Genomic DNA, 114,336 nt, shown 5'->3' on the forward strand with positions numbered 1-114,336 from the left:
ACCGTCATAGCGTCGGCGGAGGACGCGGCGCATGTCGCCGATATGCTGGAGATAAATCCCCCACGCAGCGCCCGGCGCACCTCGATATCGGGGGCGATGAACTTCGCGGCGGATCTTTTCGCCGAGAGCAGCTATAGCGGAGAGCGGCGCATTGTCGACATTTCCGGGGACGGTCCGAACAACCAGGGCGCGCCCGTCGAAGAGGCGCAGGGCAGACTCATCGAAGCCGGTATCACGATCAACGGGCTGCCGCTGATGACCGATGCCGGGGCCACGTCCACATACGATGTCGAAAATCTAGACCAGTACTATACCGAATGCGTAATCGGCGGAGTGGGAGCCTTCATGATTCCGGTGAACGACTGGTCGCAGTTTCCCGAGGCCGTCCGCCGCAAGCTCGTGATGGAAATCGCAGGGTACACGCCGTCACCCAGAGAGTTGCCGGTCATCAATGTGCAAGCGCAGGCATCGACCGATTGTCTCATAGGTGAGAAGATGTGGCAGGATCGCATCTGGAGATGGCGCGACGACCCGACAGTCGGGCCTAGCATCCCGTAACCATTTGCCCCGGTTTTACTCGCGTTACAGGTCGCGCGAAGAGCGCTGACTGTCTCGCAGCCAGTTTCTCACTGTCATGCTAGGCCGCTGCGAGCTGTTTGCGGTTGGCGCGTTCCTGCTGTGGCGAGCGGGCGTAAAGCTCGCGGTAGCATTTCGAAAAATGCGACGCGGAGACAAAACCGCAGGCGACGGCCACTTCAACCACGGGCATGGTGGACTGCACGAGCAGATGACGTGCGCGGTCCAGCCGCAGCTCGAGATAATAACGAGCCGGCGAGCGCCCCATCTCCTGGCGGAAGAGACGCTCGATCTGACGCCGGGAAAGCCCGACCGCCCCGGCGATTTCGACCAGAGACAGCGGCTCTGACAAGTTGGCTTCCATCAATTCGATGATCGTCAGCACTTTTGAATTCTGAACGCCGAGACGCGCCCTGAGCGGCAGCCGCTGCCGATCGGAAGGATTGCGGACGCGGTCGGTCAGCATCTGTTCGCAGACGCGGTTCACCAGGTTTTCATCGAAATCTTCGCCGATTAGCCGGAACATCATGTCCATGGCTGCGGTCCCGCCGGCGCAGGTGTAGATATTCGTATCAGTCTCGAACAGATCGGCGAAGACATTGGCCTTCGGAAATCGTTCCGCGAAACCCGGCAGGTTCTCCCAATGGATCGCACAGCGTTTGTTGGCGAGCAGACCGGCCGCCGCGAGGACGTATGCCCCCGTGCAAAGGCCCCCAAGGGCCACCCCGCGATTATACTCTTCGCGCAGCCAGGCGAATACCGACTTCTCGGCATAGTCTTCAATACCGAGGCCGCTGCAGACGATGACCATGGTAGGGCGTTCCTGACCCATCATCTTCTGCCGTTCCTCGGCAAGCGAGGTCTGGACGCTGATCTCGACGCCGCTCGAACTGCGCACAGATTGGCCGTCGACGCTCGCAAGACGCCATTCATAGGCGGTATAGCCGGCGAGACGATTGGCCGCCCGCAACGGTTCGAGCGCGGTCGCAAAAGCGACCATCGTGAAGTCGGGGACGAGAAAGAAGACCAGTGAACGCTTAAGCGGTTTGTTGTCCCGCATGCCTGCCTCCTCCGCAGGTCAAACATAGCGTCGCAATTAGAGCAATGGTGCGCCGGTAAAGCCTTTCCTGTCAATGAAATAACAGGGCGCGCACAGAAAAATCATCACGGCCGATAAGGCGCTCTAAATCGCGCGGGAATGGTTCAGGGACAGAGCGCCCGTCAGTTTACAAGCATACCCAGGCGCAGCGCGGATAATGCGCCGGTCTCGCCCGGCATTGTGCTTGCCAGCCGCGCGCGATCGCCGAATGCCTGGCGAGAGCGGTGGTGTCTGGTACTGCAAAAACGGCGCAGAAATTTCATCATCGCCTCCATCGACTGGTGCGGATGCAGCCGTCACCCCTCACGAACAGAAGGGGCGACCTCAAATGTTGCCGCCCCTTCTAGCGATTTGCTGTCACTATCCGCCGCTGAAAATGCGAAGCGGCCGATAGGAATTGCGACATGCCGAATGCGTTTCAGCGCGGCTGTGACAGGTCCGTGGGCTGTGCCTGACGCGAAGCCGGCCGGCGGCCGGTGCGCGCATGCTCACTGATCTCACGGAATTCACGCAGGAAGTTAGTGATTGTCTGCAGGTATCTCATGGCTCGACCTCCAATTTTCGCTTTCATTTAGGGTGCGTTGATAACACTCGCCATTCTCAAAACGACTCCGGTTGATACAACTTGCGACGTTGTTCTCTGTTGCTGTCAGGCCACCCGATATCCTTTTGAATTTCCAGCGGAAGATTACGGATGATGCGGTTGGTGCGCCGACGCCGCCAGCGTAAGAATCCACGGTGCAGATAGTCCGATACAGATGAATACATAGCCATTGTCTCTCTCCTGGTTTCCGACCGGCTCTCCGATGTTGGACTTGACTATGGTTCACCCTTGATGTTCAATCAAACGAAATGGAATGATGTTTTGTTTCAGATAAATTGAAAGCTGAGCCATGAACGCGCCCGTCAATCACCCGCTGCCGCTCCTGGAACTCGATGTGCTGCGTACCTTTGTAGCGATCGCAGAGACCGGCAGCTTCACCTCGGCCGCCAATGCCGTTTTCCGCACACCGTCTGCAGTCTCCATGCAGATCAAGAAAATGGAGGAGATTCTCGGCCGACCAGTTTTCGTGCGCGATGCAAGGTCGGTTTCGCTGACGGCGGATGGCGATCTGCTGCTTGGCTATGCGCGGCGCATGCTGGCGCTCAATCGGGAGGCGGTTTCAAAGTTCGTCATGCCGGACATCAGCGGTGTCGTGCGCTTCGGTTCGCCGGACGACTTTGGCGAGCGCGTCCTGCCGAGCGTGCTCAGGCGTTTTTCCGAATCCCATCCGGCGATCGCTGTCGACGTTGTGATCGATCAGAGCGTGAACTTGCGTAAGCGCATGGCCAACCGGCAGCTCGACATCACGTTGCTGACCTGCTCGGATGAGACCATGCGGCAAGAGCCGGGCGTCGAGGTGCTGCTGACGGAACCGATCGTTTGGGCCGGCAAGAAGGGCGGCTGTGCGCATCTGCGCGAGCCCGTGCCGGTTTCTCTATGGGAGGAAGGCTGCATCTGGCGGAACGCCGCCGTGAAAGCACTTGGCGAGTTCGGGCGTGAGTATCGTGTCGCGTATATGAGTGCACATACCGCCGGCCAGCGGGCCGCCATCATGGGCGGGCTGGCTATTGCACCGCTGCCCAAATCCTTCATCGGTGAGGATCTGGTTGAGCTTGGGGCCGAAGACGGCTTACCGGCACTGGGCAACTACCATCTGGGCATGCTCGTCGCGCCGCATGCATCGGCGCCGGTTCGTGCGGCGGCCGATCATATGAGGGCGACGTTTGCGTTCTTCGGCGAGACCGGGAAGTTTTAAGACTGGAAGAGCGGCAAAGGCTCTACCGCCAACGGTCGAGAGCGTCTTCGTCAGCCGGTTTCGCTTCGACCCATTGGCTAGCCGCCCCGTCGGCGGGGTGTTCCTTCTTCCAGAAGGGCGCGCGAGATTTTAAGTAGTCCATGAGGAAATCGGCCGCGTCGAGCGCAGCGCGCCGGTGCGTCGAGGCCGCGACCACAAGGACGATGTTCTCACCCGGCAGAATCTTGCCGAAACGATGAATGATCGAGAGGCCGGAGAGCGACCAGCGCTCCGCAGCCTCCCGCGCAATCCGGCATATCTCGGCTTCGGCCATAGCCGGATAATGTTCCAGTTCGAGAGCGGCGAGTCGCCCGTTCTCGTCCCGGCAAAGGCCGGTAAAGGTCACGACAGCGCCGATATCCTTGCGCCCGCCGGTCAGTTGGTCGATTTCGGACGCGACATCAAAATCTTCCTGCTGGACACGCACGCGCGGTTCAACGGCCTCAGGCAAGGCTCAGCCTCCCGTCATGGGTGGGAAGAGGGCAATCTCGCCGTTCTCAGGCAATCGGCTGTCATGGGTCACATGCTGCTGGTCCACGGCCACGCGGATGATTTCAGGAACCTCGAGTGCAGCCGCATAGCCGTCGCCACGCGCTTTCAGCCACTCGAGCAGATCAGCCACGGTCTTCACCTCGTCGGGAGGGGTGAGTGTCTCAGCCTCTTTGCCAATTCGTTCGCGAACCCAAGCGAAATAGACGAGCTTCATTGTGCCTCTAGTCCTCGACGATGTGTTTCAGCCCGGCGCGGAAGTAGTCGTACCCGGTGTAAAGGGTCACCAGCGCTGAAAACCACAAGAGCGCAATGCCGGCCTCGGTAATATACGGAACAATCTTGTCGCCGGCCGGGCCGGCGAGCAGGAACCCGATGGCGAGCATTTGGATGGCCGTCTTCCATTTGGCGAGTTGCGTTACCGGAACGCTCACCTTCAACGCTGCCAGATACTCGCGCAGGCCCGACACCAGGATTTCCCGGCACAGGATAATGATGGCCGCCCATAGCGTCCAGCCGGCAATGGTGCGGTCCGTATCTGCCGCAAGCAGCAGCAGACATGTCGCGACCAGCAACTTGTCGGCAATGGGATCCAGCATTTTGCCGATATTCGAGGTCTGCTGCCAGGTGCGGGCAATGTATCCGTCGAAATAGTCCGTAATACTCGCCGCGAGAAAGATGGCGAGCGCGGACCAGCGTGCGAAGTCGCTCGACTGAAGCCGTCCTTCCAGGAAGAAACAAAGCACGATGAGCGGTACCGCCACGATACGTGCGTAGGTCAGGAGGTTTGGAAGGTTGAAGGCGCGCTGCTGCATGTATCTGCTGCTTTCAAAACAATTTTTCAAACCAGAACCGGGTGCATGTGGCAAGCACGAGCATGTGTCACGGTGATGAAACCAAGTCCCTAACAGCTCTAACCGTTTTCATGAAAATGGCTGTAGACCTGCCGGGCGATCGATTCAGATATGCCCTCGACGCTCATCAGATCCTCCACACCCGCGCGGCTCACTGCCTTTGCGGTTCCGAAGTGGTGCAGAAGCGCACGCTTTCGCCCCGGACCGATCCCCGGGACCTCATCGAGCGGATTCCGCGTCATTTCTTTCTTTCGCCGTGCCCTGTGAGAGCCGATGGCAAAGCGGTGCGCCTCATCGCGCAGCCTCTGGACGAAATAGAGCACCGGATCGCGCACCGGCAGGCTGAAGGACGGGCGCCCATTCATGAAGAAGCGCTCGCGCCCGGCCTCCCGGTCCGGCCCCTTGGCGATTCCGATGGCGGTAACCATCTCCGCAATGCCCAGATCGGCGAGAATTTGTCGCACGGCGGAAAGTTGCCCCTGGCCACCGTCGATAAGGATTACATCCGGCCATGCGGGAAAGGCCTCGGCATCGTCCTGCGGGTCGGCGCCATTAGCGGGAAGGCCGTGTTCCTTCACGAGACGCGAGAAGCGCCGCCGCATTACCTCGCGCATCATGCCGAAGTCGTCCCCCGGCGAGATCTCGGTCGAACGGATGTTGAACTTGCGGTATTGGCCTTTCACAAACCCTTCCACGCCCGCCACGATCATCGCGCCAACGGCGTTCGTGCCCATGATGTGGGAGTTGTCGTAGACTTCGATGCGGCGCGGAGTGCTCTCCAGGCCGAAAGTCTCGGCCAAAGATTCCAGAAGTCTCCGTTGGGAGGAGGTCTCGGCCAGCCGGCGGCCGAGCGCCTCGCGCGCGTTCTGAAGCGCATGCTCGGCGAGATTCTTCTTCTCCCCGCGTCGAGGGGCGGAGACGAAGACCTTGCGGCCCGCCCGCGCCGACAAGGCTTCGCTCAGCAGTTCCTGGTCTTCGATCTCATGCGACAGGAGCAGCATCCTGGGGCAAGGCTTGTCATCATAAAACTGGGCAAGGAAGGAGCCCAGCACCTCGTCGGGACCAAGCGCGGGATCAGCCTTGGGAAAATAAGCCCGGTTGCCCCAGTTCTGCCCGGTACGGAAGAAGAAGACCTGAATGCAGCTCTGCCCGCCTTCCTGGTGAATGGCAAAGACGTCGGCCTCCTCGATTCCTTGTGGATTGATGCCCTGATGGCTTTGCACATGACTGAGCGCAGAGAGACGGTCACGATAGACCGCCGCCCGTTCGAAATCGAGCGCGTCGGAGGCCTCCTGCATCGCGTCGGAGATATCCGCCTTCACCCGGCTCGAACGCCCCGAAAGAAACGCCTTCGCTTCAGAGACGAGTTTGGCATAGTTCTCGGCGCTAATCTCACCGGTGCATGGGCCGGAGCAGCGCTTGATCTGGTAGAGCAGGCAGGGCCTGGTGCGGCTCTCGAACACGGAGTCCGTGCAGGTACGGATGAGAAAGGCTCTTTGCAGAGAATTTATGGTTCGGCCAACGGCCCCGGCAGAGGCAAAGGGGCCGAAATAGTCGCCTTTCCGCGTGCGCGCACCACGGTGCTTGAAAATGCCCGGAGCGGGATGATCGCCCGTCAGGAGGATATACGGAAAGGATTTGTCGTCGCGCAGAAGCACATTGAAGCGCGGGCGCAAATGCTTGATCAGGTTCGCTTCGAGCAGCAGCGCCTCGGTTTCGGTGCGCGTGACGACGAACTCCATGGACGCCGTTTCGCGGATCATCCGCTCGATCCGGTTTGAGTGGCCGCGCCCCTGGGCGTAATTGGTGACGCGCTTCTTCAGGCTGCGGGCTTTGCCGACATACAGCACGTCACCCTTGGCGTTCATCATACGATAGACGCCGGGCGCGTTCGGCAGGCGTTTGACCACAGCCTGGATGACCTCCGCGCCGGCCGCGGCTTTCTCGCTGCCCGCGCTGTCCCATGCTACCAATGTGCCGGACAGGGGGATGGTCTCGGGAGGGGAGGCCGATACACTCATTCGGCGACCCCAACCACGTCCGGGGTCTCCCACGCAAGATGCTGGCCGCCATCAAGCGCGATCATCTGGCCCGTAATTGAAGGCGTCTCCCAGAGATACCGGATCGTCGCACCGAATTCGAAGAGCTCCGGCCCGCGGCGCAAGGGAAGGTTTTCGGTCTGCCGCCGGAAATCCGTTTCATCTTGGCGCTTGTTGGGCAGGGTCGGGCCCGGACCGATGGCGTTGACGCGGATTCTCGGCCCCAGCGCCTGCGCAGCCGTATGTGTCGCGGTCCACAAGGCCGACTTCGACAGCGTGTAGCTGAAGAAGCGGGGCGTCGGCCGCCAGACGCGCTGGTCGATCATATTAACGACCAGCCCTTCGCGCTCCGGCGCTAACAGATTGGCAAAGCGCCCGGTGATGATGGACGGCGCCTTCACATGCATGGCGAAATGCCGGTCCCATATCTCCTCGGAAAACGCCTCTACGGAATCGTCCTCGAACACGGAAGCGTTGTTAATCACCAGTTGCACCCGGCCGAGGCGGCTGACCGCCTCGTCGATCAGGGCCTTGGCCTGCGACGTGTCCGTGAGATCCGCCTGCAGCACGCAGGCCGAACCGCCTCGAGCCGTGATCTCTCCGGCGAGTTCCTCGGCATCGCTGCGTGAGCGGCTGCAATGGATCGCCACGCCGAAGCCATTGGCAGCGAGATCGCGAACGATCGCCCGCCCGATTCGTTTTGCCCCTCCGGTAACGAGTGCGTTTACTCCGGTCGATTGCATGATTCTCCCGCTTGCCTTTCCTCATATATAGGCTCGGACCATGTAAAATCACAGCATTCCCGGCCGGCTTCGGGCCACGGATTCCGAGCAACGGTAATGACGACGCGCTTGCCGGTGCTGCTTCGTTCGATTAAAACTGTGTCCTTTCCGTCACAGTCATTCGCGACGCAATTGCGAATATGGAATACTTCGATCTTTGGTCATCATCCGGCCACGTTTCACCCGTTCTGCTTCGGCCTGTGGAACCGTGCGGCCATGACATTCGTTTTGGACCGCCGGTGTGGGGGCATTTGAGGGAGATGTTGCCGGCCTCCCTGGCATCATCCCCTTCGTAGATTTACCGGGTTAAGGAGTGTACGAATGAAACTCAACAAGAACTGGATGCTCGGCGCAACAGCCGGAGCACTCGTCGCCACCGGAATGACCTCCGCTTATGCCGCGGACGTCGTGATGGAACAGCCGCCCCAGCCGCCGGCTGCCCCGATGGCGGTTGCTCCCGTGGCAACCTGGGCGGGCCCTTATGCGGGTATCGCGCTTGGCTACGGCTTCGAGGGCAAGTTCGAAACTGACGACGTCGAGGTCGAAGAGAGGGCCGATGGCTTCGTCGGTAGTGCTTTCGCTGGTTGGAACGGCCAGTCCGAAGCGTTTGTCTACGGTGTCGAGGGCGATGTCGGCTATAACGGCATGGACGTCGAGGACGGCGACGACGAGTTCAAATATGGTGTCGATGGTTCGCTGCGTGCGCGCCTCGGCTATGCCATCACCAACGACGTGCTGGTCTACGGCACGGCCGGTGGTGCAGCGACCCGCATCAAAGCCGAGTCGCCAATCGACTCTGACACTGCCACCGCGATTGGCTGGACGGCCGGAGCTGGCACCGACGTCAAGCTCACCGAGCAGTCCTTCGCGCGGCTCGAGTACCGCTACACCGACTATGGCAGCGAGACTCTGACGTACGCCGGCACCGACCAGGACGTCGACGCCAGCAACCATCGGGTCATGGTCGGCTTCGGTATGCAGTTCTAAGAAACAGACTACCTCCAGTCTAAAGCCGGGCCTCGTGCCCGGCTTTTTTATTGGCTACGCACCGCCGGCATGAGTGCCGTCGATCGTCGGCAGGCGTTACGATCGACCTCCTCGCAAGAGCGGAACTCCAGGTCACGCGTCATGCAAATGCGCACCTCGCGAAGGAAGCGGCGGTCGCACGTCACCGTCACGCCGTCCTCCGGAAGGCCGGGATTGGCATCGATGAACTGTGTTTCCACATTCTCCGGCGCGACCCGTGTTGCATCGGTCAGTCGCATATACGGGGAGGGGATTTCGACCACTTCCCGTGCCTTGCGCAAAAGCGCGAGATAATCAGCCTGCGTCAGCCCCGAGCAGGAGCCGTGCTTGCGCCATTGGTGGCCGATCAGTCCGGCGGAGGGCACGATGTCGAGATATTCATGCACCAGCCTGTCGGGTACACGGTCCGGCTGGTGGGTCGGGCAGAATTCGGGATAGCTGTTCTCATACTGTGGCCACAGGCCGTGAACGATAAATGCGTAAGGACGCGCTTGAGCACCGCATTGGCGCGGATTCGCATCAGAGCCTTCGGCCGCGCAATAGCTGGGCGACCACGACAACGAAAGAACATAGAAGTCAAAGTTGCCCGGCTCCGCACCACGTTCGCCTGCCATGGCAGAGGTGATGAACGGCAGTAGGGCAGCAAGGGCGACAAGGGCGCGCATCAGCGCCTCAGACCTGCCTAACGCAAGACACGGCACGCGGCATCATAAACATTCCAACGGTCAAAGCCGGACACGCAGAACTCTACATTGTCTCCTATCCCGGCAAAGCCCTGGCCGTATTCGATCAGGTACCAGATCGGGCGGTTGTCTCCACTGGAAAGGAGGGCGGTGGCCGCGCAGTAACGCCGCTCGATCGGGCTGTTCGGCGTTGCCGGCTCGTAGCGTGTGAGGCGCGCCCCGTAAAAGTCGACAATATCGACGTTCGGCAAATGCGGCACGTGCGTGACCTGATGCCGGAAACGGCTCCTAATGGCGCCGCGCACGCTCTTGTGAGCGCAGATACCATCCTGGGGCACGACTTTCTTCGCAATGAAGTCCGCGGCCTGCGCCTGCTCCGAGTGCATGGGCACGGTTGAAAGCGCAATTGCCAAAGCTGCGGCGAAAGCCTGGATACGCGCCATCCTATTTTCTCCTGGAAAATTATTGAATCCGAGAAGTGCAGTCTCGGGCAGGTGAGCGCGCCCGTCAAGACACAACAGATATCAGGAACGCTCGGGCGTCAGCTGATCTATTGCAAAGCTGCCGGGAGCGTTGTCTCCAAGAATTTTAGCCAGAGTTGGCAGTAATAGATCGAGCTCCTGCCGGAGGAGATAGGGCGGATTGACGACGATCATGCCGGAGCCGTCGAATCGTTCCTCTGTGGAGCGGCGAATCTCCAGCGAAACATCGAGAATGTCGGGAATGCCGCTTTGTGCCAGGGCTTCACGGAATGCCGCCACCGCCGTGCGGTTCTTGATCGGATACCAAAAGGCGTAGATACCGCCCGGCCAGCGGCGGTGAGCTTTCTTCAGGCTTTCCAACATCCGGTCGAACTCACCAGGTTTCTCGAAAGGCGGATCGACCACCACCAATCCGCGCTTCTCCTTCGGTGGCACGTGCGCGCCGAGCGCGAGCCATCCGTCCAACTCAATCACGCGCACCTGATGATCTCCGGCGAAAACCTGCCGAAGCAGCGCAGCATCCTCCGGATGCAGTTCGATCGCGGTCAGCCGATCCTGCTTGCGCAGCAGGTGCCGCAGGATGGCTGGCGAGCCCGGATAACGGCTGCTCGCTCCGGATTCGTTCACCGATGCAACACTATCCAGTAGAGGAATGAAAAGACTACGGGTTTTCTCGTCGAGCTTTGCTTCAATGAGCCGACCTATGCCGCTTCGCCACTCGCCGGTCCGCTGGGCCTGATCGGAGGACAGGTCGTAGATCCCGGCACCGGCATGGGTATCGATGACACGGAAGGCTTTGTCCTTGCGTTTGAGATATACCACGATGCGCGTAAGCACCGTATGCTTCACCACATCGGCGAAGTTTCCCGCATGGAAGGCATGACGATAGTTCATTCAGAGGTGGTCCTCCGACCAATCATCCAGGGCTATTGATGGTGTAAGCATTTTTGCTCGATCTGGCTCTACTCTTTAGTGGCGGAAGCGACTAGTTTCGCGTGTCATGAATACACATCCCGGCATCCATATCGGCCATTCAGCCTGTCCGCATGATTGTCCTTCCACCTGTGCGCTCGACGTGGAGATCGTCGATGGCCGCATCGGTCGTGTCCATGGCGCCAAGGACAACAGCTACACCGCCGGCGTGATCTGCGCCAAGGTCGCTCGCTACGCCGAGCGGGTACATCATCCCGACCGCCTGCTGAAACCTCTCGTACGCGCCGGCGCCAAAGGAGAGGGTGCCTGGAAGGAGGCGAGTTGGGAGGCTGCGCTCGACCGCGTAGCCGAAGCTTTTCTGGAGGCGGAGCAAAAGCACGGCAGCGAGACCGTATGTCCTTATCAATATGCCGGCACGATGGGTCTCGTTCAGCGCGATTCGATCCATCGCTTGCGCCATGCAAAACGCTACTCGAATCAGTTCGACACGATTTGCACAAATCCGGCCTGGTCGGGCTATTTGATGGGCGCCGGTGCCCTGCGCGGTCCCGATCCGCGGGAAATAGCCAAGTCCGACTGCATCGTAATTTGGGGCACCAACGTCGTCGCCACGCAGGTCAATGTAATGACCCACGCCGTGCGCGCTCGAAAGGAGCGCGGCGCGAAGATTGTGGTCATCGACGTCTATAATAACGCGACCATGAAGCAGGCCGACATCGGTCTCGTGGTGCGACCCGGTACGGACGGCGCACTGGCCTGTGCCGTAATGCACGTGCTGTTTCGGGAGGAGCTCGCCGACTGGGACTATCTCACGAAATACACAGATGATCCAAAGGGTCTTGAAGCGCATCTGGAGAGCCGCACACCGGAATGGGCCGAGGCGATCACCGGCATACCGGCGCCGGAGATCGAGGCGTTCGCCCGGCTCGTCGGCGCGACAAAACGAACATTTTTCCGGCTTGGTTACGGTTTTACCCGCAATCGGAACGGCTCTGTCAATATGCATGCGGCGCTCTCGATTGCAGCGGTTACCGGCGCCTGGCAGTTCGAGGGTGGCGGTGCTTTCCACACGAATTCGGCGATCTTCGGCCTCGACAAGTCATTGATCGAAGGGGATGCCTTTCGCGATCCTGGCATAAGGTCGCTCGATCAGTCGCAGATCGGCCGGGTCCTGACCGGCGATGAAGCCGCACTTTATGGCGGCCCACCTGTGACGGCTATGCTCATCCAGAATACGAATCCAGCCAATGTCGCGCCGGAGCAGCGGCTGGTGAGGCAGGGATTCATGCGCGACGATCTGTTCGTCTGTGTGCACGAGCAGTTCATGACGGAGACGGCCGAACTGGCCGATGTCGTTCTGCCGGCCACGATGTTCCTGGAGCACGACGACATTTATCGTGGTGGCGGGCATCAGCATATCCTCCTTGGCCCCAAACTTATCGATGCACCGGGCGAGGCGCGGCCCAACATCGAAGTCGTCGAGGAACTGGCCAAGCGCCTGGACGTGGCGCATCTGCCCGGATTTGGCATGTCGGCGCGCGAGCATGTGGATTGGATTCTAGACCGGCGCGGGCTTGGGACGTTCGAGAGCTTCAGGCACGAGAGGTGGGCGGATGTGCAGCCCGATTTCGCGGCGGCGCATTACCTGAACGGCTTCGGTCATCCAGACGGAAAGTTCCGTTTCCGCCCGGACTGGACCGGGACCTACGGATCGAACCGCCCACCGGAATCGATGGGCATCCTCGGACCTTACGATCGCCTGCCCGAATTCCCCGATCATGTTGATTTCATCGAGTCCGCCGATGCGGAGCATCCCTTCCGGCTCGCGACATCTCCGGCGCGCAATTTTCTCAATTCGAGTTTTACCGAAACCCCAAGCTCGCGAAAGCGGGAAGGGCGGCCGGAGCTCATGCTTCATCCGAGTGATGCGGCTGCCCTGGAAATTGCGGATGGCGAGCGCGTCGAGATCGGCAACCATCGCGGCGAGGTGGTGCTCCATGCAAACCTATCGGATGTAGCGCGGCCCGGCGTCCTGATCGCCGAAGGCATCTGGCCGAACGGCGCACATGAACGCGGCGAAGGCATCAATGTGCTGACGGGGGCGGACGCCGTAGCGCCGTTCGGCGGCGCGGCGTTTCACGATACGAAGGTCTGGCTGAGGAAAGCCTGATTTACGCCGGCTGATCGACCGTTCCCGGTCGGATCCGGCACAACATGGCGACCCCGGCGTGACTCGAACACGCAACCTGTGGATTAGAAGTCCACTGCTCTATCCAGTTGAGCTACGGGGCCGAGTTCCCGGACCTAATGGGTCCAGGGAATTTTACGGTCGTACCGGAAATTTTCGGCGTAGGAAACCTGCCGCCGCTTGGGCTTTTTCTCTTCTTCGACCCGGTGCGGAATACTGTGCTTTTGCGCGTAGGCAATGGCTTCCTCCTTGGAGGAGAACCTGAGCTGTACCTGGCGCCGGGTATCGGACGAACTCGTGTATCCCATCAGCGGTTCGATACCGAGTGGAGATTCGGGTTCGAATTCAAGGATCCATTGCCCGGTCTTGGCTGTGCCGGATTGCATGGCCGTCCGCGAAGGGCTGTAGATACGTGCAGACACGTCCCAATCCTCAATTCTTATCGCCATGCCTCATCTATATCGCGAGGCGGCGAAGTCCATTCTGGTCGGAGCGGCAGGATTCGAACCTGCGACCCTCTGGTCCCAAACCAGATGCGCTACCAGGCTGCGCTACGCTCCGAAGCGCTGAAATCCCTATATTCTTGGCGGTAGAAGCGCAAGACCAAAGTGTCCGCGCGGGACTGTATATGGGTCTTTGCGGTGGAGGGGAAAAGAAGGCAAGGCAGAGAACAGGAACCGTTCAGGCTCTCGCCGCATTGCGGTTGAAGAACAAGCGAGTAACGATGCGCGCGATTCTCGACACACTCATCTGGCTGCTTCTTTTGCCCGGAGACTGGGTTTCGGACAGACTCGGTGTCTCGAAAGAGGAGAACCGGGATTTGGTGCGGATGCTCATTAATGGCTTCTTCTGGATCACGATCGCCATTATCGGCTTGGCCATCTGGACGTCGACATTGCCGATATACGAATAGCGTTTCCGACGCATAAAAAAGCCCGTCGCCAAAGGCGACGGGCGTTCGGGGGCCTTAAGCAGCCTTACTGCATGGTGCCAGCGGCGCCGCCCTGTTCATTCAGAACCTGCGAGACCTGACGGTCAGGCGATTCCTGACAGGTGCTCATTACGCTCTCGACGTCCACATCCGTGCCGAGAATACCGCTCAGCGACCCGGTGGTCGAAGCAGTGGTTCCCGTGTCCATTCCGGAGTCCGTGCCCACATCCGATGTGGCAGCTGTAGTGCTGGTATCCAGATCCGTGTCAGTTTCAGCCTCGGCGGCAGTCGTTGTGCCGTCGCCCGTCGTGTCATCCGCGGACGTGTCCGCACTGGCCGTGGTGTCCATATCGGTATCGAGATCGGCTCCGGTGTCCGTAGCCGCAGCGGTATCGCTGCTCGATTCGATCGACATATCATCACCGGCTTCCGCGCTGGCTGTGGTGTCCGTCGAAGCGTCTAACCCGGTGTCAGCGCCGGTGCCAGTGGCAGTGCCAGTGCCAGACGCTGCGGCTGTATCCATGCCCATGCCCTGGTCCTGGCCGGCATTCAGGCCAGCGACGTAATAAAGCGCGCGTTCCGCTTCATCGTTGTCCAGCGCCAGAATGTCGGAGCAGGTGATGTCGGATGCCATCTGCTGTGTTCCGGTCTGGCTCGTGTCCTGAGCCGTCGCCATGCCGGCCCCCATCATCAGGGCCGCAATGCCTGCTGAGGCCTTAAGAAGGCTTTTCATGATTCATCTCCGTCGGTTAATTGCTCGGCCGTGTCCATCGGCGTCCTATCCAACAAAGAATTGACGTAGAGGTTCCCAAAACCGCAAATTTCCGATGAAAGAAAACATCGGGAACTGTCGCGCTGCCCATTTCAGATCGGGTGCTCTCGACCTTCTTCCAGAGCCGACAGGATCTCTGAGGCAAGCCCCCGAGTGACGCGCGCCTGGCGCTCGAGCGCAGCCTTGTCAAGGTGCTCGACGAGCATTTGTGCCGTGGAGAGGGACCGTTCCATCCGCCGCACAATGAACTGCACCACATGCGGCTCGACGCCCACCTGGCGGTCGGCGAACAGTTTCACGATGACGCCGCTGAGCAGCATGTCGTCGGGTTCCTGAATTTCCACAGTCGCCGCGGCTTTCAGCCGCGAGAGGAGATCGGGCAAGCTTACACCCCATCCGGCAGGGAAGCGCCGCGCGGTCAGAAGCAGATGCGTTCCGCTCGACCTCACCGTATTGATGAGATGAAACAGCCCTGTCTCGTCGAGATGCGGATCGTCGGTATCGTCTACGAGGATTGGCCGGTGTTCCGCTGCGGCTAACGCATCGGCGTCAGTCTGGGCCGCAGGAACGCTGAACGCACCGCTCTCGGTCCGCCAGATATCCGCCAGGTGCGACTTTCCGGAGCCGGCCGGGCCTGCCAGGACAACGACCGGAGCGGGCCAGTCCGGCCAGCTTTCCACGAGCGTCACAGCCTGTTCATTGGCCGGCGTGACGATGAGGTCATCGCGCGAACGCGCTTCGCCATGCGCCAGGTCCAGGGGAAGTTGCCGCGGTGAGGGGTGCCTTGCCTTCACTTTCCGCCCTCCGAGTCCGGTTCTTCCACCTGTCCGCTATAAAGTGGCGACGCCAGATACCGCGCCAGAGCGAAGCGAACCAGAACCGCAATCGAGGCGGCTGTCGGAACGGCAACGAGCAGGCCGACAAAGCCGAACAGATAACCAAAGGCGAAGAGCGAAAACATCAGCCACACCGGATGCAGGCCGACACTGCGGCCCATCAGCCGCGGCTGAAGGATATTGCCCTCCAGAAACTGACCGCTGAAGAACACGATTGCGACCGCGGCAATCCAGTACCAGTCCGGCCAGAACTGTACGAAGGCGACACCGATCGACAGGATTAGGCCGATCAGCGAACCGACAAAGGGAATAAAGCTGATCAACCCGGCAAAAAAGCCGATGAGGAGCCCGAAATTGAGGCCGAGCAGGGTGAGACCGATCGCGTAAAACGCTCCAAGGATGAGACAAAGCGTTCCCTGTCCGCGCACGAAACCGGCGGTCACGGCGTTGATGTCTCGCGCGATGCTGCGTACCGTTTCCAGATGGTCTCGCGGAATCCAACTATCGACGGTGTCGGTCATCCGATCCCAATCGAGCAGCATGTAAAATGCCACGACCGGGGTCACGATAAGGAGGCTGACGAGATTGACGAGCGCCATTCCCGAGCTCCACAAGGAGCCGAATAAGGTGGCAATGAACCCGGTGCTCTGACTGAGCAGTTCGTTCAGCCACTCCTGCAGCGACTGCGTGTTCACCCCGACCGTTCTCTCGAACCATTGCGGGTCGAGGTTAGTGATCAACGATTGAAGGCGTGACACATATTCCGGCAGTCGCCGTGCGAACTCGGCAAGCTGGTTGCCGAGCACCGGGACCACGATCATCAAGGCGACGGTCAGGATGAGCAGAAACGTGACGAGGATCAGGATACTTGCGGCAAGCCGCGACAGACCCAGTCGCTCCAGCCGGTCAGCGACGGGATCGAGAAAATAGGCAAGCACCATTCCCGCCAGAAACGGAAGGAGAATGGAACTGAAGATGTAAAGAAAAAGGATCAGTGCGAGGGCCGCGGCAACCCAGAAGGCAATCTGCCGAGCGATAACACTGCGATGGGACGCACGTTCATCCTCATCCTTGTGGGGTGCCGGTATCGACATAGCCGCCCATGTGTTTGATCCAGCTGACGAGATAGGCCGCGCCGGAAGCCACGGTCAAGAGCGCGGACAGAAAGATGAGCGCCGTATAGACGGGGCCGAGGGAGAAGGCAAAGGACAAACTGGCCAGAACCAGCGCCGCCAACAGAAACTGCACAAGCGTATTGGCCTTCGAGACAAACAGCGGTTTCATGGCAACGGGATTCCCCATGATCGTGGCCAGCACCACGCCGCCGACAATCAATCCGTCGCGCGACACCGCGGCGATTACGAGCCAAAGCGGCAGATGCTGCATATAGCCCAGAACGACGAAAACGCTGACGAGCAGTAGTTTGTCTGCGATCGGATCGATGTAAGCGCCGAGTTCGGAGCGTTGATCGAAATGCCGCGCAATGAAACCGTCCAATCCGTCCGATATGGCAGCGACGACAAAGCCTGCGAATGCCCAATCGACCTCTTCAGTCATCAGTGCGAAAATGACAGCTGGGACAAGCAGAAAGCGCGCTAACGTGATAAAATTCGGAATGGTCAAAGAACTGTCTCCACAGTGACGTCCGTATGGCTTTCTGCAAAAATCTTGCGCCCAGCCTGCATAGATGGACGGCTCCAGCGGGCTCTGCAAGTGGAAAGACGCGGGCAGCGCCGCAACCGGAGGGCTTTGCGGCTTGCAGTGTTTGGCGCCTCATGCCAAGAGCGCCATAGCGTAAGAGGGCCGAGATGAGCGAACGAAAGAACGGATTGAGCTACGCCGATGCGGGTGTGGATATCGACGCTGGTAACATGCTCGTGGAGAAGATCAAGCCGCTGGTCCGCTCTACCCGCCGGCCGGGCGCCGACTCGGAGATCGGTGGCTTTGGAGGGCTGTTCGACCTCAAGGCCGCGGGGTTTTCAGACCCCATTCTGGTGGCGGCCAATGATGGGGTGGGAACAAAACTGAAGGTAGCTATCGAAGCCGGCAAGCACGACACGGTCGGCATCGATCTCGTGGCCATGTGCGTGAACGATCTTGTCGTGCAGGGCGCGGAGCCGCTTTTCTTCCTCGACTATTTCGCCACTGGCAAGCTCGATGCCGAGCAGGGTGCGGCGATCGTCGCCGGCATTGCCGAGGGCTGCCGACAGGCCGGTTGTGCGCTCATCGGCGGCGAAACAGCGGAAATGCCCGGAATGTACGCGCAAGACGACTATGATCTGGCCGGCTTTGCCGTTGGCGCGGCCGAACGTGGACAGCTTCTGCCGAGCGACGATATTGCCGAAGGTGACGTGATTCTCGGCCTGACGTCGTCGGGACTGCACTCGAACGGTTTTTCACTGGTGCGCAAGATCGTTTCAGCGGGCGGATTTGATTGGCAGGAAAAGGCGCCTTTCGATGACAGCCGGTCGCTCGCGGAGGCGATGCTCGAGCCGACGCGAATCTACGTCAAACCGCTGCTTCAGGCCATTTCCGCCACTCATGGAGTAAAGGCGCTTGCGCACATTACGGGTGGCGGTCTCACCGAGAATTTGCCACGCGTCCTCCCGGATGCCATCGCAGCGGAGATCGATCTGGATACGTTCGATGTCCCGCCGGTCTTTTCCTGGCTGGCGAATGATGGCGGCGTCGTGTCCTCCGAGATGCTGCGCACTTTCAACTGCGGTGTGGGCATGGTGGTAGTCGTCGGGGAAGGGCAGGCGGCGCAGGTTGCGGCTCTGCTTCAGGAGGCCGGCGAGGAAGTAATCTCCCTGGGACGCATTATTGCACAGCGGGAAAACGGGATCATTTATCGGGGGAAGTTGGCGCTATGACTGCACGAAAGAAAACCGCGATTCTGATTTCCGGCCGCGGCACTAATATGCGCAGCCTTATTCAAGCCGCGGTGGAGAATGAGTATCCGGCGGAAATTACCGGCGTGATCAGCAACCAGGCGGATGCGCCGGGCCTTGCGGCCGCGGCCACGCTCGGCATCTCTGCCATCGCTCTTCCGCGTTCCGACTATGACGACAAACGCGCACACGAAGCCGCCATTGAGCGAGCGCTGGCGGAACAAGGGGCCGAGATCATCTGCCTGGCTGGCTTCATGCAGATGCTGAGCGTTGACTTCGTCGCGCGATGGCAGGGGCGGCTGCTTAATGTCCATCCCTCGCTCCTGCCTCTCTTCAAGGGGCTCGACACACATTCCCGTGCCTTGGAATCGGGCATGCGGGTCCATGGCTGTTCCGTCCACTTCGTGACTTCGGAAATGGACGATGGTCCGGTCATCGCTCAAGCCGCCGTTCCAATCCTGCCGGATGATACCGAAGAGACCTTGCGTGAGCGCGTGCTGAAGGAAGAGCATCGGCTCTACCCGATGGCGCTGGCGCTCGTCGGCTCCGGACGGGCGCGGATGGAGAACGGAAAAACCGTTTACCACACGACCGAGATCGGCTGGGGCGAACGGTCGAGCCTGCACGTGCCGTCCTCCATCGAGGAAATCGCCAATCTGGAAGATCTGGCACGGCGGACGCCGTAACGTTCGTTGGGCCTGAGGTGCTATTTCCCAGTACGCGACATGCTGTGGTGAAGAAACCGCTTTGCTTTCGCGACACTGTTTTCCAGCCTCTCGCCGCGGGCGAGGAGAGATGCTACCGCGCTTGAGAGAATGCAGCCGGTTCCGCGCATTTCGACGGTCAACTTCGGAAGTGAAAACCGATGCACTGCCGCGCCGGGGCGCAGGAGAATGTCGGTTGCCTCGTCTCCTGCCGCATGGCCGCCCTTGAGCAAGAGTGCCTGGCAGCCGGCCAGAAGAAGCTGTTCGCCTTGCCGGATGGTGTTGTCTTTGTCAGCCGCTGTTTCCTCCCCGGCGAGCAGAGCAAGCTCGTGCAGATTGGGCGTGACGAGTGCTGGGAGCGGCATCAGAACACGTTTCAGGCGCGCGATGGCGTCCGGCACCAGCAATGCGCGTCCGGAAGACGCTGCCAGCACGGGATCCAGCACCGTCGGAATATGAGGATGATCACGGAGCACTGCAGCCACGGCTTCGACCGTTTCCGCCGCCGCCAGCATGCCGATCTTGATGGCAGCGACAGGGTTCGCCTCAAGTGCTGCCCGCATCTGCTCTTCGACAAGGAGAGGGGGCATCGTCTCGACTGTCCGCACCGCGTCATGAGTCTGGACGGTGACGGCCGTAACGGCGAGACAGGTCCGCATGCCGAAGGCGCCGACCGTTTCAATGTCGCGTGCGATGCCCGCGCCGCCGGAGGAATCCGAGCCGGCAACGATCAGTACATGAGGTGCGTTCATCGCCACGGATCAGTTGCCGCGACCCATTCGCGGGCGCGGGCCTCGGGGTCGGGATTGAGCGTTATGTCGGTCACCACCGCCGCACTATTGGCGCCGTTGTCAAACACACCAGACAGGCGTTCCGGGTTGAGGCCGCCGATGGCGACCAGCGGGCGGTCACCAATCTTCTCGCTCCATTCGCGCAGACGTTCGAGTCCTTGCGGCGCCCACTTCATCTTCTTCAGGATGGTGGGGTAGATCGGACCGAGTGCGAGGTAGTCGGGGTCGGCGGCAAGCGCGGTCTCCAGTTCTACATGGTCATGCGTGCTGATTCCGAGCTTCATATCGGCCTTCTTGATGGCGGCGAGATCGGCGGCAGCCAGGTCTTCCTGGCCGAGATGGATGAAATCGCAACCCTCTTCAATTGCAAGCTGCCAATGATCATTGATGATGAGTTGGCATTGTTGCTCCGCGCAAATCCGTTTCGCCCGGCGAATTGAGAACCGCAGAGCTTCTTTCTCCATATCCTTCAGGCGAAGCTGGACGAGCTTTATGCCCACGGGTACGAGGCGCTCGATCCAGCGCGTGTCGGGAACGATCAGATAAAACGGGTCGAGCTTCATGACAGCAGCGCCCTTCCGAGAAGGGGTGTGGAGGGGGCTGCCATGTCGCGCGGCTCCAGCATGCCCGCTTTGCTGGCCGTATGGCCGGCGTCTGTTGCATTGGCGAAGGCTTCGGCCATGCGGACGGGGTCACCTGCTTTGGCGACCGCCGTGTTGAGCAGCACACCGTCAAAGCCGAGTTCCATGACCATCGCGGCATGGGAGGGCCGGCCGAGCCCCGCATCCACGATGAGTGGGGTGCCGGGAAAGTGGGCACGCATGGCCCGGAGCGCGTCTGAGTTGAGCGGGCCCTTGGCCGAGCCGATAGGCGCACACCAGGGCATGAGCACCTCGCATCCCGCCTCCATCAGTCTCTCAGCCACCACGAGATCGTCGGTCGTATAGGGGAAGACGGCGAAGCCCTCCTCGCAGAGAATGCGTGCGGCCTCGACAAGGCCGAAGACATCAGGTTGGAGCGTGTCCTGGTGGCCGATAACCTCTAGTTTTACCCAGTTTGTGCCAAAAACTTCACGTGCCATCTGAGCCGTGGTGATCGCCTCCTTGACCGAATGGCAGCCGGCGGTGTTCGGCAAAACGTGCACGCCAAGATCCTGAATGAGCTTCCAGAAGTCGCCGCCGGAACCGCTCCGCGCGCCCTCACGTCGCAAGGAGACCGTCACGGCGCCTGCTGCGGAAGCCTTCACCGCCTCTGCCATTATGGCGGGAGATGGATATTGCGCCGTGCCGAGCAACAATCGGGAGGAAAGCTCGGTGTTATAGACGGTCAAGGGCATTTCATCCTCCTTGCCGGGGTGTGACGATTTCGATGCGGTCGCCTTCCGCAAGCGGTGTTTCCGTGCGCCGAGGGCCGGGGACAAACTCGCTGTTGAGGGCGGTTGCATACCAATCGCCCTCGTAGCCGAGCTCGGCAAGCAAGCCGTCGAGCGTATCGGCTCTCGCCTCAAGCGGTTCGCCGTTGACGATCAGCTTCATTGAACGATGCCTCCTCGTTTGAATAAAGGACTTCTGCAGCCTGGCGGGCGAGCGCGGGCGCGAGCAGAAAGCCGTGGCGGTAAAGGCCGTTGACGTAGGCCGTAACGCCGCGCTCGACGATGCGCGGGAGATTGTCCGGGAACGCCGGGCGAACGCCGCTGGAAAGCTCGAGAATGCGCGCCTCGGCAAAGGCTGGATGCAAGGCGTAGGCAGCGTTGAGAAGCTCAACGAGCGAGCGGGCAGAGGGCGGACCCTCATCGTCCGACTCGATCATGGTAGCGCCGACCATGAAGCGCCCGTTGCCGCGCGGCACGATATAGACCGGAAAGCGCGGATGGATGAGGCGCACGGGCCGGGAAAGCGTGATCTCGGGCGTCTCCAGATAGAGCATTTCGCCGCGTATACCGCGGAGTTGGGGTAGGGCGGTTTTGGCCGCCATGCCGGTGCAGTCCACTACGCGGTCGAAGCAGGTGTGGTCGGTCTCATTCGCCGGGCCGAAGGCGAATTGTACGCCCTTGCTGGCGAGTTTCACCTGAAGCTTCTCAAGTGCCGCGCGCGGATCAAGGTGAGCCTCCTCTGCGAAGAAAAGACCCGCCTGGAAGCGCCCGTCGAGATCGGGTTCGAGCGCGGCGATTTCCTCGGCCGAAACGGCGGCGTACCCAGTGGTACGCGCGACGAAGTGCTTAAGCTCGAACGCATTACGCGGCGGCGCCACCACGAGCGTACCTTTGAAATTCACGATCCCGGGCAAGACGCGGTCCCACCATGAGGCCGCACCTTTTCCCAAGGTGATAACGTCCTCCTCCGCGCTCTCGCGTTCGCAGTAGGGCGCGAGCATCCCGCCCGCGCACCACGAGGCACCTGCCCCCAGGGAGGACGCCGTGTCGGCGACCGTCACCGCCGCGCCGCGCTGGACAAGCTCGTACGCGACCGCGAGGCCGGCGACCCCTGCGCCGCGGATGAGAACATGCACCGGTCACTCTCCCGGTTTCGCCGAGGAATCGGCCTCCGACGCGGCAGCCTCCTCCACCGGCACATAGAGCCCGCTACCCTCGCGGTATTTCTCCGCCATGGCCTCCATACCCTCCTTCTGCGCCTCGGCGCGGATGTCGTGGGAAATCTTCATGGAGCAGAATTTGGGGCCGCACATTGAGCAGAAATGGGCGACCTTGTGCGCCTCCTTGGGCAACGTCTCGTCATGCATGGAGCGCGCCGTCTCGGGATCGAGCGAGAGGTTGAACTGATCCTCCCAGCGGAACTCGAATCGCGCACGCGAAAGAGCATCGTCGCGGATCTTTGCGGCCGGGTGCCCCTTGGCGAGATCGGCGGCGTGAGCGGCGATCTTGTAGGTGATGACGCCGGTCTTCACGTCGTCGCGGTCGGGCAAGCCCAGATGCTCCTTCGGCGTCACGTAGCAGAGCATCGCCGTGCCAAACCAGCCGATCATAGCTGCGCCGATGCCGGAGGTGATGTGGTCGTAGCCCGGTGCGATGTCGGTCGTGAGCGGCCCGAGCGTGTAGAACGGCGCCTCGCCACAGACTTCCAACTGCTTGTCCATGTTGTGCTTGATCTTGTGCATGGGGACGTGGCCGGGCCCCTCGATCATCACCTGGCAGTCCTTCGCCCAGGCGATCTTGGTCAACTCTCCCAGCGTTTCCAATTCAGCAAATTGTGCCGCGTCGTTGGCGTCGGCGATGGAGCCGGGGCGCAGGCCGTCGCCCAGCGAGAAGGAGACATCATAGGCTCGGCAGATGTCGCAGATCTCCTCAAAATGCTCGTAGAGGAAGCTTTCCTTGTGGTGGTGCAGGCACCATTTGGCCATGATCGACCCGCCTCGGGAGACGATGCCGGTCACCCGGTCGACCGTCAGCGGGACGTAGTGCAGCCGCACGCCGGCATGAATGGTGAAATAGTCCACGCCCTGCTCGGCCTGCTCGATCAGCGTGTCGCGATAAACCTCCCAGGTGAGGTCCTCGGCGACGCCGTTCACCTTCTCCAGCGCCTGATAGATCGGCACCGTACCAATGGGTACGGGCGAATTGCGGATGATCCATTCGCGAATGTTGTGGATGTTGCGCCCGGTCGAGAGGTCCATCACCGTGTCCGCACCCCAGCGCGTGGCCCAGACCATTTTGTCCACCTCCTGGGCCATGGATGAGGTAACGGCGGAATTGCCGATATTGGCGTTGATCTTGGTGAGGAAGTTGCGGCCGATGATCATCGGCTCGGTTTCGGGATGGTTGATGTTGGCCGGGATGATGGCGCGCCCGCGGGCCACCTCCTCGCGCACGAATTCCGGGGTCACATGGTCCGGGATAGAGGCGCCGAAGCTTTCGCCGTCGCGTTCCAACTCCTCTGCCAGCACTTCGCGGCCGAGATTTTCGCGGATGGCAATGAACTCCATCTCCGGCGTTATGATGCCGGCGCGCGCATAGGCAATCTGCGTGACGGCTTTGCCGTCTTTGGCGCGAAATGGGCGGCTGCGCGCGGGGAACTCTGGGGTCAGCCGCTCGCCGCTTACGAAGCCGTTGTCTTCCGGTTTGACGTGGCGGCCGTCATAGCGCTCCACGTCGCCGCGCGCCTCGATCCAGGTTTCGCGCAGGCGCGGCAGGCCGTGGTCGATGGAGATCTCGACAGACGGATCGGTGTAGGGGCCGGAGGGGTCATAGACGTTGACCGGCGGCTCGCCAGCCGTGGGGTGCACGGCGATCTCGCGCATCGGCACGGCGACGCCGGAATGAAGTTTTCCGGGTTTATAGATTTTCCGCGAAGCGGGCAGGGGACCAACGGTCACCGTCGGTGTGATGGCATCCATCATGAGACTCCTTTGCGTATCTCGGCAAGGCGAGGAAAGCCCTGCCGGCATTGGAGACCCAGTTCTGTGCCGGGGAAGAATGAGCGCGCCGACCCGTGCAGAAGATATTGGCTTCTGCATGCAAGGAAATATGTGAGACGTGTCCGGTCAAGCGCTGCACCGTCCCTACGCCAGTATGAACTGGATCAGGTTCTTAGGGTCACTGCGCTGCGCCTTGCGGCACCAGCAGTATCTCAGTTCCTTGTCGGAACCCCCCTGGTGAAAGTGTGCAGGGTGATGACAGGAGGGACGGATGTCAAGGGCAATCGGAAGACCACCGCCCGCCGGCTCCGCATCCGTATATCGCGAGATTGTGGGAACCGTGGGTGTTTCCGATGGTTCGGGCTGCGAAGGAGGCCCCTATGACCGTTGGCGAAGTTTTGGAACAATTAAAAGACCTACCACCCGACACGCTCCTTTGCGTTGCCGAAATTGATGAGGCATTTGCGGTGAACGTTGCGTCGGTGGAGATCGTAGAAGACGCAAAAGCGCAGAGTCGACAGGCCAGCGGCCGGGAGGCCGTCGAGCTTGGCCATGGCGACGACCAGGTGGTTGTGATCCGCTGGTGAACGCGGACCAGGGCAGGCCTGTCAGGCGTTGTTGCCGGATGTCTTTTTCTGCCTGCGGCGCCACCAGACCTCGAGACGGCGGCGCAGACGCCGGATCGTGGCAATATCATAGGACAGGATGAGAAGCCCGACGGGGATCATCCAGAAGCCAAGGATGGGCAGGAACCCGAACAGGCCGAGAAGAGCCAGCAAACTGCCGCTCAGTATACGCACTAGCCTCGTCCGCGGGATGGGTACGCGCCGTTGCCCAATGGCGATGGAGGGGCGCGGTCGGCTGTCGCCCGCATTTGGCGTTTCATTGTCGCTACGTTGTTTCATACAGGAAATTCGCTCTCGAAAGCGCCGCCGCTTGCAAGGCAGCGAATGATCTCCCATATGTATCGGCACGGCGGTAATTGCGAGCCTCTGTTTGGCAAATGGTGAAAAAATTCCCGAAATTTGCTTTGCAAACCGAGAGTGCTTTGCTATAGGCACGTCCACGCCCGAGCACAGGTATTCCCCGGTAGCTCAGCGGTAGAGCAACCGGCTGTTAACCGGTTGGTCGCTGGTTCGAATCCGGCCCGGGGAGCCAGTTTTCCTTTTGGTATCGAAGTGACATCCGCCCGCCTTGCTCGCGAAGTAGGGCGCGTTTCTGTTTTTCGGAATCTGATTGATAGCGCGGAGACTCGCGGACTGCAGATGCGCCGAGTGTCTTATTCACGAGTGCCCGAAGGCAAGAAAGAATCCTAGAAATTCAGGCGCCAAGAAAAGTTAAAAAGAAAAGCATGAATGCAATCTGCGATTTATCACTAAGGTGAAAAACACAACCGCAAGCTTTATTCTTATGCACTTCCGTGGAACACTCGCGCTCGTTCGACCGGGTAGATGGTCGGGCCGGTGCAAGTAATCAAGCGGAGAACTTCAATGCGTGTTATTTCCCATACCCGTCTTACGGTACTTACTTTGGTTTGTAGCGCTGCTCTCGCCGGGAGCGCTGCGATGGCACAGACGACGTCTTCTGACAGCAGCATGCAAAATCAGATCAATCCTTCGTCGGATCAGTCGAAGAGCGTCTTTGACAGTCTCCGCGGGCTTGCCACGCAGTCCTCGTCCAGCTTCATGAACCCGTCGGTTGGGGACACTGTTCCCGACGACGTAGAACTGCAACCGATGCCTAATGCCGCCGCGGATGCACTTCCCGCCGCCAAGGACCATCATGTTGCAAAAACCGACGATGACACGGCCATCATCGCCCATCCTGAAACCCGCAAGGTGCTGGGTGTGATCTCGGGCAGCGACACCACAGCAAGCACCGGCGGCGATTCGGACGCCTCGACCGCCGGCTCGGACACGGATTCCGACTCTAACAACTGAATTTCTACGGGTTAGTGAACCGGCAGATCAGCGTTTCACTCGATCATGATCCATAATGTCATCTGCCCGAAGGACTTGAAGTCTTCGGGCAGATGGACATCGTTTCGGCGAAACAGCCGCTCAGCGATAGGTAGCCACGTCTTCCGCCGTCGCATCTCCCTCAAAATCGTTTCCGAGTTCGGACCGGATGAAATTGACCAGCGCCGCCACCTGCTCATCGTCATAGTATTGCCCGAAGGCAGGCATGGCACGTTGTCCGTGGATGATGACGTAGGCGGGATAGGCCGGGTCCTCGAGCATCGGATTGCCGCTCAGGGCAGGGTATTCGCCCGCACCCACTGCGCCCTCTCCCTCAGGCATGTGGCATCCCTGGCAAGCTGACCGGTAGAGGGCCTCACCGTCTTCATAGACGAAACGCTCGGGATCGGCGAAGGACTCCGTCGGTGCTTGTTCCTCCATAGCTTGCTCTTGCGCCTGCGGATCGGAATCCTCCTGCGCAATCGCCCCGATAGTGGTGCCGAGGGCGAACAGAGCCCCGATGGACACCAGTTGCATTGGATATCGCATGGCCAGATTCCTCGAATTACTCGTTCATGACCCGCTCGTGGAGCCGTGTAATGGCGTCGAGCGATGACAGGATCGCGCCCTCCATCCAGGCGGGGATATATGAAATATGTTCGCCGGCCATGAGCACGCGCCCGTCGAAGTCGGCCGCTGTCGGGTAGTGCTCCTCGCGCGTTTCCTCGGTCCAAACGCCGTAGCAACCAAGCGTCCAGGGCACACGATGCCAGCCAACGGCGATCCCGTTCTCGAACTCGTCATTGTATTGCGGATGGATACGCGCGCCCTGCTCCACGGCCAGGCGCACACGCTCCTCGGGCGCCATTGAGGTGAATTCGTAGGCGTACGGCCCCCAGGAGTATCCGCCCAGAAGAACACCCTTTCCGCCGCTGTTGAAATCCGTCGACGGGTAGCCGATCAACGAAATGGGGAGATTCGTGTAGCTGATGCCACCGAAAATGGCTTCATCTTCTTCCCAGAAACGCCGCCGCATCTGGAGCCCGAATTTGACCGATGCCGCATAAGGCAGTGCGGCGATGGCGTTGTTCATGGGACCGGAGAAATTGTTCTCGATCTGGCTGAGGATGGAGAAGGGGATCGTGCAAATGCACCAGTCGGCGGTGGCCGTTTCGGTTTCACCTTCATCGTTCGAATCGGTGTATGTGACCGTCACCCCGTCTTCGCTCTGGTTGATCTCGATCACCTTGGTATTGAAGCGGATCAGGTCTTCGAGTTCCCGCTGGAAAGCCTGACCGATCATGTCCATTCCGCCCACCGGCTGGAACATCGGCATCTGGAACTCGTAGAGGTTCCCCGTGGACAGGTACTGCCACAGGTGTGAACTTAGAAGATCGGACGTGCCGATCGGGGCGGACGGCTCTGGAACGCCCGTAAGTCCACCCCCGGGATCGCGCCCGAAACCGCGGAATTCACTTGTGTGCTCGCTCTCGACATATCGTAAGTCGCTGTCGAGGGCGCCCCATTCCCGCAGCGATTCAAGGAGGAGTTCTCGGTCCTCGCCCGTAACGTCCTCATCAAGAGCGTTCTGGTTCACCGCCTTGGACAGAAGTTCGGCGACGTTTCCGCGAAAATCGCTGTTGATGTGGCGGAAACGCTGCGGCTCGCCTCCGAAGGCGTCCATCGAGTGAAGATAAGCGTTGTGGTTCACCTGGACGAAGGGTTCCAGACGGACGCCAAGCCGTTTGCAGTAATCGAGCACGGCATGGTGGTGATAAGGAATGCGCCAGGGGCCAGGATTGAGATAGTGGCCCTCGTCGAACTCGACGTTCTGGGTGAAGCCGCCGAGCTCGGTATAGGTGTCGCCACCGCGCAGGGTCCAGTTTCTACCGCCGGCCTTTTCGCGATACTCGAGTACCTGCACGTTGTAGCCCGCCTGGCGTAGTTCCAGGGCGGCGACCATTCCGGCCAGCCCGGCCCCGAGAATCAGCACCGACGCGCCGTTTGGATCGCCATCCAGGTTGATGGGTCCCTGGTAAGGGGATTCCTGCGCAACACCGAGGGTCGTCATAGCCTGGTACATGGCCGCACTTCCGGCCGCGGTGCCGATCATGGCCAGCAATTGCCGACGGCTCATGCTCGGCTTAGAAAAATCAGACATTGCTTCCGTCCGTTGTTTTGCCCTTCACAAGCGCAGCTCTTCGGGCGCTGCCCTGCAGACGAAACAACCGGAGTTGCGCGATGTTCCATCGAAACTGCCGATCTTTGCGGACGAATTTTACGGTGCGTGAATGTCGTCAGCCTGTTTTTGACATGGCCCTGCGAGCGCATCTGCTTTATTGACGCTCGTATCATTTTTTGCCAAACCTCCGCCGACATCTTCAGGTCATGGGTTGGCCTCCTTCGACAGTCGGGTGGGACTTCCATGTCGTATGCGCGCCTGGCGCGCGATTAACGGGAACCAAGGTGATGAACGCCGATTTCGCCGTGCAGCGCGCCACGATGATCGAGGGGCAGCTGCGTACGCAGGATGTGAACAGCGTGCCGCTTCTCGAGGCAATGCGCGAAGTTCCGCGCGAGGTGTTTGTGCCGGGGCGGCGCAAGAGCCTGGCTTATATGGATGAGGATCTGGAGGTCTCGGCTCCTGCCGGCGGTAAACCGGCGCGCTATCTCATGGAGCCGGCCCAGTTCGGAAAACTGGTCCAGCTCGCGGGTGTAAAGCCGTCGGACCTCGTTCTCGACATCGGCTGCGCCACCGGGTATTCCACCGCTGTTCTCTCCAAGATCGCCAGCTTCGTCGTGGCGCTGGAATGCGATCCGCAATTGGCCGAGTTTGCCGGATCCACACTTTCCGATCTGGATTGCGTCAATGTTTCCGTCGTGACCGGGCCGCTGGAGCAGGGACATTCGGACGAAGCGCCGTACGACGTGATCTTCATCGGTGGTGCGGTGGAAGAAATTCCGGAAACTCTACTCGATCAGCTTTCGGAAGGTGGCCGACTGGTCGCAGTTGTCGGCCACGGCAACGCGGCAAGAGCACATCTCTACCTCAAGGAAGATGGTATCATCTCCTCGCGCACGGCCTTCAATGCCGCAGTCAAGCCGCTTCCGGGATTCAAGAAGGAGATCGGCTTCGTTTTCTGATACGTATGGAGGGGATTGTTGCGCATCCGCAACGGTTTTGATCGTCGATATGCTGTAACGTTCGGTACTCAGAATCGACAGCGGTTTGAGCATCGCGGTCGTAGCCCTGTGGCGAAGACGGGGACGGAAGTGTCTACACCAAGGTGAGGTGGGTCGTGAAGTTTATGCGAAGCCGTGTACTGGCAGCTTTGACGCTTTCAGCCCTTGTCTTTGCGCCGGCTTCGGTCAGCGCCGAGACGATAATGGGTGCGCTTGCCAAGGCATATCAGAATAACCCAAGCTTGAATGCCTCGCGCGCCGGCGTGCGGGTTACCGACGAAGATGTTGCGATCGCCAAGTCTGGCATGCGGCCACGGATATCTGCTTCAGGCTCATATCAGTTGGAGCGCCGGGGCGGGAACGAGATACGTACCGGGCAGTTCGGGCTTTCTCTGGAACAGCCGATCTTTGATGGTTTCCAGACGCGCAACAATGTGAGCGCCGCGGAATCGCGTGTGCGCGCGGCGGTGGCAAGCCTACGCAATGATGAGCTGAATACGCTTTTTGATGCGGCAAGCGCCTATATGGACGTCATTCGCGACCGGCGGATTGCTGCGCTGACGGCTGAGAACCTGGAATTTTTGGAAGAGCAGGTGCGCTCCTCGCGTTCGCGCCTTGAAGTGGGTGAGGGCACGCGGACGGATGTTGCCCAGGCCGAGTCACGCCAGCAGGCGGCTCTGGCCCAGCTCTCGGCCGCTCGAGCGCAGGCGGAAGCAAGCGCCGCAACCTATCGGCAGGTGGTCGGGGAGGATCCCGGATCCTTGAGAATGGCTGATCCGGTCACCAATCTCCTGCCGTCGAGCCTTAACCAGAGTTTGGCGATCGCCTTGTCGGAACACCCGGTCATCGCCGCGAGGGAGCATCAGGTCGATGCGGCTGCGTTTTCGGTGAAATCCGCAGAGGGGAGCCTTCTGCCAAATGTCAGCGCGAGCGCAAGCGTGCAGAGTACGGATACGCAGTACAGTGGGCTTCCTACAGCTGGTACCGAGGGAACGACGAACTCGGCGCGCGTCGGCTTGAGTCTTAATGTCCCAATCTATCAGGGCGGACAGGCCTCTGCGACCGTCCGCCAATCCAAGGAGTCGCTGGGCCAGGCCCGCATCAATGTAGATGTCAGCCGCGATCAGGTTCGCCAGGCGGTAGCTTCTGCCTGGACGCAGTATGAAGCCGCCAGACAATCGGCAGCGGCGAACCGGGAGGTGGTCGAGGCTGCCGAACTCGCGCTCAGCGGTGTCATCGAGGAGCGCGATGTCGGGCAACGGACCACGCTCGATGTCCTTAACGCGCAGGCTGATGTCATCACGGCGCAGATCGATCTCGTAACCGCGCAGCACAACGTCGTTGTCGCGAGCTACGCGATTCTCTCGGCCATGGGGCGTCTTACGGCCGATCGCCTTGGCCTGCAGGTTGCTACCTACGATCCTCAGGAGCATTACAATGCGGTCAAGGACAAGTGGTTCGGGCTACGGACGCCGGACGGCCGGTAAGCGCCTCGTACGGCAGCAATCAGGAACTGTTGGATCGTAGCAGCAGGACTGATTGACCGCTAAGCCGATTCTCGTCTCACGATTTCCAACCCGACATCGAATGTGGAGCATTCAACTGCCGGGCTCCTAAGGCGAGAAAGAAATGATGTGAAGCGGGCGCGAGGCCGAAGCCGATGAATCTTGCCAAGGCGCAGGCGGCCGGTGACCTGCACATCATTTGGGTGGGCGGACTGACCGAGCGTTGGCACCAGCTTCTATGCTGTCTCGGTACGGGGCTTCACCTCTCCTTGCACCAGAGTGCATGCATGCATTCAGCGAATGGCGCAAAGCACGCCAAGTCGTGTGATTGTTACAGTTCGTCCGCCGCAATGATTCGTAATCTTGTGTGAAAGCGATAATTTTCGGATCTGGGGATTCTCACCCGCCTATCGCTTCGTTACGCTAACACCATGATTCGTCTTGATTGCCTGATCAGCGAACGGCAATCGGGGTAGTGGAAAGGCGAAAGCGGCGAAAATGGCACAGGCTAGCAGCATACAGCGTGAACCCTCGATGGAGGAGATCCTGGCGTCGATCCGGCGCATCATCGAGGACAACGACACTGGCGCAAAGGATGCGGAGTCTGATCCGGCCAGCGCGGCTCCTTCCGCGGAACCTTCCGGTGAAGCGGAGGCGTTCCGCCCCGAGTTGAAACCGGTTCCAGAGACACCGGCCGAAAGTGCCGAGCCGGAGACCCCCACGGAGTCCCATGTTTCCCGGAAGAGCACGGAAAACTACAATGACTGGCCGATGGGAGAGCCGCGGGTTAACGACGACGTTCTCATGGAGTCCCTCGCTGCGGCCGATGCACACCCCCAGGGGAATTTCGCAAGCTCCAGTCCCTTCAATCTAGACCGCCCGGAACGCCGTGCCTCCGAGACTGAGGAGAGTCTTGCCGCCGCCATGGCAGCAAACACGGAAACAAAGGGCGAGACTGGCACCAGTCAGGCTATCGTTTCGGAAGCCTCGGGCCGGCAGGTCGCCGCTGCGTTTCAGGAACTCAACGAGGCCCTGCAGGCAAACCGGCGCAAAAGCCTTGACCAAATGGCGGAGGAGATGCTCCGGCCCATGCTTCAGGAGTGGCTCGACAACAACCTGCCGCGCCTTGTGGAGCGACTGGTACGCGAAGAAATTGAGCGGATAGCCCGCGGCGAGTAATCGCTTCCGCTGCGGCATCGCCATGTGGGGTGTACCCTCCACCGATGCTGACCCAAACGGCCAAGCGGAGGGCACCGTTGGCGGTGCTGCTGTTTCTCGCTACCAGGTTCTCGGCGTTGCGTGGTTCCGCAGCGCCCGGCCCATTGATCTACCTGGGTTTGTCGATCTAACAGGCGTGGCGTTGGCATGCTGCGATCGCGATCCCTTGGCCAAGTAAGATTTAGAGCGGTATTCAAGGCTGACATACTATCGAAAACGCGTTGACTTTCCGCCACACCTCACATAGGTAGCACCTCAGCGCGATAGCTGAGTTGCTGTCGCGCTTTTTGACGTGTCCCGTGGAAATCGCGCGAAGCGTGCGCGGATTTCCTGTCAGGTCTCGAAAACGGAGGCCAGAGGAGGGCGCGTTTCCTTTGCCCGGAACGTGAGGTTTCGGGTGCAATTGTTTGAAAGGGAATGCGATGAGCAAACGCCATTCTGCTAAGTATAAACTCGATCGCCGCATGGGCGAGAATATCTGGGGCCGGCCGAAGTCGCCGGTGAACCGCCGTGAATACGGCCCCGGCCAGCACGGTCAGCGCCGCAAGGGCAAGCTTTCCGACTTCGGTCAGCAGCTCCGCGCCAAGCAGAAGCTGAAGGGCCATTACGGCGATATTTCCGAGAAGCAGTTTCGCCGTCTTTATGAAGAAGCCAACCGCCGGAAGGGCGAGACGACGGAGAACCTCGTCGGGCTTCTGGAATCGCGCCTTGATGCCGTCGTCTATCGGGCCAAGTTCGCGCCGACGCCTTTCGCCGCGCGGCAGTTCGTCAACCACGGCCATGTCAACGTGAATGGCCGTCGGGTGAATATCCCGTCCTACCGTTGTAAGCCGGGGGACGTGGTCGAAGTTCGCGAAAAATCCAAGCAGCTCGTTATTGTGCTCGAGTCGGTTCAACTGGCCGAGCGCGACGTGCCGGAGTACATCGAGGTCGACCACAACAAGATGGTAGCGACATATATCCGCGTGCCGGCGCTAGCCGACGTGCCTTACGCGGTTCAGATGGAGCCGAACCTGGTTATCGAGTACTACTCGCGCTAATCGATTTCGCATTGTTTGAAAAAGGCCGCCTCGTGCGGCCTTTTTCTTTGGCTCCGGCGGCGCTATGAGGAGGTATGATGACGATCCATCAAACGCCTGACCACGAAGCGCCGGCGGGTGAAGCCTTGCACCAGCTGTTCGCTGATGCTCCATCCTCCCTGGAGTTCAACAAGCTGCGCAAGCGGCTGTTGCGCCAGACGCGCCAGGCCATGGAAGAGTATTCGATGGTTGCGCCAGGAGAACGTTGGCTCGTGGCACTGTCGGGTGGCAAGGACTCTTATGGCCTGCTTGCCATCCTTCTTGATCTGAAATGGCGCGGGCTTCTGCCCTTGGAACTGCTGGCCTGCAATCTCGATCAGGGGCAGCCGAATTTCCCAAAACATATCCTGCCGGAATTCCTCAGCAAGCTTGGTGTGCCGCACCGTATCGAGTATCGGGACACTTACTCGGTGGTGACGGAAAAGATTCCGGAAAGCCGCACCTATTGCTCTTTGTGCTCGCGTTTGCGGCGCGGGCACCTATACCGCATCGCCAGGGAGGAGGGGTGCTCGGCGCTTGTTTTAGGGCACCATCGCGACGATATTCTCGAGACCTTTTTCATGAATCTTTTCCATGGCGGCCGTCTGGCTTCGATGCCGCCGAAACTCGTCAATGATGACGGAGACGTCATGGTGTTGCGGCCCCTGAGTTTCTGTGCGGAAGAGGATCTTGCGAAATTTGCCGAAGCGATGCGCTTTCCGATCATCCCCTGTGATCTATGCGGCAGTCAGGATGGCCTTCAGCGAAACGCGATGAAAGCCATGCTGGCCGACATCGAAAAGCGGATGCCGGGCCGAAAGGACACGATGATCCGGGCGCTCGCCAATGTTCGCCCCTCTCATTTGCTCGACGGGAAGCTTTTCGATTTCGCTTCTCTAGCAGTGGAACCTAGCTCGGCGGATTGACTGTCTGGAACAGCCGTCCCCGTTCGGCGATCAGCACGAGTATGAGACTGATCACCGACACGCTGAAATAACCGGTGGCAAGCGGTGTCAGCGTTCCGTCGAAAGCTTGCCCGATCATTGCTCCGAACAGTCCGCCGCCAAGCGTCGTCATGAAGCCCAGGACGGCGGCCGCTGTTCCGGCCACGTGCCCGAGCGGCTCCATCGCGATGGAGTTGAAGTTGGGGCCGATCCACCCGAACTGGAACATAGATAGGGCAAACAGCAGGAAAAACAGCGGGAAAGACACCGGGCCGGCAAGCGCAACAGCCAGCCATATACCATTGACCAGACAAAAACCGATGAGCGCCCCGTGCGAGAGTCGCCGCATCCCGAGGCGGCCGACGAGGCGCGAATTGGTGAAGGATGAAAGTGCCATCAGCCCAGCGCCGATCGCGAAGAGAAGCGGAAACCACTCACCCATGTCATAGATTTCGACGTAGATCTGCTGGGCGGAATTGATGAAGCCGAAAAGCGCCCCGAAGATTGCTGTCGTCGCGAGCGCATAGCAAAACGCGATGCGGTTTGTGACGACATAGCGAAAGCTCTCGGTGACGACCTTCAGCGAGAGCATGCGCCTGTTTTCCGGGGCAAGAGTTTCGGGCAGGCGGAAAAGCGACCAGACCGTGACAATGGAAGCCATCGCGGCCATCAGAACGAAAATCTCCGGCCAGCTTCCAAAGACCATAACCGCTTGGCCCAGGCTGGGGGCAATGACAGGGATGATCATGAAGACCATCATGACCATGGACATGACTTCGGCCATTTGCCGCCCGCCGAACACGTCGCGAATAGCAGAAATCGCGACCACCCGCGTTGCGGCAGCGCCGACCCCCTGGAGGAAGCGCAGTAACAGAAGAACGGTGAAGCTCGGTGTGAACGCCGCCGCCAGCGCGGCTCCGACGTAGACGACCAGCCCGAAGAGCAACGGGCCGCGCCGCCCAAAGCGGTCGCTGATGGGGCCGTAGAAGAGCTGCGCGCCTCCGAAGCCGACGACATAAGCTGTAATGACGAACTGCCGGTGATTTTCATCGGCGACGTTCAAGGCAGCACCGATCTGCTGCAAGGCAGGCAGCATGATGTCGATGGCCATGGCGTTGAGCGCCATCAAGCCGGCTGCAAGACCGATGAATTCAGCCTTGCCGAGGCGCATGGGTGATCGGGCCGGCTCTTCCTGCGAAGCGGAATCGTCCATGCAAACCTCCTGCTGGCGCACGCGGAGAGACGCGTGCCTGCGAAACAAAAGCATACCCGTTCCCTCGGAAGAGGATGGAGCAGGGCACGCACTATATGCGTGCGCTAATCAGATTAACGCACGATGAAAATGAAAACCGTTCTTGTCATTCCAAAACGTTACCGGGATACGATTAATCCGGTAGGGCTTTTCCGATCAGGCGGCGCCGCGCGCGCTCACGCCCTTTTCCGCGAGGAACGACTGAAGTTCCCCCGCTTGGAACATCTCGCGGATGATGTCGCATCCGCCCACGAATTCGCCCTTTACGTAGAGCTGCGGAATGGTCGGCCAATTGGAATAATCTTTGATGCCCTGCCTCAGCTCGTCGGAGGTGAGGACGTTCACGCCCTTATAGTCGACACCCAGGTAATCGAGGATCTGTACGACCTGGCCGGAGAAGCCGCACTGGGGAAAGCCCGGCGTGCCCTTCAGGAAGAGCACAACATCGTTCGCCTTCACCTCGTTATCGATGAATTCGTTGATTCCGCTCATCGCGTCGTCCTTTCATCACCGGTTGACCCGGCGCTTGCCATGCTTTGCCCATATCTATTGCACCATACGGCTCAACGCAATGCGCCGGGGTGGATTCTCTCTCCCCGGAAGGCGGTGGGACAAGCCAGTGGCGGTCGGATACGCGTGGATCACGTGATTGATTCTCATCATCTTTTCGTCTATCTGCCGGTGCGGTCAGCAGAAGGAGTTTTATGCGCAGGGGCTGAAAATCGGAAATCCTGCAAATGCAGGCGGGCCCGCAAGGGTCCTTCACCCGATTCCATTATTTTATCGGAGACAATCATGTCAGCCGAAAATTCTCTGCGCATCCGCCGCCTGGAAGCGGTGGATACCGACCGCCTTGTCGAGATCTGGTTTGAAGCTTCGTGCCAAGCCCATCATTTTCTGCCGCTCGAAATGCTCGAGCAGCAACGCGATCTGATCCGAAAGGTCTATTTGCCTCGGGCGGAAACTTGGGTTGCTGTTTGCAAGGGCAAGCCGGCAGGCTTCGTCAGCCTGCTTGATTGCCATATTGGCGGGCTTTTCATCGATCCTGCAATGCAGGGCAGCGGGATCGGCAGGCGTCTGGTCGATCACGCGTCGAGGGACCGATCGCCGCTGACGGTCGAGGTATACGAGGAGAACGCGCCGGCACTGGCGTTTTACAAACACCTGGATTTCGTTGCGGTGGGCCGTCGCCCTCTGGACGACAACGGGTTGCCTCATCCTTTAATCAGGATGAAACGCGGCTGAACGTCCCGGATGTAGCCGGACACGCGAGAGGCCTCCGCCGGGCCTCTCGCATAAAGGTGGTTAAGCCATCGTCGGCTGGCTGACCGTCGGACCGTGTCGAGCCGCTATGACAGGATCGCTCTCGGGCATGAGAATGCCGTGCTTGCGTGCGAAGGCGAGGAAAGGCTTGCGCGCCGTGTCGGCTTCGATCTCACCGCGGAATGCGGCGCGGCATGCATTCGCCGCTATGGTGTATGCGGCGTCGCGCTTGTGTTGCGGCCACTCGCAAAGAAGTCCATACGCCGCCGCCACAGAGTCGATGCGCGCGGGAAAGCTCAGGCCGACAACCACCGAGACAGGTTCGCTAAACACTAGATTATTCATCTTCCTCTCCAGGTTAAAGCGGAGGCCGACCGCCTGGGAAGGCGGTACGGCCAAGTGCAGAATCCGGCTCACACGGACTTCAGCTCTTTTCATTGATGGCGATACGCTTCGCCTTGCTTCGCGCCTTCTCCATCTTCGGCAGGCTGATGGTCAGAACGCCGTTCTTGAAACTCGCGGAGACTTTATCTTCGTCGATCTCCGTGCCGAGCGCGATGCGTCGCTCAAAACGTCCGTAAAAACGCTCGCTGAATTGCCGGTCCTTGTCTTCAGTTTCGGTTTTCTTTTCGCCGCGCAAAACCAGCGTATCGTCGTTGAGCAGGACTTCTACATCGTTCTCGTTGAGGCCGGGAAGCTCGGCGGAAACCCGAATCTCACTGTCGGTTTCGCTGGCCTCGACGCTGGGCCAGGAAGTCCAGCCCGACATGTTTCCGAACGTGGCAGGTGCATCGAAGCTCCTGAACACGTCCTCGAACAGCCGGTTCATTTCCCGGTGCAAGGTTAGGAAGGGATTGTCGTTGTCCCGATAAGGGGCAGGAGCCCTTTGGGCAGTACGGCTCCAAGGGATAAGGTCACGCATATACATTGTCTCGCCTCCATCTCTCGTGTGACATCCAAAAGCCAGAATTCACGCTGCCTGCGAGCAGCGGCAGCTCTCAAGAAATTGCTTAGGGAAAGCCGGTCAGGCCCAAGTTCGACCGCTGAAGAGATGGTTTGGCAATTGTTTTCATAACCACATCCTCCATTGAGCAACATGGATACGAGGAGCGCCAATCGACTGGCGCCCGGGGCCGGTCCCTCTCGGCGACCGGCACCTGAAAATTGGGAATTGAACATGCGGCTTTCAAGACGCGCAGAGGCGCCGTAGCGCGCTGAACAGCCGGATCACAATCCTGAAGGAGAGCCGAGTTCTTTGCTCATCCGATAGTAGGCACTGCCGTCCCAGGCGCGCTCTTCCGAAATCACGCTGTAGCCGCTCCTTCGATAAAAACCCGCGGCGTAGAGGATCACATTGGCCTGGATCGTCGGGACGCTGGTGCGCTTCTGAAAATCATTTTCTGCGTGAGATAGCACGGTGCTGCCGATGCCCATTCCAGTCATCGCCGGCTTAACGTAGACATGTCTGATGTGCTCTCGATGCCAGCCTGCACAGGCAACGATGACGCTGCCAGTTTCGGCAACGAACAGGCTGCCGTTTTCGATCATGGCGAGTGCTTCTGCCGCATCGAAGTTTTCGAGAAGGTTGTCGACCTCCTCCGCCGAGTAGTGTGCCGGGGCAAAGTGCGCAAAAGTTTCGCGCCGGACACGCTCGATCATGACGAGATCGCCTTTGCCGGCGGGTCGGATGTTCATCGACACAAGCGGATCGGCTCGTGGTAAACTTTATTCCGGCACGCTCGTCTGCAAGGCCAAGGCGTGCAGTGCGCCGCCCATCTCGCCTTTCAGGGCGTCATAGACCATCTGGTGCTGCTGCACGCGGGTCTTTCCCCGAAAACTTTCGGAGACAACTTCGGCGGCATAGTGGTCGCCATCACCGGCGAGATCGCGAATGGTCACTTTCGCGTCGGGAATGGCTTCCCTGATCAGGCGTTCGATATCACCGGCGCTCATTGCCATCGAGTAATCTCCCCTTGGGTTCCCCTTAGTCTTGCATAAAGTGCGGGAACCAGCCCTCATGGGCTTCTTCAATCTCTGTGACCGATATGGCACGCGCATCGCCCAGTTTCAATTCGCTGCCGCCAGTCGTACCGATGGTGAAAAGCGATAAATCAGCCGCGCGCGCGGCATCGAGCAGTTCATCCACGTCATCTACCTTGCAGGTAAGGACATAGCGCCCCTGATCCTCGCCGAAAAACGCGGTGCTCGGATTTCCGGGCGGCGAATCGATGTGCGCGCCCATTCCACCGGCCACAGACATTTCTGCCAGCGCGACCGCCAGGCCGCCATCGGAGCAATCATGCGCGGCCGTGACCTTGCCGGCGCGAATGAGTCCGCGCACAAAATCGCCGACGCGCTTTTCATGCGCAAGATCGACCGGCGGCGATGTGCCTTCCGCCTTACCGTGCACCTCTCGCAGATAGGCCGACTGGCCCAAATGCTCGCCCCAGTTCTCCGGCGCGCCGGCAAGAAGTACGGCTTGGCCTTCTTCGGGAAAGGCGATACGCGCCATGTAGGACCAATCCGGAATGAGGCCGACGCCGGCAATGGTTGGCGTGGGCGGGATCGGCTCACCCAGAGTCTCGTTGTAGAGCGAGACGTTGCCGGAAACGATGGGGAAACCGAGCACCCGGCAGGCTTCGCCCACACCCTCGATCGCACGTACGAACTGGCCCATGATGTCCGGCCGCTCCGGGTTACCGAAATTGAGATTGTCGGTAGCGGCCAGCGGCTCGGCGCCGGTGGCGGTCAGATTTCGCCAGCACTCGGCAACGGCTTGTTTGCCGCCCTCATACGGGTCGGCCTCACAATAACGCGGCGTCACGTCCGAGGAGAAGGCCAGCGCCTTGGTCGGATGATCCTCCACACGCACGACCCCGGCATCTCCACCTGGAATTTGCAGCGAGTTGCCCAGGATGAGCGTGTCGTACTGCTCCCAGACCCAGCGGCGGGAGGAAAGGTCCGGCGAATCGAGAAGTTTCAGGAGAGCATCTGCGATATCGGTCGGCGGCAGGCCTGCGGGATCAAGGGCAGGGCGCGTTTCCGGGGCCACCCAGGGCCGATCATACTCCGGTGCCTCGTCACCCAACTCCCTGATCGGCAGGTTGGCGACTTCCTCGCCCTGATGCAGCACGCGAAAGCGCCGGTCATCGGTCGTCTTGCCGACAATGGCGAAATCGAGCCCCCATTTGCGGAATATCGCCTCGGCTTGATGTTCCTTTTCGGGCCGCAAAACCATGAGCATGCGCTCCTGGCTTTCCGAAAGCATCATCTCGTAGGCCGTCATGCGCTCTTCGCGCACCGGCACCTTGTCGAGGTCAAGCTCGATCCCGAGATTGCCCTTGGCGCCCATTTCGACCGCGGAGCAGGTAAGCCCGGCCGCGCCCATATCCTGGATCGCGATGACCGCACCGGTCTCCATGAGTTCCAGACACGCTTCCAGCAGGCATTTTTCCGTAAAAGGATCGCCCACCTGGACGGTCGGGCGTTTCTCGTCGATGTCCGCGTCGAACTCGGCGGAGGCCATGGTCGCACCGCCCACGCCGTCACGCCCCGTCTTGGCGCCCAGATAGACGACCGGCAGGCCGACGCCCTCTGCTTTGGAGTAGAAGATCGCATCCGTGCGGGCGAGGCCCGCCGCAAAGGCGTTCACAAGACAATTGCCATTGTAGCGCGCATCGAAATTGACCTCGCCGCCCACGGTCGGAACGCCGAATGAGTTGCCATAGCCGCCAATGCCGGCCACCACGCCCGCCACCAAATGGCGGGTCTTTTCATGCTCCGGCGCGCCGAAGCGCAGCGCGTTCATGGCTGCGATGGGCCGCGCCCCCATGGTGAATACGTCGCGCAGGATGCCGCCGACCCCCGTGGCAGCTCCCTGATAGGGCTCGATATAGGAGGGGTGGTTGTGGCTCTCCATCTTGAAGACCACCGCCTGTCCGTCTCCGATATCCACCACGCCGGCATTTTCACCCGGCCCCTGAATCACCCGCGGACCGGAGGTCGGCAGGGTGCGTAGCCACTTCTTGGAGCTTTTGTAGGAGCAGTGCTCGTTCCACATCGCCGAGAAGATGCCAAGCTCGGTAAAAGTCGGTTCGCGGCCGATGAGGTCGAGGATACGTTGGTACTCGTCCGGCTTCAGCCCGTGGGCGGCGACGAGTTCCTCGGTGATGCGGATGGTGTTCGGAATGGTCATGGCTGGTTATCGATTCCAAGGCGCTGATGCCCGGGCCTCATAGCGCAGCTTGGCGCGGGTTTCACCGTCTATGTGTGAAAAAACACGCAAAGATATCCAAAACGCCGCACGGGGCAGCAGTCGAACGTCGAAACCGTCGAGCGCGGAGCGCATCATGGCAAGGCGTGGATTATTCCCGCGATGCACTTCTCGCGGATCGCTGCGGCCACGTCGATTGTACCAGCCGCGCGCGCAGTTCAGCCAACAGGAAAGGCATGCCGCCCGTTTTGGAATTGAAGCGGAGTCTCTACGCTTGACAGGTAAGAGAACCCGCGGACCAACGCCCGATATCCGCATTGACGCGCTCACCGCTTGGAGTGCCGGAGAGCGGACCGTAGGTCTCGATTTTCACCGGCGCACCGGAAGCTTCAATGACCATGAGTGGCAATCCACGCGTCTTGCCCTTTTCAAGGAGAAGCAGGCGCGGGCGCCCGACAGTGGTATCAAGCTCCGGAATAAGCCGAAGATCTTCAAATCCGGCCGAATCCATCCAGCATTTCACGCCAGCCTCGTTGACACGCTGTAGAGCTTGGATGGCATCATCGGAGTCGGTCCGCATCGAAGAGGAGCCGCCGGTCCCCTGACATCCCGCGAGCGACAGCGCGATGATCATCAGCCCGGTGAGCCGGCGATGGCTCGGCCCTCGCGCCCGTTCCGCTCTCCTCACGCGGCTTTGCCTAGCACGCTTTCAAAGAGCAGGCGCCCATCCGTCCCGCCATGAGCAGATTCGATGAGGTTTTCCGGGTGAGGCATGATGCCCAGCACATTGCCGCCTCTGTTGACGATCGCCGCGATATCGTTGATCGAACCGTTGGGATTAGTGCCTTCAACGTAGCGGAACACCACCTGTCCTTCACCCTCGATCCGCTCCAGCGTCTTAGAATCGGTGAAATAATTTCCGTCGTGATGGGCGACAGGGCAGCGAATGATCTGGCCTGGCGCATAGCTACGCGTGAAGGCGGTGTTGGCGTTAGCCACCTGCAGTTTCACTTCACGACAGACGAATTTCAAAGAGGCGTTCCGCATCAGCGCGCCCGGCAGCAGCCCCGACTCGAGCAGGATCTGAAAGCCGTTACACACGCCTATGACCATGACGCCTTTGGCAGCCTTCTCGGCCACTGCCTTCATGACCGGCATGCGTGCGGCAATGGCTCCGCAGCGCAGGTAATCGCCATAGGAGAAGCCGCCGGGCAGGACGATGAGATCCACATCCGGAATTTCCGTTTCGGTCTGCCATACGGTCACGGGCGAACGGCCCGAGACTTTGGTAAGCGCGGCGATCATATCGCGATCGCGATTAAGTCCGGGAAGCTGGATAACGGCTGATTTCATAAATTGGAACCGTGAGGTTTTTGCGGCCCTTCGGCCATTTGGCGCCTGCCACTTCAGGTAATGGCTATACTGTAATCTTCAATTACCGTGTTTGCCAGCAAACGCTCGCACATGCCTTCCAACGCGGCTTCCGCCTGCGCGCGGTCAGCCGTATCGAGTTCTACGTCGAACACCTTCCCCTGCCGCACTGAACCGATGCTGGAAAAGCCAAGGCCGCCCAGTGCGCCCTCGATGGCTTTGCCCTGGGGATCGAGCACGCCGTTTTTCAAGGTGACGATGACGCGCGCCTTTATCACTTCAGCCAACTCCGCTCATATGTCAGTGGTATATCAATGCCGCGTTTCGCCATCGGGCTTTGATGAGACCAGAACCGGTCCGCTCGCCTTTGGGGTATCGTTCTCGTTCATGATCCCAAGGCGCCGGGCCACCTCCTGATAAGCTTCGAGCAACCCGCCCAGGTCCCGGCGAAAGCGGTCCTTGTCCATCTTGTCCTGTGTCGTCACATCCCACAGACGGCAGGAATCGGGCGATATCTCATCAGCCACGACGATGCGCATCATCTCACCCTCGAACAGGCGTCCGCACTCGATCTTGAAGTCGACAAGCTGGATGCCGACGCCGAGGAACAGGCCGGAGAGGAAATCGTTCACGCGGATGGCCAGCGCCATCATATCGTCGATCTCCTGTGGACTGGCCCAGCCGAATGCGGTGATGTGCTCTTCCGAAACCATGGGATCGTGGAGCGCGTCGGCCTTGTAATAGAACTCGATGATCGAACGCGGCAAAACCGTACCTTCCTCGAGACCGAGCCGCTTCGCGAGCGAGCCGGCGGCGACGTTGCGCACCACGATCTCCAGAGGAATGATCTCCACCTCGCGGATGAGCTGCTCGCGCATATTCAGCCGGCGGATGAAGTGTGTGGGGATGCCAATCCGGTTCAGATGCTCAAACAGGTATTCCGAGATCCGGTTGTTGAGCACGCCTTTTCCGTCGAGGACCTCATACTTTTTGCCATCAAAGGCCGTAGCTTCGTCCTTGAAGAATTGAATGAGTGTACCGGGCTCTGGGCCTTCATAAAGAATTTTGGCCTTGCCTTCATAAATGCGGCGGCGACGGTTCATGGCTTTCTCTGCTTGTCTGCCGGTCTTTCAAGCGCCTGGACACTAGCCGACTCGGCAAGAGGGCGTGCGCCAACTGGCTCCGCGGGTCTGTAGCGCAAACGGGACATCACCACAATGGGATTTACCGCATCTCTACCGGAATTGTCCTGTCGACATTATCCTATTGACCGTCTGCCGGAGGGCTGTCTCTATCTGGGTGACGATTGTCCGTCGGTGTGGATCGGATACGGAAGAGGTAAGAATTCATGTCCAGTATGAAAGATCGTGAAGAGACGTTTGAACGCAAGTTCGTACGTGATGAGGAGTTGAAGTTTAAGGCCGTCTCGCGCCGAAACAAGTTGCTCGGCCTTTGGGCCGCCGAGAAGCTCGGGAAGGCGGGCGCTCAAGCGGATGAGTACGCTCGAGAGGTCATCCGGGCCGATTTCGAGGAGGCGGGCGACGAAGACGTTTTTCGCAAGGTTCGCAAGGATTTTGACACGGCCAGTGTGTCCGTTTCCGATGACGAAATCCGTCAGAAAATGATCGAACTGCTCAACCAGGCGATCGATCAGGTAAACTCCTAGGTACAAACGGATGATTGCGGCTCCACATTGAACGGGCCGCTATCCGCTGTCTCTAAAAACGGATATGGCGCTTGCGCCGCGCGCAGAGCGCTGGCCGGAGGCAAGGCCATGTCCCCTTTCAAGGAACGTGAGCGACGTTAGAACGCGAGTTCGTCACGACGAGGACCTGAAGTTCAATGCGCTTTTGCGCAGCAAGGGGCCCGATATCTACTGCGGCGACAGCTTCGCCAGAAAATGCGCGAAAGTGAGCGTTCCCTCGGGCCATGGGCCGAAGCCCGATTCTGCGTTGATGTGACCGGCTTCGCCTGCATCCAGGAACTTCGAGCCCCACGCCGCAGCGATGTCCTCCGCGGCTTCGAAGCTGCCAAAATGGTCGTCGCGGCTGGCCACCACGATCGACGGAAAGGGCAGGGGATCCCGTGGGTAGGGACCGAACGTCATCAAGTGTTTCGGCCTGATCCTGGGATTATCCACCTCTGGCGGAGCAACGAAAAATGCGCCGACCACCTCATTTTTATATTCCGGAATGCCGTGAATCGCGCAGGCAATCCCCAGCGAATGTGCGACCAGGACGACCGGCCGCTCCGATTCGTTGACAGCTTCCACGACCCTTCCGACCCAGTCTTCGCGGACCGGTTTCGACCACTCGGCCTGCTCGACACGGCGCGCGGTCGACATGCGCGCTTCCCAGCGGCTCTGCCAGTGATCGGGACCGGAATTGGTGTATCCGGGGATGATGAGGATATCGGCGTCTTTCGCTTTCATGCCGCCGCATCTAGCGAGCAAGCAGAAGAGTCGCAACCGCTTTTGGGCGATTTGATGAACCGCCGGTCCCGCGAGAAACCGGCGGTATCGAATTAACCTGCAGCCGCTTCCGTCTGTCCCTGCGCCGCCTCGACGTCCATCCACATCACCTCCCAAATGTGGCCGTCCGGGTCCTCGAAGCTGCGACCGTACATGAAACCGTAGTCTTGCTTGGGGCAAGGATCGACCGCACCGCCGGCAGCTTCGGCCTTGTTTACCAGCGCGTCTACCCCGTCACGGCTTTCTTCCGAAACACAAAGCAGCACTTCGCTCGTCGTTTTCGCATCCGCGATCTGCTTGGGCGTGAACTGCTTGAACTTGTCGTGGGTGAGCAGCATCACGAATATGGTGTCGGACAGAACCATGCACGAGGCCGTCCCGTCGCAAAACTGCTCGTTCTTCTCCGCCCCGATGGACTGATAAAAGCGGGTCGCTTTATCCAGGTCGCCCACGGGCAGGTTCACAAAAATCATCTTTGGCATAGAAGACTCCTTTCTGCTGTTCCCCCTCAGGACGGTTGAGGGAACTTCGCTCCGACACGCCTCCAGACTTTTTTAAAGGGCATGCAGTTGAAACTGTGAACAGCGTGTTCGCGCCGAAGGTCTTGTTGCACCCTCGGGGCGCACACAGATGACCAGTAGCCATGGCGGACCAATCACCAATTCGGAAGATGGACCATATTGCAGCCTGCCTCCCAGGAGACTGAAATGAAAGAACTTCCTTTCGCCGCGACCACCCCGGTGCATGTCGCCGATATCGGTCTTAAGGCGCGCAATGCGGACCGGACTGCCGCCTTTTACAAGGACATTCTCGGTTTGGTGGAGCTGGCCGCGGCCAGTGATACGATCGTCCTGGGCGCTGGTGAGCGGCCGCTTCTCACGATTGAGGAGGATAGCGGGGCCAAACCCGACGACGACCGGGAGGCGGGCTTGTTTCACACGGCCTTTCTTTTGCCTTCCCGCGCCGATCTTGCCCGGTGGGCGCGCTTTGCCACCAAGAGGCAGATCCCACTCGAAGGGGCTTCCGACCATCTGGTGAGCGAGGCAATCTATCTCAGCGATCCGGAAGGCAACGGCATCGAGATTTATGCCGACCGTGCGCGCGAGGACTGGCGATGGGATGGCGGCCAGGTCGTCATGAAGACCCTGCCGCTCGATTTCGAGGCTCTGTTCGCCAGCGCGGGCGAGGGCACCTGGAACGGGGCACCGGACGGCACGGTTATCGGCCATGTGCATCTGCGCGTCGGCGACCCGACGGAAGCGGAAACCTGGTGGCGTGAGACACTCGGTCTGGACACCATGGCGCGTTACGGCGCCCATGCTTCTTTCCTCGCCTCTGGTGGTTACCATCACCATATCGGCGCCAATTCCTGGCATAGCGCCGGCGCGGGGCGGCGTGATCCCGACCGCGCTGGGTTGGCCTGGGTGAGCCTGCGTTCCGCGGAAGCTCGAGAAGGGCGTACATTGGACGATCCATGGGGCACGATTGTTCATATCGTTCATTGAGATTAGACGCGCGCGTCATCGTCGCCACGCCCGGCTTGTCACCGTCTGGCCATTTCAAAGATCGGGAAACGGGGCGCGTGGTCCGAGCCTCTCTATTAGTTTAGGTGGCGCGTTCCACGCGCCCCGTCGGCCGCTGTCCCGCGGTTGGCCGGTCACTCGGGCTTCACTCTCCTGCCCGGCTGCACCCAATTAGGGGGTGGTCTCTGCCGGGCCGAAGAAGAAGTCCTAGCGGCTTCTCCGCGGCTGCCCGACACCGTCTCTCACCCGGTGCCCGGTTTTTCCGGCGATGCTGTCTGTCACCCAGCACCCCGGCGCCGCCGGCCTGTTGCGGGCCCTCACATGCCTCCAGGTACCGGATCCCTGGAGGGGGAGGCTGCCGCCGCCCTCCCTGATCCCCGGTCCGGACCCGGNTTCACTCTCCTGCCCGGCTGCACCCACTTAGGGGGTGGTCTCTGCCGGGCCGAAGAAGAAGTCCTAGCGGCTTCTCTGCGGCTGCCCGACACCGTCTCTCACCCGGTGCCCGGTTTGTCCGGCGATGCTGACTGTCACCCAGCACCCCGGCGCCGCCGGCCTGTGGCGGGCCCTCACATGCCTCCAGGTACCGGATCCCTGGAGGGGGAGGCGGCCGCCGCCCTCCCTGATCCCCGGTCCGGACCCGGTTCCCGCGAGAGCGATGGGAGCAGAATAAGGGCGGTTGAGAGGGCGGGGATAAAATTCCTAGAGAAAAGAATTTAGCTTGCTGACATCAGCTGACAAATGGTTGAGGGGCGGCGCCCTGCTTCTTCAGCGGCCGGGTCAGCAAACGCTTGCTGTTACGGTGGGTCTGATCTGGTCGAGTACATACCCGTCCTGATCGACACGAGCCGCAGCCAATCCTCCTTGCCGGCGATCGGTTTGCGGAGTTCTTCGTTCTGCGAACCGGCCTAACAGCTTCAAAAGATAGAACTAACTTCGGCCCGACATCTCTCGGTTAGCCCCTCGGAAGCCGGACGTCCGGGCTGCTTGGATGTCACATAAGTGTGACATTGGCATCTTACGAATCTGCTGATCCTTTCGCGAACGCACCCCGTACGACCAACCGATTCTTTGCTTGATACACGGTACCGATGCCTTGACGGATGTCTTCCAAGGAGTCCCCTGGCTCGGCGGTAAAAGGTGCTGTCAATTCGGGCGGGTACGCGAGAGAGCAGCCTGTTGGCTGATGCGAACCGAACCTTCGGAGTATTTGCGATGATCTCTCGCGTGTTGTTACAGGCCAGTAAAATCATCAACACAATGCGGTTGGAGGCGAAATCAAAGGCTCTGTTCGATCAGATTCAACTTGCCAAGAACAGGCCTGAGACTAATTCGCAATCGCCAACGTACAGCAGGCCCAGTGGGGATTATTCATATCCGCGAGTTTCTCAGTCGCCGCCCTCCTCGGGTCACAGCTTTTTTGAAGCAGCGACACCCCAGTTCACGCCGATGCCGAGCGTTTTCGAAGATTCCACACCCGTGCGCAACGAACCGGTTAACGCCGAACCGCTGGTGGACGCTGATGAAATAATCGGTGACGTTACTGACGGATGGAGCATCGATCAGATTGCTGAAGACCGGGGGATGACCAGGGACGAAGTTATTGCGGCCCTGGAGAATGGTGGAATGGAGGTTGGTGAGACCGAGGCGGAGAGCGCCAATGGAGACGTCCAAACCACTGAAATACATGATCCCGATTCCGGTCAAACGGTGACCGAATACTACGACCATCACGACGATAGTTATGAGACTCACATCGATGATGGGGACACCGAAACCACTTTGCCGAGGCGTGACGGTTCGGGTCGCAAAATCACCACTGATTATGATTCCGATTCTGGAGTGTTGACTACACGATATGAGGACGACCTCGGATCGGGCACGATCACGGAAGAAGTTTTGCTGCCGAATGGAACCAAGGTCGAGACGGTAACGCCGACGGGGGAGGCAGCGACCACCACGGTGTACGATGATGGCGCGGCGACCGTTCTTGCATCTACGCAGGACCAGAACGGTGGGAATGTGGATGAAATTAAGGAGCAGCTAGCGGCTGGCAAGAGCCTGCGGCAGATTGCTGAGGACAGGGGGGTTACGACAGAGCAACTGGTTGCTGAGCTTGAGGCAACCGGAGTGGAGGTCTCAAGCGAAGATCCCGAGCATGCCAATGGGGACGTTCAGACAATAACGCTTGATGATCCGCACACGGGCGACACAACCGTTTACTACCACGACTATCATCATGATACGAGCACGACGGTAACGACAGTAGACGGCATCGAGACGACGGTATCGAAAAACGGCAACGGCGTTTCACGACATACCGTTCACGACCTCGAGACGGGTGAGAAAACCACGACGATATCGGACCCGAATGCCGGCACCGAAACCGAAATCGGAGTCGATGAAGACGGCCGGATTACGAAAACCGTAACCGAAGATATCAATGACGGCGAGCCGGTGGAGTACGAAGTTGCGCCTGGCGACAGTCTTATTGAAATCGCGAACGATCACGGCGTGACTCTTGAGCAATTAAGGGAGACCAACCCAGAGTTTTTCGAGGGTGGGCGCGATCCCGACCTTATTGACGTCGGCGAACAGGTAACTATCGAGGATGGCACTCGCACGACCGTGGAGGTCACCTTCAACGATCACACCCTGATCACGAACCCGGACGGCAGTGTCACTCTGCGCAACAACAATACCGATACTGAATTCGACATCGAAGCGGGCAGCCTAGAACATTCGATCGCAGAGACGCTCATAGCCGTAAATCCGGATAGTGCCGATCCGGCAGAGGCGGAAGAAGCTCAGATCGTCAAGACCGTGATCGAGGGTATGTTCGCCGGTAAAAGCTATGGCGAACTGATGGAGCAGGCGGGCGCGAAGCGGGAAGAGACCGAAACCGCCATCGAGGAATATGGCCTTGGCGCCGAAGCTGTACCTACCGTGGAGGAGGATGACGCAGGCAATCCGATAGTCGTCGATTTTCAAGGTGAGCGGCCCGAAGGCGTGGATCGGGACTGGGGGCCGGTTCGGATCGAGGGCGTCTGGCGCTGGGTCCATCCGGAAGTGGCGCAGGCTATCGCCGCCGAAAATACCGCGCTTGGTGAACTTGAAAAAAGGCAAGCGGAACTGGAGGAGATTGGCGCGCAGATCAATCTCTGGGCTCTTGATCCTGATTCCGAGCAGGCACTTGAAGGTGCTGGCGAAACGCTCGACGAAGCCTTGGGCAAGCATGGATACTCTTGGAAGCGGCCCGAACCCACGGGCAACCTCTCAGATGCCGAAGCAGATCTGGCGAATGCGGAGGCGCGCCTGGAGGAGGCGGGCGACGCGCTCGAAGCATACGAGGAAGCCGAGCGTCTGCAGGGCGAGGCCATCAGGCAACAGGAAAATCTGCCTTACAAACCCGACCCCAATGCTGAGTACGTTTCCGAAACCGGTAGCGGCTCCGACCTTACGCGCGATGCGAAGGAGTATGAGGCCGCTCTGGCGAACATCAAAAAGCTGTTCTATCAGGCGGATTATCAGCGCACCCGCGGCGACGGACTGATTAAGGACTCGATGATCGCGCACCTCGAAAGCCAGTTCGAGGGCGTCGACGGGCTTCCCGAGGGTGTCGACCCGGTGGAGGTCGTTATCGGGGACGAGAAAGTCCAACTGGCGCCTGATATCGCGGACGCGTATGAGAACGATGGCCTGGCGGCACTTATAGAAGGCGGAAAGCCGGTCAGGATACAGATTGAATCCGACGGGGAGAAGGAATGGCGCTGGGTCGATGCCGAACTGGCGAGCACCTGGCTGGAGCTCAAGGACCAGCAGAGTATTCTCGATAAGAGTCTGACGATCGGCGAGGCCTACGTCGAATATTTCGATGCACACGGCGAGAGCGCGGACATCGAGTTGCAGGCGTATGATTTAGAGCAGCAAATGCGCGCCGAGTACAACGAGCAGAACTCTCACCTGTTCGAGGAAGATAAAAAGCACAGCCGCTTCAATGGCGATTATCTCGGGTTGTTCACAGGGCAGGAGGTCGTAGAGGAAGACGGGCAACTCTGGATCGTCAATCATTTCGAGCATGGCGACACGCGCAGCCCGCTGACCTTCAGCCTGGAAAAGATCAATCAGGACAAAGACTTTTACCAGCGGACGCTAAGCGAGGAATGGCTGGCTTCCAACGCGGAATACCAGGCACTTTTGGGAGGAAAGTTGGGTCAGCCTCCATTGGAAACGATTAAATCGGACGAACTGGCCGCCGGTGAGAATGTCAACCGTGTTCTGGCAGAGCAACTGGGCGTGCGCCTTGAGGACCTTGACGGTCAGATTGAGGAACTTGAGGCCGAATTCAACGATCTCCTCGAAGAGCATGGTCCCGGCACAGTCCGTCCTCCCGATGTGGACATTCCGACTGATTTCGAGCCCGTCGAGATCGAGTTCGAAGGTCAGTCGCTGAAAGTGCACCCTGACGTCGCCGAGGCGTATCAGGAAATAGGCGCTCAGGCGCTCAGTGAGAGCGACCTGCCGGTGCAGATCGAGATGCCGGGCGGCGAGAACGACGAACAGCGGGAATGGCGCTGGATGGATCCGGAACTGGCGCAAAAATGGCTTTCGCTCGACGGGGAAATTTTGAATGGCTTCGGACCGATAGACGTGGATCTCGCGGGGCGGACCATTAGGGCACATCCCGACGATGCCGAGAGCTACGAAATGGATGGCATCCAGGCACTCGGCACCAACGAGTTGCCGGTTCAGATCAAGATGGACACCGACGGAGACGGCGAAGAGGATGAATGGCGTTGGGTCGATCCGGAAGTCGCTCAGACTTGGTTCGCTTTGGACATGGCGCGGGAAATGCGCTCGGATCTGGAGAGTACGCGCGCGACCGCCGAGTCCGCGGCGGAATGGCTAAATTTCCAGCGTCAACAGCCGTTGAAGCTGCGCGATGACCCAACCACAGATGATCATCTGATGCGCTTGCAAAGCGCGTATTTCGACGAAAACAGACAACAGGTGCTCGACGACGTTCAGGTGGAAATGCAGGACCTCTACGACCGGGGTTATGATGATACGTTTCAACCGGTGGACAGCGACACGATCGCCGAAGCGTTGAGCCTTGATGTAACCACAGACGAAGGCAGGGAGGCACTCGACAAGGTCGAGAGCGAGATCCGCGACATCGGCGGAGAGGACGCCAAAGTACGCACGGTGCCATTCTTTTACGTCGATCCAGAAATGGGAAGACAGCAGAGTGCCGTGTTCGCGGTGGAGAATGATGAGGGCAATATCCGCTACGTCGATATTGCCGGGAAGTCCTTCAGCAGCGTTGAGGATTTTCAGGACAACAACAATCAGTTTTCCGAAAACGGTCATCTGATCGTGCCGACGGAGTTTCGGATGTCGCCTGATGACGATGGAAGCATTGTTCTCGATGTCGTTCAGGCGCGCAACGTTTCGACTTTCGAGAAAGTGGTCGATCCCGTTGTCGGCATAGGCACGGCGCTGGCGACGGCCGCTTCGTTTACAGTAGCCGCCCCGGTCGCCGCTCCGCTTGCTATCGCGGGAGCGGCTTACCTCGGCGGGCGTGCGGTTGTGCACCAGGTCAACCATCTTCAGCATGGCGGCGAGTGGGGCGAGAAAGAATCGTTTATAAACATGGCGATGATTGCCACCACCGCTCTGCCGATGGGGGCCAGCGGTCTTCGCATGGCTGGCATGATGCGCAATCTGAACCTCACCAAGGGGCAGGCCTTCCTGGCCGGCATGGGCGCGGTGCGCGCCGACGGCGCACTCACCGCAGCCGCCGACGCGGGGAAACTGAGCAGGCTCTGGCACAAGCTGCCCTACGGCCCGGGGCAGGTCAGCACATATATGCGGACCGCCGGTGGCCTGAACAAAGCCGCATACGCGCTCGACGGGAGCGCGATGGTGATCGGCGCACCCCTCATGTACGTCTCAGCCGAAGATCTGGTGCTCCACTATGACCAGATGTCAGGCCTTCAGATCGCCGACGCGATCACCGGCTTCACAACCGGTCTCGCAGGTACGGGCATGGGCGCGGCAAGCTTCGTTTCCTATGCTGGCGCCAATAAGACGCCCGCGCCGTCACCTACGAGGGTCGGCGATATGTCGACATCGTCCCCCGGACGAGGGGATGGCGAGGAAAGCACAGCCGACACCTATGCCGGCCGTTCGGGGGACGGATCAATCCCCATTGCTTCGGCAGACAAACAAGCCTCTCCGGATCAACAGGCGTTCCCGGTCAAGGTGGTGCCGGCGGGCACTGATGATGTCGGCGCTTCGGGGCTACTTGGCATCGCCAATGGTGGACAAGATTGGCCGGCTGGCGGTGACCCGATCGTGTTGCCAAGCGGGGCGGTGGCAAGGAGCAACGACTTCCCGCGCGCCGTGTGGGATCCCGACACGCAGACCTTAAGCGGTATGCCTGAGCGTGACACGGGAGAATATATCTATACCAGCGCTAAGGATGGTAAGCCGAGTGGGATCGAAGGAGAATCTCCTTACCTGCGCGGGCTGAACAACGAGCAGCTGGTGGAACTTTACAACAACGAGAAAGCATACATTCCGTTCGATGAAATGCTCGAACGGTATGGCGCGAACGGCCCGGTTCTCACGGAAAGATCGATACAGGACATGCTCCCAGACTTTCGGCTGGGGGTGTCGTTGAAGGTCGTTTACTATGGAGGCTACATCGGTTTGGGTTCGCCGACCAAGTCGGCTTATGGGTTCGGACTGGGCACGAAGTCGGACTATGGCGCAATTGCATGGGCGGTGGCGGACAGCGTGAGCCAGCGCAGCTTGACGCCGCTTAAGGATCAAGTGAGCATTTCCGGCGCGGTTTCCAACCGACCGCAGGAAGGCAGCAATCCCAATTTGCGGGAAGTCGGACTGTCGACTCACTCCCATCAGCTCGCGTTCCCGATCCGTGCCAGCGATCTTGCCAAAGTCGCAAGCAAAGCACTTTTCACTGAAAACTCTGGCTTTGATGTCCAGTTAAAGAACGGCAGGGAAGTCGGAATGACGCGGGACGGCTCGGCTGCCGTGGTCGAGGTGACCTACAGCCCGTCTTTGAAAGGCACGGAATACACGCCTGCTGTCGGCGAACACGACTTTATGGGCGTACCCGCCTCGGAGAAAGATAAGTTTGTCCGGTTGGAGGGAGAGCTGCCTTACGATCGGGTGATGACGGAGTTGAAGGTTAAACCCCGTGTACGAGCTTTGACGAATTTTAGTGAGCTGTACGCCGGGCTTCCTCGTGTCGGCATGGAAAGGCGGCCTGAATCAACGATCAAAGATGGTCCTCGTCCAGGGGATGCTTTGATAAAGCAGCACTTTGACCAGGCCCAGTTCGCCTTGAGCAAAGTCGAGCTCAAGACGCAATTGAGGGTAGAAGATCCCGCAAAGGTGCCCGATCTTTTAACTGCAATAGAGGAGGGGGACCTGGGCACGATTCGTGCAATGGCGAATGATGGGATCATCGACGCGGAACAGGCTCTGTCACTGGTCGGCCCTCCGTCGGAAAGTGGTTTCCGCCTATCGGCCGTGCCCAACAAGCTCCCGCATAACTACATCAGAACACTGACAGGTGACATTGTCCGGGTGCCGAACCCCAAATCGATGCTTAAGGACGTTATCTTCAACACCAGCGCGCCCGACCGGATGCTGGCTGCGGGATACTACAAGCTCAGGAATGGAATCAGCGCGAAGTTCCGTCTCGATGGTAACTCCCCGACTCCGGCACGTTACATACCGAATGGCCGCAAGGTCCACGATAATGTGTACGGCGATTATGACAGGCCAGCCATTCGTACAACTGTGTCCTTCTCAACGCCTCCCGTGCCTCTGCTCTTGTGGGGGGTCACAATGGAAGTTCGCGGTCAATACAAAAGCAGTCCCAAAACCCCGGCCCGGCCAATCGCCCAGAACGAGATGACGAAGGTCACCTTCGAAAGTAGGGGCGGGCACATTGAGGAACTCCAGGCACCCGTGTGGTTGTCGGAGGTCGTCCAGACGTCGAGCGAAAGATCGCCGATGATAATTCCGAAAGGAGGGAAGGACTCGCTCAATAACTGGCTTAAGGGGCTGGCGGATAATGCGCGAAATGATCAAAAGCCGATTATCGACCAATTCCGCTCCAAGTTTGGAAAGGTCCTTTCCGATGGCAAGTTTCTGCGAACCAAACAAGCCGATGATGTTCTAACGTTCATGTCCTCTCAAACGGGCAGCAAGGAAGAAGGCGTCATTTTCGTCCGCGATGGGAATGGACAAGGTGTCGTCGCCAATCGGTACGGCTTACCACCCGCGAGTGCCGATAAGATATACCTGCTGCCTGACGACGGTGTGGCGCCGCAGCTAGGTGATCCGGCTTTGACCGATAAAACCCATTTATTTTACCGGGACCCGCAGACTGGCGAACCCACAGTAGTTCCATGGAATAATGGTGAACTGCGGGATCCTGCAAGCGGTGACAAGCCATCTCCGGATAGGCACGCGTAGGTCAGATTTTGCGTCCAACCATCAAGCTGGCGCCGTGGTTGGACCCGCCGCCTGAGGATTGGTTTAAGCTTATCCAGAGATACTTGACTTGCGTGCAACGCACTCACATCGACATCGCAAGTAGAGCGCGTCGGGTTTGTTGCCCCACGCATCCCACGCTGTAACGGCTTCGGCGAGTTCTAATTGCGTCGCAAGGCCCTTTTCCATGAGTTTGGGGCCGAGAGATTTCAGGCTTTGTTTTGCGTCTTCTATCGTTTCCCGGCGGGTCTCGTCATCCATGCTATGATTGACAAAACTCGCTCCGGTCCAGATCGGCAAGAAGCCATTTGCTCGCAAGATTTCGCCTTGCCGCCGTCCAAAATTGATTGCGTCCGGTTCGTCGTGCTCATACCACCGCTGCCAAAGATCGAGCGACGTTCTCAGCCCGGGGAGATCGGGATAGAGAACATTACCGCCAACATCTGCGTCCCTCGTCGCAAGCAGGCCGCCAGGACACAGCACTCGCTTCGCTTCGCTCAACGTTTTGGTTAGCGTTGGTGTGTCCAGATGATAAAGTACGGCGTGGAAGAAGACGGCATCGAATTCTCCTGCCGCAAACGGCAACGCGGTCATGTCGGCTTCAACGAACGAGAAATTGCCGCCGCCTTCCGATCCGACGAGTTCGTTCGCCGCAGCGATTGACCGCGCTTGGATATCCACACCAACCACCGACTTTACATGTGGCGCCATAGTTGCCGTGATTGTTCCGGGACCGCACCCAACATCCAGGAGACGCATATCAGCTCGTAGGAATGGGATGAGGAAGGCTGATGACTCCTGCCCTCTCTTCTGTTGAAAGCTCAAAATTGAGCTATCGTAGCGGGCTCGTTTCAACTCCATCATCGGCCATCTCCGTCGAAGGCAAATCCGCCCTCAACGATTGATCATGCAGATGACCGGCCTGTGACGATCGACAGTTCATTACTCATGGCAGTTGGTCGCCGGCAAGCCGCTGAAACGTGAGTGGGGGACGCTCGCGTAGGAAACGAGCGGGCCGCATACGGGAGTAAAACTCGCCGAACAGCAGGGCGCGACCGCAATTCATTCCATCATGCGCTATCCAAACACCCGGTTGAAAATCGTGTCCACATGCTTGGTGTGATAGCCGAGGTCAAATTTCTCCCGGATTTGCTCTTCCGAGAGGGCTGCGCGGACATGCTTGTCGGCCAGTAGTTCCTCAAGGAAATCAGCGCCGTGTTCCCAAACCTTCATGGCGTTGCGCTGGACGAGCCGGTAGGCGTCTTCGCGGCTGACGCCGGCTTGCGTGAGTGCCAGGAGAACGCGCTGGGAGTGCACAAGACCGCGGAACTGGTTGAGGTTCTTTTCCATTGCGTCCGGGTAGACCACGAGCTTTTCCATCATACCGGTCAGGCGGCTGAGGGCGAAATCGAGCGTCACCGTGGCGTCCGGCCCAATCATGCGCTCCACGGAGGAGTGGGAGATATCGCGCTCGTGCCAAAGTGCGACATTCTCCATCGCCGGCATGGCGTAAGCGCGGACCATACGGGCAAGGCCCGTCAGGTTTTCCGATAGAACCGGATTGCGCTTGTGCGGCATGGCCGACGAGCCCTTCTGGCCGGGCGAGAAATATTCCTCAGCTTCCAGCACCTCCGTGCGCTGGAGATGGCGCACTTCGACGGCCAACCGCTCTATCGAGGAGGCGATGACGGCCAGCGTGGCGAAGAACATCGCGTGCCGGTCGCGAGGGATCACCTGGGTGGAGACCGGCTCGGGTGTCAGCCCCATTTTCTCCGCCACGTGTTCTTCGACACGCGGATCGATATTGGCGAAGGTGCCCACGGCGCCGGAAATAGCGCAGGTGGCGATCTCTTCGCGCGCGTTTACAAGCCGCTGGCGACAGCGGGCGAACTCCGCATAAGCCTGCGCCAGTTTGAGCCCGAAGGTGATGGGCTCGGCATGGATGCCGTGGCTGCGGCCGATCGTGATCGTGTCCTTGTGCTCCAGGGCGCGCTTTTTCAGGGCTGCGAGCAGGGCGTCGAGGTCAGCCAGCAGAATGTCGCTGGCGCGCACGAGCTGCACGTTGAAGCAAGTGTCGAGCACATCCGACGATGTCATGCCCTGGTGAACGAAGCGCGCGTCCGGGCCAACGATCTCTGCCAGATGCGTGAGAAAAGCGATGACGTCGTGCTTGGTCTCCCGCTCGATCTCATCGATGCGGTCGATGTCGAAGGTCGCCGGACCGCCTTTCTCCCAAATGGTCTTCGCGGCCTCTTTCGGCACGATCCCGAGTTCGGCCATGGCATCGGCGGCGTGAGCCTCGATCTCGAACCAGATACGAAATTTCGTTTCGGGCGACCAAATGGCGGCCATTTCGGGCCGCGAATAGCGCGGGATCATGCGTCTGCCTGCTCCTCATGAAAGACAGGGTGCGTCGTAGCAGAAGGCGGGCTCAAGTCAACGCGGGCGGCCACGAAGCTCACAACCGCCCCGTCACCGCCATAAAGCGGTGGTCCGGACCCTCAAAACCGAAACGGCGAACTGCGATAATGACGGCGAAGACTGCCGGCTCGCCCCGGGGGTGGTAGGTCTGAATCCCGGCGATCGAGTAGCCAAGGGGGCAGCCGCGGCTCGACGGAACTCTTTTGTCCTCATGGACGATCCCGGTCTGCTCTCCTCCTGACGTGCCGATCCTCAGCAGGCGGAAGCCGAAGATCCGTTCTCCGAGGTCGCGGCAGTTTTCAGGATACTGCAGGCTCAGTTCCTCGAGCCGGAATTCGAGCGTTTCATCGAGCGGCGGCATGATGGGACGAGGATTGACCATCATTCGATGTGGCTCGGCGGACAGCTCGGTCACGGCGTTCCAGCCGGCACGGAATCCTTCCGTCAAGTTCTCGTCGGAAATAACTGACTCTGCTTGATCTTTCGCATCAGCACGCGCCTCTTCGACAGTTGCCTGCCCATCCTGAATGTGCACGCGGACGGGCGTGCTGGGCAGGAAGCGGTCAGCCGCCGTGTCGATGTAATAGCGGTTCGCGTAGGGAAAGCCGGAGCCGTCCTGCACGCCGTATTCTTCGAAGGCGAAGATGGCCCCGTCGGGGCTGAAGCCCAGGATGTTCAACGTTGCCATGTCACCGGCTCGAGCGGTCACTCCCACGAAGAGGAATGCGGTCAGGATCGCAATCGGGCGCAGCACTCGCATCGGCAGGCTCCTGTTTGTTCACGGTTCAGATGGGTTCCGGTCCGTTGTGCCTCTCCGACCATACCGGAAACACATCGCCCTCGGCTTTTTCGGCGGTGAAAACGCCACGTGCAATGGCGCGGGCCATGACGGAAGCGGCGGCCGCGTGGAGCTCGATGCTTGCAGACATCTCCAGATCCACGCCGCTGCGCCCGGTCGCGAGCGAAAAGATGAGGTCGCCGTCAAAGGGCGTGTGCGCCGGCCAGATCGCGCGGGCGAAGCCATCATGCGCGGCGATGGCCAGCCGGCGGGCGGCGGCTTTGTTGAGCTTGGCATCAGTGGCGACGATGCCGATGGTGGTGTTGCCGCCGGGCGCGGCGCTGTCGAGCTTGGTGACGACCTTGCGTGCGTCGGCGGGAAACGGGGTGGGGAGGCCAAGCCCGCCGAACTCCGCGCCCACCTCGAAAGGGGCAGCCCAGAAATGGCCGGTTTCGCCTATCGTGGGAGAGCCCACCGGGTTGACCGCGACCAATGCCCCGACCGTAACGCCGTTCGGAAGCACACAGGAGGCAGAGCCAAGTCCGCCCTTCAGCTTCGCCGTCGTGGCGCCGGCGCCGGCGCCATGAGAGCCGAGCCTGAATTCGATGGCGGCCGACTTTGCCGCGGCATGCCCGAGCTCGCGATAGGGCGGGTAGCCCTTCCAATCCTTATCGCCGCCATTGGCGAGATCAAAGAGGATGGCGGCGGGAATTATCGGGACGCGCTGGCCTGCGACCTCGAAGCCGACGCCCTTTTCGCGCAGGGCAGCCTGCACGCTCGATGCCGCATCGAGACCGAAGGCGGAGCCGCCGGAAAGGACCACTGCATGCACGCCTTCGACGAGATTATGCGGCGCCAGAAGGTCCGTTTCGCGCGTTCCCGGCGCGCCGCCGAGCACCTGTACGCCGGCCACCGCCGGCTCCTCGCACACAACGACCGTAACGCCGGATTTCAGCCGCGCGTCCTGGCTGTTGCCGACCGCGAGGCCTGCGACATCCGTAATGAGGTTCCGGGGGCCGGGCTCGAACATCATTCGACCTCCACGAATTCTTCGCCGTCATAACGGAAGAGGCGGTACAACTCTCGCGAAAGATCGCCCTTGCCATCGAAATCAACCGGCCCGATGGCGGTCTCGAAAGTCGTTGTTTGAAACACCTCCTCGATGGGGAGGCCATCTTGTTGCGCGATGCGCGCGGCTGCCGCGGCGACCTGCAGCGCCGTATAGCCCGGGATCACGTAACCCTCCGGGACGGTATCCGCCGTCTCCAGGGCGGAAAGCACATCTTCCTGGGCCAGATCTTCCCACCGCGGCGGGCCGATCATCAGAACACCTTGCGAAAGCGGCACCTCGCCGTCAGAGGCGCGCAAAGCCTCGCCGCCGGCAAGCACGACATCGTAGTCGAGTTGTTCGGCATCGCGCGCCATGATGGCGATGTCGGCGCGGTCGCCGCCGACGAAGACGTGCGTTGCTCCTGCGCGGCGCAGGCGGCCGAGCAGGCCGATCTGATTGTCGAGCTGCGGACGAAACGTATCGAAGAGCACCGGCTTTAACTCTGCGCGTTCGGCCGCCGCGCGAAAATGCTCCGCAAGCTCGCGCCCATAGATCGTTCCGTCATCGACAATGGCGAAGAACACATCCCGCCAGCGGCTCACCAGGATATCCGCCACCGCGTCGCGCTCCCCATCAGCACGGGGACCGAGGCGGAATACAGGCCAGCCGGTGCGTTCCTTCCCGTCGGTGAGACTGTCGGTGCGTACGGGCGTGATGACCGGAATGCCGGCTTCGGCGAGGAGGGGCAGGGCGGCTTCGACGGCCGGTGTGCAAAGAAAGCCGATTACGAACTGGACATTTGCTTCGAGAAGAGCTTCCGCAGCCTGCCTGCCACCTTCTTCGGTGCATGCACTATTGGATTCGACAAGTTCGACGCCATCATTCTCACGTATGGCGGCGCGCGCGCCTTCGGCAAATTGTTCGCCGAGAATTGCGAAAGTCTCCTCGACTGGCGCAGCCAGGCCGATCGTCACCGACTGTGCATGGGCGTGGCCGGCGGCTGCAAACACGCCGAGGTAGAACGCGAGAAGGGCATAACGCATTATGACAGGCCGTAAATCCTCGTGGACAATCTCCCTCTCTGGTAAATGGTGGCGAGGCTTGGCGCAACACGCTATAGGCGCACGGACGCCCCACTTTCAAACGGCGGGGCAGCGACCTATCTGTAGCGAGGAGACGGGGAGTTCTTGTGCTGAAGACCAATGACATCGCACCACAGGATTATCGGGACGCAATGGCGCACTTCGCCGGCGCCGTGCATATCGTCACGACGGACGGCCCGAACGGCCGTCGCGGTGTCACGGCAATTGCCGCCTGCTCGGTTTCCGATAGCCCGCCGATCGTGCTGGTTTGCCTGAATCGCGAAAACCCCAACAACAAGTGTTTTCTCGAAAACGGCGTCTTCGCCCTGAACACGCTCGCTGCGGAGCATCAGGAGTTGTCAAACGCGTTTTCCGGGCTGACCGGCTTGCCGCCCGACGAGCGCTTTGCCTTGGCGGAATGGGAAACATTATCCACCGGCGCGCCCGTGCTCAAGACGGCCATGGCGGCATTCGATTGCCAGGTGATCGATACCAAGGACCTTGCCACACACCGTATATACTTCGGGAAGGTGACAGGCCTGCGTGTGGGCGTTAACTTACGCCCGCTCCTTTATCATAACCGGGGCTACCGCGTTCTGTAGAGATTTTCTCCCGGAGATATCATGCCCGAAACCACCGCACGCGCCGTTCCGCAATCGATCGACGAAACGCTCGATCTGTTGTCGGGGGGCGGCTATGTGGCCGATCGCGCACTGGCGACGGTGCTCTATTTGAGCCTGGCTATGCAGCGCCCACTCTTTCTGGAAGGCGAGGCCGGTGTCGGCAAGACCGAGATTGCCAAGGTGTTGGCGCAAGCGCTGGGCCGCCGCCTGATTCGCTTGCAATGCTATGAAGGGCTGGACGTCTCCTCCGCAGTCTACGAGTGGAACTACGCCGCGCAGATGATCGAGATCCGCATGGAAGAAGCGGCAGGCGTGACGGATCGCAGTGCAATGGAGCGCAACGTCTTTTCCGAGCGGTACCTGATCCGCCGGCCGGTCATGGAAGCCTTGACGGGCGAGGCGGGTGCGGCGCCGGTCTTCCTGATCGACGAATTGGACCGCACGGACGAGGCTTTCGAGGCTTTTCTTCTGGAAATCCTTTCCGACTATCAGGTCAGCGTACCGGAGTTGGGCACCATCCGTGCCGAGGAGCCGCCCATCGTCATCATCACCACCAACCGCACCCGCGAGATCCATGACGCGCTGAAGCGGCGTTGTCTTTATCACTGGGTGGACTATCCCGATGCAGAACGGGAACTGGAAATCGTCCATCGTCGGGTGCCGAAGGCCAATGAACAGCTCTCGCAGGAAGTGGTCGCCTATGTCCAGCGATTGCGCGAATTCGACCTTTTCAAGGTGCCCGGCGTGGCCGAGTCAATCGACTGGGCGAGCGCACTGACGGAGCTCGACAAGATTGCTCTGGATCCGGAAACCGTCTCCGACACACTGGGCGTGCTGCTGAAATATCAGGATGATATCGCGCGTCTACAGGAAGGCGAGAGCGCAAAGATACTGAGTGAAGTTAAAGCCGAGCTTGAAGCTGCAGGCTGAATGTGGCCAGGGCGAAGGGAAAGAAATCCACGGAGAGCGCCGATCCCCAGGGCCGGCTTGCCGATAACATCGTCTATTTTGCGCGCACGCTGCGCAAGGCCGGCCTGCGCCTCGGGCCCGGCGCCGTAACGGACGCGATCCGCGCCGTTCTGACGGCCGGCATTGGAAGCCGAGACGACTTTTACTGGACGCTGCATGCCGTTCTTGTCACCCGGCACGAGGATCACGCGGTTTTCGACAAAGCATTCCGCCTGTTCTGGCGCTCGCGCGAACTCGTCGAGAAGATGCTCGCGATGCTGTCGCCGGTCGCGCCCGATCGCGCGCAGAAGGAAAAGCCAAAGGCCGGCGAGACGCGGGCGAGCGACGCGCTCTTCGAGAACCGGCAGCAGGACCGCCCGAAGCAGGAAGAGGTGGAAATCGACGCTCGCCTGACGCTCTCCACGGAAGAGGTGCTGCGCGAGAAGGATTTTGCGCAGATGACGGCTGAGGAACTCTCCGCCGCGCGGCGGGCTCTTGCCGGTCTCGTCATGCCGAACGATCTGGTGGTCACGCGCCGTTTCCGTTCGAACGCGCGCGGTAACCGGGTCGATCCGCGCGCGATGATGCGTTTCGGTTTGCGCACCGGCGGCGATCTCATCCTGCCGAAGTACCGCTCTGCGCGGCAGGTGCATCCGCCGCTTGTGGTGCTGGCGGATATTTCGGGCTCCATGAGCCAGTACACGCGCATCTTCCTGCATTTTCTGCACGCGCTTGCCGAAAAGCGCCGGCGCGTGCACAGCTTCGCGTTCGGCACGCGGCTGACCAATCTCACGCGGCAACTGCGCCACCGCGATCCTGACGAGGCGTTGGCCGAATGCACCGCTGCGGTGCAGGACTGGTCCGGCGGCACGCGGATCGGCCAGACGATCGGCACGTTCAACCGTCTATGGTCACGCCGTGTGCTGGGGCAGGGCGCAACCGTCCTGCTGATCACCGATGGCCTGGAACGTGACGACATCGAAACACTGTCACGGGAGATGGAGCGCCTCCAGAAGTCGTGCCGCCGGCTGATCTGGCTCAATCCCTTGCTGCGCTTCGACGGGTTCGAAGCGCGGGCGCGCGGGGTTCGCGCCATGATGTCTCATGTGGACGAGTTCCGCCCGGTCCATTCGCTCGATGCGCTTGCCGATCTGTGTACTGCGCTTTCCGCCGATCCTCCGCGCAGGGCTCGGGCGCGTGCGCGCCATCGGGGACTTGGCAAGGAGGCCCTTGCGTGACCATATTGATGGCCTGGTGAGGAAACGAGAGAATGCCCGAATACGTTGAAACCGATCAGCCACTCGATCCCCTCATGATCGCCGAGGACTGGATGCGGTCCGGCAAGGATGTGGCAATCGCGACGGTCGTGGAAACCTGGGGATCGGCGCCGCGGCCCATCGGCAGCCATCTGGTCATTGATAAGGAAGGGCATTTCGAAGGCTCGGTTTCCGGCGGCTGTGTCGAAGGTGCTGTGGTGGCCGAAGCCGTGGACGTGCTTGAAGACGGCACGCCGCGCATGCTCGAATTCGGCGTTGCCGACGAGACCGCCTGGGAAGTCGGTCTTTCCTGCGGCGGCCGTATCAAGGTTTACGTCGAACGGCTGGGTTAGCCCATGGACCCGTACTCCCTGAAAAAGCTCAACCAATGCCGCCGTGAACGTCGCGCTGTGCTTCTTCTTACCGACTTGAGTGATGGTCGCGACCGGGTGGTCGTAGAAGGCGATGCCGTCGCCGGCTCGCTTGGGGATGCGATCGAAAAGGCGTTTCGCTCCGGCAGATCCGGTTCGGTTGAGGTCGACGACCGAAACTTCTTCCTGAACGTCTATATACCGCCACCGCGTCTGGTGATGATCGGGGCGGTCCATATCAGCCAAACGCTCGCGCCCATAGCGAGAATGGCCGGCTTCGATACACATATCATCGACCCGCGCACGGCTTTCTCTTCTTCCGAGCGCTTCCCGGGTGTTCGGCTGGACGCCGAATGGCCGGAGGAGGCGCTGAGGCAAAGTCCGCTCGATCCCTATTGCGCGCTCGCAGCCCTCACGCACGATCCCAAGATCGATGACTTTGCCTTGAAGGCGGCTCTGGAGGCGGGCTGTTTCTATGTCGGTGCGCTGGGAAGCAGGAAAACCCATGGCAAGCGTGTAGACCGACTGACGGCGGATGGGGTGCCGCAGGCCCAGCTCGATCGCATCCGCGCGCCCATCGGCCTGTCCATCGGCGCGGCGAGCCCCGCAGAGATTGCCGTTGCCGTGTTGGCGGAGGTGATCGAAGCACTGCGCTCGCGCGGGCTGGAACAACGCGCGGGCAAGGCGGCATGAAATTCGGCCCGATACCCGTCGAGAAAGCCGAAGGCGCGGTGCTGGCGCACGCGACCGTGGCCGGCGACCGGCGCTTCCGCAAGGCGCATCGCCTGACCGCGGATGACATTCGCCAGTTGTCCGAGGCCGGCGTGCAGGAAGTGATCGCGGCCGTTCTCGCAGCCGACGATCTCGACGAGGACGAGGCAGCCGGGCGCATCGCTGGCGCCCTCGGCACGGCCTATGTCCAAGCGCGGGCGCCGGCAACGGGCCGGGTGAATTTTCACGCGGCGGAAGCCGGCGTCTTCCTGGTCGACCGGCAGGTCATCGACGCGATCAATCGCATAGACCCCGCCATTACGATCGCCACGCTGGAACCCTACGCGCGGGTCGAGGCGGGGCAGATGGTGGCGACCGTGAAAATCATTCCCTTCGCCGTGCCCGAGGCGCTGGTGGCGCGCGCCGAGGCCGCCTGCGCGGGCAGCGATGCCTTTGCCCTGCGGCCTTTCCAGCCCAAGCGCGTTGGCCTGATCCAGACCACCTTGGCCGGCGTGAAGGCGAGTGTTCTGGACAAGACGGCGCGCATTACCGAAGCGCGCCTTGCGCGCTCCGCGAGCCGGATCACGCATGAGGAACGTCCCCCGCATAAGGAAGAGAGTGTTGCTCGGGCGATCCGCGCGCAAGCACGCGAAAACGACATGGTGTTCGTCTTCGGCGCCTCGGCTATCTGCGACGAGGAAGACGTCATCCCGGCCGCGATCCGCCGCGCCGGGGGCACGGTCTACCGCGTGGGGATGCCCGTCGATCCCGGCAACCTGCTGGTCGTCGGATCGCTGGACGGCAAGCCCATTCTGGGCGCGCCCGGCTGTGCCCGCAGCCCCAAGCTCAATGGCTTCGACTGGGTGATTGACCGGCTGATCGCCGGGATGGATGTGACCTCCGAGGAGATCGCCGGCATGGGAGTGGGTGGCCTGCTGATGGAGATTCCAACGCGTCCGCAACCGCGTGAGGCAACGCCGAAACCGGCACCTGCCAAGGTCTGGACCGTCTTGCTTGCCGCCGGCCAGTCACGCCGCATGGGCAGGGGAAACAAGCTGCTTGCCGAGTTCGACGGCAAGCCTTTGGTTCGCCGCACCGCCGAGCGTGCCATTGAGAGCAAGACTGGCGGCACGGTGATCGTCACAGGCCACGAGGCCGAGGCCGTTTCGGGGGTGCTGTCGGGACTGGACTTGAAGCGAGCCCATAACGACGCTTTTGCAAGCGGACTGGCCAGCTCGCTCAAGACCGGTGTTCGCGCACTTCCACCTTCGGCCGGCGGGGCGCTGATCATGCTGGCTGACATGCCGGAGATCACGACGACCGACCTGAACCGCCTGATCGAGGCCTTCACAAAGGCCGGCGGCAACGCAGTCATCCGCGCCACGCATTCCGGGAAGCGAGGCAATCCAGTCATCCTGCCGCGCGCGCTGTTCTCCGAAATCGATCTGCTGGAGGGCGACACCGGCGCACGGCAAATCATCGAAGGCGCACCGCTGGAGGTGATCGATGTGGAATTGGGGCGCGCAGCGAGCGTGGATGTCGATACGCCCGAAGCGCTGAATGCAGCTGGTGGTGTCCTTGATCCGCAACACTGACCGCGGTCTAAGCTCTAGTCACGAAAGTCGAGCAGCACCTGCGGATTGACCTCGGCGTCGTAGGATGCGTCCACCTCGTATTTCACGAGCGTGAAACCGCCGGAGCGGAACTCCCAAGCACCGGAGGAGGAGGCGTCGCCAAGCCCTCTCCATCGCATGTGAGAAACGATCTCCTGTGCCTGCGGATCGAAATGCGAATTCACCAGCATTTCGACCGTCTCATATCCCGTGAAACGGATGTCTTCCACACGCTCGTTCGCGTCGTCTTCGTAGCGGATATCAAGCGCCGGTGTCGCGAAGGTCAGCGGGCCAAGCTCTCCGCGCTGGTTCTCAAGCAGATAGGCGTGCGTCACATTGTAAGCGCCTCGGGTGCAAAAGAAGCGGAACAGATGCGCTTCTTGCGGCGGTTCATCCGCGTCCTGATACGGATACTTGAAAGAGAGCACATGGTGCTGCGGCGCTTCCGGTGACGCGGAGCCGGTCTGGCACCGGTCCGCGTAAAGCCTATCAAAGAGTGCCTTTGCTCTTTCGAGCGGGCGATCGTCAGGACCGGAAGGTTCGGTGGCGAGTGCCAAGGACGGCAATAAAAAAAAAGCCGCCGCGGCCAGGAAACGTCTCATGAACTGCTCCGCTTGATGTGATCTGAATAATTTTCACGCGTAGCATGAAGCCGCGGTCATTCGAACGTAGCTCGTTAAATTTGCGCCGTGCACGCAGACTTTTGTTAACGCGCGCTCGCTAGGCTCGGTCAGATTGCATTGATGGGTGATCGGATGACGACAAAAGGGGCGCCGCGCAAATTTGCGAGCATTCTGGATGATCTGCTCGGCGACCGTGCGAGAGAGCCTGATCGCGCGCACCTGGTTTCCCTGGATCATCTCTCGGTGGCGGAAGAACTGCATTCCGGCCGCATCAGCATCGCCGAAAACTTTGTGGAAGCGGCTTATAGCATGTTTGCGCACGGTTCGGCTGCACCCGAAAAGGCCGAGAACGGTGATAATGAGGTCGAGCCGGAACCTTCGGTGGATCCGGGCGATATCGCCCGTGAGCTCGGACTGGTCAAACGTTTTCGGCCGCGGGATCTGGATAGGCTGCGCCGCGATTTCGCACTGCGCAATCATCCTGACCGCGTGCCTGAACACTTGCGGGCGCGCGCCATGATCCGCATGCAGGTGGCGAATATGCTGATCGACGACGCCAAGAGCGGCAGCTCCAAGAAAGGCTTTAAGAAAAAGCCATAAGTCTCGACCGACCCAGCCAGCGAACCAGAAGCATCACGGCAACCACCGCAAGCCCGGTGAACAGGCCAAGCCAGATCCCAGCGCCCTCGAGACCCATCGGGAAGGCAAGTATGACGCTGGTCGGCAGGCCGATGCCCCAATAGCCAATGGCGGCGTATATCATCGGCACGGTCGTATCGTGCAGCCCGCGCAGCATCCCACTGGCCACGGCTTGCGCGCCATCGACAACCTGAAAGAGCCCGGCAAGCGCCAGAAAGGTGACGGCAAGCATAATGACCGGCTGGTTCTCCGGAGCGCCCAGATCCAGAAAACCGGCGATCAGCAGCCGCGGCGCGAACAGCATGATCAGCGCCATCAATGCCATGAAACTGACGCCGAGGGTAAAGGCGGTCCAGCCGGCACGCGTCACCGCCTCGGCGTTCTGCGCTCCGTAAGCGCGACCGACCCGAACGGTTACGGCCTGCCCGAGTCCCATGGGTACCATGAAGCTGACGGATGCAATCTGAATCGCAATGGCATGGGCAGCCAGCGAAATCGCGTCGATGAGGCCCATCAGGAACGCGGCCGCGTTAAAGATCGAAACCTCGAAAGTGAGAATGGCGGCGATTGGCAGGCCGAGCTTCAAAAGCCCGACATAGCGCGGCCAGTCAGGCCGCCAGAAGCGGCCGAACAACTGATAGCGGCGAAACTGCCGGTCGAGCGAAACCACGATCACCAGACCGAAAAACAGAAATATGCTGGAGAGCGTGGTTGCCATGCCGGAACCCGCAATCCCGTAGGCCGGAAAGCCAAGATTGCCGAACATCAGACACCAGTTCGCCAGTACGTTGAAGGCCACGCAGAAAACTGTGATCACCATCGCCCAACCCGGCCGCTCGAGGGCGGAGGTGAAGGATCGCAGCACGATATATCCGAAGAAGGGCAGGGCGGCCCACTGCAGTGTTCGCATGTATTCGTTGGCTGCGGCACTGAGCGCCGGATCCTGTCCCATGGCCAGAAGAATGGCCTCGCAATGCCACAACACGAACCAGATCGGCACCGAGATGGTGATTGCAAGCCACAGGCCCTGGCGGGTCGTGCGCCGCACTTCACGCAGCGCACGCTGGCGGCGCCCGATAGCGCTGGCCATCATGGGCGAGGTGGCCATCATCAGGCCGAGACCGAAAATGATCGGCAGGAAATAGAGATTATGACCAAGCGTGCCGGCGGCAAGCGCCTGGGGCGAGAGCCGGCCCATCATCATCACGTCGGTCACATTCATGGCCGTCTGGGCGAGGTTGGTCATAACCATTGGCCAGGCGAGCACGACCATGGCGCGCGCCTCCGAAAACCATGATTTGACCGGCGGTGCACCCGCGCCCGAGGCCAGCACTGTCATGACCTGACTGTCCCGAAAGAATGATGTTTCTTGTTGCGAACTACTCATGGCGGGGCGTTCTGCCCGCTGGCGGCTTTTATCTGCTGACGGCGTGCTGACAAGTGAATTTTCTTTGCGTGATGCAGCAATTCTCCTGATGGATCGGATCGTTGCGCGCGCTCGCCCGGATCTATAAATATCGCGAAAGCCTACTGAAACAGTTTACCGGAGATTCTTCATGGAAAAGCGCCGTCTCGGCCGCACCGATCTTCTCGTGACCCGGATATGCCTCGGCACCATGACCTGGGGTGAGCAGAACACCGAAGCCGGAGGTCACGAGCAAATGGATCATGCCTTCGAGCGGGGCGTGAATTTCCTGGACGCGGCGGAGCTTTATCCTATTCCGCCCAAGCCGGAGACGCAGGGGCGCACGGAGGAGATCATTGGCACCTGGATGAAGGCGCGCGGAAATCGCGACCAGGTGATCGTCGCCTCAAAGGTCGTCGGCCGAACGGCGAATGAGTGGTTCCGCGGTGGCCGGCCATCGAAACTGGTGCGCGCGGACATCATGGATGCGGTCGATAAATCCTTGAAACGGCTTCAGACCGATTATCTCGATCTCTATCAAATCCACTGGCCGGACCGTACCGTACAGTTCGGTGGCAATCCGACCCGCCTTACCGCCATTCCCGAGCAGCCCGATGACGAGACGCCGATTGCCGAGACGCTTTCGGTGTTCGATGAATTGGTCAAGGCCGGCAAGATCCGCCACTTCGGTCTTTCGAACGAAAGTTCGTGGGGGGTGATGCGCTATATCGCTGAGGCCGACAAGGGCGTCGGGCCGCGCGTGGCCTCGCTCCAGAACGCCTACAGCCTCGTCAACCGCACGTTCGAGGTAAACCTTGCCGAGACCTGCGTGCGTGAGGATGTCAGCCTGCTGGCCTATTCGCCCTTGGCCCAAGGCTATCTGACTGGAAAGTATGACCACGGCGCACTGCCGGAGGGCTCGCGCAAGCAGCTCTTCGATCGGCTGAAGCGTTATGAGAAGCCCGGCGCGGCGGAAGCCATTCTGGCCTATAACGAGATTGCCCGCACATTCGGGCTCACCCCGGCCACCTTCGCCCACGCATTCGTGAACTCGCGGCCTTTCCTGACTGCGAACATTGTCGGCGCCACCAGCATGGCCCAGCTCAAGGAAGCGCTGGATGCGGCCGAGGTTGAATGGACGGAGGAAATGCAGGCGGCGGTGGACGAGATTCATCAGAAGGTCGGCAATCCCTGTCCTTAGGCGTGTCGGAAAACGCCTCCCTCCTTCGTCCTTGGGGCATCGAAGCCGGCAGACGCCGGAGAAAGAGGGAGACTAAGATGTTTACAAAAACGCTGATCGCCATGATCACGGCAGCCGCAGCCATTTCCGCCATGCCAGCGGCTATCGCGCAGGACGGGGAGACCACAACGGACACGCAAGCAGCCAAGAGCGGTTATATCGAAGCTAACGGCCTCGATTATTATTACGAGGTTCACGGCGCGGGCGAGCCGCTGCTACTTTTGCACGGTGGGCTCGGAACCACCGACATGTTCGACGCCGTTCTGCCAGCGCTCACCGCTGAACGCGAGGTGATCGCCGTAGACCTTCACGGCCATGGGCGCACAGTGCTCGGTGATCGCGATATCGATTTGATCGACATGGGCAATGACATGTCCGTGATTCTGAACGAACTCGGCTATGACAAGGTCGACGCCATGGGCTACTCCATGGGCGGGGGCGTGGCGTTCCGGCTCGCGGTGCAGCACCCGGAGATGGTGCGCCGGCTGGTGCTGGTTTCCACCGGTTTTGCGCGCGACGGCTTCTATCCGGGAATTCTGGAACAGCAGGCCCAGGTTGCCGCGGATATGGCCGAGATGATGAAAAATACGCCCATGTACCAGTCCTATGCCGCGGTCGCGCCGCATCCGGAAGATTTCCCCAAGCTGCTCGACAGCATGGGTGCGCTGATGAGCAAGCCCTATAATTGGGCCGAGGACGTGAAAACGCTGAAAATGCCGGTGATGCTCGTCTATGGCGACAGCGACATGTATCGTCCGGAGCATATAGTTGAATTTTATCAGTTTCTCGGCGGCGGTTTGCGGGATGCCGGCTGGCAGCGCGAGCACATGTCGAAAAATCGCCTGGCGATCCTACCGAACCTGACCCACTATGACATCTTTCTCGCGCCCCAACTGACAGACACTGTGCTTTCGTTCCTGATGAGTGAGAGCACCGTAAAGAGCTGGGCCGAGCAGGTGGAGGAGGGGCGGTAGACGTCGCCGCGACAGAGTGCCGTCATTGGCGGCAATCCAACCCGATTTAGCGCCTTTCCCGACCAGCCCGAGGACGAAACCCTGATCGCGGAGACGCTCTCGGTGTTCGCTGAACTGGTGAAGGCCGGTAAAATCCGACACTTCGGTCTTTCGAACGAAAGTTCGTGAGGGATGATGCGCAGTGGGGTACCGCTCAACCGCCGGCTGTGGAACACTGGTGCCGTCCCTGTCGAGCTTTACGAGGAGAAGCAGCATGAGCGATGAAGACGCAATCGAAAAGGTGCTGAGGACCTTACTGAAGGGCTTCGCCGAGCGCGACGCCGAAGTCCTGCGCGACGTCTATGTCGAGGATGCGGACTGGACCAATGCCTTCGGGCGCACGCTCTCCGGGCGCGAGGCCATCGTCGATTATCTCAAGGAGCTGTTCGCCGATCCGAATTTCGCCCAGGGCGAGATCGTCGCCGAGCCGGAAATCTCCGTGCGGCCGGTGGGCGAGGACACGGTGGCGGTGAAGACTTATACCCAGGTAAAAGGGCAGGGCACCGTCGAGGGCGGAACGCTGCCAGTACGGCACAATCATTCGCTGAAGTTGCTGGCGCGCCAGCCGGACGAAAGCTGGAAGGTTGTCTCGGAAATTTACATGGACGCGCGCCAGGAGGTGACGCACGTCCATCCCGAGTGAGGCCGTAGGGTCAGGCGGCGCGGCGCTCGTGCCGGCCTTCGCGGATTTCCTCGCTCAGCTTTTCGCAGAAGGGATCGAGATCGCCGGGATGACGGCCGGTGACGAGGCCCTGGTCGGTGACGACCTCGCTGTTCTCCCACCTGCCGCCGGCGTTCATCACGTCCGTCTTGACCGAGTTATAGGAGGTGAGGCGGCGATCTTTAACAATTCCGGCCTCGATGAGTACCCAGGGGGCATGACAGATCGCGCCGACGACCTTGTTGTCGTCCCAGAAGCTCTTGACGAAGTCCAACGCCTTTTGCTCAACGCGCAGAAGATCTGGATTGATCTGACCGCCCGGCAGAACAATGGCGTCGTAATCCTGCGGACTGACGTCATCGAGCGTTTTATCAACCGGGACCGGCCGGCCCCAATCCGTCTTGTCCCAGCCCTTTATCTGGCCGGGTTCCAGCGAGACCACGTCCACTTCCGCGCCTGCCCCGCGCAATTTCTCGAGCGGTACCTCCAGTTCCGATTGCTCGAAGCCGTGGGTCGCCAGAATGGCGACGCGCTTGCCCGAAATGTCCTGCATGACTTTTCTCCATTGTTGGGATGTCTCCCAACTGAGGAAGGAGCGGTCAGTTCCCCATGCGCGCGGCGGCGAAATTAACGAATCGATTCAAACTTTATTGGCAACTCTGCGCTAACGATGACGGCTTATCCGCTGCAAGGCATCATCGCGCCTTCGCGCTGTCTCGTTACCCGCGTACAGGTCGCCATGCGAATATCCGTGATTGCATTCATTCTTCTGGCTAGCCTGGCTGTTGCCGGCTGCTCGGCCCGATCGGGCGTCGATGCTCTGGAAAGCGTGAATACATCGCCGGAGGTCACAAGTTCCATCGCCACGGTGGACGCTGCTGTCGCGGCAGGAAACGTAAACGTCGAGCAGATCATACAGATGACTGCACTTGCCGAGCCCGAGCACCTGAATGCACCGGCACTGGAGCAGGTGGCGATGCGTGTGCCGCCGGCTCCCGCTACCCGGTCGCAGTCAAACAAGATCTATAAGCAACGTTTCAGCGACGCGCATCCGGTGAATTTCGGTAAGGTGACGCCGCAGCACCATCCTGTCCACGGCGTCGATGTCTCGCGCTGGCAGGGCGAGATCGATTGGCAGGAGCTGCGCCGGCAGGGCGCGAACTTCGCCTATATCAAGGCGACCGACGGGGGCGACCATGTCGACCCGATGTTCAGGAAGAACTGGGAAGCCGCGCACCAGGCAGGCATCAAGCGCGGCGCCTATCACTTCTTCTATTGGTGCCGCACGGCTGCCGAGCAGGCCGACTGGTTCATCCGCAACGTGCCCAAGGTGAAGGGGGCGCTGCCGCCGGTGCTGGACGTGGAGTACAACCACCAATCCAACTGCAAGCGCCGCTGGTCGACAAAAGACGTTCGGGAAAAGATGCAGGTCTTCATGGACCGGTTGGAGCGACATTACGGGCAACGGCCGATCATCTATACCCCGCCCGATTTCTACGCCGACCATCTGAAAGGCGCGTTCCCAAATCATCCTTTCTGGCTGCGCTCGGTGGCCGCGCATCCGTCAAAAGTCTATCCGGGGCGGGACTGGGTGTTCTGGCAGTATTCCGGCACGGGGCTGAGTCAGGGCGCCAACGGTCACATCGACCTCAACGTCTTCCGCGGCGATGAAAAAGCCTGGTGGCGCTGGGTGAACCAGGCAGCGGGTTGAGGGTGCGTCCGTAGGCTAACCCTTTAGGACGCTGGAGGAAACGATGTCGCAGGAAGGCTCTTTTGCGGTCCATGAACTGACCGATGACGACATGGACCTGTTCCGCAAATTGCTTGCCGTCTTCGGGCAGGCATTCGAGGAGCCGGAGACCTACACAAGCGCACAGCCCGGTACGGCCTACCTCCGCAAGCTGCTAGGCGGCGATCAGTTCATTGGCCTGGCCGCTATTGAAGACGATGCCGTTATCGGTGGGCTCGCGGCCTACGAACTCCAGAAGTTCGAGCAGGAACGGAGCGAAATTTATATTTACGACCTGGCCGTTCTCGCGCAGCATCGCCGCAAGGGTGTGGCAACCGCCCTTATCAACGCGCTCAGGTCCATAGGTGCGGCACGGGGTGCTTATGTCATCTTCGTTCAGGCCGATCCTCCGGACGCGCCTGCCGTTGCGCTCTATACCAAGCTCGGAGTGCGGGAGGACGTTCTGCATTTCGACATTCCCGTGGACTGACCTGGCGACGCGGCGTCACTCGACAAAAGCCGCGAGGTTGGCAAGCGTCGAGTTCAGGCCGGCGTCGTGATCTTCCTTTGAGATGCCGGTCGGGACGTTTTTGGCCGTAATCGTCACCTCCGTACCGCCCGGTACGGCGATGAGGCTCCACGTCATCGTCATCTCACCGGCAAACGCCGGATCGTCGGCCTCGAAGGTGATGGCCTGCACGATGCGCTCGTTCTCGACCAGCTCGACGAAGCGCCCTTCGACAATGTCGGTGTCGTCCGATGTCTTGCCGGCACGGGACGGGTCGGGAGCCTCATAGATCAGCGCTATGCGGAAGGCTCCGCCCGCGCGCGGCTCAAAGGCGAAAATCTCGCCCTTCATGCCGGTAGGCGGAAGCCATTCGACCAGCGCATCCGGGCTCACGAAGGCGCGGTAAGTGGCGCGGGGAGAAGCCTTGATGAGGAGAGAGGCGCGGTCTGTTCTTTTGGTCCCGTTGCCGGCCATGGCGGTGGCTCTTTCTTGCGCCCGTGAATCAGGCAACTGTACTGCAGTAAGGCGGGCGACACGAGCGTAGGAGGGCTCAATCGCTCGGTGGAGGCGAGGAATCTTCCTTGTCCTTCGATTCCAACAGATGGCGCTTCCGGGGCAGGTAGATTCCTCGGTCAAGGTCCCTGAGGTAAGCGATCAGCGCCTCCTTCACCTCGTTGTGCAGGTACCAGCAGGAGAAGGAATCCGTACCCGAAATCCAGATCCACAGCACGGCGGTCTCGCCGGTGACTTCGGCCATCTCCACCAGCGGCCTGTCGTCCGTCGAGCGCGGGTCTCCTTCGACGACCTCCACGACCTTCGCCCGAATCTTGTCGACGTCGATTCGGTAGTCGACTGGAAGCTTGATGATCCGCTTCACCGCTTCGCCGTCCTTCGAAAAATTCTCCAGCGGTCGGGCGATGAACTCCGAATGCGGCACGATCAGCCGCGTGTTGGTATATGTATGGAGGATCGTATGAGCGAAGGAGATGTCCTCGACCGTCGCCCAATGCCCGTCGAAGAGAATGATATCGCCAATGCGAACGGGGTCGGTCATTGCGATCTGCAGACCGGATACCAGGTTTCCCAGCAGCGGGCGCGCCGCGATGGCCACCAGAACACCGAGCGCGCCCGCCGAAGCGAGAACGGAGATTCCGAAATTTTCGAAAAGGCCCACCCGCATCAACACGTAGCCGATGCTCAGAAGGGCGATGGCAACGAGCGCCAGCCGCCGCGCGATATAGGTGGTTGTCTTGGTGCGTCGGTTTTCCGGATCGTCTACTGCAAGCGATACCACATAGCGTTCGCTCAGCCTCAACGTGATGAAGCCGACTGCCCGCACGAGCAGCCAGGCTCCCGCCGTCAGCGCCACGCCCTCGGAGATTACGTCGAGATAGGCTGCCACCGGTCCGGTCAGCAGGAACAGATGCCCCGTTCCGGCGCGAAATGCGAGTGCGCTCGTCAATATGGCGAACGGCCAGGCGAGCTTTCGTGTTTTCCGCCCTCGCGTCGGCCTCAGGCGCCTAGCGAACCAACGTACCAGATAATGGACAATGGAGCCGACAAAGAGAGCAGCCAGGAACAGAACGGTGGCGGCCGACCATTCCCAGACCGAAGGCTCGCCGAGCGTCCGGAGGCGTTCTCTCAAGGGTATCCAGCGGCTGAGGAGGCCGGGCTCGATCTCACGGAAGATCGCATCCACCCGCTCCACGGCAAAGGGCGAGAAAAGCCAGGCGGGTTCCTCTTCACCGGACCGGTAGCGCTGGATGCTGAAGGGGATTGGCCGTCCCTCCAGACGGACTTCGCCCAGTTCCACCGAGCGTCGGCTGTAGGGGCCGACCGACTGCTGAAGACCCGGCAGGACACGGGCGTCGGGCTGGTCGGGCAGTTCGCTCCAATCGATCAAACCGTACCGCCTCAGGACAAACGCCATCTTGAGGGCAAGATCGGGCCCCCGTTCGGCCTGCTGGTCGACGGGGATTGCATTCAGATTGAGAGCATGTGCGGCTCTGGCGAAATCCTGATTGCGGATTGCATTGAGGAAGGACTCGACGGCGGCACGGGGCGTGTCGAGGCGCAGCGGATCACTGAGATCCGGCAGCCCTTCATTGATCGCCTCGACCTCGAACGCCAGCGACGACTCTTGTTCCCCTCCATTCTGGGCGAGAGCTACCGCCGATAGCGCCAGGGAGCAGAGGGCGAAGGCAGCTAAAACGAGAAAACGGCGCACGCGCTCCAGCCTCATAGTTTCTGCTGAAACAAGGGGTAACGCGGCGGTGATGCGCCCGTTCCGCATGAACTTGCGGGGAGGGTGGAGGGAGGGCCTGCCTACGTCCCGCAGGAGTGTTGAAATCGCCGCAACGGCGAGCGGATGGCTCGTCGGTGAGTTCCACCAACATTCGGCTATAATCGAATGAAGGCGGCTCCTCCCGGAAAGCTACTTGTCGATACCCCCAAAATTCCCGGCGATCTACAAGGCCGAGGCGCAAGGCGGTGTGGACTTCCTCAACAAACTCAGGGGCAAAGATGACCTGGACTGGACCTTTCTTTCGCCTTCAGCCGCCTTTGTCCCCGGTGGGCGCACTGGCACCTTCCGCCTGGACAAGGACCAGCTCCTGACCAACGAGAACGGCAGCAGCATCTCCTTTGAAGATTTTGCCATTGCTCTCGCGGACGAAATCGAGACGTCCGGCAGCGTTTCACCGTAGGCTACTAAGCCCCAACCCTAAGCCTCAAAAATTGTGTGCGGCGGCTTGCTCGCAGCACCTTTGCACTACGCACCCTGCCTACGAAGGAGGCCAACGGCAGCTTTTTGTACCTCGCCTCGCGAGGTGCGAATGTGTCGCGCGACAAGCCAATGGCCATTTGGTCAAAAAATCCTAGCTATCATTCAAAGGATCGTATCACCCATTCAAGAGTTGGCCAGTGCAGGTTCCCCAAATGAGCCATGGACACAACGAGACACAGGTTCCGGCGGTAACAGGCATCCGAGGGAAGTGCCCACGGTGCCAAGAAGGCGACCTGTTCGAAGGCTTTCTCAAGCTCGCTCCAAAGTGCAAGGTTTGCGGTCTTGACTTCAGCTTTGCCGATCCTGCGGACGGGCCCGCCTTCTTCGCAATGAGCATTGCTGCGGTACCCGCACTTGCTTTCGCTCTCTGGTTCCAGTTCACCTTCGAACCACCCATATGGGGCCATATGTTTACAACATTGCCGCTGACCGTCGGCGCATGCGTGCTGCTGCTAAGGCCGTTAAAGGGGTGGCTCGTCTGCTCCCAGTATTATCACAAGGCCGAAGAAGGTGTCATTGACCGTGAGTGGCATACCGCTGAGGCGCGTCGCCGGAAAAACGAAGGCTCCGGAAGCCATTGATCCCACTGTAGTTCTGTAGCCTGCCACAATTCGCGACCCAAAGTCCCTTACTTCACGGACCTAAAGTTCCATACCTGGACCGCCAGAAAGGGGATAACGAGGTCGGTCTGTGCGAAGAGAGGGTGGTAAGTATACGTCACCAAGTGGCAGTTAAATGCCCGGTGAATACAGACACGAGGAGAGCAATGCCGTGCACAGGCGCGATTAACGATTACTTCAACTCGTGCTGGACAGCCTGACACTGCGCGCTAGTATTGCTGGGCAAGGAGAGCTTCTATGATCTCACAGATCGTCACCGTACTTCGTCCCGTTTGCGTAGCTGCGACAATCGCACTCGCGGTCGTCTTGATTCTCTGTTTCTGGGGCTGGGAAGTTGTGTCTTGGGAAACGTTCTGGAAGTTGTTCTTCTCCTACGTCGCTCTTATGGTGGCTTCTACGTTGATTTGTTATATTGACGATCCTGCCCGACTCTCTGGCCGGCAGCAGTAGCACCATCGTCCGTTGTCGGGACGGGAATGACCTCAAGATTCAGTTCGGAACTTAGGCTCCTAGAGTCTGAACTTTGGGTCTCCCACCCCACCAACCCTGTGAAGGCGGGCATAGTTTGTCCCAAACTCACATATAAGTAACTGAAATCGTTAGATGTGAGTTGAAAAGCGGCAATGTGGTTTGTCCGCAATGGCAGCTTGGCGATGTCCCAAAACATCGGAGTGAGATTGGGGGTCCGTTCAATATGGATGAAACTGCTGGAATACAATTTGAGGCTTGCCGCCGGCCGTTTTACGATTTCGAATGAAATGGGCCGTTTCGAGCTAGCAAGATGTATGTCGATGAGCGAAGCAACATCGAAAACTTTATCGTACCAACTCTCAAACTGCGTATGGAGATGGGGTGGATTGGCCCCGTTGAGAGGCTGATCAATTTCTACATGCCAACTATTCGAAAAATTTGTTCCGAGGAAACAATTTCTATTTTTGAAGAAGCAAAATTATGGCTCGAACGTGCCATCGAGCATGAGCGTATACACGGAAAAAATAGCCTACTGAACTACGATCATCCGGTTTGCAGGAGAGCGTTAAAACGTATCGAGAAGAGTTCACATTCTCATTGAGGTGGTCTGATCTTCATCAATCATACTCGTTAGGTCATCCCGTTCATCAAAGCGAGAAGTTAGTATATCTCCACTACCCAGATCGGTGCCATAGTACCACGACTCTGTTGATACCGACCCATCAGGATGTGTAACAACAAGAATAGATCGCACGATGCATGTTTCTCGATATTTACTATCATAGACTAGGGACAGCTGCACATTGATTGCATTGGCGGCGGCGAGCGCCTGTGCTTCAGTGAAGAAAAAGCCAACAAGTCTACCAAGAGTGTCCCTTGAACACCACTTAATAATTCCCGATACCAAAACAGTAACAGCGATTGGACCTCCGCGGCCGGCAATTTCCTTGGTTTGGTTATCCATTCAACGCTCCTCTGAATTAAGATGCTGCCTACTCACCGGTCGTGAGTGATTCGAATTAGCGTATTTTCGGCTGCATACCTGAAATAGAACCGGGCACCAATGATTACTGGATCGAAAGCTGGCTTGATTTCGACCGATTCCAGACGTGCTTTCATCCGCATGAAATGCTCCCCGCGCTCTTTGGCGAGATTCATAAGGGAGACATAGGATCGTTGGAACCGAGCCAAGTCCTCTGGCATGACGATCGTTTGCGGGCACCGATTGATCGGGTTCACCGCAGTGCGTGCGGGGAGATACCCGTGTTCGATCAAAGCTTTCACGACCTGCGTCTTCGTTCCCAATTGGTGCTCAACTTCTCGAAGCGACAATCCGCCGTGGTCCTCGAGCATCGTTTTTTCGCGAAGCTCATCGGGGTCCACAAGCACCGCCATGTAGCCACGCTCGTTGGCATCACGGAAAGCACGCTCCAGCTTACCCGCCAGCAATAAATCCAGGATCTCGACCGCTTTGCAGTTCGCCTTCCGAACGGCCTGAGGGACGCTGCACAACCCGTGTTCCTGGTCCGTCAACAGCTTCGTGTTCGCCAGCAGTCGGTCAAGAAACACGCTGATATCTTCGCGACGAAACCGGAACTGGAGACCATGTTCGGCTCCCGCCTTGACATGAGGAGCAAGGTAACCCCGGTCGACCAGGATACCCCAGTGAACCCGTGGTGCATTTACGAGTTTTCTGCGCCTCCTTCGCGGACACGGTGTCCTTGACCTCCGCAACAAATTCCGCGATCTCCTCAGCATCGAGCATGATGCGGGCATTGGCCAGCGTCGCAGTATCCTTGGAGAGGACATCCGCTTCGATGAGAAGCTTTCGCAGGCGCTTTGGGTGCACACCGAATTCCTTGGAGGCCGACTGCACCGAATGCCAGCGTCGATCTGTGATCGGGCCGAAGAGGTCATCACCCGGGCCGAGAGGAAGGGTGTCAATCGCGTGCTCGCGGATCAGCTTTCGAACCGGGTCGTAAGCGGGGTCGTCGGAATCGTGTGCGAGCGTCTCGTACAGACGACCGTAGAGCGCCCGTCCACCAACATCTCCGGTCTTGCCCCCGAAAGCGGCCTGCTTCTCCGACAGCCAGCTACGGATTCCATCCTCACCACAGGAGGTGATGGAAAAGCCGGCTGCCCCCGCCTGCCACCAATCGTCCCCGCTGAAGCTGCGGATCGGAGCCTTGAGGCCGCGCGTCACCACGGCACCCAATAGCTCGGTGAACCTTGCGGCGACATAGAAGGGCAGGGCGTCGAGGAAGGGAGCGGCACCGACGTGTCCGTTAATCCGGTCGAGGAGATAATGTTCGAAAGCCGAAGGCTCGCGCACAACCGAACGCTTAGCCGCTTCCGGGATTTCCCAGCGGTCCACTTGCACCATCGCAGCAAAATCATGGATCATCGAAGGCTCCTGCTGCACGGAGCACTCGACAAGCGACACGTTGTGGACGTTACATGTCCGGATGAACGAGATCAGCCATTTCCTGCGGCCCCATGCCCGTGCCAGGGGGTGCTCATCCTGGCGGCGCATGTCTTCAGCCAGGCATTCGGGACAGAAACGCAGGCGGTTGCGGATCATCAGGTTCCGCGTCATCCGCTGGCCGTCGACTTGGTACCCGTCCGCCGTTTTCAGGATCGCGCTGTCTCTGAGAGAACTCACGTCGATGTCTGCCAGATATGCAAGTCTCGAGAGGGCAGCGTCACGGCCATCCACCACGTCCTGAAAGTTGAAGCCCAGATCGGCGCAGAAGTGGCGTGCTTCCAGGCGGCCGTTCATGGCCGCCAGTCTGGAGCAGAAGCTTGCCGGGGTTTCGCCGGAATGAAGACGGGTTCTGATAGTTAACTGGGTCATGTCCGTCTCCTCAAACCTTTCGGCGGCGTTTCGGGGCAGGGGAGACCTCTTCGGCTGGACGATCTCGGACAAGAGCAGCCGAAGGCTGAAGCATTTGCCAGTCGGCGCGAAGAAATACGTTCTCGTCCTCAGTACAACCGGAGAAGCGGCTGTAAGCCGCCGCGAAATGTCTCGCCTTCACCTGTCCGCCTGCAGCTTCATCGAACATCGCTTGCTCGATCGCGCCGCGGACGAGTTGAATTACAACGCCGAAGCGGCCGTAGGCGGCGTGGAGCAGGCGGTGGATGAACTCGTCTGGCAGGGCCGAGGCGAGCTGCATTTCGGCGTGCTTTGTCACCATGTGTTCGATCATCTTTCGTACGGAGACGGCGTCTTTCGCAAATTCCAGGTTGCTGAACTCGAAGATGCGGGATCTGCGCATCAGCTGCACATCGGATGAGACCAGGCGCGCGAGTGTCGGAATACCAGACAGGATGAAACACACAGGCCAGTCCGGCTGTTGCATGACGTTCTTGATTGTATCCGACAGCTTTTGCCGTTCGGTGTCGTTCAGCGTGTTCACGGCATGCTGCATCTCATCGATGTGAATGAACATCACCTTGCGAATCCGGATCTGCTGACGGACGAGCTCCCACACCATGTGTTCTTTGATTTCTCGGGAGAGGGGATATCCCAACGCCCTAAGTACTTCCCGCCCCAATTGCTTCAGCGTGCAAGGGGAGGGGGCCACGACGCTGATCAGGGGAGATGTCGAGATGCCATAACGGTCCTGGTAGGGCTGAAATTCGGCTCTTTTCGCGATGATGCGTTTGAGAAGTGTCGTCTTCCCCGCCCCGGAATCTCCGATGACCACCAGCGCCGACCCATCGCGGCGTACGCTGTCGTGCGAGCTGGCGGCATTCTGGATGAGCATCTCGATCTCAGTTGCAAGAGCCGCATCCGTTGGAGTGGAAACGTGCTTCGAGTGCAGCTTTGCAAGGCGTTCTGCCCGGTCACGTGTTTTGTCGGGCATTGCCGATCTCAGACGGGCGAGCGCCTCTGCGGCGTCTTCTGGAAAGTGGATTTGTTCCAAAGTCTCCATAATTGAGTTCCTTTCTCTTCATCAGTCGTCGAACGACCAGTCATCAGTGCGACCGGCTTTATCGGATCCGTCGTCATCATCGGCGTAGGGTTCGACGTCCATCGCGTAAGGGGACGGTTGCGGTTCCGGCATTACAGGGGTGGCGCGAACGTGATCGTCGTCGGGATTGAGGTCGTCGACCGGTGGGTCTTCCCACCATCTTTCCGGAAGGGTGATGATTTCGCCACCCGGGGGCGCATGGACCTCACCGTCATCCATGATCTCGAATGTACGGAAGTGGGTACGATCGACTTCACGGAAGTATTCCCTGTTCATCACTGGTGAGCCAAGTTCGGCGCGTTGGGCAGCCATTTCGCCGTAGGCCCGGCATTCGGAAATTGCCTCGGCGACTACTGCTTGGGAAACACGGGCATTATCGGCGTGGACACGGGAGAGATGTTGGACGGCGGCAATCCATTCCCACACGCTGACGCCCTGAAATCCGTCGAATCGTGGCAGGGCCGCCGCCCATCCGCCGCGCTCCTCGTGCCAGAACGAGATCTCGCCGAGATCGAAACGGTTCACGCGGATGTGGATGGAGGGATTTGCCTTCGAGGCCCGGATCTTTTGGAGCAACGGCGACTGGTAATGGATCCCGAGGAAGCGGACACCTTTGCTGCCAATTCTGCACTCGCAGTGGACCCCGAAGATGCTCCGACGCTGAAATGGAGCTGGCGGTGGAGTGACCGGATCCCGCTTTGTCATGCGGAGCCACGCGTTGCGGGGCGTTTCGCCGGCAAGGCCCGTATGCGGCGTATTGTGATAGGCATCCACAATGGCGCGGACGAGAAGGCGGTTCAGTTCCTCCACGGAGATGGACGCGTTGCCTTCCGAGTCATAGTTACCCCGGAGCACGACGTTCGCAAATGTCTGTCCAGTGTACCAAGCGAGGAACCGCTGTCGAATGGTCAGGAACATCCGCTCCACGGTTCCCCGCAGGTGTGGCTTCCCTGAAGGCGGGATAACAGCGTTGCCGGTCAGCGCCAGAACCGTCGCCTTGAAAGAGTTGGCCACATAGGCAGCGCCGGCGTCCGTATAGACGCATTCCGGCGTGCCATGCATTTCCCAAGGCGTTTGGGCTCCCACTGCGTCTGCGATGTACTGCTTGTCATGGACCGCCATCTCCAATGTAGCGATGGACGACTCCGCCGACGGCGGCTTGTCGATAAACCGCATTGCCAGAATGCAACGCGTTGCAACGTCAATCGCGATCGACAGCCAGACTCGGGCGGGTTTGATCGCTTCTTTTTCTTTTTCGGAAAGAGTGTTCCAGATGCCGATATCCATAAGGATCGTCATCAACTCCACTTCGTACTCATCCATCTCCACGCGCTGCAGAGGACGTTCGACGTCGATGCCTGTCTGGGTGATCTGGAGCTTCCTTGTCGCGTAGTCCGTGCCCATTCTTCCGGCCAACACGAAAAAGTGGTCGAGTTTGTCGATCATGGTTTCGAAGGTGCGGCGGCTCGGCGAACGGAGAGGTTCCAGGCCTTTCAGCGCCCGTTCCTTGTTCAGCAAAAACAGCTCCGCATTCATGTCTCTGAACAAGGTGGCCTTCGATGGCTTGTTCGAGCTGGCGTACCCCGCCGCCCACTTGCGGTGGATTTCAGTTTCCTCGGCCGTGAAACGCGACGGGCGCGTGCCGGGATACCGGTAGCCGTCTCGGAGAGAACGGGCGTCAAACCCGGCTTGCTCGTATCTTTTCAACCAGCGACGGAATGTGCGCGGCGATACGGCAGCGCGCCGTACTTCTTTGGTTCCTCCGCGAGGTTTCCTGCCCTTTGCGCACGCCTCGGCGTCATCGAGTTCCGTTTGCCGTGCACGCATGTATTCGGCGAGGGATTCATCCGAGCGGGAGTAACGGCCTTCGGCTTCGAGGCGGAAGAAGTCATGGATCAGAGAATGTCGCCAGAGGATAGTATCTTGGACCTTCTCGCTCAGATCAGTAACCGGAAGTGCGCTGTGTTCGGCGCGAACATGCGCGTCAGACCCGCGAAACCAGTCCGTGTCGACGTTCAGTTCTCCATCGGCGATCTTGCGGTAGACGAGTTCATGCGAGAAGTGCTCGACCAGTTCCGGGTTGTCATGGCGGCGGAAGACATGCCCGCTGGAACTTTTTCGGTCATACATGTACGCCGTGTTTCCGATCTTGATACGATCGTGCCGCCCGAAACGGTAAAAGGGAACAACCGGAGCGTGCGATCCGATGGATGCAATGGTGTTTTCAGCGAAGCTCATCTGAAATCTCCTTGTGCTGCGGCAAGCACGTCGTGGTTCACGCGCACGTACGTGTGGCCACCGATGCGCGTGTGCAGAGAATCGCGCGCGACCGGTTCGAGGACGCCCTCATCGATCAGGCACCAGAACGCAGTCCTGGCGAGGCCGGGATCCAACGCTGCTTTCAGCAGGTCGTGGACACGGACCAAGCCCTCGATTGTGGAGGCGATGCGCAGAAGCCTGGCGCAATCCTCCTCGTTGCGCATCCGCCGTGCCCTGAGTACATTTTCAGCGTTGTACACGCGCGCCCGGCTAATCTGCCTCTCGGTGAGGATGACCGCCTTGTCCGCGATGCGAGCCAGGCTCTGCCGCCGGATCAGCTCAATCTCGACGTCAAGGCGTGTTCGTCTGACGCGCCAGAAAGGCTTTACGGCATAGGCTACCCGGCAGCCGTCGTCGAACACCGCGAGAAGGTCAAAGGTGTGTTTGCGTTTCACCCTCTCATGGTCGACGTACCAGACCGCTTTCGGCTGCTCCCAGAGTTCGCGGACGTCACGTCTGGCCAGCAAGACCGTCATCGCTTTGGCCTCAAGGAGGCTTTCTGCGATCATGCTGCGGTTCGACGCGGCGTTTGCGACGCTAGCGCGCGCAGACGCCTTCGTTTTCCAGTCGAAACGTCGGGAAGCGTTAGAGTCTCCGGGCGGCACCCAAACTTGGGTCATGCTCAAGACCTCGTTCGCGCGGAAGGCACGGTATTTCGCACCCTCCTCCCGTGGTCTCGATCACCCGACCCGTGAACAGGTGGTCAGGACGCAGAAACGTCGTCGTCGAGGTAATGTTTCCCGACGCCAGGGCAATGCCCGCACGACGATCATGGAGATGTTTCAGAAAATGCCGTTCACTCATGAAGCTGTCCTTTCAATGCAATGCCGTTGATGCTTGATGAAAGGACGATCCGGACGCCGATGCTGGACATCGGCATGAACACATACCGATGTTTAGGCCTTCGCCGTGCGGTCGTCCCGCTCAAATATCGATATGCGTTTCGTCATGGTGTTTCGACCTGTGGCTGCCGATGGGGCGCATCGGGAGGAGGCTTATGTCAGCATGAGGGAGGAAGATCAAGATCCCGAAACCGGCGGGATGTTCTCTACAAATGTCATGTGACGATTCGGCAACAGTGAGGTGTCCGGGCTTAAACTCTGTGCTTGCGGGATCTTGGGCGCATGGCGATCACGTGCAAGAAGGATACCCCCTATTTCCGCTTCCGCCCCCTACAAGCCGTCGAAGATTGGCTCGCCTATCCCTGTGGCTTCTACGAATCCGGAGCGGACGTGATATTGGCCGGACAAAAAGGTTGGTAAAGCTGATGGAATGTCCCAGACCGCCTTGGGCGCTCCGGATCAGGCTGAAATGTAAGGTGGTCGATCTCCAGCGCCCGTTCGAGATGTGCCCACGTTGCCGCTTCAAACTCTTCCGGCCTCCTCATGGGTAGAGCCGATCCGTGCACCTTTTTCGTCTAGACAATGAAAGCGACCAGTCAAACGGCCGAATATGATCAGAATACGTTTTACGAGGCGTGGAGACTCATTATCCGGCGCTACGGGATCTACAATCCATACACGCAGAGTGGAGTCGAGCTGTTGAGCGAGAGGATCCGGGTCGATAGCGTTTCCGAGTGACTTGCCAACTTTCTTGCCGTCCACGGTGACATAGCCATGCACGAGGATACGCGTTGGAAGCGGCAACCCAGCCGACAACAGGACGCCGATGGCGTGGAAGCGTAGAATGCCCTTTCCAATAACGTGCTCACGAAAGGAGGCGGTGAGCCAAAAACGAGAGAAGTTGTCGCCAACAGTCGCGAGAACGTGATGAGCGTCTACGGCCAATCGCTCGCCCAGCAGCTCAACGCTTCGTTCAGCTCCGGCGGCCGGAGGTGAGGGGAGTAGCCATGGACGCCCAGCGCGTTGGCGAAGCGGCTCGCCATCATCGACATCATCCTCCTTTTGGGGGGCTGGTGATGCCTAACACCGAAGTCCACTTCATTCTTAATGCCGCAAGCTCTCGAGGACCGCTATGTCTTCGAGACCGCTGACCGTGGCCTCGCCGTCAAGGCGTCGACGGGCAGATACGATGACCACATGCTTCAGTTCATCAATTACGTGGTCGCTACCTACACAGCCAACCCTCCCACCAACCGCATCGAGGTGCCCAGTGATTGCAGCCTGCTTATTCAGACTCCTGGTTTACTGGCGGTCTCGGTTTTGTCTTGGGCGGCTTACCTGTGAAAAGCGATTTGGTTGCGAGTCCCTTCACTTGATCCGTGAAGCCTGGAATAACTGCTATGGCTTGCTTCACCACATCCGACGAGGCAAGTTCATGCCATGGGCTGCCATGGGTATCCGTCTCCACAAGACGCAGGGGAAGTTCATCAAGGCGAGATAATGCTGATGTGAGCAGCTTCGTCTCCATATCCTTATCAAACCTCGCGGCCTCGCGCCGAAAACCTTCATATGCGCGAGAGATAGAGGCTTTGAAGGCATAGTCCTCCGCGAGCCGGAACCGCTGACCGATCTGTTTCGTTGCCAGCCACGCAAACCAGACCGGCGCGCCGACGGACAAGATAGACAGGACCAGATTCAGTACTATGATCGACGTAGATGCGTTTGGATTCCTGAAAAGTTCTGAGAGTGCGCTCAACTGCTCCGAACCAAAATAGCTACCGGCAATAAGAGCGGTGACGAGACCGACGACCCAAATCCACATCGATGTAGCCAAGGCGTTAGATCGCTAACTAAATGCGGCAGCCAACCCAACGCTGGTGGCGGCAGAGTAAGCTGTCTCGCAGCGCTCTAGAACGGCGTTGGCTTCTTCCAAACTCCTCTGTAATTCCTTGTCGAAATTGTCCGCATCCGTCCGTACGTCTACAATGCGCCCCTGATCTTGGGTGGCCTCTCGGAGGAGATCCTCGATCTTTTGCCGCGCTTCGGACAGCGATTCCAAGTCCGTGGGCAACTGATCGGCGGCATTGTAAGCCTTCTCAATTCTCTCCACCATCGCCGCTAGCGAAGCAGTGCGGGGACTTAGGTCTTTCAGTCGAGCTTCCATACCGCGCAACTGAACAGTCAGCTTTTTCAGCCTGCGTCTAGCTTCTTCATGATCATCTTGCCTCAGCACTGGGGAAAGTGCTTTTTCTAGGCCTCTCAACGTAAACAGATACGCTGGTACGGCTTGATTTGCGTTGGTCCATAGCTGAACTACTGTGCCAGACTGTAGATGCTGCAGACGGCGCACGTAATCTTGTAGACGCGCCTCATGATCGCCAACCTGATCCCCACCTTCTTCCTCTATACGATCAATGATAGATTGAGTTTCTTCGATCAGTTCTACACGTGTAAGACCCGGAAAACTCCAGTTGTTATGTGCGATTCCGAAAGGCTCGTCATTCGGAATTTTTGTTTCCAGTACTGCTATGATCTTCTCTAGCTGTTCCTTGATTGCCGTGAGTGCCTTATGCAAGTCCCCCCCCATTGATGGTCACCGTTGCTGAACGAGCGTCACATAGGCGGCGCGGGATGTCTAGCGACCAGCTTCTTGCCACTTGCCCACGGCAGAGGCTCAGGCCCTGCCGGGGGCAAGCAGATTACCCTGGGCAAGGGAAAGCCTGCGCAAGGGCATTGAGGCTCACGAGGAACCAATCCTTAGAGGCGCTTTCTACTGGGCCCTGTCCGGCGGGACGCCTTGGGGCAAGCCGAGCCTGTAATACCTGGATAATGTCCTGGCATATCCGAGCGTCGGTGCGAAAGCGAAAATCGCGGTCGTGATGCCGAGGTCGCCTTCTTCGATATGCGGGTGTCCCAGAACTCTTCCAGACAAACATACGGAAGGCCTCAATTTCAGGCTCCAGCCTTCGATCATCGGCGCATTCGACAACGCCGCATCGTCGGGATGATTTCCATTGCGGATTTGCTCGAGATCGTTGGCGAGCCTGCGAAGTCGCTCGATTTCGAACTCCAGACCGGGAACATGTGCCCGGTCGTCGGATACCATGATCATGAATGTCTCCTTGCGCCAGCGGACCGTCGCTGGCGTGAATGTTCTATTGTTGGATATGTGAGTGTGTGGGGAGACAGCGTATGAGAGGGCCGTGCTTTGCGAGCAGCTCCGGAACCTTGGCTTGTAAGCTCCGTGTACGCTTCACGAGGACCGAAGAGGGGATATCCATTGACATCCTCCCTAAGCCATCTTCTTTTCAGCGCCGGGCATGCGTCCCTGGAACGACTGCCGTGCGAAAATTTCTGCGACTTCGTCTCCGGATAGCTGCCGCCGTCGTAAGAGTTCTTCTGCGATCTTTTCGAGCACAGATCGGTGTTTGCCAACGATACCCTTGGCGCGTTTGAACTCTCTGGACAATACGTTGTCCACCCGTCGCCGAAGGTCGGGAACTCTTCGGAGCTGAGCCGGCACGTCGTCCTCGGTCATTCCTACGAGATAGGTGAGATGCTCCCCCAAACCGAAGGAAGCTTCCATCAGCAACGCGTGGACCGTGGCTAGGTGGAGGTCAGCCCCCTCTCGGCCGCCTCCGCCTGCAGAGCGGGATCCTAGAATAACTTCCTCTGCGGCGAGTCCCCCGAGTTGCATGGCGATTTTGTTCAGGAGATTGGATTTTGTCATTTCCGGAAACGTACTTTCGCTGAAGCACATTCCACCCCCGGACTGCAGCGTGTCTCCCCCGAGTTCGAGCGATTTGGCAATGGAGACATGTTCAAGCTGGCCGATCTCCAGGACATGTCTGACGACTGCGTGCCCGGATTCGTGCACCGCGTATCTCCAGAGCAGTTTTTCAGGAAGAGCAAACCGCTTCGGCAGGCCTGCGACCAAGTCGGCGACCGTCATCGAGCGACGAGCACGGCGCGCGTAACGGCGTGCATCACGTGAGAGCTGTTCCAGTCGAGCTCCCGTCCAGCCTTCGGTTCGATCAACGACTTCGGACAGGTCGACACCGACAAGATTGTCTCTCAAGTGCCACCTCAGGATCCCGTCGCGAGCATCCCGATCGGGGAGGGGAATGCGGATATGCCGATCAAGTCTCCCCGGCCGGACCAAAGCCGCATCCAGCTTCTCCGGATAGTTCGTTGCTCCGATCACGACGACGCCTTCACGCCCACCCACGCCATCGAGGCACTCTAGAAGCCCATTGACGACTTCCGTGCTGTAGTGGGTGTTGTCGCCCGAAAAGCGGGCCCTGTCGCCCACGCTATCGATCTCGTCGATCAGAAGGATTGATGGGGCATTTTCCATCGCTTCCGCGAATGCCGCGCGCATCGCTTTCAGTAGGTCACCTAAGTGACCCCGTGCTTGCCACTGTGCCACTGAGGCCGCTACCAAATGGACATCGCAGGTACGCGCCAGAGCTTGAGCATATGTGGTTTTGCCACACCCCGGAGGACCGCTTACCAGAGCTCCACGATCTACGTCGTCCCAAGGAACATTGCCTGCTCGCCAATCGTCGAGGTCCGTAGCAAGCTCCTTTCCCCAATCGCTGGCTTCGCCCATGCCACACAGATCGTCCAACTTCGGCCCTGATACCAAGCTTCGCTTGGGACCGGCGACCCGCGTCATGGCCTCAATGGTTTTGGTGATGTTCCTTCCTTTCCGCCACGCAGCGGCGGCGATCCGGAGAGGGAACTCCGCGATCTGGGTAGCCTGTTCGCCTGTAAGTGTCTGGCCGAAGAAAAGCTTTGCCGCCGCTCGGACATGCCGCGTGTCCGGTTTCTGAATTTGGATGACGGCATCGGCAATGCCATCCACGCCGTCGGGGAGGGACTCGCAGGAGTCCGCCAACAGGATGAGCTTCTCATGCCCGGCCACCGCCTCCAACAGATTGTAGCTTCGGTTGAATTTTCGTCGGGTGGCTTGAAACACTTCGATCCATGCATCGTCGATCTTCGTCCGGCGGCTCGGTTGCCAGCCATGAAATGCGCGGTGGACGACCTCGTGGTAGAGATCGAAATCCTGCGAATTGGGGACAAGCAGCGCCAGGACCTGCGGCTCGCCATTACGAAAGATCTGCTCCTGCCGGACCGAATGGACGATTGAGCAAAAGGCCAGGAACTCGGCTGGTTTGCGCAGCTGTTTCGGTACTTTGGGTTTTCGCTTACGGCTCATTGGAGTGACTCCGGATACGCCCGGGACAAGGTCCGGTTCATCAAGTTTCGGGGAAAGGACGTTGTCAGTCGCGCCAGCGTCTGACGGAGGTTTCCGGTCCGATCAACGCTTCATCGAGATCGACTTCGACAAAGCGGTTCAGGATCAGCGAGGAGAGACCTGCTATCGGCCGCGTCTCCTGGAACGCCGGAAGGCAATCGGCCACCGACAGTGCTCCGTGTTCGCCCAGCGCCGCCAGAAGACGGCTGCGGTCTCCAAGAGCGCAGTGCCACCGGGAATCTCGAAGCAGGTCTATGGCGTTCCGCAGCCGGTAGCCGCTGCTGACTTCCTCAGCGCACAAGGAGGCATATCGATATCCTCGGGACGTGACCTCATGGGCGATCCATGAGGGTGGAGTTCGATCCTTCGCCTGTTTGACATCCATGATGACCAGTTCACCGTCCTTTTCGACCAGGAAGTCTGGGATGTGAACGTCGGTGCCATTTTCCAGCACCAAAGGCAGACAGGTCCATGAGATCACCTCCCGGTCGACATCCAGCAGGCAACCGAGGTTCCGGGCTGATTGGTTCCGGAACAAAGGATGATCGAGGCATCGGACCGTGCCGTAGGGATGAAACGAATGTTGAGTTGCTTCGGCCCGGATGGAGGCAAGAAGAGTCTGATCGGCGGTGGGGAGAGTGGTCACAGGACACTCCATACGCAAAACACAAGCATGAGACGCCGCCAGTCAGCGGTGTCGGCACCTGGTCAAACGTATGAGGCGTATGAGCATCCTGTTCATAATGACAAGAACAAATAGAGAACAATTTTCGGGCTGTCAACCCGAACCAGGGCCCATTTGAAAACCGGCGGGAAGATGCCCGGTTTCGGGGAGGGTGATAGTTTTCTCGATGCGCTTTTGCTGTCGGGGTGGAATCAACCATCGGTTCTGCTGTGGGTTGAACAGGCCCGGCAACGTGAAATACCGATGAATGCGCAAAAAGTCCTTTGTATTCATCGTTGCGACAGGGGCGTCTTTGACAATGGCCGTAGCGGCGATCGCGAGATCCTGCCCAAGCTTCAACCGCTTCGCATTCAAGGCGGGTACGCAAAGATGTCGCAAGGCTGGAACGCAAGTCATTCGGGCATAAAGGCGGGCTATTCTCGCGTCCATTTCAAGGAACGGAATATCCGACGCAAGGATGTCATCGAGCCATGAGGACAATTCTGATGCCTTTTCGGGATTCGCATCTTCCAGCATGGTGATTCCCCGCTGTATTTCGAATACAGCGGAAAACGGAAGGGATATTGCTCTCCCTTGATAGTCAATCCAGCGCACGAGATTAAGGTCAGGATATTTCTGCTTCAGATTGCTGAGGACGCATGTGTCTAGAATGAACATTAAGACGGGCCTTAACGTGCCTTGAGATCGTTATTTTCCCGCCAGGTCTGTTTTCTGGAAAAAGTAGTTAATAAACTGCAAATAGTCATGCGGGGGCTACTCAATTGAGTTTTGACAGCCGCAGCTGACATGATCCGTCCTTGCCGACTGCAATGCGAACGCCGAACACCCTCGAGTTGACGAATCAGTCTGGCCGGGGAGCTGACACGCCTGGCACCAAACGCAGATGACGGATTCGGGTCGAGAAATCCTGTTAATCGGCCTGGAACAATTATCCCGTTCTGAGCCCCGGACGACCTCCTCCACAGTGCGGGCAGCGGCGTTGGAAGATGTCCGAGCATAAATGCCGGCAGGTGACGCATTTTGCCTGCCGATAACCGAGCCGAAAGAATTCGCCATGGACTTTTCATGGCTTCGCGAATTCTTCTATGGGCTCTCGCGTCACAGCCGTAGTAGTATCGGTTCTGGGACTCAGTCCCAGTTTGGGTGCTAATTCAGAACGCGTGATCCTGCAAAGGCGGTAAGGATTTCCTATGGCAAAGAATCCATCCAGGAGAGGTCTTGAGCAAAAGGATTCGAATTCGTGGATGGTCGAGGACGCCCGCGTGCATTTCGATGCTCTGCTTACGGCGGCTTCTCAAAGGGGACCGCAGCGAATTATTGACGATGACCGTGAGTTCACGGTCAGCTTGTCTCGTGCTACGGCGACGCCGATAGGTAACAAGCTGTTGTCGAAGGGCGGTCCAATCGAAAATCACTAGCCTCTATCACCGTGACGGTCGGACGGGGGAAGCCGTCTTGATGGATAAGTGGCGCATTCTGCTTCGCACGGACCAAGCGAGTACGTATCCCAGGGTACAGAGATCATGGTCCTCGGCGTCAACCAGCGCCCATGCGCTATGTCTCCGGAAGCTGAGACTGACGCAGAAACGTTTTCGGCAACGGCTTTTCATCTTCCTGCAGGCTTTCGACCATCTGCTCGTATTCGACATTCGGGTCCAGCATCGCCGCAAAAGCACCACGAGCGTACATCATATCGTCGTCAGGAAAGAGTTCGGCGCGCACGTAAGTTTGAAACAGCTCGAACTCTGCGAGGTTCACCAGTGCCCTGCGTAGTTGTGACCTCCTTACGGTGGACATCTTATTTGCCGCTGTTGCCGGCAGAGATTTAAGGGCCCTCAGCTCTTCTTCTGCGCTTCCGAGTTTCCGCACGTGCAAAAGCTTTTTGGCGGCGCGGAGGTCCGACAGTTCCTGACTGATGTCTTTGCCCCGCAATCCCTTGGCAGTTTTAAGCCAACGTTTGTACCTTTTGAGTTCGACAGCTTTCATCCTCCATTCGGCTTTCGCAATCGCGTTGGGTTCGATTGGATTGGCCGGAACCTTTCTTCTGGCATGATCGACAATCGCGCGTCCTATCGCTTGGGCCAGCGGTGGAGGAACGGAATTCGCCAGCATCTGCTGCCGGCTGCGCGCGACTGGAGCAAGCTCGGTTTCGGACAAGCTCCCGTCTTCTGGCGAAGGGAGCTTCCAATCCCACCACTCAGGGTATCCTGCGAGGCGCGAGAACTGATGAAACGTAAGCTGCTGTAGCTTCCTGAGGTCGACAGGATCACCGATGGTAGGCCGATAGTACTTCGACAGCCGGTCAGTCGATGTACGGATAAGGGTAGGGGAGGGCCTGTCGGTTCTCTGAATCGCTCCTGAGGCCGCGCCTCCGGGTGAACGGTAGTAAAAGCGTGTGTTGGGGTCTCGCTCTGATAAGCATTTCAGATCGCGCTTGCGCAACCGATAGCTCCCATATTCGGGACTATCCTTTGACACCAGGTCTGGGCATTCTGCGTCCAGGGAAAAATCTTCAAATTGGGTACCAAACTCGTTGCCCAACAGATCCGCGACGGACATGCGTTCACGAGATTTGTACTGGTTCAAGTAAGCGTGGAGCCACCCGTCTGTCTCTTCTAGGCACCCGGCCAAGATAAGACGCTCTCGGTTCTGTGGCGTGCCGAAATACGAAGCGTTCAATACAGTTTCAGTAAGACCGTACCCGCCAAGTTCGAAAATGGCACGTGCTCGCCAGTAGACCTCGGAGTTACGAAGTCCCTTTACGTTCTCCATGACAAAGTATCTCGGGCGTGCAGCGGCCACGAGAATAGCGAATGCTTCCGTCAAGCTCGAAAGCGGACTCTCATCACCTTCTCCCTTGCCTGCCGCCGAAAACGGTTGGCAAGGCGGACCGCCGAATATGATATCCGGACGGTCCAATGCGATTTCCGGAGCTGTGTCGATCACCGCCAGCAGATCGGCCACATGATGTGGAAGATGACTTTTATGTATGCGACCGCGTTGCGACTTTCTTCCAGCCTCTGCGGCCGACTGCTCCACCGGCGGGCGAAACATTTGTATCGGGTTCTTCACGTCCTTTATGTTTGCCCGGTGGATGTCGATAACCGCTGGGTCGTGATCCAGGGAACGGATGATCTTCACGCCTGCAGATTGCATGCCATAGGCGAATCCGCCTGAGCCGCAGAAAAGGTCGATTCCTCTCAATGCCAGCATTCCAAGCCCCTGTTTCCCCGCTTGGGAAATTGGCTGCGGAAAGTTGATGGCTCGTTAATCCGTACTCCTGGCAAGACCGGACGGGCTTGCGGGCGATCTCCTTGGACCTGCCTCGCTCGCCAGAATGCTCGATCGTAGGCCGCTCCCCCAGTTTCGCTCAGAGCGTCATCCCGATCCGGCATACCGATTGGGATTGATGCTGAGCGGAACAAACCCGATTCTCCATCCCATTCGACACAGCGGAAGCGGTCCCGGCAGTCGAATCGCCGTCTATGCGCAGCAGGGGACAACATGCGCTGTTCCGGCGGCTACGACGTCTGGCATCGATCCATGAGGCGGAAGGCTTTCGATTTCAACGGAACGGCAGCATTTGACGCATTCTATCCGACAGCCGACCGTCTCCGAGCCAGGGCCAGCTTTTCGCCGAACCAATTATGCGCGCCCACGTGCCCGCGTTTCCAGAGCGAGTATACTTTCGGCTTGTGTGGGGCCGACTACAGTCGGTCCGGGTTCGAAGGATTCGGCGGTTATCTGCCGTTCCGCCGCCGAACCCAGTTCAGCTGTTCTGAGCTGGCCGCGCCAGATCCACAAGCCGTCGCAACAGAATTTTGGACGGAACGATTCCAAAAATCCGATCTTCCTTGAAGCAGTGGTGCTTTGGCAAACAGCGCATTCGACAGCAAGCATTCCAGGTCGTTGCACTCGAGAGAGATGAGTCAGTATCTGCTGAACTGCCCACGAGCCCTGATGCCGAGCAGCATGCGGTGTTACATGTCCTCTGTCCATACTTCCTTTGCGATCAACGATGCCTCGAGTCTGTTCCTCACCTTGAGCTTCTCCAAGATACTGGAAACGTGGAATTTCACGGTTTTCTCAACGACGCCCAATTCGGCGGCAATTTCGCGATTGCTCATGCCAGTGGCGACCAGGCGAAGAGTACGTTCCTCCTGTGGCGTCAACAGATTCAGGGCGCTAGATTTTTGCTGCTTGTCCTTATTCCTGGCGACCAGCCGCATCGCGAGGTTGGGCGTGACGAACATTTCGCCTGCCGAGATCTTCTTAAGCACCTCAATCAGGTCATCGGTAGTAATGCCTTTCAGGACATAGCCGACTGCCCCTGCATCCACGGCCTCAAAAAGGTCATTACCCTCTTCCGAACCGGTGAGCATCACGACTTTCGGAGGATTATCCATCGCTAGGGTTTCTCGAGCTGCTTCGAGCCCGTTTCCCGGCATCTCGATGTCAAGTAGAGCGATGTCCGGCTTTCGGTTCCGGGCGAGTTCGATAGCTTCTTGCGCCGTTCCGCCTTCGCCGACTATATTGAATTGGCGCTCGAGTTTAAGGGTCTGAATCACTCCGGCCCTGAAGAGGGCGTGGTCGTCGGCCACTATTACAGTGGTTTGCTTATCCATCCTAATCTTCTTCCCCAGACAACGACAGCCTCATTTCCACCCTCGTGCCTCCCCCCGGCATCGAACTGACGGTTAAGGTTCCGCCGAGGCTTTCCACCCTCTCGTGCATTCCGATCAAACCAAGCCCGGCTTCAATGCTCGATCGGGATTCACCACTCCCTGCGTCGCGAACGGAAACTGTCAGCATCGAGCCAGACCAACTCGCGGACACCGACTGTCCTAGGCCGAGGGCGTGTTTGAAGGCGTTGTTGAGACCTTCTTGGACAAAACGATAAACGCAGATGTTTACGGCTTGAGGGAAAGTTTTGGTCAGCGTCTGGCACTCAACCGAAACGTCTGTATCCGTGCGCTTCTTGTGCGAAGCGACGGCAAGGCCCACCACCTCGCATAGTGGCAAGTTTTCGATCTCCGGAAGCATCAAACCTTTGGAGATTGTCCTTATGTCATTAATTGCTTCTGCGATTGTAAACTCAAGCGCGTCGAGATTGCCTTGCCGCTCTTCGGGAGACCTCGCACGGCGAATATGCCCCACCTTCAGCGCTGCCAGCCCCATCAACTGTGTGGGACCGTCATGTAGTTCGGCACCAACACTGCGAAGGTATTTCGCGTTGAGTTCAGCGAGGCGGCTGGACGCGCGTTGTGCACGCTCCTTCAATGTCCTGTTCTGTTCCGACACAGTTCGGACATGTCTTATCTTCGCGTGAAGGTCCCTTCTTTGCTCCTGAATTGTGCGGTTTGCCCGATAGACTATGCCGAACAGAGCGGCCATCACCATTGCTGTAACCACGATGGTAGCCATCCAAGCTTCGGCTCGCACACGAAACAATTTGGACGCGAGTACCGCGGGCTGCTCGTGGACTTCGGCTACCGCTATAATTCTGCCGGTGAGATACTCGCGCAGCGGGACATATATTTCCAGGTACTTTTTTTCGAACTGCCGCGACACATGCTCCGCGGCATCAAGATCCGTGTAACGCGCGGCAACATCTCCATTCAGCGCCGCGAGTAGCCCCTCGGGCGGGGGAAATCGTTGGCCGACAATCTGCCTTGATTTCGAATAAACGACCAAGCCGTCAGGCTTCCAGATGTCGATATGAGGATACCTGTTCTCAAACGTCTCGGAACCGAGCAGGTCATCAAGAGAGGCTGAGGCCGTTTCGGGGAAAACCCTTTCATTCGCCAGCTCCTGCACAAGGGGGGACAAGATATTCTCCATGAACAGTGCCGAGGATGTCGCGGTATTCTCAACAGCTGCTTTCGACACGATCCCCGCAACCAAATAGCCGGCGAGGGAGGCTGCGGCCAGCATTACCAATCCGCCTGCAACGGCAAACTGGCGCATCAGGCTCCACGATCGGAACCCCTCGACAGTGCTCTTCATCCTGTTAGCCATCCTCCCCCTGAGGGCTCAGCAGGACGTATATAAATGAAATACAGTTCTTATAACACGGCGAAAGGTCTGATTCAGATCTGGACTTTGGTCCAGACAGCATCCCCGGCTAAGGACCAGGAGCCACCCTGAACCATGGCCCGGAGACGTTCATTCGTCCGTGCCCTCATTTCGTTACACTAACGGGCATTACGGACCCGCCCTGCTTTTTGCATCATTTCACCGAGTTTGCGCCGCTACCTCCGAATACCGGGTCGCGACGATGGATCTGCCCTAAAAAATGGGGCGCGAAAGAAGTGGGGAAAGCACCATGGTAAAGCTGGTCAAACACGACCTGGAATTCATTCTGAAACAGGTCAAAATCGCAGAACAGCACTCAGCGGGGACGCCGCTTGATGAACTGGTGGACAGTGCACTGCTTCCCTACGGTCTCCGCACGGTCGACGGAAGCTATAATAATTTCGGAATCGGGCGCGAGCAGTGGGGCGCGTCGGGCGAGCAGTTCAAACCAATCGTTGACCCGAACTACATCGAGGGAAGCGGATCACTGCCTCCGGGCTACCCCACCAACAATGACTACGGGCAGCCGAATGACGTTGTAGACGCAGAACCACGCCTGATCTCCAATCTCGTAGTGGACCAAACCTTGGGCAATCCAGCGGTCATTTACGCCGCGCTGCAACATGGGGGGGTGGCTACCAGCAGCGAGATCATGAACGCCCTCGGCCAAATCCGCGATGCCCATACCCTCGTGGAGGGTACGGAAGAAGGCTCGCCCGCCAACGTGATCGCACAAGCGGATTTGGATAATCTCCTGGAGCAATACGGTATCGAAATGGACGGTCCCACCGTCATGCTCCCGAACGTAGCACCCGACGACGGGATTTCGGCCTCCTACAACTCCTTCTTCACGCTGTTTGGTCAATTCTTCGACCATGGGCTCGACCTTGTGGCCAAAGGCGGCAACGGTACCGTATATATGCCACTGTCACCGGATGATCCGCTCTACAACCCCGACGCCCCGCACACCAACTTTATGGTGATGACGCGCGCGACGCCGGGTGATGAGGCGGCAAACGTCACAACGCCTTGGGTCGATCAGAACCAGACCTACACCTCGAAGCCCTCGCATCAGGTATTCTTGCGCGAATACCACGTGGTCGATGGCGTTCCTGTCGCGACAGGGCGTCTCCTCGACGGTGAGCGTGGCCTCGCCACGTGGGCGGATGTGAAGGAACAGGCACGGACGCTGCTGGGAATCGAGCTTACAGATAAGGACGTCGGGAACGTGCCCGTCATTGCCGTCGACCCGTATGGCGAATTCATACGCGGTTCAAACGGCCTTCCTCAGCTTGTGGTTGGATTCGACGGCGACGGGCACCCTCTGCTGATGGAGGGCGACCTCGACAATCCTGTCGATCCCTCAGCAGTAGGAGCCGCAAGAACCGGGAGCGCGTTCCTCGACGATATTGCGCATAACGCGGTACCAGTCACCAACACCGACGGCGAGCTTGTCCCGGATACTGACGGCACAATCGAATCCGTCATGGGCCAGAACACGGAGTACGATGCGGCCCTACTTGACGCGCATTACATCACTGGCGACGGGCGCGGCAACGAGAACATAGGATTGTCAGCCGTCCATCACATTTTCCATTCGGAACATAACCGACTGGTTGATCATACGAAGCAGGTCGTGCTCGAATCCGGGGATCTGGAATTCCTCAACGAGTGGCTACTCGATCCAGTGGCGGACTTTCCGGCGACCGCGGCGGAAACCGAGGCTCTGGTGTGGGACGGTGAGCGCGTTTTCCAGGCGGCCCGCTTCGCAACGGAAATGCAGTATCAGCATCTGGTCTTTGAGGAATTTGCGCGCAAGGTACAGCCGGACGTGGACGTGTTCATTGTCCAGCCTGACGCGGAACTTGATCCGACTATCTTCGCGGAATTCGCGAATGTTGTGTATCGCTTCGGACATTCAATGCTCAACGAGACCGTCGACCGTATAAATGCGGACGGCACCCGTGAGGATATTGATCTTTTCGACGCCTTCCTTAATCCGCTGGCGTTCGGGTCTGAGAGCGTCGACCATTACGAGGCAACTGGCGCGATCATCCGTGGAATGACCGGGCAGGTCGGTAACGAGATCGACGAATTCGTCACCAACACACTTCGTAACCAGCTTCTGGGAATCCCGCTCGATCTCGCGGCGATCAACATCGCCCGCGGCCGCGACACAGGTACACCGACGCTCAACGAGGCACGGGCAGCGTTCATGGAGATGGCTGGCGGCGACAGTCAGTTGAAGCCGTATGAAAGCTGGTCGGACTTTGGTCTCAACCTCAAGAATCCGCTGTCTCTCGTCAACTTCATCGCCGCTTACGGCACACATGCGTCCATTGCAGAAGCCTCCACAGCCGCGGCGAAGCGTGAAGCCGCCTGGGACTTGGTCATGGGTGCGGCAGGAGAAACCGCCTCGGAAAAGCAGGCACGTATTGACTGGCTCAATGCTTCAGCTTCCGAAACGGGTGTCGACGAAATCGACCTGTGGGTCGGCGGTCTTGCCGAGAAGAAGATGTCCTTCGGCGGCATGCTCGGGTCGACGTTCTCGTTCATCTTCGAGATGCAGATGGAAAGCCTGCAGGATTCCGACAGGTTCTATTATCTTTCCCGTGTCCAGGGCCTCAACCTGCTTACTGAGCTGGAGAACAACTCGCTGGCAAAGATGGCGCTGCGCAACACCGATCTTGGCGAGTCCGGCTTCGCTATCCCGGCCGACATCTTCGCCGCGGCGGACCACGCCTTGTATATGGATTATGACAAGCAGCTTCAGCTGACGGGCGAGGAAGACCCCGTACATGATGATCCCGTGCTCGAGGGCTATTCAAGTCTCGTTGAGCGCCGCGATGCCGACGATGACGGCATTGCTGAATACATCCGCTACAACGGAGCCGACCATATTGTCGTCCAGGGAACTGACAATGACGACACGATCGTAGCAGGCGATGGCGACGACACCGTCTGGGGCGGCGACGGGGCTGACCGGATCGAGGCAGGGTACGGCGTGGATCTGATCAATGGCGGTGACGGCGACGACATCATCACAAATTCCGGAACCGACATCGGCGAAGTGGACATGCTCAAGGGGGACGCCGGGGATGACGTCATACATGGCGGCAGTGGACTTGCGCTCATTTTCGGCGGCGAAGGCAAGGACTTCCTGATGACCGGCCCGGATGGCTCGGAAGTGCGTGCCGGAACCGGAGACGATTTCGTGATGGGCGGCGACGGGCCGGACGTGCTCTTCGGCAACGAAGGTAATGACTGGGTCGAGGGTCACGGGCGTTTTGAATACATTGCAGGCGACAATGGTGAGCTGTTCTTCAACTCAACCATAATCGGCCATGACGTGATCAATGGGGGGCAGGGCGATACCGACTACGATGCCGACTCGGGCGATGACATCATGGTCGCGGGCGAGGGCATTCAGAAGAACATCGGCATGTGGGGGCACGATTGGGTCATCTACAAGGGCCAGCAAGTCGCCGGCGATGCCGACATGAACTTCCCGATGTTCCCCAACTTGCCGCTGGAGGTGCTGCGCGACCGCTTCAGCCAAGTCGAGGCCTTATCCGGCTGGGAGAACGACGATGTGCTGCGCGGAGACGACCGCGTGTTTGACGACAGTTTCGAACTTGATCTCGAGATCGAAATCGAGGATGAGGAAGTAGAGGATCCCGAAGAGGAAGATCTCGACGGCGATGACGTGGATCCCGGCACTGACACGCCCGGAACTGTCACACCGCCCACGGAAACGGTGGAGGTTATTGAGAGGCCTGGGCCGGATTTCTACGATCCGACGCCGGAGGGCAATTTCGTCCATAATGAACTCGATGAGTCAGGCATCGCGCGCATCGCCGGACTCGATCAGATAGTCACGTCCGACATGCTACGCGAGGTCGACTACTGGGCCGATGGTTCAGGCGACAGCAAACTGGCTTTTGTTGGCGGCAACATACTGCTCGGCGGCGGCGGCAGCGACTTCTTCGAGGGCCGCGGCGGTGACGACGTCATCGACGGGGATGCGTGGCTCAACGTCCGCATCTCCATACGGGATGCAAACGGCGTGGAGATCGCCACGGCCGAAGGCATGGATGCCGAAGTACGGGGAGCGGGCGGCCAACAGCTTCACGACGGAAAGCCGTTGACTGCATTGATGCTCGAAAGGATCTACAATCCGGGCCAGCTCCACATCGTGCGAGAAATTCTTCACGACAGCCGCGGTACCGATACGGCCTACTACTGGGACGTACGCGAAAACTACTCTTTTAACGGCACCAGTGATGGACGGCTCGTTGTCGAGCATGTGGAGCAGACAGAGCAGGCATTCGATCCCATAACCGGGAAAAACCGGACGTCTGACGGCAGTGACATCTTGTCCAATATTGAGCAACTCGAATTCGGGGATGGTGTGGTCGATGTGACGACCGGGAGCGAAGCTGGCGAGACGCTCGAAGGGACGGGTAACGATGACATCATGCTCGGCATGGGCGGGGATGATGTCATCAACGGCCACGGCGGTGACGATGTCCTCATCGGTGGAAGCGGAGACGACACGATGAACGGCGGAAACGGTGACGACCGCTTGGTCGGTGGTGCAGGTTCCGACACGATGAACGGCGGCGCTGGTGACGACACCTACATCTTCGGCACTGCAGACGGATCGGATATCGTGGGCGAAGCACCGGATGGCGGCGTTGCAGATAGGATCGTCATTGAGGCGGACGGTGGGCAACTCGGCTCCCTCAATGCCTATGATGACGATATCGGATCCGACAGCGGAGATTTGGTGGTCGAGATCGATGGGCAGCAGATAACCGTGGAAGGCCACTTCGAGGGGACCAATTCGGAAACTGGCATCGAGCGCATTAACTTCAACGGCGCAACATTGGCTGGGTACGAACTCGGCAATGAAGATTATTTCGTCAGCAAGGCGGACCCGGGCGACAATGTTCGCACTGGGTCCGGAGACAACGACTTCATCGTGGGCGAGAATGGTGTCATTGACAGGCTCGAAGGCGGCGAAGGGAGCGATATCCTGCTGGGGGGCAGCGGGGGCGACAGGCTTGACGGTGGAGCCGGAGCAGACCTGATGCTCGGAGGAACTGGGAGCGACACCTACGTCGTGAATGACGAAGGCGATGTTATCGCGGAAGCTCCCGGGGGTGGAACTGCCGATACAGTGCAAGCAAGCATCGACCATACGCTTGCCGATGAAGTGGAGAACTTGACGCTCGTCGGCAGCCTGCTATCGGGCACAGGCAACGATCTCGACAACGTCATCACGGGTACGAATGCCGGAAATACACTGGACGGCGGAGCAGGTGATGACATTCTCGAAGGTCGAAATGGCAACGACATCCTGATCGGCGGCGCTGGGAACGACGAGCTCAATGGTGGCAATGGGGTGGACACTGCCTTGTATGCCGGACCGGTCGGCAACTACGACTTTGGCCTCGACGGGAACAGTATCGTGGTGACCAACACGACCGGAGCTGAGGGCTTTGATATCTTGGATGCGGTCGAGCGGCTGGAGTTCGAAGGCCAAGTTTATACAATCGTCAGCGGCACGGATGCGGGTGACGATGCGCTGAACGGGACCAATGGGGCCAACGGTGCGCAGGCAGTCCTCGGAATGGGCGGAGACGACACACTCAATGGAGGGGGCGGCCCTGACCTCATCGTGGGCGGCGACGGAAATGACACCGTCAGCGGCGGAAACAGCAACGATACCGTTCTATGGAGCTCCCGTGACGGACGCGACGTGATCGACGGCGGCAACGGCATCGACACAATCAATATTTCGGGCGATGCCTCTGCCGAAACGTATCACATCTGGACACGAGACGCCTGGATCGACGAAGGCAATGACGGAAACCAGCTTTCGCTCGATACCGAGATTGTCGTTACCCGGAACGGGATCGACAATGCCGCCGTCATCGCGGAACTCGACAACGTCGAAGAGATCGTCATCAACGGAAAGGGAGGTGGGGACACCTTTGTACCGCACGGTGACTTCGCTCCCACGAGCCTCTCGACCAGCACCATCACGGTAGAAGGTTCCGGTGGCAACGATACAGTCGACATCACGTCTTTGCTTTCGGCACACCGCATCGTGTTCAAGTCGGGTGGAGGGTCCGACACGATCATTGGTGAACTTCGTCCCCAGGATGTCGTCGTGCTCGGTGAAGGGAATTCTGTCGAAGACTATGAGTTTACCGATAACGGGGACGGTTCAACGACGATCGTGTCGGATGGACATTCGGTCACCTACTTCGGCACGCCGACCTTCAATGAGACGATGGATGGTGATGACAGTCACCATGCAGGGAACGACAATGATGACGGTCCCGAAGATGATCACGATGATAATGGCAGTGAGGATCATGACGATGATAACGGTGGTGAAGGTGATCAGCAATCATGCGATAACGGCGAAGACCAGGGTACAGTAACGCCCACGGCTCCCCCGACGGCCGCCATTGTTGGCACCGGGAATGCGGATGCCTTGGTGGGTACCGAGGGAAACAACACTTTCATGGCCCTCGGGGGAAGGGATGTCGTCTTCGGGAAGGAGGGCAATGATGACCTCCTTGGCGGCAGCGGAGCCGACATGCTTTACGGCGACGGCGGTAACGACCGCATCCTTGGTGAAAACGGCGACGATTTCATCAATGCCGGGGCAGGCGGAGATACCGTCTTCGGAGGCAATGGCGACGACTTGATCGTGGCGGAAAGGGATGACGGCGACGATACCTACTATGGCGACGACATGGTTGGGGGATCGGGCACCGACACGCTCGACATGTCGGCAATCAACGCCAACATCACTGCCGATCTCGGCACCGGGTTCATGGGACGCGGCAGCGCCTCCAGTGCCCAGACCGGGAATGATACGATCTGGGGCATCGAGAACATCGTGGCCGGATCGGGCGACGACACGATCACCGCGGGCAGTCCTGTAAACGTCATCGACGGAGGGGAGGGCGACGACACCTTCCGCTTCCTCTCGGCCGCCGATGCGGACGGGGATACTGTCATGGGTTTCCAGCCCGGCGACAGGATCGACCTCAGCGGTATCGACGCAAACGAATGCGCCTCCGGCAACCAGTCGTTCACCCTAGTTTCCGATGCATTCACGGGGTCTCGTGGAGAACTCCTTGTCTCTCACGAAACACGGGACGGCGAGGATTTCACAATCGTCCAGGGAAACACTTCGGGCGGCTCCGAAGCTGACTTTAAGGTCAGCATCAAGGGATCGCACAACCTGACCGGCAGCGACTTCAACCTCTAGCGCGACGATCCCGGGGCAGGCAAAGACCTGCCCCGGCGTGACGGCAGCAATTCCGGGGGGACTGGCGATGCGTTCCAAGGAAACAATGACGGCTTCAAAGCGCAGGAGTGCAGAGAGCCTCACAAAAGGCTTCAGGGGCATCTTCGGCTTTCTGTTCGGGATGTCAGGGATCATCAACATTCTCGCGCTTACGGGCGCGTTCTACATGCTTCAGATCTATGATCGCGCCCTCACCAGCGGAAGCGTACCGACGCTTTTAGCCATCTCGGTTTTGGCCATAGGCCTCTACTTTTTCCAGGGTCTCTTCGACGCCATCCGTTCGCAGATACTCGTGCGCATTGGAGCGCGCCTGGACAGGAAAGTAGCACCGCTGGCGCATGAGGTGGCGATAGATATGCCGCGTTTCGGCTTTTCGACCGCGGAGGCGCTCGAGCGGGGCCGCGACGTCGATACGGTACGCGGCTTTCTCGGCAGCCAAGGACCGATGGCGCTTTTCGACCTTCCCTGGATGCCACTCTTCCTCGCTTTCGTCTACATGCTCCACCCGTGGCTAGGTGCCCTCACGATCGGAGGGGCATTCGTCCTGACCATGCTTACGATCGTGGCTGAATTGCTGACACGGAGGTTGAGCTACGCCACCCACCAGGCCGCGGTCACCCGCAATGCGATTGCAGATTCCAACACACGCAACGCCGATGTCCTGAAAGCGATGGGATTTGCCGGCAGGGCCATATTGCGGTTCCGGCGGGCCAACGAAGAACATCTGGAGCTGCAGACCCGAACCAACGACATCAGCGGCACGTTCGGCGCATTCTCCCGCGTACTGCGCATGATCCTGCAGTCAGCCGTTCTCGGGCTGGGAGCGTTTCTCACCATTCAGGGAGAATTGAGCGCGGGCGCAATTATAGCAGCCTCGGTAGCATCCGCCCGCGCGCTAGCTCCCATTGATCTCGCCATCGGCAACTGGAAGAACGTCGTATCGGCGCGGACCGCCTTTGGACGCCTCAAGGAAACGGCGATGGCTCTAGCGGACAATGAAGTCCCAATGCCGCTGCCGGAACCAAAAAAGTCCCTGAAAGTGGAGACCATAACAGTCGCTGCTCCCGGTTCCGGCCGAGTCCTGCTGAGCGATGTAAGCTTCGAGATGAAAGCTGGACAGGCTCTCGGCATTATCGGCCCCAGCGGCGGTGGCAAAACGACGCTAGTTCGTGCCCTGACCGGCATCTGGCCTGTCTTGCGCGGGAGCGTGAGGCTTGATGATGCAGAGCTTTCACAGTGGGATGATGAGGCTCTCGGACAGTATGTCGGATACCTTCCACAGGAGGTGGCGCTGCTCGACGCGACGGTCGAGGAGAACATCTCGCGACTCCACGAAGGACCCGATGCCCGCGCCATTGTCGAAGCGGCAATGGCGGCGGGTGTCCATGAAATGATTGTACGGATGCCGGAAGGATATCGCACGGAGCTGGGACCGCTCGGCGTCTCGCTCTCAGGGGGGCAGCGGCAGCGCATCGGTCTGGCTCGCGCCCTATTCGGCAATCCGTTCGTCGTGGTGCTCGACGAGCCGAATTCAAATCTCGATGGAGAGGGGGAGCGGGCGCTCACCGCAGCAATCGAAGACGTGAAGAGTCGCGGCGGCATCGTCGTGGTGATCGCCCACCGCCCAAGCGCACTGGCTGCCGTGGACTTAGTAGCTGTCGTCCAGAACGGCAGAATGACAGCCTTCGGTCCCAAGGAAGAGATAATGGGCAACGCAAAAGCGCGGGAAGCTCCGGCCGCGGAGCTTAAGACCCGTCAAGAGGCGCGGCCCATGGCCGCTCGGGTGATGGCATGATCGAAATCAAAGGAACGAGAACGCAAGAAGCGGAATCCAACGCTGCCCAGCGCTATTTCTTTAAGAACGCGAGCAAGAAATCGAAGACACCCGCCATTCTGGCCATTTCTATCACGGGCCTTGCCCTTTACCTCAAATCGCTCTTTCCCGGCAGTGCAGAGGAGGAGGGAGAAGAAGCGGCCGGATCGGAAGAGAACGAACTGGTCGCGGAAGCCGATCCGCTAAACTTCCAAGAGCTACCACCGGAATTGTTGAACCAGAATCCCACAGGTACCGCAGAGGAGCCGACGGGGCCCGAAGGTTCGGGAGGAAGGCTGCTCGAGGTTACGCCACCAATGGATTTCACGCAGGTCGAGACGCTGGATCTGGGAGATTTTTATAGTCCCGAATTGAGTTGGGATGACTTTCAATCGCTCGGTGTCGAGAATCGGGCTTACTTGGCCGCAAACGATAATTCTGTCAGCCGCCAAGCGTTCGATCCGGTTGTGCCCGGTGCCGTAGTCGTCGAAAAAGAAGTTGACGGCGAAACCGATGGCAATGACAGCCAAACGGACGACGACATTGATGACGGAAAAGACGATGAAGCCGATGAGGACAATAAATCCGCGACGGACCGCGACAGCAACGACGGTAACTGCGGCGGGGCCTCCCAAACGAGCAACCGTGCCCCGAGAGTTGCAGGTCCTGTCTACCTCACGGATGTGTCAGGCTGCGCCATTCTCGCTATCGGTCTCTCAGAACTCTTGCAGAACGCAACGGATCCTGACGGAGACGCGCTCGCGGTGCAGAACCTTACGGTCTCATCGGGTTCGATTACACAGACGGATGAAGGCTGGGTTTTCCAGAGTGGGCCACAGATGCTCGGTCCCGTCACGATCTTTTACGATGTCACTGACGGTGGAGCCTCAGTATCACAGACTGCGCATTTTTCGGTCGTGAAGTCACGCCTCGAAGGAAGTTCCGGAGATGACGCGCTCCTGGGCAGCATGTGTGCCGACGAAATCGATGGTGGTAGCGGCGACGACAACATTGACGGCCGCTGGGGCAACGATGTTGTCGTCGGCGGGGATGGACATGATCATATCGTCGCGGGAGCCGGAAACGACATCGTATTCGGCGGCAATGGCGACGACATAATCTTCGGCGGTCAAGGCAGCGATCATATAGCCGGAGGAGCGGGCAATGACCGCCTCTTCGGAGAAGACGGTGATGATATCGTTTTCGGTAACGATGGGAACGATCGCCTGAGTGGGGGGCACGGCGACGATCTGATGTCTGGAGGCGCGGGGAACGACATCGTTGCAGGGAATTCCGGAAATGACACTATCTCCGGCGATGAAGGCGAGGACATCCTGGAAGGTGGCTCCGGCAACGACGTCGTGGACGGCGGCTCGGGGGACGATTCCATTATGGACGGTACGGGAGAGGATGTTGTCTACGCCGGAACGGGCAACGATGCGGTGGTCGCGAGCCTCGACGGCGAGAATGACCTTTATCACGGCGGAGAGGGTTGCGATGCGATCGACTATTCCGAGACCGTTGAAGGCGTAGCAGTAGACCTCGCGAAAAAAACCGCCGTTGGCATCGAGATAGGTAATGACAAAGTTGCGTCCTTCGAAGCGGCATATGGCGGCAGCGGCAGTGACGAGTTAACGGGAAACGAGGGCAGCGACACCCTGTACGGCAACCAGGGGGACGACCTGATCGATGGATCGTCCGGTGATGACGTGCTCTACGATGGAGAGGGTGAGGACACGGTTCTGGGCGGGGCCGACAACGATCGCTTTATGGCTGCAGCCGATGGAGACGACGATCATTTCGACGGCGGAAAAGGATGCGACACGCTGGATTATTCTGCGACGAAACAAGGTGTGACCGTCAATTTGCACAGCGGCACTGCGTGCGGCGTTGAGATCGGGGAGGACACCATTTCCGGTTTCGAGACCGCCATCGGGGGAACAGGGGACGATTATTTCATCGCCGGAAACGCGCCCGCTGTGCTGGTCGGCGGGGAGGGGGAGAACACGTTCGAATTTCCACCCTCTCAGCCCCATGAGACCCCGAACGCTTCCAACTACGCGATTCTCGATTTCAAGGTCGGCGACCTGATCAGGATATCCAAATACGACCTATTCGAGGAAGTACTCGACGAACTGGACGACCGTTTCGAGCAAATATACGGCGATGACGCCGACGACAATATCCCGATACGTTACAGACACGAATGGAATGATGAAATGGAGCGGACTGTGATCGAGGCCGACCTCAACGGAGATGACATCTACGAAATCTCGCTCTCGGTCCACGGGCACCGCGAGCTTGTAGTCTCCGAAGGCACCTTAAGCTAGGACATCGGCGCTTAAAGTACGGGGGTTGCGAATGAAACATGAGAACAGCAAGGAACGGACGTTCACGGTAAGGTCGCGGGTGTTTTTGGGCTGTACCCTCGGGTTTCTGCTCGTCGCGGGCGCTGGAGGATGGGCCGCAACCGCTCAGCTCGAAGGCGCTGTCATTGCACAGGGATCTGTGGCGGTGGACCAGAACCTCAAGTCGATCCAGCACCGAGACGGCGGTATCGTCTCCGAGATCGCCATACGTGAAGGAGATGGAGTCGAGAAAGGCCAAATACTGATCAGGCTCGAAGATGCACAAACGAAGGCAGAACTTGCGATTGTGAAGTCACAATTGATCGAGCTTGCTGCAAGGAAAGCCAGGCTGCTGGCCGAGCGAGACGGCCTTGAATCTATTGAGTTCCCAGAAAGCCTTTACCTTCAGCATCCCGATATCACTTTGTTGGTGAACGGCGAAACCAGACTCTTCGAAGGGAACCGCTTAAATCGCGAGAGTCAAAAGCAGCAGCTGGAACTAGGCGCTGAGCAAATCGGCGAGGAAATAAAGGGACTGGAAGCGCAGCGCGCCTCCAAGGACGACGAAATCGCCCTGTTGGAAATCGAGTACGAGAAGATCAAGGGACTCGCTGACAAGAAGCTGATCGAGAACACGCGCATATACAATTCCGACCGTGACAAGGCACGGCTGGCTGGTGAGCGCGGCGAGATCGACGCGGCGATCGCAAGGGCTAGAACCCGCATGAGCGAAATCCGGCTGCAGATAATTTCAGTTGACGAGACCGCCCGAACTGAAGCGCAACGTGAGCTAAGTCAGGTCGAAGCCGAAATCTCCGAACTAAATGAACGGCGGTATGCTCTTGAGGATCGCCTCTCGCGCACTGATATTCGGGCACCGATTTCCGGGACGATCAATGAACTCAACATCCACACGATCGGCGGCGTTATCACCCCTGCGGAGGTATTAGTGACGATCGTGCCGCAGGATGCGAAGCTGAAGGTCGAAGCAAGGTTAAGTCCAGCTACCATCGACCAGGTGTCGTCCGGGCAGGCGGCAAGGCTGCGGTTCACGGCCTTCAACCAAAGGACCACGCCGGAACTCAAGGGGGAGGTGGTCCGCGTGTCTCCTGCCACCACTCGTGACCAGTCGACCGGTGAGACATTCTATCTCGGCGATATCCAAGTTTCAGAAGAAGAACTCGAAAAGCTTCGCGGCGAAGCTCTTCTCCCCGGCATGCCCGTCGAGGTTTACGTCACCACCGAAGAACGAAGTGCCATTTCATATCTCGCGAAACCGCTCTCGGACCAGCTAAACCGCGCGTTCAGAGAGCGGTAAGGGATGGGCGGCCAGCCCCCTGAAAGCAGCCCATCCCTTTCAAGCTTGTCCTGCTGAAGCCCATTACGCAGGTAGGCTTCACTCTAATGAAACCTTTCGCTAGTTCCGCCAAGCATCGTTCACGCTGCCTGCCGCTTCAGCTTGGCGCAATGCGTTTGCAAGCTCGAGGCGGTTCTTTACGCTGTGCTTTTGCAAAAGGACTGTCATGTAATGCTTGACGGTGTTTTCCGTTAAACCCAGCTTGTTTGCAATTTCCTTGTTGGTACCGCCCTTCAAGAGCAGTTCGGCAACTTGTCGCTCACGGGTACTAAGCCTTGCCCGCCGTTCGGCAGCTTTCCGAATTTCGGCATGTCGCATGGAGACGATTACCTTGCCCGCAATGCCGGGGCTAATGAAGGTCTCGCCCGAAACGACTTTTGCAACAGCATCCTTGACCTCGTCGCCAGTGCATTCAGCAGCGAGATAGCCGCCAGCTCCGGCCTCAATCGCCTTTATCGCGTAGTCGATCTTGGTCACGGTGGGGAAAACAAGAACCTTGATGCCGAAGATCACGATCTTCGAGATCATCCGAATTTCGTGATCCCAATCCACGCAGTCCATCAACACCACTTCAGGCCTATGTTTCACCGCAAGATCGAATGTCCTTGTGGTATCCAAATCTGCATGGACGAGCCTGTATGTTTCATCTTCGCCAAAAATTCGCATGAGTCCCTCGAGAACGATTGGCTGTCGTTTCACGAGCAGGATTCCGTGCTGTTCCACCTATTCCTCCCCCGGCCTGGTGAAGAGAAATTTTAATGGTTTGCCGATTCCCGCGCTACCGGATTATTAAATATTGATTAACACAAATGTGGAGGTCTGTACGTCTTGCGAGGTAATGAGCGGCACGTGACGTGGAACACGCGGCCATTCGGCTATCTCCATCCGCTTTAGTCACACTCAGCCATCTCAAGAGGAACTTCCGCCGTGCAGTTCACTCCGGGATCTAAACATCAGCTGGTCCGTGACGATGTGAGCTTCGCAATTAAAATTTTATGACGCAACTATTGCATAACGCAATTATTCTGGTGTTTGATGGTTTTATGACGGTCGAACGCAATCCGAAAGATCCCTCCTCGAAGTCAAGCGAGAGCTTGGCGGTGCTGGGTGTCGATGATCTGGATTGCCTGGAAGACCTGTTGAGCTTCTACGTACGATCGGTGAACTATGCGCTTTCGGCCGATCTCGATGCGCGCTTGGAGAATCTGGAAGTCGCGCGAGGCACAGGGAAGATAACGGCTCTTTTGCTGATTGACTCCCATCCGGGGATACGTCCGTCCGCGATTGCAAAAGCCACGCTGCGTGATCGCCCAAGTGTAAGCCGCATCATCACGCACTTGCTGCAGCACGGGCTTATTGCAAAACAGGAGACCCCGAGTGAGCGAAGGGCTTTCGCGCTCTACATCACGGATGCGGGGCACGATCTGGCCCAGAAGGTCAGGAAAATCGTGAAAACGCAATCGGATGACTTTTTCTCCAGAATTCCCAAGGAAGATCAGGAGGAACTGCTCCGGATTACACGCAACCTGTTCACGAAACTCCTGGAGGACCGCGCACCATGACGGGGCGTGTCGCACTCATCTCCGGTGCGACACGAGGGATCGGTCTTTCCGTTGCGCGCCTCCTGCGGCTCGACGGCTGGCAGCTATCCCTGGGAATACGGGATCCCGCAAGGGCGGGAGCGGAGACCTCGGAGGATCACGTCATATCCTACGACGCCACCTCCGGGAGCGAGAACGAATGGGTTCGCGCGGCCATGGATAGATTCGGCCGCATCGATGCGGTCGTCTGCTGTGCAGGAATTATGACGCCACGCAACATCATCGAGATCGATGACGAGGCGCTAAACGAAATGCTCGAGGTTAACGTGAAATCACCTCGGCGACTCGTCAGCGCGGCATGGGATGCCCTCAAGACTTGCGGAACCGGACGGGTTGTCATCCTTGCCTCGCTTTCCGGCAAGCGCGTCAAGTCGTCCGGCTCATCATCATATGCGATGACAAAACATGCTGCGGTCGCGTTCACTCACGGAATCCGGCAAGCCGGATGGGATGACGGCATCAGGGCCACTGCGATATGTCCCGGTTACGTCAATACGGAAATGGCACGGGCCATCACCGACTTCCCGCCAGAGGAGATGACGCAGCCGGAAGATGTCGCCAAATTGGTGCATCTCGCACTGAAGCTTCCCAATACCGCATCTGTTTCAGAACTCGCTATCAATTGTCAGCTTGAGGAGTCCTTTTAATGCCCGGCCCGACGCCTGTTCCTGTTCACAGTGATCCAGACCTGCCGGAAAAGGTGGACGTTCTGGTGATTGGCGGGGGAATTATCGGCTGTTCAACGGCACTTGAGCTTGCGGAAAGTGGCTATCGGGTGGCCGTTTGCGAAAAGGGCGGTATCGGCCATGAGCAGTCGAGCCGTAACTGGGGCTGGGTCCGCATCACCAGACGTGACCCGCGGGAAGTGCCCCTGATGGCAGAGTCACTCCGGCTCTGGCGGAATCTTGACAAGCGGACCGGACGTTCGACCGGATACCGGACAACCGGCATCACCTTCGTCTGCGACGATGAAAAAACCTTTGAGAATTACCGTAGGTGGAAAAGGCACCTGGAGCCTTTCCAGATCGAGAGCATACTGCTCAGCGCGCAGGAGATGCGCAACCTGAACCCTCGTAGCTGCCTCGAGGGCGCAGGTGCTCTGCATACTCCCGGCGACGGTCGCGCCGAGCCACAGCGAGCCGCACCCGCGATCGCCGAAGCGGCTCGTGATCGCGGAGCTTTTATTCTCACCGAATGCGCCGTCCGGACCATTGAAACCGAAGGCGGTCGCGTTTCGGGGGTGGTGACAGAACGCGGCCAGATCAAATGCTCGACTGTCGTGCTGGCCGGCGGCGCTTGGTCGAATCTCTTTCTGGGAAATATGGGTATCGACCTGCCTTCACTGGGAGTTGTCAGCCATGTGCTTCGCACAGATCCGATTGACGGGGGGCCAAAGGACGCTGTTTGGACAAGCAGGTTCTCCATTCGCAAGCGCGAGGACGGCGGATACACGATTTCTCGCGGCTCCGGAACGACCGTTGAAATTGTCCCGAACTCATTCAAGTATGCCGCCAAGTACTTAAGCGCTCTGAAAATGCAGGGCCGGGAACTTCACTTTCGGCTGGGCAAACGCTTCCTTCATGAAGCCATGCGCCCGAGGACCTGGAAATCGAGCGAAACGAGCCCCTTTGAAAGAGAGCGCGTTTTCGATCCGCAGCCCTCTCCACGTATGCTCAAGCGCCTAATTTCCAACGTCGCCATGGCTTTTCCCGCGCTCAAGGATGCGACAGTGGCACAGCGCTGGGCCGGCTGCATCGATGTGACACCAGACGCGATCCCTGTCATATCCGACGTCGCGGCCACACCAGGACTTTATCTCGCGACGGGGTTTTCAGGGCACGGTTTTGGAATCGGCCCGGCGGCTGGCGGTCTGATGGCGGACCTCGTTGTCGGCCGTCCACCGCGGGTTGATCCCAAAGAGTTTCGGTTTTCGCGCTTTACGGACGGAAGCCGAGTGGCCCCCGATCCTGGCTATTGATCGGGATAACTTCGGAAAAACAATAACAAATAGGGAACAAGAGAGGAGTATTCAGGATGAATCCCACCAAGAGCGAAAGAATGGGCGATTTCGACAGGCGAAAGTTCCTGAAGACGGGTGCCGCGGGCTTAACTCTGCTAATGTCCGGGCTTGCCAGCAAGCGGCTTGCTGCTCAGGAAACCTCCGGTCAAGTGATCATCGGATTTTCGCAGGAACCAACCGTTCTTCATCCGCACATGCCGCACATCGAGGTGGATGAAGGCGTTCATTTCAACCTTTTTGATCCGCTCTTTATCGTGGATTCCGAAGGCAATTTTCAGCCGGCCCTGGCGCGGGAAGTTCCCACGGTCGAGAATGGCGGGATCTCGGAGGATGGCCTGAAATGGCGTGTGAAGCTTCGCGAAGGTGTCAAGTGGCATGATGGCACGCCATTCACGTCGAAAGACGTGAAGTTCACCATCGAGCTTCAAAAGGATCCGATGTTCAGCGCCATGCGTCGGACTGGCCACGAACTGGTCCGGAACATCAGGATTGTGAACGACCACGAGATTACCTGGGAAATGGCCTCCCCATTTGCGCCCTATGCCTCGATCCTATCCTGGACTTTCATCGTACCCGAGCATGTCCTTGGCGGCGCTGACGACCCCAATAAAACCGATTTCGGGAATAACCCTGTGGGCACGGGTGCGTTCAAGTTCGGAGAGAGGGTAGCCGGCAACTACATCCTGCTCGATGCCAACCATGACTATTTTGGTGACGGCCCGCATGTAGAACGTGTCATCTTTCGGTACATTCCGGACATGACGGTTCTCTACACCCAATTCCGGACCGGTGACATCGACGTTATCGGGCTGCAGGGCATACAGCCTGACCGTTATGAGCAGGCAAGCCAACTTCCGGAGCGGGAGATCGTAGTAACGCCTGCGGCAACGATCGAATCCATCAGCTTCAACCTGGGCAAGCCCCAGTTCCAGGATCCGGCCGTGCGTGAGGCGCTATACTATGCGCTCGACAAAGCCACCATCATAGATGCCATTTACTATGGCATTCCTGAGCCGACCGAGAGCTTCCTTCCTCATGAATCCCCTTATCACAATGATGACCTGCCCGCCGCGGAGTACAATCTTGAGAAGGCAAGGCAAATCCTTGATGAAGCGGGATGGAAGCCCGGACCGGACGGCATCCGCGAGAAGGATGGAGTTCGCCTTTCCTTCAAGAACTCGACCACGGCGGGAAACAGCGTTCGAGAGCAAACGCAACAATTTATCCAGCAGAGCTATGCGGATATCGGCGTCGAGATGGAAATATCCAACCTGCCACCGGCTGTGATGTGGGGAGAATACTGGCAGATGTCGGAGTTCGACAGCGCGATGGTTGGTATCGTCTACACGACTGGACCAGACCCAGACGTGTCAAACTACCTGGATT

105 protein-coding genes, 3 tRNA genes, 4 pseudogenes and 1 riboswitch (2 of these 113 running past the window's edge) are annotated in these 114,336 nt (G+C 59.2%); of the genes and pseudogenes, 45 read left to right on the top strand and 67 right to left on the bottom strand.

Features of this window, described 5'->3' with window-relative positions; all coding sequences use genetic code 11:
• Positions 1-558: the 3' portion of a DUF1194 domain-containing protein gene (locus tag LY631_RS17025; protein WP_274426792.1), read on the top strand. The gene continues 300 nt to the left of window position 1, outside the view; the window shows 558 of its 858 coding nt (coding positions 301-858); the start codon falls outside the window, past its left edge; it ends in the stop codon at positions 556-558.
• A 79-nt stretch (positions 559-637) separates the two neighbouring features.
• On the opposite strand, the gene LY631_RS17030 is transcribed toward LY631_RS17025, so the two are convergent.
• The 3 genes from LY631_RS17030 to LY631_RS17040 all read right to left on the bottom strand — a co-directional run bounded on the left by LY631_RS17030 (position 638) and on the right by LY631_RS17040 (position 2,449).
• Complete coding sequence (locus LY631_RS17030; RefSeq protein WP_274426793.1) at positions 638-1,636, bottom strand: GlxA family transcriptional regulator; 999 nt, start codon at positions 1,634-1,636, stop codon at positions 638-640.
• A gap of 457 nt (positions 1,637-2,093) precedes the next feature.
• The gene (locus tag LY631_RS17035) at positions 2,094-2,219 is read right to left on the bottom strand and encodes a hypothetical protein (RefSeq protein WP_274426794.1); all 126 of its coding nucleotides are present in this window, start codon (positions 2,217-2,219) and stop codon (positions 2,094-2,096) included.
• A gap of 56 nt (positions 2,220-2,275) precedes the next feature.
• Positions 2,276-2,449 carry a hypothetical protein gene (locus LY631_RS17040; RefSeq protein WP_274426795.1) on the bottom strand — a complete coding sequence of 58 codons (174 nt, stop codon included), beginning with the start codon at positions 2,447-2,449 and terminating at the stop codon, positions 2,276-2,278.
• Positions 2,450-2,568: 119 nt separating this feature from the next.
• On the opposite strand from LY631_RS17040, the gene LY631_RS17045 reads away from it, so the two are divergent.
• A complete protein-coding gene (locus LY631_RS17045) occupies positions 2,569-3,474 on the top strand; it encodes a LysR substrate-binding domain-containing protein (RefSeq protein ID WP_274426796.1) in 906 nt (301 codons plus the stop codon).
• Between the two features lie 22 nt (positions 3,475-3,496).
• On the opposite strand, the gene LY631_RS17050 is transcribed toward LY631_RS17045, so the two are convergent.
• The 5 genes from LY631_RS17050 to LY631_RS17070 form a co-directional block, all read right to left on the bottom strand.
• Positions 3,497-3,964 (bottom strand): molybdenum cofactor biosynthesis protein MoaE, encoded by a 468-nt coding sequence (locus LY631_RS17050; protein WP_274426797.1) that lies wholly within the window; start codon positions 3,962-3,964, stop codon positions 3,497-3,499.
• A 3-nt stretch (positions 3,965-3,967) separates the two neighbouring features.
• Positions 3,968-4,219, bottom strand: a complete 252-nt coding sequence (gene moaD, locus LY631_RS17055; RefSeq protein ID WP_274426798.1) for a molybdopterin converting factor subunit 1 — start codon at positions 4,217-4,219, stop codon at positions 3,968-3,970.
• Between the two features lie 7 nt (positions 4,220-4,226).
• A complete protein-coding gene (gene pgsA, locus LY631_RS17060; protein WP_274426799.1) occupies positions 4,227-4,817 on the bottom strand; it encodes a CDP-diacylglycerol--glycerol-3-phosphate 3-phosphatidyltransferase in 591 nt (196 codons plus the stop codon).
• A gap of 98 nt (positions 4,818-4,915) precedes the next feature.
• The gene (uvrC, locus tag LY631_RS17065) at positions 4,916-6,877 is read right to left on the bottom strand and encodes an excinuclease ABC subunit UvrC (protein ID WP_274426800.1); all 1,962 of its coding nucleotides are present in this window, start codon (positions 6,875-6,877) and stop codon (positions 4,916-4,918) included.
• On the bottom strand, positions 6,874-7,638 hold the full coding sequence (locus LY631_RS17070; RefSeq protein WP_274426801.1) for an SDR family oxidoreductase: 765 nt from the start codon (positions 7,636-7,638) through the stop codon (positions 6,874-6,876). The genes uvrC and LY631_RS17070 overlap by 4 nt, the downstream gene beginning before the upstream one ends.
• Positions 7,639-7,998: 360 nt before the next feature.
• Here LY631_RS17070 and LY631_RS17075 point away from each other — a divergent pair, with 360 nt between their 5' ends.
• Entirely contained in the window at positions 7,999-8,664 is a 666-nt protein-coding gene (locus LY631_RS17075; RefSeq protein WP_274426802.1) for an outer membrane protein, read from the top strand.
• A gap of 47 nt (positions 8,665-8,711) precedes the next feature.
• Here LY631_RS17075 and LY631_RS17080 read toward each other — a convergent pair whose 3' ends face one another.
• The 3 genes from LY631_RS17080 to LY631_RS17090 all read right to left on the bottom strand — a co-directional run bounded on the left by LY631_RS17080 (position 8,712) and on the right by LY631_RS17090 (position 10,762).
• A complete protein-coding gene (locus LY631_RS17080) occupies positions 8,712-9,368 on the bottom strand; it encodes a ribonuclease T2 (RefSeq protein WP_274426803.1) in 657 nt (218 codons plus the stop codon).
• A gap of 17 nt (positions 9,369-9,385) precedes the next feature.
• Positions 9,386-9,829, bottom strand: coding sequence for a hypothetical protein (locus LY631_RS17085; protein WP_274426804.1), 444 nt, complete (start codon positions 9,827-9,829; stop codon positions 9,386-9,388).
• Positions 9,830-9,910: 81 nt separating this feature from the next.
• Entirely contained in the window at positions 9,911-10,762 is an 852-nt protein-coding gene (locus tag LY631_RS17090) for a 23S rRNA (adenine(2030)-N(6))-methyltransferase RlmJ (RefSeq protein ID WP_274426805.1), read from the bottom strand.
• A gap of 106 nt (positions 10,763-10,868) precedes the next feature.
• Here LY631_RS17090 and LY631_RS17095 point away from each other — a divergent pair, with 106 nt between their 5' ends.
• Positions 10,869-12,971, top strand: coding sequence for a molybdopterin-containing oxidoreductase family protein (locus LY631_RS17095; protein ID WP_274426806.1), 2,103 nt, complete (start codon positions 10,869-10,871; stop codon positions 12,969-12,971).
• A 45-nt stretch (positions 12,972-13,016) separates the two neighbouring features.
• Here the strand turns inward: LY631_RS17095 and LY631_RS17100 are convergent.
• From LY631_RS17100 to LY631_RS17110, 3 genes are all read right to left on the bottom strand, one after another.
• A tRNA-Arg gene (locus LY631_RS17100) sits at positions 13,017-13,093 on the bottom strand.
• A 12-nt stretch (positions 13,094-13,105) separates the two neighbouring features.
• On the bottom strand, positions 13,106-13,411 hold the full coding sequence (locus LY631_RS17105) for an ETC complex I subunit (RefSeq protein ID WP_274426807.1): 306 nt from the start codon (positions 13,409-13,411) through the stop codon (positions 13,106-13,108).
• 62 nt (positions 13,412-13,473) lie between these two features.
• Positions 13,474-13,550: transfer RNA gene (locus LY631_RS17110), tRNA-Pro, on the bottom strand.
• Positions 13,551-13,713: 163 nt separating this feature from the next.
• Between LY631_RS17110 and LY631_RS17115 the strand changes: the two genes are divergently transcribed.
• Positions 13,714-13,902, top strand: a complete 189-nt coding sequence (locus LY631_RS17115; RefSeq protein WP_274426808.1) for a hypothetical protein — start codon at positions 13,714-13,716, stop codon at positions 13,900-13,902.
• A gap of 64 nt (positions 13,903-13,966) precedes the next feature.
• On the opposite strand, the gene LY631_RS17120 is transcribed toward LY631_RS17115, so the two are convergent.
• Positions 13,967-14,653 (bottom strand): HdeA/HdeB family chaperone, encoded by a 687-nt coding sequence (locus LY631_RS17120; protein ID WP_274426809.1) that lies wholly within the window; start codon positions 14,651-14,653, stop codon positions 13,967-13,969.
• Positions 14,654-14,659: 6 nt separating this feature from the next.
• On the opposite strand from LY631_RS17120, the pseudogene LY631_RS20530 reads away from it, so the two are divergent.
• Positions 14,660-14,722: pseudogene (locus LY631_RS20530) on the top strand (hypothetical protein); the annotation flags it as partial.
• Between the two features lie 62 nt (positions 14,723-14,784).
• On the opposite strand, the gene hdaA reads toward LY631_RS20530, so the two are convergent.
• The 3 genes from hdaA to LY631_RS17135 are packed head-to-tail and all read right to left on the bottom strand — an operon-like array spanning position 14,785 to position 17,151.
• Entirely contained in the window at positions 14,785-15,486 is a 702-nt protein-coding gene (hdaA, locus tag LY631_RS17125) for a DnaA regulatory inactivator HdaA (protein ID WP_274426810.1), read from the bottom strand.
• Positions 15,483-16,622, bottom strand: a complete 1,140-nt coding sequence (locus LY631_RS17130) for an AI-2E family transporter (protein WP_274426811.1) — start codon at positions 16,620-16,622, stop codon at positions 15,483-15,485. Before LY631_RS17130 ends, hdaA begins: the two co-directional genes overlap by 4 nt.
• The gene (locus tag LY631_RS17135; RefSeq protein ID WP_274426812.1) at positions 16,594-17,151 is read right to left on the bottom strand and encodes a CDP-alcohol phosphatidyltransferase family protein; all 558 of its coding nucleotides are present in this window, start codon (positions 17,149-17,151) and stop codon (positions 16,594-16,596) included. Before LY631_RS17135 ends, LY631_RS17130 begins: the two co-directional genes overlap by 29 nt.
• A 185-nt stretch (positions 17,152-17,336) precedes the next feature.
• Here LY631_RS17135 and purM point away from each other — a divergent pair, with 185 nt between their 5' ends.
• Both purM and purN read left to right on the top strand, forming a co-directional pair.
• Entirely contained in the window at positions 17,337-18,401 is a 1,065-nt protein-coding gene (gene purM, locus LY631_RS17140; protein ID WP_274426813.1) for a phosphoribosylformylglycinamidine cyclo-ligase, read from the top strand.
• Positions 18,398-19,105: a phosphoribosylglycinamide formyltransferase gene (gene purN, locus LY631_RS17145; RefSeq protein WP_274426814.1), complete on the top strand. Its 708-nt coding sequence runs from the start codon at positions 18,398-18,400 to the stop codon at positions 19,103-19,105. The genes purM and purN overlap by 4 nt, the downstream gene beginning before the upstream one ends.
• Positions 19,106-19,125: 20 nt before the next feature.
• Here the strand turns inward: purN and LY631_RS17150 are convergent, their stop codons facing one another.
• The 6 genes from LY631_RS17150 to thiC are packed head-to-tail and all read right to left on the bottom strand — an operon-like array spanning position 19,126 to position 24,264.
• A complete protein-coding gene (locus tag LY631_RS17150; protein WP_274426815.1) occupies positions 19,126-19,875 on the bottom strand; it encodes a hydroxymethylpyrimidine/phosphomethylpyrimidine kinase in 750 nt (249 codons plus the stop codon).
• Positions 19,872-20,477 carry a thiamine phosphate synthase gene (locus LY631_RS17155; RefSeq protein ID WP_274426816.1) on the bottom strand — a complete coding sequence of 202 codons (606 nt, stop codon included), beginning with the start codon at positions 20,475-20,477 and terminating at the stop codon, positions 19,872-19,874. Before LY631_RS17155 ends, LY631_RS17150 begins: the two co-directional genes overlap by 4 nt.
• Positions 20,474-21,250 (bottom strand): thiazole synthase, encoded by a 777-nt coding sequence (locus tag LY631_RS17160; protein ID WP_274426817.1) that lies wholly within the window; start codon positions 21,248-21,250, stop codon positions 20,474-20,476. Before LY631_RS17160 ends, LY631_RS17155 begins: the two co-directional genes overlap by 4 nt.
• A gap of 1 nt (position 21,251) precedes the next feature.
• Positions 21,252-21,449 carry a sulfur carrier protein ThiS gene (gene thiS, locus LY631_RS17165; protein WP_274426818.1) on the bottom strand — a complete coding sequence of 66 codons (198 nt, stop codon included), beginning with the start codon at positions 21,447-21,449 and terminating at the stop codon, positions 21,252-21,254.
• A complete protein-coding gene (thiO, locus tag LY631_RS17170; RefSeq protein ID WP_274426819.1) occupies positions 21,418-22,422 on the bottom strand; it encodes a glycine oxidase ThiO in 1,005 nt (334 codons plus the stop codon). Before thiO ends, thiS begins: the two co-directional genes overlap by 32 nt.
• Positions 22,423-22,425: 3 nt before the next feature.
• The gene (gene thiC / locus LY631_RS17175) at positions 22,426-24,264 is read right to left on the bottom strand and encodes a phosphomethylpyrimidine synthase ThiC (protein WP_274426908.1); all 1,839 of its coding nucleotides are present in this window, start codon (positions 24,262-24,264) and stop codon (positions 22,426-22,428) included.
• Between the two features lie 144 nt (positions 24,265-24,408).
• A riboswitch (TPP riboswitch) is annotated at positions 24,409-24,531 on the bottom strand.
• Positions 24,532-24,665: 134 nt separating this feature from the next.
• Here thiC and LY631_RS17180 point away from each other — a divergent pair.
• Positions 24,666-24,872, top strand: a complete 207-nt coding sequence (locus tag LY631_RS17180) for a sugar phosphorylase (RefSeq protein ID WP_274426820.1) — start codon at positions 24,666-24,668, stop codon at positions 24,870-24,872.
• Positions 24,873-24,893: 21 nt separating this feature from the next.
• Here LY631_RS17180 and LY631_RS17185 read toward each other — a convergent pair whose 3' ends face one another.
• The gene (locus LY631_RS17185) at positions 24,894-25,190 is read right to left on the bottom strand and encodes a hypothetical protein (protein ID WP_274426821.1); all 297 of its coding nucleotides are present in this window, start codon (positions 25,188-25,190) and stop codon (positions 24,894-24,896) included.
• Positions 25,191-25,368: 178 nt separating this feature from the next.
• Here LY631_RS17185 and LY631_RS17190 point away from each other — a divergent pair.
• Both LY631_RS17190 and LY631_RS17195 read left to right on the top strand, forming a co-directional pair.
• Positions 25,369-25,443, top strand: a tRNA-Asn gene (locus LY631_RS17190).
• 407 nt (positions 25,444-25,850) lie between these two features.
• The gene (locus LY631_RS17195) at positions 25,851-26,225 is read left to right on the top strand and encodes a hypothetical protein (protein ID WP_274426822.1); all 375 of its coding nucleotides are present in this window, start codon (positions 25,851-25,853) and stop codon (positions 26,223-26,225) included.
• 120 nt (positions 26,226-26,345) lie between these two features.
• Here LY631_RS17195 and LY631_RS17200 read toward each other — a convergent pair whose 3' ends face one another.
• Together LY631_RS17200 and LY631_RS17205 are read right to left on the bottom strand one after the other, a co-directional pair.
• On the bottom strand, positions 26,346-26,792 hold the full coding sequence (locus tag LY631_RS17200) for a c-type cytochrome (RefSeq protein ID WP_274426823.1): 447 nt from the start codon (positions 26,790-26,792) through the stop codon (positions 26,346-26,348).
• Positions 26,793-26,808: 16 nt separating this feature from the next.
• A complete protein-coding gene (locus LY631_RS17205; RefSeq protein WP_274426824.1) occupies positions 26,809-28,404 on the bottom strand; it encodes an FAD-dependent oxidoreductase in 1,596 nt (531 codons plus the stop codon).
• A gap of 308 nt (positions 28,405-28,712) precedes the next feature.
• On the opposite strand from LY631_RS17205, the gene LY631_RS17210 reads away from it, so the two are divergent.
• The 5 genes from LY631_RS17210 (at position 28,713) to ttcA (ending at position 34,133) form a co-directional block, all read left to right on the top strand.
• On the top strand, positions 28,713-29,387 hold the full coding sequence (locus LY631_RS17210) for a protein-L-isoaspartate O-methyltransferase family protein (protein ID WP_274426825.1): 675 nt from the start codon (positions 28,713-28,715) through the stop codon (positions 29,385-29,387).
• Between the two features lie 155 nt (positions 29,388-29,542).
• Positions 29,543-30,913, top strand: coding sequence for a TolC family outer membrane protein (locus tag LY631_RS17215; protein WP_445082904.1), 1,371 nt, complete (start codon positions 29,543-29,545; stop codon positions 30,911-30,913).
• A gap of 516 nt (positions 30,914-31,429) precedes the next feature.
• Positions 31,430-32,110 carry a PopZ family protein gene (locus tag LY631_RS17220; protein ID WP_274426826.1) on the top strand — a complete coding sequence of 227 codons (681 nt, stop codon included), beginning with the start codon at positions 31,430-31,432 and terminating at the stop codon, positions 32,108-32,110.
• Between the two features lie 461 nt (positions 32,111-32,571).
• Positions 32,572-33,189 carry a 30S ribosomal protein S4 gene (gene rpsD, locus LY631_RS17225; RefSeq protein ID WP_274426827.1) on the top strand — a complete coding sequence of 206 codons (618 nt, stop codon included), beginning with the start codon at positions 32,572-32,574 and terminating at the stop codon, positions 33,187-33,189.
• A gap of 77 nt (positions 33,190-33,266) precedes the next feature.
• Positions 33,267-34,133, top strand: coding sequence for a tRNA 2-thiocytidine(32) synthetase TtcA (gene ttcA, locus LY631_RS17230; RefSeq protein WP_274426828.1), 867 nt, complete (start codon positions 33,267-33,269; stop codon positions 34,131-34,133).
• On the opposite strand, the gene LY631_RS17235 is transcribed toward ttcA, so the two are convergent.
• Both LY631_RS17235 and grxD read right to left on the bottom strand, forming a co-directional pair.
• Entirely contained in the window at positions 34,117-35,364 is a 1,248-nt protein-coding gene (locus LY631_RS17235; RefSeq protein WP_274426829.1) for a multidrug effflux MFS transporter, read from the bottom strand. The genes ttcA and LY631_RS17235 overlap by 17 nt on opposite strands.
• A gap of 195 nt (positions 35,365-35,559) precedes the next feature.
• Positions 35,560-35,895, bottom strand: a complete 336-nt coding sequence (gene grxD, locus LY631_RS17240) for a Grx4 family monothiol glutaredoxin (RefSeq protein WP_274426830.1) — start codon at positions 35,893-35,895, stop codon at positions 35,560-35,562.
• A 144-nt stretch (positions 35,896-36,039) separates the two neighbouring features.
• On the opposite strand from grxD, the gene LY631_RS17245 reads away from it, so the two are divergent.
• A complete protein-coding gene (locus LY631_RS17245; protein WP_274426831.1) occupies positions 36,040-36,648 on the top strand; it encodes a GNAT family N-acetyltransferase in 609 nt (202 codons plus the stop codon).
• A gap of 60 nt (positions 36,649-36,708) precedes the next feature.
• Here LY631_RS17245 and LY631_RS17250 read toward each other — a convergent pair whose 3' ends face one another.
• From LY631_RS17250 to purC, 9 genes are all read right to left on the bottom strand, one after another.
• Positions 36,709-37,011, bottom strand: coding sequence for a DUF982 domain-containing protein (locus tag LY631_RS17250; RefSeq protein ID WP_274426832.1), 303 nt, complete (start codon positions 37,009-37,011; stop codon positions 36,709-36,711).
• Between the two features lie 79 nt (positions 37,012-37,090).
• On the bottom strand, positions 37,091-37,594 hold the full coding sequence (locus LY631_RS17255) for an Hsp20/alpha crystallin family protein (RefSeq protein ID WP_274426833.1): 504 nt from the start codon (positions 37,592-37,594) through the stop codon (positions 37,091-37,093).
• A 299-nt stretch (positions 37,595-37,893) separates the two neighbouring features.
• Entirely contained in the window at positions 37,894-38,325 is a 432-nt protein-coding gene (locus tag LY631_RS17260; protein WP_274426834.1) for a GNAT family N-acetyltransferase, read from the bottom strand.
• 66 nt (positions 38,326-38,391) lie between these two features.
• Positions 38,392-38,625, bottom strand: a complete 234-nt coding sequence (locus tag LY631_RS17265; protein ID WP_274426835.1) for a BolA family protein — start codon at positions 38,623-38,625, stop codon at positions 38,392-38,394.
• A gap of 25 nt (positions 38,626-38,650) precedes the next feature.
• Positions 38,651-40,861: a phosphoribosylformylglycinamidine synthase subunit PurL gene (purL, locus tag LY631_RS17270; RefSeq protein ID WP_274426836.1), complete on the bottom strand. Its 2,211-nt coding sequence runs from the start codon at positions 40,859-40,861 to the stop codon at positions 38,651-38,653.
• A 286-nt stretch (positions 40,862-41,147) separates the two neighbouring features.
• On the bottom strand, positions 41,148-41,567 hold the full coding sequence (locus LY631_RS17275; RefSeq protein ID WP_274426837.1) for a hypothetical protein: 420 nt from the start codon (positions 41,565-41,567) through the stop codon (positions 41,148-41,150).
• Positions 41,564-42,232 carry a phosphoribosylformylglycinamidine synthase subunit PurQ gene (purQ, locus tag LY631_RS17280; protein WP_274426838.1) on the bottom strand — a complete coding sequence of 223 codons (669 nt, stop codon included), beginning with the start codon at positions 42,230-42,232 and terminating at the stop codon, positions 41,564-41,566. The genes LY631_RS17275 and purQ overlap by 4 nt, the downstream gene beginning before the upstream one ends.
• Positions 42,233-42,285: 53 nt before the next feature.
• A complete protein-coding gene (gene purS, locus LY631_RS17285; protein ID WP_274426910.1) occupies positions 42,286-42,528 on the bottom strand; it encodes a phosphoribosylformylglycinamidine synthase subunit PurS in 243 nt (80 codons plus the stop codon).
• Positions 42,529-42,561: 33 nt separating this feature from the next.
• Positions 42,562-43,353: a phosphoribosylaminoimidazolesuccinocarboxamide synthase gene (gene purC, locus LY631_RS17290; protein ID WP_274426839.1), complete on the bottom strand. Its 792-nt coding sequence runs from the start codon at positions 43,351-43,353 to the stop codon at positions 42,562-42,564.
• Between the two features lie 245 nt (positions 43,354-43,598).
• On the opposite strand from purC, the gene LY631_RS17295 reads away from it, so the two are divergent.
• Entirely contained in the window at positions 43,599-43,916 is a 318-nt protein-coding gene (locus LY631_RS17295) for a DUF1476 domain-containing protein (protein ID WP_274426840.1), read from the top strand.
• A gap of 207 nt (positions 43,917-44,123) precedes the next feature.
• Here LY631_RS17295 and LY631_RS17300 read toward each other — a convergent pair whose 3' ends face one another.
• Together LY631_RS17300 and LY631_RS17305 are read right to left on the bottom strand one after the other, a co-directional pair.
• On the bottom strand, positions 44,124-44,681 hold the full coding sequence (locus LY631_RS17300) for an RBBP9/YdeN family alpha/beta hydrolase (RefSeq protein WP_274426841.1): 558 nt from the start codon (positions 44,679-44,681) through the stop codon (positions 44,124-44,126).
• Positions 44,682-44,773: 92 nt separating this feature from the next.
• Positions 44,774-45,202, bottom strand: a complete 429-nt coding sequence (locus tag LY631_RS17305) for a VOC family protein (RefSeq protein WP_274426842.1) — start codon at positions 45,200-45,202, stop codon at positions 44,774-44,776.
• A gap of 225 nt (positions 45,203-45,427) precedes the next feature.
• Here LY631_RS17305 and LY631_RS17310 point away from each other — a divergent pair, with 225 nt between their 5' ends.
• A complete protein-coding gene (locus LY631_RS17310) occupies positions 45,428-46,225 on the top strand; it encodes a VOC family protein (protein ID WP_274426843.1) in 798 nt (265 codons plus the stop codon).
• 1,194 nt (positions 46,226-47,419) lie between these two features.
• Entirely contained in the window at positions 47,420-54,754 is a 7,335-nt protein-coding gene (locus tag LY631_RS17315; RefSeq protein ID WP_274426844.1) for a LysM peptidoglycan-binding domain-containing protein, read from the top strand.
• 69 nt (positions 54,755-54,823) lie between these two features.
• Here LY631_RS17315 and LY631_RS17320 read toward each other — a convergent pair whose 3' ends face one another.
• The 5 genes from LY631_RS17320 to LY631_RS17340 all read right to left on the bottom strand — a co-directional run bounded on the left by LY631_RS17320 (position 54,824) and on the right by LY631_RS17340 (position 60,065).
• Positions 54,824-55,636 (bottom strand): class I SAM-dependent methyltransferase, encoded by an 813-nt coding sequence (locus LY631_RS17320; RefSeq protein WP_274426845.1) that lies wholly within the window; start codon positions 55,634-55,636, stop codon positions 54,824-54,826.
• Between the two features lie 213 nt (positions 55,637-55,849).
• Positions 55,850-57,151, bottom strand: coding sequence for an adenylosuccinate lyase (gene purB / locus LY631_RS17325; protein WP_274426846.1), 1,302 nt, complete (start codon positions 57,149-57,151; stop codon positions 55,850-55,852).
• A 79-nt stretch (positions 57,152-57,230) separates the two neighbouring features.
• Positions 57,231-57,953 carry a DUF2259 domain-containing protein gene (locus LY631_RS17330; protein ID WP_274426847.1) on the bottom strand — a complete coding sequence of 241 codons (723 nt, stop codon included), beginning with the start codon at positions 57,951-57,953 and terminating at the stop codon, positions 57,231-57,233.
• A gap of 25 nt (positions 57,954-57,978) precedes the next feature.
• Complete coding sequence (locus tag LY631_RS17335) at positions 57,979-59,001, bottom strand: P1 family peptidase (RefSeq protein ID WP_274426911.1); 1,023 nt, start codon at positions 58,999-59,001, stop codon at positions 57,979-57,981.
• Positions 59,001-60,065 carry a branched-chain amino acid ABC transporter substrate-binding protein gene (locus LY631_RS17340; protein ID WP_274426848.1) on the bottom strand — a complete coding sequence of 355 codons (1,065 nt, stop codon included), beginning with the start codon at positions 60,063-60,065 and terminating at the stop codon, positions 59,001-59,003. The genes LY631_RS17335 and LY631_RS17340 overlap by 1 nt, the downstream gene beginning before the upstream one ends.
• A gap of 146 nt (positions 60,066-60,211) precedes the next feature.
• Here LY631_RS17340 and LY631_RS17345 point away from each other — a divergent pair, with 146 nt between their 5' ends.
• From LY631_RS17345 to LY631_RS17370, 6 genes are read left to right on the top strand one after another with little or no spacing between them, the layout of a single operon-like run.
• Positions 60,212-60,706, top strand: a complete 495-nt coding sequence (locus LY631_RS17345) for a flavin reductase (protein ID WP_274426849.1) — start codon at positions 60,212-60,214, stop codon at positions 60,704-60,706.
• A gap of 21 nt (positions 60,707-60,727) precedes the next feature.
• Positions 60,728-61,657, top strand: coding sequence for an AAA family ATPase (locus LY631_RS17350; RefSeq protein ID WP_274426850.1), 930 nt, complete (start codon positions 60,728-60,730; stop codon positions 61,655-61,657).
• 2 nt (positions 61,658-61,659) lie between these two features.
• A complete protein-coding gene (locus LY631_RS17355) occupies positions 61,660-62,913 on the top strand; it encodes a vWA domain-containing protein (RefSeq protein ID WP_274426851.1) in 1,254 nt (417 codons plus the stop codon).
• Between the two features lie 32 nt (positions 62,914-62,945).
• Positions 62,946-63,284: an XdhC family protein gene (locus tag LY631_RS17360; RefSeq protein WP_274426852.1), complete on the top strand. Its 339-nt coding sequence runs from the start codon at positions 62,946-62,948 to the stop codon at positions 63,282-63,284.
• Positions 63,285-63,287: 3 nt separating this feature from the next.
• Positions 63,288-63,995 (top strand): XdhC family protein, encoded by a 708-nt coding sequence (locus tag LY631_RS17365; protein ID WP_274426853.1) that lies wholly within the window; start codon positions 63,288-63,290, stop codon positions 63,993-63,995.
• Positions 63,992-65,608 carry a molybdopterin-binding/glycosyltransferase family 2 protein gene (locus LY631_RS17370; protein WP_274426854.1) on the top strand — a complete coding sequence of 539 codons (1,617 nt, stop codon included), beginning with the start codon at positions 63,992-63,994 and terminating at the stop codon, positions 65,606-65,608. The genes LY631_RS17365 and LY631_RS17370 overlap by 4 nt, the downstream gene beginning before the upstream one ends.
• 14 nt (positions 65,609-65,622) lie before the next feature.
• Here LY631_RS17370 and LY631_RS17375 read toward each other — a convergent pair whose 3' ends face one another.
• Positions 65,623-66,228, bottom strand: coding sequence for a DUF1176 domain-containing protein (locus tag LY631_RS17375; protein ID WP_274426855.1), 606 nt, complete (start codon positions 66,226-66,228; stop codon positions 65,623-65,625).
• A 153-nt stretch (positions 66,229-66,381) separates the two neighbouring features.
• On the opposite strand from LY631_RS17375, the gene LY631_RS17380 reads away from it, so the two are divergent.
• A complete protein-coding gene (locus tag LY631_RS17380; RefSeq protein ID WP_274426856.1) occupies positions 66,382-66,849 on the top strand; it encodes a hypothetical protein in 468 nt (155 codons plus the stop codon).
• Here the strand turns inward: LY631_RS17380 and LY631_RS17385 are convergent.
• The gene (locus tag LY631_RS17385; RefSeq protein WP_274426857.1) at positions 66,833-68,227 is read right to left on the bottom strand and encodes an MATE family efflux transporter; all 1,395 of its coding nucleotides are present in this window, start codon (positions 68,225-68,227) and stop codon (positions 66,833-66,835) included. The genes LY631_RS17380 and LY631_RS17385 overlap by 17 nt on opposite strands.
• 217 nt (positions 68,228-68,444) lie before the next feature.
• Here LY631_RS17385 and LY631_RS17390 point away from each other — a divergent pair, with 217 nt between their 5' ends.
• The 4 genes and pseudogenes from LY631_RS17390 to LY631_RS17405 all read left to right on the top strand — a co-directional run bounded on the left by LY631_RS17390 (position 68,445) and on the right by LY631_RS17405 (position 71,189).
• A complete protein-coding gene (locus LY631_RS17390) occupies positions 68,445-69,494 on the top strand; it encodes an aldo/keto reductase (RefSeq protein ID WP_274426858.1) in 1,050 nt (349 codons plus the stop codon).
• 77 nt (positions 69,495-69,571) lie between these two features.
• Positions 69,572-70,507, top strand: coding sequence for an alpha/beta fold hydrolase (locus LY631_RS17395; protein ID WP_274426859.1), 936 nt, complete (start codon positions 69,572-69,574; stop codon positions 70,505-70,507).
• 6 nt (positions 70,508-70,513) lie between these two features.
• Positions 70,514-70,672, top strand: a pseudogene (locus LY631_RS20535) (aldo/keto reductase); the annotation flags it as partial.
• An 88-nt stretch (positions 70,673-70,760) separates the two neighbouring features.
• Positions 70,761-71,189, top strand: a complete 429-nt coding sequence (locus LY631_RS17405; protein ID WP_274426860.1) for a YybH family protein — start codon at positions 70,761-70,763, stop codon at positions 71,187-71,189.
• 10 nt (positions 71,190-71,199) lie between these two features.
• Here LY631_RS17405 and LY631_RS17410 read toward each other — a convergent pair whose 3' ends face one another.
• Positions 71,200-71,760: a type 1 glutamine amidotransferase domain-containing protein gene (locus LY631_RS17410; RefSeq protein WP_274426861.1), complete on the bottom strand. Its 561-nt coding sequence runs from the start codon at positions 71,758-71,760 to the stop codon at positions 71,200-71,202.
• A 186-nt stretch (positions 71,761-71,946) separates the two neighbouring features.
• Between LY631_RS17410 and LY631_RS17415 the strand changes: the two genes are divergently transcribed.
• Together LY631_RS17415 and LY631_RS17420 are read left to right on the top strand one after the other, a co-directional pair.
• The gene (locus LY631_RS17415) at positions 71,947-72,918 is read left to right on the top strand and encodes a glycoside hydrolase family 25 protein (RefSeq protein WP_274426912.1); all 972 of its coding nucleotides are present in this window, start codon (positions 71,947-71,949) and stop codon (positions 72,916-72,918) included.
• A 43-nt stretch (positions 72,919-72,961) separates the two neighbouring features.
• Complete coding sequence (locus tag LY631_RS17420; protein WP_274426862.1) at positions 72,962-73,426, top strand: AAC(3)-I family aminoglycoside N-acetyltransferase; 465 nt, start codon at positions 72,962-72,964, stop codon at positions 73,424-73,426.
• A 15-nt stretch (positions 73,427-73,441) separates the two neighbouring features.
• Here LY631_RS17420 and LY631_RS17425 read toward each other — a convergent pair whose 3' ends face one another.
• On the bottom strand, positions 73,442-73,918 hold the full coding sequence (locus LY631_RS17425) for an SRPBCC family protein (RefSeq protein WP_274426863.1): 477 nt from the start codon (positions 73,916-73,918) through the stop codon (positions 73,442-73,444).
• Positions 73,919-73,994: 76 nt separating this feature from the next.
• Positions 73,995-75,686, bottom strand: coding sequence for a mechanosensitive ion channel family protein (locus LY631_RS17430; RefSeq protein ID WP_274426864.1), 1,692 nt, complete (start codon positions 75,684-75,686; stop codon positions 73,995-73,997).
• 183 nt (positions 75,687-75,869) lie between these two features.
• On the opposite strand from LY631_RS17430, the pseudogene LY631_RS17435 reads away from it, so the two are divergent.
• The 3 genes and pseudogenes from LY631_RS17435 to LY631_RS17445 form a co-directional block, all read left to right on the top strand.
• Positions 75,870-76,157 (top strand): annotated as a pseudogene (locus tag LY631_RS17435) (NAD(P)-dependent oxidoreductase); the annotation flags it as partial.
• 224 nt (positions 76,158-76,381) lie between these two features.
• Positions 76,382-76,810 (top strand): DUF983 domain-containing protein, encoded by a 429-nt coding sequence (locus LY631_RS17440; protein WP_274426865.1) that lies wholly within the window; start codon positions 76,382-76,384, stop codon positions 76,808-76,810.
• A gap of 820 nt (positions 76,811-77,630) precedes the next feature.
• Complete coding sequence (locus tag LY631_RS17445; protein ID WP_274426866.1) at positions 77,631-77,921, top strand: hypothetical protein; 291 nt, start codon at positions 77,631-77,633, stop codon at positions 77,919-77,921.
• Here the strand turns inward: LY631_RS17445 and LY631_RS17450 are convergent.
• The 6 genes from LY631_RS17450 to LY631_RS17475 form a co-directional block, all read right to left on the bottom strand.
• A complete protein-coding gene (locus LY631_RS17450; RefSeq protein WP_274426867.1) occupies positions 77,907-78,284 on the bottom strand; it encodes a hypothetical protein in 378 nt (125 codons plus the stop codon). The genes LY631_RS17445 and LY631_RS17450 overlap by 15 nt on opposite strands.
• A 32-nt stretch (positions 78,285-78,316) precedes the next feature.
• Entirely contained in the window at positions 78,317-78,889 is a 573-nt protein-coding gene (locus tag LY631_RS17455; protein ID WP_274426868.1) for a hypothetical protein, read from the bottom strand.
• Positions 78,879-80,174, bottom strand: a complete 1,296-nt coding sequence (locus tag LY631_RS17460) for a TniQ family protein (protein ID WP_274426869.1) — start codon at positions 80,172-80,174, stop codon at positions 78,879-78,881. Before LY631_RS17460 ends, LY631_RS17455 begins: the two co-directional genes overlap by 11 nt.
• A 10-nt stretch (positions 80,175-80,184) precedes the next feature.
• Positions 80,185-81,186: an ATP-binding protein gene (locus tag LY631_RS17465; RefSeq protein ID WP_274426870.1), complete on the bottom strand. Its 1,002-nt coding sequence runs from the start codon at positions 81,184-81,186 to the stop codon at positions 80,185-80,187.
• Between the two features lie 90 nt (positions 81,187-81,276).
• Complete coding sequence (locus LY631_RS17470) at positions 81,277-83,532, bottom strand: hypothetical protein (protein WP_274426871.1); 2,256 nt, start codon at positions 83,530-83,532, stop codon at positions 81,277-81,279.
• Positions 83,529-84,122, bottom strand: a complete 594-nt coding sequence (locus LY631_RS17475) for a hypothetical protein (RefSeq protein ID WP_274426872.1) — start codon at positions 84,120-84,122, stop codon at positions 83,529-83,531. The genes LY631_RS17470 and LY631_RS17475 overlap by 4 nt, the downstream gene beginning before the upstream one ends.
• Here LY631_RS17475 and LY631_RS17480 point away from each other — a divergent pair.
• Entirely contained in the window at positions 84,121-84,447 is a 327-nt protein-coding gene (locus LY631_RS17480) for a hypothetical protein (RefSeq protein ID WP_274426873.1), read from the top strand. The two genes, LY631_RS17475 and LY631_RS17480, sit on opposite strands and share 2 nt — an antisense overlap.
• Before the next feature lie 715 nt (positions 84,448-85,162).
• Here the strand turns inward: LY631_RS17480 and LY631_RS17485 are convergent.
• The 10 genes and pseudogenes from LY631_RS17485 to LY631_RS17530 all read right to left on the bottom strand — a co-directional run.
• Positions 85,163-85,325, bottom strand: a pseudogene (locus LY631_RS17485) (class I tRNA ligase family protein); the annotation flags it as partial.
• Between the two features lie 415 nt (positions 85,326-85,740).
• Positions 85,741-86,277 carry a hypothetical protein gene (locus tag LY631_RS17490; RefSeq protein ID WP_274426874.1) on the bottom strand — a complete coding sequence of 179 codons (537 nt, stop codon included), beginning with the start codon at positions 86,275-86,277 and terminating at the stop codon, positions 85,741-85,743.
• Positions 86,278-86,301: 24 nt separating this feature from the next.
• Positions 86,302-87,030, bottom strand: a complete 729-nt coding sequence (locus LY631_RS17495) for a hypothetical protein (RefSeq protein WP_274426875.1) — start codon at positions 87,028-87,030, stop codon at positions 86,302-86,304.
• Positions 87,031-87,225: 195 nt separating this feature from the next.
• On the bottom strand, positions 87,226-87,567 hold the full coding sequence (locus LY631_RS17500; protein ID WP_274426876.1) for a DUF6634 family protein: 342 nt from the start codon (positions 87,565-87,567) through the stop codon (positions 87,226-87,228).
• Between the two features lie 180 nt (positions 87,568-87,747).
• The gene (locus LY631_RS17505; RefSeq protein ID WP_274426877.1) at positions 87,748-89,679 is read right to left on the bottom strand and encodes an AAA family ATPase; all 1,932 of its coding nucleotides are present in this window, start codon (positions 89,677-89,679) and stop codon (positions 87,748-87,750) included.
• A 64-nt stretch (positions 89,680-89,743) separates the two neighbouring features.
• Positions 89,744-90,364, bottom strand: coding sequence for a hypothetical protein (locus LY631_RS17510; protein WP_274426878.1), 621 nt, complete (start codon positions 90,362-90,364; stop codon positions 89,744-89,746).
• 132 nt (positions 90,365-90,496) lie between these two features.
• Positions 90,497-90,919 (bottom strand): hypothetical protein, encoded by a 423-nt coding sequence (locus LY631_RS17515; protein ID WP_274426879.1) that lies wholly within the window; start codon positions 90,917-90,919, stop codon positions 90,497-90,499.
• 1,038 nt (positions 90,920-91,957) lie between these two features.
• Positions 91,958-93,616 (bottom strand): DNA cytosine methyltransferase, encoded by a 1,659-nt coding sequence (locus tag LY631_RS17520; protein WP_274426880.1) that lies wholly within the window; start codon positions 93,614-93,616, stop codon positions 91,958-91,960.
• Between the two features lie 767 nt (positions 93,617-94,383).
• The gene (locus LY631_RS17525) at positions 94,384-95,028 is read right to left on the bottom strand and encodes a response regulator (protein ID WP_274426881.1); all 645 of its coding nucleotides are present in this window, start codon (positions 95,026-95,028) and stop codon (positions 94,384-94,386) included.
• 1 nt (position 95,029) lies between these two features.
• Positions 95,030-96,409, bottom strand: coding sequence for a sensor histidine kinase (locus tag LY631_RS17530; protein ID WP_274426882.1), 1,380 nt, complete (start codon positions 96,407-96,409; stop codon positions 95,030-95,032).
• 319 nt (positions 96,410-96,728) lie between these two features.
• Between LY631_RS17530 and LY631_RS17535 the strand changes: the two genes are divergently transcribed.
• From LY631_RS17535 to LY631_RS17550, 4 genes are all read left to right on the top strand, one after another.
• On the top strand, positions 96,729-103,772 hold the full coding sequence (locus LY631_RS17535; RefSeq protein WP_274426883.1) for a peroxidase family protein: 7,044 nt from the start codon (positions 96,729-96,731) through the stop codon (positions 103,770-103,772).
• A 67-nt stretch (positions 103,773-103,839) separates the two neighbouring features.
• Complete coding sequence (locus LY631_RS17540) at positions 103,840-105,606, top strand: type I secretion system permease/ATPase (protein ID WP_274426884.1); 1,767 nt, start codon at positions 103,840-103,842, stop codon at positions 105,604-105,606.
• The gene (locus LY631_RS17545) at positions 105,603-107,954 is read left to right on the top strand and encodes a calcium-binding protein (RefSeq protein ID WP_274426885.1); all 2,352 of its coding nucleotides are present in this window, start codon (positions 105,603-105,605) and stop codon (positions 107,952-107,954) included. The genes LY631_RS17540 and LY631_RS17545 overlap by 4 nt, the downstream gene beginning before the upstream one ends.
• Positions 107,955-107,985: 31 nt before the next feature.
• Positions 107,986-109,290: an HlyD family type I secretion periplasmic adaptor subunit gene (locus tag LY631_RS17550; protein WP_274426886.1), complete on the top strand. Its 1,305-nt coding sequence runs from the start codon at positions 107,986-107,988 to the stop codon at positions 109,288-109,290.
• A 99-nt stretch (positions 109,291-109,389) separates the two neighbouring features.
• On the opposite strand, the gene LY631_RS17555 is transcribed toward LY631_RS17550, so the two are convergent.
• Positions 109,390-110,052, bottom strand: coding sequence for a response regulator transcription factor (locus LY631_RS17555; RefSeq protein WP_274426887.1), 663 nt, complete (start codon positions 110,050-110,052; stop codon positions 109,390-109,392).
• Positions 110,053-110,372: 320 nt separating this feature from the next.
• On the opposite strand from LY631_RS17555, the gene LY631_RS17560 reads away from it, so the two are divergent.
• The 4 genes in view from LY631_RS17560 to LY631_RS17575 are tightly spaced (at most 56 nt apart) and all read left to right on the top strand, a layout consistent with a single transcriptional unit that may run on beyond the window.
• Positions 110,373-110,891 (top strand): MarR family winged helix-turn-helix transcriptional regulator, encoded by a 519-nt coding sequence (locus LY631_RS17560; RefSeq protein ID WP_274426888.1) that lies wholly within the window; start codon positions 110,373-110,375, stop codon positions 110,889-110,891.
• Positions 110,888-111,577, top strand: coding sequence for an SDR family NAD(P)-dependent oxidoreductase (locus LY631_RS17565; protein WP_274426889.1), 690 nt, complete (start codon positions 110,888-110,890; stop codon positions 111,575-111,577). Before LY631_RS17560 ends, LY631_RS17565 begins: the two co-directional genes overlap by 4 nt.
• The gene (locus LY631_RS17570; RefSeq protein WP_274426890.1) at positions 111,577-112,908 is read left to right on the top strand and encodes an NAD(P)/FAD-dependent oxidoreductase; all 1,332 of its coding nucleotides are present in this window, start codon (positions 111,577-111,579) and stop codon (positions 112,906-112,908) included. Before LY631_RS17565 ends, LY631_RS17570 begins: the two co-directional genes overlap by 1 nt.
• Positions 112,909-112,964: 56 nt before the next feature.
• On the top strand, positions 112,965-114,336 hold the 5' portion of the coding sequence (locus LY631_RS17575) for a peptide ABC transporter substrate-binding protein (RefSeq protein WP_274426891.1). The gene runs 281 nt beyond the window's last position; the window shows 1,372 of its 1,653 coding nt (coding positions 1-1,372); it begins with the start codon at positions 112,965-112,967; the stop codon falls past the right edge of the window.

Source organism: Chelativorans sp. YIM 93263 (assembly GCF_028767125.1).
Classification (GTDB): Bacteria; Pseudomonadota; Alphaproteobacteria; order Rhizobiales; family Rhizobiaceae; genus Chelativorans.

What these genes read in the sequence shown, in the direction of transcription:
- LY631_RS17030 (WP_274426793.1), bottom strand. Translation starts at nt 1,636, where the DNA reads ATGCGGGACAACAAACCGCTTAAGCGTTCACTGGTCTTCTTTCTCGTC.
- LY631_RS17035 (WP_274426794.1), bottom strand. Translation starts at nt 2,219, where the DNA reads ATGAGATACCTGCAGACAATCACTAACTTCCTGCGTGAATTCCGTGAG.
- LY631_RS17040 (WP_274426795.1), bottom strand. Translation starts at nt 2,449, where the DNA reads ATGGCTATGTATTCATCTGTATCGGACTATCTGCACCGTGGATTCTTA.
- LY631_RS17045 (WP_274426796.1), top strand. Translation starts at nt 2,569, where the DNA reads ATGAACGCGCCCGTCAATCACCCGCTGCCGCTCCTGGAACTCGATGTG.
- moaD (WP_274426798.1), bottom strand. Translation starts at nt 4,219, where the DNA reads ATGAAGCTCGTCTATTTCGCTTGGGTTCGCGAACGAATTGGCAAAGAG.
- pgsA (WP_274426799.1), bottom strand. Translation starts at nt 4,817, where the DNA reads ATGCAGCAGCGCGCCTTCAACCTTCCAAACCTCCTGACCTACGCACGT.
- uvrC (WP_274426800.1), bottom strand. Translation starts at nt 6,877, where the DNA reads ATGAGTGTATCGGCCTCCCCTCCCGAGACCATCCCCCTGTCCGGCACA.
- LY631_RS17070 (WP_274426801.1), bottom strand. Translation starts at nt 7,638, where the DNA reads ATGCAATCGACCGGAGTAAACGCACTCGTTACCGGAGGGGCAAAACGA.
- LY631_RS17075 (WP_274426802.1), top strand. Translation starts at nt 7,999, where the DNA reads ATGAAACTCAACAAGAACTGGATGCTCGGCGCAACAGCCGGAGCACTC.
- LY631_RS17080 (WP_274426803.1), bottom strand. Translation starts at nt 9,368, where the DNA reads ATGCGCGCCCTTGTCGCCCTTGCTGCCCTACTGCCGTTCATCACCTCT.
- LY631_RS17085 (WP_274426804.1), bottom strand. Translation starts at nt 9,829, where the DNA reads ATGGCGCGTATCCAGGCTTTCGCCGCAGCTTTGGCAATTGCGCTTTCA.
- LY631_RS17090 (WP_274426805.1), bottom strand. Translation starts at nt 10,762, where the DNA reads ATGAACTATCGTCATGCCTTCCATGCGGGAAACTTCGCCGATGTGGTG.
- LY631_RS17095 (WP_274426806.1), top strand. Translation starts at nt 10,869, where the DNA reads ATGAATACACATCCCGGCATCCATATCGGCCATTCAGCCTGTCCGCAT.
- LY631_RS17115 (WP_274426808.1), top strand. Translation starts at nt 13,714, where the DNA reads ATGCGCGCGATTCTCGACACACTCATCTGGCTGCTTCTTTTGCCCGGA.
- LY631_RS17120 (WP_274426809.1), bottom strand. Translation starts at nt 14,653, where the DNA reads ATGAAAAGCCTTCTTAAGGCCTCAGCAGGCATTGCGGCCCTGATGATG.
- LY631_RS17130 (WP_274426811.1), bottom strand. Translation starts at nt 16,622, where the DNA reads ATGTCGATACCGGCACCCCACAAGGATGAGGATGAACGTGCGTCCCAT.
- purM (WP_274426813.1), top strand. Translation starts at nt 17,337, where the DNA reads ATGAGCGAACGAAAGAACGGATTGAGCTACGCCGATGCGGGTGTGGAT.
- purN (WP_274426814.1), top strand. Translation starts at nt 18,398, where the DNA reads ATGACTGCACGAAAGAAAACCGCGATTCTGATTTCCGGCCGCGGCACT.
- LY631_RS17150 (WP_274426815.1), bottom strand. Translation starts at nt 19,875, where the DNA reads ATGAACGCACCTCATGTACTGATCGTTGCCGGCTCGGATTCCTCCGGC.
- LY631_RS17155 (WP_274426816.1), bottom strand. Translation starts at nt 20,477, where the DNA reads ATGAAGCTCGACCCGTTTTATCTGATCGTTCCCGACACGCGCTGGATC.
- LY631_RS17160 (WP_274426817.1), bottom strand. Translation starts at nt 21,250, where the DNA reads ATGCCCTTGACCGTCTATAACACCGAGCTTTCCTCCCGATTGTTGCTC.
- thiS (WP_274426818.1), bottom strand. Translation starts at nt 21,449, where the DNA reads ATGAAGCTGATCGTCAACGGCGAACCGCTTGAGGCGAGAGCCGATACG.
- thiC (WP_274426908.1), bottom strand. Translation starts at nt 24,264, where the DNA reads ATGGATGCCATCACACCGACGGTGACCGTTGGTCCCCTGCCCGCTTCG.
- LY631_RS17180 (WP_274426820.1), top strand. Translation starts at nt 24,666, where the DNA reads ATGACCGTTGGCGAAGTTTTGGAACAATTAAAAGACCTACCACCCGAC.
- LY631_RS17185 (WP_274426821.1), bottom strand. Translation starts at nt 25,190, where the DNA reads ATGAAACAACGTAGCGACAATGAAACGCCAAATGCGGGCGACAGCCGA.
- LY631_RS17195 (WP_274426822.1), top strand. Translation starts at nt 25,851, where the DNA reads ATGGCACAGACGACGTCTTCTGACAGCAGCATGCAAAATCAGATCAAT.
- LY631_RS17200 (WP_274426823.1), bottom strand. Translation starts at nt 26,792, where the DNA reads ATGCGATATCCAATGCAACTGGTGTCCATCGGGGCTCTGTTCGCCCTC.
- LY631_RS17205 (WP_274426824.1), bottom strand. Translation starts at nt 28,404, where the DNA reads ATGTCTGATTTTTCTAAGCCGAGCATGAGCCGTCGGCAATTGCTGGCC.
- LY631_RS17210 (WP_274426825.1), top strand. Translation starts at nt 28,713, where the DNA reads ATGAACGCCGATTTCGCCGTGCAGCGCGCCACGATGATCGAGGGGCAG.
- LY631_RS17220 (WP_274426826.1), top strand. Translation starts at nt 31,430, where the DNA reads ATGGCACAGGCTAGCAGCATACAGCGTGAACCCTCGATGGAGGAGATC.
- rpsD (WP_274426827.1), top strand. Translation starts at nt 32,572, where the DNA reads ATGAGCAAACGCCATTCTGCTAAGTATAAACTCGATCGCCGCATGGGC.
- ttcA (WP_274426828.1), top strand. Translation starts at nt 33,267, where the DNA reads ATGACGATCCATCAAACGCCTGACCACGAAGCGCCGGCGGGTGAAGCC.
- LY631_RS17235 (WP_274426829.1), bottom strand. Translation starts at nt 35,364, where the DNA reads ATGGACGATTCCGCTTCGCAGGAAGAGCCGGCCCGATCACCCATGCGC.
- grxD (WP_274426830.1), bottom strand. Translation starts at nt 35,895, where the DNA reads ATGAGCGGAATCAACGAATTCATCGATAACGAGGTGAAGGCGAACGAT.
- LY631_RS17250 (WP_274426832.1), bottom strand. Translation starts at nt 37,011, where the DNA reads ATGAATAATCTAGTGTTTAGCGAACCTGTCTCGGTGGTTGTCGGCCTG.
- LY631_RS17255 (WP_274426833.1), bottom strand. Translation starts at nt 37,594, where the DNA reads ATGTATATGCGTGACCTTATCCCTTGGAGCCGTACTGCCCAAAGGGCT.
- LY631_RS17260 (WP_274426834.1), bottom strand. Translation starts at nt 38,325, where the DNA reads ATGATCGAGCGTGTCCGGCGCGAAACTTTTGCGCACTTTGCCCCGGCA.
- LY631_RS17265 (WP_274426835.1), bottom strand. Translation starts at nt 38,625, where the DNA reads ATGGCAATGAGCGCCGGTGATATCGAACGCCTGATCAGGGAAGCCATT.
- purL (WP_274426836.1), bottom strand. Translation starts at nt 40,861, where the DNA reads ATGACCATTCCGAACACCATCCGCATCACCGAGGAACTCGTCGCCGCC.
- purQ (WP_274426838.1), bottom strand. Translation starts at nt 42,232, where the DNA reads ATGAAATCAGCCGTTATCCAGCTTCCCGGACTTAATCGCGATCGCGAT.
- purC (WP_274426839.1), bottom strand. Translation starts at nt 43,353, where the DNA reads ATGAACCGTCGCCGCCGCATTTATGAAGGCAAGGCCAAAATTCTTTAT.
- LY631_RS17295 (WP_274426840.1), top strand. Translation starts at nt 43,599, where the DNA reads ATGTCCAGTATGAAAGATCGTGAAGAGACGTTTGAACGCAAGTTCGTA.
- LY631_RS17300 (WP_274426841.1), bottom strand. Translation starts at nt 44,681, where the DNA reads ATGAAAGCGAAAGACGCCGATATCCTCATCATCCCCGGATACACCAAT.
- LY631_RS17305 (WP_274426842.1), bottom strand. Translation starts at nt 45,202, where the DNA reads ATGCCAAAGATGATTTTTGTGAACCTGCCCGTGGGCGACCTGGATAAA.
- LY631_RS17310 (WP_274426843.1), top strand. Translation starts at nt 45,428, where the DNA reads ATGAAAGAACTTCCTTTCGCCGCGACCACCCCGGTGCATGTCGCCGAT.
- LY631_RS17320 (WP_274426845.1), bottom strand. Translation starts at nt 55,636, where the DNA reads ATGATGGAGTTGAAACGAGCCCGCTACGATAGCTCAATTTTGAGCTTT.
- purB (WP_274426846.1), bottom strand. Translation starts at nt 57,151, where the DNA reads ATGATCCCGCGCTATTCGCGGCCCGAAATGGCCGCCATTTGGTCGCCC.
- LY631_RS17330 (WP_274426847.1), bottom strand. Translation starts at nt 57,953, where the DNA reads ATGCGAGTGCTGCGCCCGATTGCGATCCTGACCGCATTCCTCTTCGTG.
- LY631_RS17335 (WP_274426911.1), bottom strand. Translation starts at nt 59,001, where the DNA reads ATGTTCGAGCCCGGCCCCCGGAACCTCATTACGGATGTCGCAGGCCTC.
- LY631_RS17340 (WP_274426848.1), bottom strand. Translation starts at nt 60,065, where the DNA reads ATGCGTTATGCCCTTCTCGCGTTCTACCTCGGCGTGTTTGCAGCCGCC.
- LY631_RS17350 (WP_274426850.1), top strand. Translation starts at nt 60,728, where the DNA reads ATGCCCGAAACCACCGCACGCGCCGTTCCGCAATCGATCGACGAAACG.
- LY631_RS17360 (WP_274426852.1), top strand. Translation starts at nt 62,946, where the DNA reads ATGCCCGAATACGTTGAAACCGATCAGCCACTCGATCCCCTCATGATC.
- LY631_RS17365 (WP_274426853.1), top strand. Translation starts at nt 63,288, where the DNA reads ATGGACCCGTACTCCCTGAAAAAGCTCAACCAATGCCGCCGTGAACGT.
- LY631_RS17370 (WP_274426854.1), top strand. Translation starts at nt 63,992, where the DNA reads ATGAAATTCGGCCCGATACCCGTCGAGAAAGCCGAAGGCGCGGTGCTG.
- LY631_RS17375 (WP_274426855.1), bottom strand. Translation starts at nt 66,228, where the DNA reads ATGAGACGTTTCCTGGCCGCGGCGGCTTTTTTTTTATTGCCGTCCTTG.
- LY631_RS17380 (WP_274426856.1), top strand. Translation starts at nt 66,382, where the DNA reads ATGACGACAAAAGGGGCGCCGCGCAAATTTGCGAGCATTCTGGATGAT.
- LY631_RS17385 (WP_274426857.1), bottom strand. Translation starts at nt 68,227, where the DNA reads ATGACAGTGCTGGCCTCGGGCGCGGGTGCACCGCCGGTCAAATCATGG.
- LY631_RS17390 (WP_274426858.1), top strand. Translation starts at nt 68,445, where the DNA reads ATGGAAAAGCGCCGTCTCGGCCGCACCGATCTTCTCGTGACCCGGATA.
- LY631_RS17395 (WP_274426859.1), top strand. Translation starts at nt 69,572, where the DNA reads ATGTTTACAAAAACGCTGATCGCCATGATCACGGCAGCCGCAGCCATT.
- LY631_RS17405 (WP_274426860.1), top strand. Translation starts at nt 70,761, where the DNA reads ATGAGCGATGAAGACGCAATCGAAAAGGTGCTGAGGACCTTACTGAAG.
- LY631_RS17410 (WP_274426861.1), bottom strand. Translation starts at nt 71,760, where the DNA reads ATGCAGGACATTTCGGGCAAGCGCGTCGCCATTCTGGCGACCCACGGC.
- LY631_RS17415 (WP_274426912.1), top strand. Translation starts at nt 71,947, where the DNA reads ATGCGAATATCCGTGATTGCATTCATTCTTCTGGCTAGCCTGGCTGTT.
- LY631_RS17420 (WP_274426862.1), top strand. Translation starts at nt 72,962, where the DNA reads ATGTCGCAGGAAGGCTCTTTTGCGGTCCATGAACTGACCGATGACGAC.
- LY631_RS17425 (WP_274426863.1), bottom strand. Translation starts at nt 73,918, where the DNA reads ATGGCCGGCAACGGGACCAAAAGAACAGACCGCGCCTCTCTCCTCATC.
- LY631_RS17430 (WP_274426864.1), bottom strand. Translation starts at nt 75,686, where the DNA reads ATGAGGCTGGAGCGCGTGCGCCGTTTTCTCGTTTTAGCTGCCTTCGCC.
- LY631_RS17440 (WP_274426865.1), top strand. Translation starts at nt 76,382, where the DNA reads ATGAGCCATGGACACAACGAGACACAGGTTCCGGCGGTAACAGGCATC.
- LY631_RS17445 (WP_274426866.1), top strand. Translation starts at nt 77,631, where the DNA reads ATGTATGTCGATGAGCGAAGCAACATCGAAAACTTTATCGTACCAACT.
- LY631_RS17450 (WP_274426867.1), bottom strand. Translation starts at nt 78,284, where the DNA reads ATGGATAACCAAACCAAGGAAATTGCCGGCCGCGGAGGTCCAATCGCT.
- LY631_RS17460 (WP_274426869.1), bottom strand. Translation starts at nt 80,174, where the DNA reads ATGACCCAGTTAACTATCAGAACCCGTCTTCATTCCGGCGAAACCCCG.
- LY631_RS17465 (WP_274426870.1), bottom strand. Translation starts at nt 81,186, where the DNA reads ATGCCCGACAAAACACGTGACCGGGCAGAACGCCTTGCAAAGCTGCAC.
- LY631_RS17470 (WP_274426871.1), bottom strand. Translation starts at nt 83,532, where the DNA reads ATGAGCTTCGCTGAAAACACCATTGCATCCATCGGATCGCACGCTCCG.
- LY631_RS17480 (WP_274426873.1), top strand. Translation starts at nt 84,121, where the DNA reads ATGCTGCGGTTCGACGCGGCGTTTGCGACGCTAGCGCGCGCAGACGCC.
- LY631_RS17475 (WP_274426872.1), bottom strand. Translation starts at nt 84,122, where the DNA reads ATGATCGCAGAAAGCCTCCTTGAGGCCAAAGCGATGACGGTCTTGCTG.
- LY631_RS17490 (WP_274426874.1), bottom strand. Translation starts at nt 86,277, where the DNA reads ATGTGGATTTGGGTCGTCGGTCTCGTCACCGCTCTTATTGCCGGTAGC.
- LY631_RS17500 (WP_274426876.1), bottom strand. Translation starts at nt 87,567, where the DNA reads ATGATCATGGTATCCGACGACCGGGCACATGTTCCCGGTCTGGAGTTC.
- LY631_RS17505 (WP_274426877.1), bottom strand. Translation starts at nt 89,679, where the DNA reads ATGAGCCGTAAGCGAAAACCCAAAGTACCGAAACAGCTGCGCAAACCA.
- LY631_RS17515 (WP_274426879.1), bottom strand. Translation starts at nt 90,919, where the DNA reads ATGCTGGAAGATGCGAATCCCGAAAAGGCATCAGAATTGTCCTCATGG.
- LY631_RS17520 (WP_274426880.1), bottom strand. Translation starts at nt 93,616, where the DNA reads ATGCTGGCATTGAGAGGAATCGACCTTTTCTGCGGCTCAGGCGGATTC.
- LY631_RS17525 (WP_274426881.1), bottom strand. Translation starts at nt 95,028, where the DNA reads ATGGATAAGCAAACCACTGTAATAGTGGCCGACGACCACGCCCTCTTC.
- LY631_RS17530 (WP_274426882.1), bottom strand. Translation starts at nt 96,409, where the DNA reads ATGAAGAGCACTGTCGAGGGGTTCCGATCGTGGAGCCTGATGCGCCAG.
- LY631_RS17535 (WP_274426883.1), top strand. Translation starts at nt 96,729, where the DNA reads ATGGTAAAGCTGGTCAAACACGACCTGGAATTCATTCTGAAACAGGTC.
- LY631_RS17540 (WP_274426884.1), top strand. Translation starts at nt 103,840, where the DNA reads ATGCGTTCCAAGGAAACAATGACGGCTTCAAAGCGCAGGAGTGCAGAG.
- LY631_RS17545 (WP_274426885.1), top strand. Translation starts at nt 105,603, where the DNA reads ATGATCGAAATCAAAGGAACGAGAACGCAAGAAGCGGAATCCAACGCT.
- LY631_RS17550 (WP_274426886.1), top strand. Translation starts at nt 107,986, where the DNA reads ATGAAACATGAGAACAGCAAGGAACGGACGTTCACGGTAAGGTCGCGG.
- LY631_RS17560 (WP_274426888.1), top strand. Translation starts at nt 110,373, where the DNA reads ATGACGGTCGAACGCAATCCGAAAGATCCCTCCTCGAAGTCAAGCGAG.
- LY631_RS17565 (WP_274426889.1), top strand. Translation starts at nt 110,888, where the DNA reads ATGACGGGGCGTGTCGCACTCATCTCCGGTGCGACACGAGGGATCGGT.
- LY631_RS17570 (WP_274426890.1), top strand. Translation starts at nt 111,577, where the DNA reads ATGCCCGGCCCGACGCCTGTTCCTGTTCACAGTGATCCAGACCTGCCG.